General features: G+C 56.4%; 116 protein-coding genes (2 of these 116 cut by a window edge). 62 read left to right on the top strand and 54 right to left on the bottom strand.

Annotation, left to right across the window (positions count from 1 at the left end):
• Window positions 1-120, top strand: partial view of an MFS transporter gene (locus tag C8N31_RS02870; RefSeq protein WP_025047445.1) — the end only. The gene continues 1,098 nt to the left of window position 1, outside the view; only the last 120 of its 1,218 coding nucleotides appear in the window; the start codon falls outside the window, past its left edge; it ends in the stop codon at window positions 118-120.
• On the opposite strand, the gene C8N31_RS02865 is transcribed toward C8N31_RS02870, so the two are convergent.
• Genes C8N31_RS02865 through C8N31_RS02855 form a run of 3 tightly spaced genes read right to left on the bottom strand, consistent with a single transcriptional unit; the run spans window position 117 to window position 2,388 of the window.
• Window positions 117-698 (bottom strand): Smr/MutS family protein, encoded by a 582-nt coding sequence (locus tag C8N31_RS02865; protein ID WP_025047444.1) that lies wholly within the window; start codon window positions 696-698, stop codon window positions 117-119. The genes C8N31_RS02870 and C8N31_RS02865 overlap by 4 nt on opposite strands.
• Window positions 695-1,705 carry a murein transglycosylase A gene (gene mltA, locus C8N31_RS02860; RefSeq protein ID WP_025047443.1) on the bottom strand — a complete coding sequence of 337 codons (1,011 nt, stop codon included), beginning with the start codon at window positions 1,703-1,705 and terminating at the stop codon, window positions 695-697. Before mltA ends, C8N31_RS02865 begins: the two co-directional genes overlap by 4 nt.
• A gap of 23 nt (window positions 1,706-1,728) precedes the next feature.
• Window positions 1,729-2,388, bottom strand: coding sequence for a Tim44/TimA family putative adaptor protein (locus C8N31_RS02855; protein ID WP_025047442.1), 660 nt, complete (start codon window positions 2,386-2,388; stop codon window positions 1,729-1,731).
• 104 nt (window positions 2,389-2,492) lie between these two features.
• On the opposite strand from C8N31_RS02855, the gene C8N31_RS02850 reads away from it, so the two are divergent.
• Window positions 2,493-2,972: an FxsA family protein gene (locus C8N31_RS02850; protein ID WP_025047441.1), complete on the top strand. Its 480-nt coding sequence runs from the start codon at window positions 2,493-2,495 to the stop codon at window positions 2,970-2,972.
• Between the two features lie 58 nt (window positions 2,973-3,030).
• The gene (gene secB / locus C8N31_RS02845; RefSeq protein ID WP_025047440.1) at window positions 3,031-3,504 is read left to right on the top strand and encodes a protein-export chaperone SecB; all 474 of its coding nucleotides are present in this window, start codon (window positions 3,031-3,033) and stop codon (window positions 3,502-3,504) included.
• Here the strand turns inward: secB and dnaQ are convergent.
• The 4 genes from dnaQ to C8N31_RS02825 are packed head-to-tail and all read right to left on the bottom strand — an operon-like array spanning window position 3,501 to window position 6,199.
• The gene (dnaQ, locus tag C8N31_RS02840; RefSeq protein WP_025047439.1) at window positions 3,501-4,187 is read right to left on the bottom strand and encodes a DNA polymerase III subunit epsilon; all 687 of its coding nucleotides are present in this window, start codon (window positions 4,185-4,187) and stop codon (window positions 3,501-3,503) included. The two genes, secB and dnaQ, sit on opposite strands and share 4 nt — an antisense overlap.
• Window positions 4,180-4,770: a dephospho-CoA kinase gene (gene coaE, locus C8N31_RS02835; RefSeq protein WP_037917834.1), complete on the bottom strand. Its 591-nt coding sequence runs from the start codon at window positions 4,768-4,770 to the stop codon at window positions 4,180-4,182. Before coaE ends, dnaQ begins: the two co-directional genes overlap by 8 nt.
• Window positions 4,770-5,603, bottom strand: a complete 834-nt coding sequence (locus C8N31_RS02830; protein ID WP_025047437.1) for a shikimate dehydrogenase — start codon at window positions 5,601-5,603, stop codon at window positions 4,770-4,772. The genes coaE and C8N31_RS02830 overlap by 1 nt, the downstream gene beginning before the upstream one ends.
• The gene (locus tag C8N31_RS02825) at window positions 5,600-6,199 is read right to left on the bottom strand and encodes a Maf family protein (RefSeq protein ID WP_025047436.1); all 600 of its coding nucleotides are present in this window, start codon (window positions 6,197-6,199) and stop codon (window positions 5,600-5,602) included. The genes C8N31_RS02830 and C8N31_RS02825 overlap by 4 nt, the downstream gene beginning before the upstream one ends.
• Before the next feature lie 404 nt (window positions 6,200-6,603).
• On the opposite strand from C8N31_RS02825, the gene C8N31_RS02820 reads away from it, so the two are divergent.
• The 7 genes from C8N31_RS02820 to C8N31_RS02790 all read left to right on the top strand — a co-directional run bounded on the left by C8N31_RS02820 (window position 6,604) and on the right by C8N31_RS02790 (window position 13,947).
• Complete coding sequence (locus C8N31_RS02820; protein WP_025047435.1) at window positions 6,604-7,053, top strand: CopD family protein; 450 nt, start codon at window positions 6,604-6,606, stop codon at window positions 7,051-7,053.
• A gap of 123 nt (window positions 7,054-7,176) precedes the next feature.
• Window positions 7,177-8,448, top strand: coding sequence for a transcription termination factor Rho (gene rho, locus C8N31_RS02815; RefSeq protein ID WP_025047434.1), 1,272 nt, complete (start codon window positions 7,177-7,179; stop codon window positions 8,446-8,448).
• A 31-nt stretch (window positions 8,449-8,479) separates the two neighbouring features.
• On the top strand, window positions 8,480-9,766 hold the full coding sequence (mnmE, locus tag C8N31_RS02810) for a tRNA uridine-5-carboxymethylaminomethyl(34) synthesis GTPase MnmE (RefSeq protein WP_025047433.1): 1,287 nt from the start codon (window positions 8,480-8,482) through the stop codon (window positions 9,764-9,766).
• Between the two features lie 4 nt (window positions 9,767-9,770).
• On the top strand, window positions 9,771-11,642 hold the full coding sequence (gene mnmG, locus C8N31_RS02805) for a tRNA uridine-5-carboxymethylaminomethyl(34) synthesis enzyme MnmG (protein ID WP_197021500.1): 1,872 nt from the start codon (window positions 9,771-9,773) through the stop codon (window positions 11,640-11,642).
• A complete protein-coding gene (rsmG, locus tag C8N31_RS02800) occupies window positions 11,639-12,247 on the top strand; it encodes a 16S rRNA (guanine(527)-N(7))-methyltransferase RsmG (RefSeq protein WP_025047431.1) in 609 nt (202 codons plus the stop codon). Before mnmG ends, rsmG begins: the two co-directional genes overlap by 4 nt.
• Window positions 12,240-13,037: a ParA family protein gene (locus C8N31_RS02795; RefSeq protein ID WP_025047430.1), complete on the top strand. Its 798-nt coding sequence runs from the start codon at window positions 12,240-12,242 to the stop codon at window positions 13,035-13,037. Before rsmG ends, C8N31_RS02795 begins: the two co-directional genes overlap by 8 nt.
• A 10-nt stretch (window positions 13,038-13,047) precedes the next feature.
• The gene (locus C8N31_RS02790; protein ID WP_025047429.1) at window positions 13,048-13,947 is read left to right on the top strand and encodes a ParB/RepB/Spo0J family partition protein; all 900 of its coding nucleotides are present in this window, start codon (window positions 13,048-13,050) and stop codon (window positions 13,945-13,947) included.
• Here C8N31_RS02790 and hemW read toward each other — a convergent pair.
• Genes hemW through rph form a run of 3 tightly spaced genes read right to left on the bottom strand, consistent with a single transcriptional unit; the run spans window position 13,944 to window position 16,415 of the window.
• Entirely contained in the window at window positions 13,944-15,101 is a 1,158-nt protein-coding gene (hemW, locus tag C8N31_RS02785) for a radical SAM family heme chaperone HemW (RefSeq protein WP_025047428.1), read from the bottom strand. The genes C8N31_RS02790 and hemW overlap by 4 nt on opposite strands.
• Window positions 15,094-15,705 (bottom strand): RdgB/HAM1 family non-canonical purine NTP pyrophosphatase, encoded by a 612-nt coding sequence (rdgB, locus tag C8N31_RS02780; RefSeq protein ID WP_025047427.1) that lies wholly within the window; start codon window positions 15,703-15,705, stop codon window positions 15,094-15,096. Before rdgB ends, hemW begins: the two co-directional genes overlap by 8 nt.
• Window positions 15,702-16,415, bottom strand: coding sequence for a ribonuclease PH (gene rph / locus C8N31_RS02775; protein ID WP_025047426.1), 714 nt, complete (start codon window positions 16,413-16,415; stop codon window positions 15,702-15,704). Before rph ends, rdgB begins: the two co-directional genes overlap by 4 nt.
• Before the next feature lie 111 nt (window positions 16,416-16,526).
• Between rph and hrcA the strand changes: the two genes are divergently transcribed.
• Complete coding sequence (gene hrcA / locus C8N31_RS02770) at window positions 16,527-17,591, top strand: heat-inducible transcriptional repressor HrcA (protein WP_025047425.1); 1,065 nt, start codon at window positions 16,527-16,529, stop codon at window positions 17,589-17,591.
• A gap of 9 nt (window positions 17,592-17,600) precedes the next feature.
• Window positions 17,601-18,164, top strand: coding sequence for a nucleotide exchange factor GrpE (locus C8N31_RS02765; protein ID WP_025047424.1), 564 nt, complete (start codon window positions 17,601-17,603; stop codon window positions 18,162-18,164).
• Between the two features lie 50 nt (window positions 18,165-18,214).
• Here C8N31_RS02765 and mutS read toward each other — a convergent pair whose 3' ends face one another.
• Window positions 18,215-20,836: a DNA mismatch repair protein MutS gene (gene mutS, locus C8N31_RS02760; RefSeq protein ID WP_025047423.1), complete on the bottom strand. Its 2,622-nt coding sequence runs from the start codon at window positions 20,834-20,836 to the stop codon at window positions 18,215-18,217.
• Window positions 20,837-20,999: 163 nt separating this feature from the next.
• On the opposite strand from mutS, the gene C8N31_RS02755 reads away from it, so the two are divergent.
• Genes C8N31_RS02755 through C8N31_RS02745 form a run of 3 tightly spaced genes read left to right on the top strand, consistent with a single transcriptional unit; the run spans window position 21,000 to window position 25,914 of the window.
• The gene (locus tag C8N31_RS02755; protein WP_025047422.1) at window positions 21,000-22,730 is read left to right on the top strand and encodes a glycosyltransferase 61 family protein; all 1,731 of its coding nucleotides are present in this window, start codon (window positions 21,000-21,002) and stop codon (window positions 22,728-22,730) included.
• Between the two features lie 56 nt (window positions 22,731-22,786).
• Entirely contained in the window at window positions 22,787-25,045 is a 2,259-nt protein-coding gene (locus tag C8N31_RS02750) for an NADP-dependent malic enzyme (protein WP_025047421.1), read from the top strand.
• Window positions 25,042-25,914 carry a ribokinase gene (locus C8N31_RS02745; protein WP_025047420.1) on the top strand — a complete coding sequence of 291 codons (873 nt, stop codon included), beginning with the start codon at window positions 25,042-25,044 and terminating at the stop codon, window positions 25,912-25,914. Before C8N31_RS02750 ends, C8N31_RS02745 begins: the two co-directional genes overlap by 4 nt.
• Here the strand turns inward: C8N31_RS02745 and msrA are convergent.
• Window positions 25,911-26,576, bottom strand: coding sequence for a peptide-methionine (S)-S-oxide reductase MsrA (gene msrA / locus C8N31_RS02740; protein ID WP_025047419.1), 666 nt, complete (start codon window positions 26,574-26,576; stop codon window positions 25,911-25,913). The two genes, C8N31_RS02745 and msrA, sit on opposite strands and share 4 nt — an antisense overlap.
• A 164-nt stretch (window positions 26,577-26,740) precedes the next feature.
• Between msrA and C8N31_RS02735 the strand changes: the two genes are divergently transcribed.
• Together C8N31_RS02735 and C8N31_RS02730 are read left to right on the top strand one after the other, a co-directional pair.
• The gene (locus C8N31_RS02735) at window positions 26,741-27,433 is read left to right on the top strand and encodes a sulfotransferase-like domain-containing protein (RefSeq protein ID WP_025047418.1); all 693 of its coding nucleotides are present in this window, start codon (window positions 26,741-26,743) and stop codon (window positions 27,431-27,433) included.
• 69 nt (window positions 27,434-27,502) lie between these two features.
• Window positions 27,503-27,916, top strand: a complete 414-nt coding sequence (locus tag C8N31_RS02730) for a DUF7282 domain-containing protein (RefSeq protein WP_025047417.1) — start codon at window positions 27,503-27,505, stop codon at window positions 27,914-27,916.
• A 95-nt stretch (window positions 27,917-28,011) separates the two neighbouring features.
• On the opposite strand, the gene C8N31_RS02725 is transcribed toward C8N31_RS02730, so the two are convergent.
• Window positions 28,012-29,280, bottom strand: coding sequence for an argininosuccinate synthase (locus C8N31_RS02725; RefSeq protein ID WP_025047416.1), 1,269 nt, complete (start codon window positions 29,278-29,280; stop codon window positions 28,012-28,014).
• 123 nt (window positions 29,281-29,403) lie between these two features.
• Here C8N31_RS02725 and ilvA point away from each other — a divergent pair, with 123 nt between their 5' ends.
• Together ilvA and C8N31_RS02715 are read left to right on the top strand one after the other, a co-directional pair.
• The gene (gene ilvA, locus C8N31_RS02720) at window positions 29,404-30,636 is read left to right on the top strand and encodes a threonine ammonia-lyase IlvA (protein WP_025047415.1); all 1,233 of its coding nucleotides are present in this window, start codon (window positions 29,404-29,406) and stop codon (window positions 30,634-30,636) included.
• Window positions 30,637-30,645: 9 nt separating this feature from the next.
• A complete protein-coding gene (locus C8N31_RS02715) occupies window positions 30,646-31,458 on the top strand; it encodes an SDR family oxidoreductase (RefSeq protein WP_025047414.1) in 813 nt (270 codons plus the stop codon).
• Here C8N31_RS02715 and C8N31_RS02710 read toward each other — a convergent pair.
• Window positions 31,443-31,787 carry an Hpt domain-containing protein gene (locus tag C8N31_RS02710; RefSeq protein ID WP_025047413.1) on the bottom strand — a complete coding sequence of 115 codons (345 nt, stop codon included), beginning with the start codon at window positions 31,785-31,787 and terminating at the stop codon, window positions 31,443-31,445. The two genes, C8N31_RS02715 and C8N31_RS02710, sit on opposite strands and share 16 nt — an antisense overlap.
• A 150-nt stretch (window positions 31,788-31,937) precedes the next feature.
• On the opposite strand from C8N31_RS02710, the gene C8N31_RS02705 reads away from it, so the two are divergent.
• Entirely contained in the window at window positions 31,938-33,221 is a 1,284-nt protein-coding gene (locus tag C8N31_RS02705; protein WP_025047412.1) for a PP2C family protein-serine/threonine phosphatase, read from the top strand.
• On the opposite strand, the gene C8N31_RS02700 is transcribed toward C8N31_RS02705, so the two are convergent.
• Complete coding sequence (locus tag C8N31_RS02700; RefSeq protein ID WP_025047411.1) at window positions 33,212-33,655, bottom strand: NUDIX domain-containing protein; 444 nt, start codon at window positions 33,653-33,655, stop codon at window positions 33,212-33,214. The genes C8N31_RS02705 and C8N31_RS02700 overlap by 10 nt on opposite strands.
• Before the next feature lie 92 nt (window positions 33,656-33,747).
• Between C8N31_RS02700 and hslO the strand changes: the two genes are divergently transcribed.
• The 7 genes from hslO to C8N31_RS02665 all read left to right on the top strand — a co-directional run bounded on the left by hslO (window position 33,748) and on the right by C8N31_RS02665 (window position 42,215).
• Complete coding sequence (gene hslO / locus C8N31_RS02695) at window positions 33,748-34,743, top strand: Hsp33 family molecular chaperone HslO (RefSeq protein ID WP_025047410.1); 996 nt, start codon at window positions 33,748-33,750, stop codon at window positions 34,741-34,743.
• Window positions 34,736-35,332: a CoA pyrophosphatase gene (locus C8N31_RS02690; RefSeq protein WP_037917831.1), complete on the top strand. Its 597-nt coding sequence runs from the start codon at window positions 34,736-34,738 to the stop codon at window positions 35,330-35,332. The genes hslO and C8N31_RS02690 overlap by 8 nt, the downstream gene beginning before the upstream one ends.
• Before the next feature lie 23 nt (window positions 35,333-35,355).
• On the top strand, window positions 35,356-36,486 hold the full coding sequence (locus tag C8N31_RS02685) for a CCA tRNA nucleotidyltransferase (RefSeq protein ID WP_037917959.1): 1,131 nt from the start codon (window positions 35,356-35,358) through the stop codon (window positions 36,484-36,486).
• A gap of 171 nt (window positions 36,487-36,657) precedes the next feature.
• On the top strand, window positions 36,658-38,496 hold the full coding sequence (locus C8N31_RS02680) for an ABC transporter ATP-binding protein (protein ID WP_025047407.1): 1,839 nt from the start codon (window positions 36,658-36,660) through the stop codon (window positions 38,494-38,496).
• The gene (locus C8N31_RS02675) at window positions 38,493-40,325 is read left to right on the top strand and encodes an ABC transporter ATP-binding protein (protein ID WP_025047406.1); all 1,833 of its coding nucleotides are present in this window, start codon (window positions 38,493-38,495) and stop codon (window positions 40,323-40,325) included. Before C8N31_RS02680 ends, C8N31_RS02675 begins: the two co-directional genes overlap by 4 nt.
• Window positions 40,326-40,362: 37 nt before the next feature.
• On the top strand, window positions 40,363-41,583 hold the full coding sequence (locus tag C8N31_RS02670) for a class I SAM-dependent RNA methyltransferase (RefSeq protein ID WP_025047405.1): 1,221 nt from the start codon (window positions 40,363-40,365) through the stop codon (window positions 41,581-41,583).
• Between the two features lie 134 nt (window positions 41,584-41,717).
• The gene (locus C8N31_RS02665; RefSeq protein ID WP_025047404.1) at window positions 41,718-42,215 is read left to right on the top strand and encodes a L,D-transpeptidase family protein; all 498 of its coding nucleotides are present in this window, start codon (window positions 41,718-41,720) and stop codon (window positions 42,213-42,215) included.
• Between the two features lie 15 nt (window positions 42,216-42,230).
• On the opposite strand, the gene dalA is transcribed toward C8N31_RS02665, so the two are convergent.
• Window positions 42,231-42,740 carry a divisome-associated lipoprotein DalA gene (gene dalA / locus C8N31_RS02660; RefSeq protein ID WP_025047403.1) on the bottom strand — a complete coding sequence of 170 codons (510 nt, stop codon included), beginning with the start codon at window positions 42,738-42,740 and terminating at the stop codon, window positions 42,231-42,233.
• A gap of 171 nt (window positions 42,741-42,911) precedes the next feature.
• Here dalA and C8N31_RS02655 point away from each other — a divergent pair, with 171 nt between their 5' ends.
• Together C8N31_RS02655 and C8N31_RS02650 are read left to right on the top strand one after the other, a co-directional pair.
• Window positions 42,912-43,523 (top strand): L,D-transpeptidase, encoded by a 612-nt coding sequence (locus C8N31_RS02655; protein WP_025047402.1) that lies wholly within the window; start codon window positions 42,912-42,914, stop codon window positions 43,521-43,523.
• A gap of 141 nt (window positions 43,524-43,664) precedes the next feature.
• A complete protein-coding gene (locus C8N31_RS02650; protein WP_025047401.1) occupies window positions 43,665-43,847 on the top strand; it encodes a hypothetical protein in 183 nt (60 codons plus the stop codon).
• A gap of 87 nt (window positions 43,848-43,934) precedes the next feature.
• On the opposite strand, the gene hemH is transcribed toward C8N31_RS02650, so the two are convergent.
• Complete coding sequence (gene hemH / locus C8N31_RS02645) at window positions 43,935-44,981, bottom strand: ferrochelatase (RefSeq protein ID WP_025047400.1); 1,047 nt, start codon at window positions 44,979-44,981, stop codon at window positions 43,935-43,937.
• A 55-nt stretch (window positions 44,982-45,036) separates the two neighbouring features.
• Window positions 45,037-45,855, bottom strand: coding sequence for a methyltransferase domain-containing protein (locus tag C8N31_RS02640; protein ID WP_025047399.1), 819 nt, complete (start codon window positions 45,853-45,855; stop codon window positions 45,037-45,039).
• Window positions 45,856-45,866: 11 nt separating this feature from the next.
• On the opposite strand from C8N31_RS02640, the gene C8N31_RS02635 reads away from it, so the two are divergent.
• The 4 genes from C8N31_RS02635 to C8N31_RS02620 are packed head-to-tail and all read left to right on the top strand — an operon-like array spanning window position 45,867 to window position 48,175.
• Window positions 45,867-46,601 carry a ComF family protein gene (locus tag C8N31_RS02635; RefSeq protein WP_037917828.1) on the top strand — a complete coding sequence of 245 codons (735 nt, stop codon included), beginning with the start codon at window positions 45,867-45,869 and terminating at the stop codon, window positions 46,599-46,601.
• Window positions 46,602-46,638: 37 nt separating this feature from the next.
• Window positions 46,639-46,896, top strand: a complete 258-nt coding sequence (grxC, locus tag C8N31_RS02630) for a glutaredoxin 3 (RefSeq protein WP_025047397.1) — start codon at window positions 46,639-46,641, stop codon at window positions 46,894-46,896.
• Window positions 46,897-46,898: 2 nt separating this feature from the next.
• Window positions 46,899-47,744 (top strand): carbon-nitrogen hydrolase family protein, encoded by an 846-nt coding sequence (locus C8N31_RS02625; protein ID WP_025047396.1) that lies wholly within the window; start codon window positions 46,899-46,901, stop codon window positions 47,742-47,744.
• Window positions 47,741-48,175, top strand: coding sequence for a MarR family winged helix-turn-helix transcriptional regulator (locus tag C8N31_RS02620; protein WP_025047395.1), 435 nt, complete (start codon window positions 47,741-47,743; stop codon window positions 48,173-48,175). Before C8N31_RS02625 ends, C8N31_RS02620 begins: the two co-directional genes overlap by 4 nt.
• A gap of 2 nt (window positions 48,176-48,177) precedes the next feature.
• On the opposite strand, the gene ubiG is transcribed toward C8N31_RS02620, so the two are convergent.
• Window positions 48,178-48,924, bottom strand: coding sequence for a bifunctional 2-polyprenyl-6-hydroxyphenol methylase/3-demethylubiquinol 3-O-methyltransferase UbiG (gene ubiG / locus C8N31_RS02615; protein WP_025047394.1), 747 nt, complete (start codon window positions 48,922-48,924; stop codon window positions 48,178-48,180).
• A 48-nt stretch (window positions 48,925-48,972) separates the two neighbouring features.
• Between ubiG and pip the strand changes: the two genes are divergently transcribed.
• The 6 genes from pip to infB all read left to right on the top strand — a co-directional run bounded on the left by pip (window position 48,973) and on the right by infB (window position 56,268).
• On the top strand, window positions 48,973-49,944 hold the full coding sequence (pip, locus tag C8N31_RS02610) for a prolyl aminopeptidase (protein ID WP_025047393.1): 972 nt from the start codon (window positions 48,973-48,975) through the stop codon (window positions 49,942-49,944).
• Window positions 49,941-50,798: an ABC transporter substrate-binding protein gene (locus C8N31_RS02605; protein ID WP_025047392.1), complete on the top strand. Its 858-nt coding sequence runs from the start codon at window positions 49,941-49,943 to the stop codon at window positions 50,796-50,798. Before pip ends, C8N31_RS02605 begins: the two co-directional genes overlap by 4 nt.
• Before the next feature lie 134 nt (window positions 50,799-50,932).
• Complete coding sequence (gene rimP / locus C8N31_RS02600; RefSeq protein WP_025047391.1) at window positions 50,933-51,511, top strand: ribosome maturation factor RimP; 579 nt, start codon at window positions 50,933-50,935, stop codon at window positions 51,509-51,511.
• Window positions 51,511-53,136: a transcription termination factor NusA gene (gene nusA, locus C8N31_RS02595; protein WP_025047390.1), complete on the top strand. Its 1,626-nt coding sequence runs from the start codon at window positions 51,511-51,513 to the stop codon at window positions 53,134-53,136. The genes rimP and nusA overlap by 1 nt, the downstream gene beginning before the upstream one ends.
• Window positions 53,137-53,158: 22 nt before the next feature.
• Window positions 53,159-53,779 carry an RNA-binding protein gene (locus C8N31_RS02590; RefSeq protein ID WP_025047389.1) on the top strand — a complete coding sequence of 207 codons (621 nt, stop codon included), beginning with the start codon at window positions 53,159-53,161 and terminating at the stop codon, window positions 53,777-53,779.
• An 8-nt stretch (window positions 53,780-53,787) separates the two neighbouring features.
• Window positions 53,788-56,268, top strand: coding sequence for a translation initiation factor IF-2 (infB, locus tag C8N31_RS02585; protein WP_025047388.1), 2,481 nt, complete (start codon window positions 53,788-53,790; stop codon window positions 56,266-56,268).
• Between the two features lie 76 nt (window positions 56,269-56,344).
• On the opposite strand, the gene C8N31_RS20615 is transcribed toward infB, so the two are convergent.
• The 4 genes from C8N31_RS20615 to C8N31_RS02570 form a co-directional block, all read right to left on the bottom strand.
• Complete coding sequence (locus C8N31_RS20615; RefSeq protein WP_025047387.1) at window positions 56,345-56,479, bottom strand: hypothetical protein; 135 nt, start codon at window positions 56,477-56,479, stop codon at window positions 56,345-56,347.
• Window positions 56,480-56,588: 109 nt separating this feature from the next.
• Window positions 56,589-56,987, bottom strand: coding sequence for a (deoxy)nucleoside triphosphate pyrophosphohydrolase (locus C8N31_RS02580; protein WP_025047386.1), 399 nt, complete (start codon window positions 56,985-56,987; stop codon window positions 56,589-56,591).
• The gene (gene argJ / locus C8N31_RS02575; RefSeq protein WP_025047385.1) at window positions 56,984-58,210 is read right to left on the bottom strand and encodes a bifunctional glutamate N-acetyltransferase/amino-acid acetyltransferase ArgJ; all 1,227 of its coding nucleotides are present in this window, start codon (window positions 58,208-58,210) and stop codon (window positions 56,984-56,986) included. The genes C8N31_RS02580 and argJ overlap by 4 nt, the downstream gene beginning before the upstream one ends.
• 3 nt (window positions 58,211-58,213) lie before the next feature.
• Window positions 58,214-59,062 (bottom strand): peptidylprolyl isomerase, encoded by an 849-nt coding sequence (locus C8N31_RS02570; RefSeq protein WP_025047384.1) that lies wholly within the window; start codon window positions 59,060-59,062, stop codon window positions 58,214-58,216.
• Window positions 59,063-59,238: 176 nt separating this feature from the next.
• Between C8N31_RS02570 and secA the strand changes: the two genes are divergently transcribed.
• The 3 genes from secA (at window position 59,239) to C8N31_RS02555 (ending at window position 64,621) form a co-directional block, all read left to right on the top strand.
• Window positions 59,239-61,929, top strand: a complete 2,691-nt coding sequence (gene secA, locus C8N31_RS02565) for a preprotein translocase subunit SecA (protein ID WP_025047383.1) — start codon at window positions 59,239-59,241, stop codon at window positions 61,927-61,929.
• Between the two features lie 106 nt (window positions 61,930-62,035).
• Entirely contained in the window at window positions 62,036-63,043 is a 1,008-nt protein-coding gene (locus C8N31_RS02560) for a hypothetical protein (RefSeq protein ID WP_025047382.1), read from the top strand.
• A gap of 21 nt (window positions 63,044-63,064) precedes the next feature.
• Window positions 63,065-64,621, top strand: coding sequence for a substrate-binding domain-containing protein (locus tag C8N31_RS02555; RefSeq protein ID WP_025047381.1), 1,557 nt, complete (start codon window positions 63,065-63,067; stop codon window positions 64,619-64,621).
• Window positions 64,622-64,633: 12 nt separating this feature from the next.
• Here the strand turns inward: C8N31_RS02555 and radC are convergent, their stop codons facing one another.
• Complete coding sequence (gene radC, locus C8N31_RS02550) at window positions 64,634-65,353, bottom strand: RadC family protein (protein WP_231476706.1); 720 nt, start codon at window positions 65,351-65,353, stop codon at window positions 64,634-64,636.
• Between the two features lie 142 nt (window positions 65,354-65,495).
• On the opposite strand from radC, the gene C8N31_RS02545 reads away from it, so the two are divergent.
• Complete coding sequence (locus tag C8N31_RS02545; RefSeq protein WP_025047379.1) at window positions 65,496-65,978, top strand: protein tyrosine phosphatase family protein; 483 nt, start codon at window positions 65,496-65,498, stop codon at window positions 65,976-65,978.
• Between the two features lie 76 nt (window positions 65,979-66,054).
• Here C8N31_RS02545 and dnaJ read toward each other — a convergent pair whose 3' ends face one another.
• Together dnaJ and dnaK are read right to left on the bottom strand one after the other, a co-directional pair.
• A complete protein-coding gene (dnaJ, locus tag C8N31_RS02540; protein ID WP_025047378.1) occupies window positions 66,055-67,209 on the bottom strand; it encodes a molecular chaperone DnaJ in 1,155 nt (384 codons plus the stop codon).
• 78 nt (window positions 67,210-67,287) lie between these two features.
• Window positions 67,288-69,195: a molecular chaperone DnaK gene (dnaK, locus tag C8N31_RS02535; protein WP_025047377.1), complete on the bottom strand. Its 1,908-nt coding sequence runs from the start codon at window positions 69,193-69,195 to the stop codon at window positions 67,288-67,290.
• Window positions 69,196-69,410: 215 nt separating this feature from the next.
• Here dnaK and C8N31_RS02530 point away from each other — a divergent pair, with 215 nt between their 5' ends.
• On the top strand, window positions 69,411-70,013 hold the full coding sequence (locus C8N31_RS02530; protein WP_025047376.1) for an alpha-ketoglutarate-dependent dioxygenase AlkB family protein: 603 nt from the start codon (window positions 69,411-69,413) through the stop codon (window positions 70,011-70,013).
• Window positions 70,014-70,084: 71 nt separating this feature from the next.
• Here C8N31_RS02530 and C8N31_RS02525 read toward each other — a convergent pair whose 3' ends face one another.
• Complete coding sequence (locus C8N31_RS02525; RefSeq protein WP_025047375.1) at window positions 70,085-70,909, bottom strand: ABC transporter permease; 825 nt, start codon at window positions 70,907-70,909, stop codon at window positions 70,085-70,087.
• A 113-nt stretch (window positions 70,910-71,022) separates the two neighbouring features.
• Between C8N31_RS02525 and cysQ the strand changes: the two genes are divergently transcribed.
• From cysQ to C8N31_RS02480, 9 genes are all read left to right on the top strand, one after another.
• A complete protein-coding gene (gene cysQ / locus C8N31_RS02520; RefSeq protein ID WP_025047374.1) occupies window positions 71,023-71,820 on the top strand; it encodes a 3'(2'),5'-bisphosphate nucleotidase CysQ in 798 nt (265 codons plus the stop codon).
• A complete protein-coding gene (locus tag C8N31_RS02515) occupies window positions 71,820-72,620 on the top strand; it encodes a 3-deoxy-manno-octulosonate cytidylyltransferase (protein ID WP_025047373.1) in 801 nt (266 codons plus the stop codon). The genes cysQ and C8N31_RS02515 overlap by 1 nt, the downstream gene beginning before the upstream one ends.
• On the top strand, window positions 72,617-73,855 hold the full coding sequence (locus C8N31_RS02510; RefSeq protein WP_025047372.1) for a glycosyltransferase family 2 protein: 1,239 nt from the start codon (window positions 72,617-72,619) through the stop codon (window positions 73,853-73,855). The genes C8N31_RS02515 and C8N31_RS02510 overlap by 4 nt, the downstream gene beginning before the upstream one ends.
• 118 nt (window positions 73,856-73,973) lie before the next feature.
• Entirely contained in the window at window positions 73,974-74,867 is an 894-nt protein-coding gene (galU, locus tag C8N31_RS02505) for a UTP--glucose-1-phosphate uridylyltransferase GalU (protein ID WP_025047371.1), read from the top strand.
• 26 nt (window positions 74,868-74,893) lie between these two features.
• Window positions 74,894-75,877 (top strand): UDP-glucose 4-epimerase GalE, encoded by a 984-nt coding sequence (gene galE / locus C8N31_RS02500; RefSeq protein ID WP_025047370.1) that lies wholly within the window; start codon window positions 74,894-74,896, stop codon window positions 75,875-75,877.
• Window positions 75,837-77,075 carry a glycosyltransferase gene (locus tag C8N31_RS02495; protein ID WP_025047369.1) on the top strand — a complete coding sequence of 413 codons (1,239 nt, stop codon included), beginning with the start codon at window positions 75,837-75,839 and terminating at the stop codon, window positions 77,073-77,075. Before galE ends, C8N31_RS02495 begins: the two co-directional genes overlap by 41 nt.
• 45 nt (window positions 77,076-77,120) lie before the next feature.
• On the top strand, window positions 77,121-78,131 hold the full coding sequence (locus tag C8N31_RS02490) for a glycosyltransferase family 2 protein (protein ID WP_025047368.1): 1,011 nt from the start codon (window positions 77,121-77,123) through the stop codon (window positions 78,129-78,131).
• On the top strand, window positions 78,128-79,825 hold the full coding sequence (locus tag C8N31_RS02485; protein WP_025047367.1) for a DUF5927 domain-containing protein: 1,698 nt from the start codon (window positions 78,128-78,130) through the stop codon (window positions 79,823-79,825). Before C8N31_RS02490 ends, C8N31_RS02485 begins: the two co-directional genes overlap by 4 nt.
• Window positions 79,826-79,828: 3 nt before the next feature.
• Window positions 79,829-81,262 carry a sulfotransferase family 2 domain-containing protein gene (locus C8N31_RS02480; RefSeq protein ID WP_025047366.1) on the top strand — a complete coding sequence of 478 codons (1,434 nt, stop codon included), beginning with the start codon at window positions 79,829-79,831 and terminating at the stop codon, window positions 81,260-81,262.
• 7 nt (window positions 81,263-81,269) lie between these two features.
• Here C8N31_RS02480 and C8N31_RS02475 read toward each other — a convergent pair whose 3' ends face one another.
• From C8N31_RS02475 to C8N31_RS02400, 16 genes are all read right to left on the bottom strand, one after another.
• The gene (locus C8N31_RS02475; RefSeq protein ID WP_025047365.1) at window positions 81,270-81,734 is read right to left on the bottom strand and encodes a PTS sugar transporter subunit IIA; all 465 of its coding nucleotides are present in this window, start codon (window positions 81,732-81,734) and stop codon (window positions 81,270-81,272) included.
• A gap of 42 nt (window positions 81,735-81,776) precedes the next feature.
• Window positions 81,777-82,343, bottom strand: a complete 567-nt coding sequence (gene hpf / locus C8N31_RS02470) for a ribosome hibernation-promoting factor, HPF/YfiA family (RefSeq protein WP_025047364.1) — start codon at window positions 82,341-82,343, stop codon at window positions 81,777-81,779.
• Between the two features lie 253 nt (window positions 82,344-82,596).
• The gene (gene lptB, locus C8N31_RS02465; RefSeq protein WP_025047363.1) at window positions 82,597-83,355 is read right to left on the bottom strand and encodes an LPS export ABC transporter ATP-binding protein; all 759 of its coding nucleotides are present in this window, start codon (window positions 83,353-83,355) and stop codon (window positions 82,597-82,599) included.
• Window positions 83,355-83,840, bottom strand: a complete 486-nt coding sequence (gene lptA / locus C8N31_RS02460) for a lipopolysaccharide transport periplasmic protein LptA (RefSeq protein ID WP_037917821.1) — start codon at window positions 83,838-83,840, stop codon at window positions 83,355-83,357. The genes lptB and lptA overlap by 1 nt, the downstream gene beginning before the upstream one ends.
• 17 nt (window positions 83,841-83,857) lie before the next feature.
• On the bottom strand, window positions 83,858-84,463 hold the full coding sequence (lptC, locus tag C8N31_RS02455; RefSeq protein WP_025047361.1) for an LPS export ABC transporter periplasmic protein LptC: 606 nt from the start codon (window positions 84,461-84,463) through the stop codon (window positions 83,858-83,860).
• A gap of 5 nt (window positions 84,464-84,468) precedes the next feature.
• A complete protein-coding gene (locus C8N31_RS02450; RefSeq protein ID WP_025047360.1) occupies window positions 84,469-85,431 on the bottom strand; it encodes a KpsF/GutQ family sugar-phosphate isomerase in 963 nt (320 codons plus the stop codon).
• A complete protein-coding gene (locus C8N31_RS02445) occupies window positions 85,428-86,042 on the bottom strand; it encodes a ribonuclease D (protein ID WP_025047359.1) in 615 nt (204 codons plus the stop codon). Before C8N31_RS02445 ends, C8N31_RS02450 begins: the two co-directional genes overlap by 4 nt.
• Before the next feature lie 55 nt (window positions 86,043-86,097).
• Complete coding sequence (locus C8N31_RS02440; RefSeq protein WP_025047358.1) at window positions 86,098-86,889, bottom strand: PaaX family transcriptional regulator C-terminal domain-containing protein; 792 nt, start codon at window positions 86,887-86,889, stop codon at window positions 86,098-86,100.
• Window positions 86,879-88,903, bottom strand: coding sequence for a phenylacetic acid degradation bifunctional protein PaaZ (gene paaZ / locus C8N31_RS02435; protein ID WP_037917818.1), 2,025 nt, complete (start codon window positions 88,901-88,903; stop codon window positions 86,879-86,881). Before paaZ ends, C8N31_RS02440 begins: the two co-directional genes overlap by 11 nt.
• Window positions 88,904-88,912: 9 nt before the next feature.
• Window positions 88,913-89,977 carry a ferredoxin--NADP reductase gene (locus C8N31_RS02430; protein ID WP_025047356.1) on the bottom strand — a complete coding sequence of 355 codons (1,065 nt, stop codon included), beginning with the start codon at window positions 89,975-89,977 and terminating at the stop codon, window positions 88,913-88,915.
• A 13-nt stretch (window positions 89,978-89,990) separates the two neighbouring features.
• Complete coding sequence (gene paaD, locus C8N31_RS02425) at window positions 89,991-90,458, bottom strand: 1,2-phenylacetyl-CoA epoxidase subunit PaaD (RefSeq protein WP_025047355.1); 468 nt, start codon at window positions 90,456-90,458, stop codon at window positions 89,991-89,993.
• Complete coding sequence (gene paaC / locus C8N31_RS02420) at window positions 90,452-91,174, bottom strand: 1,2-phenylacetyl-CoA epoxidase subunit PaaC (protein ID WP_025047354.1); 723 nt, start codon at window positions 91,172-91,174, stop codon at window positions 90,452-90,454. The genes paaD and paaC overlap by 7 nt, the downstream gene beginning before the upstream one ends.
• Before the next feature lie 29 nt (window positions 91,175-91,203).
• Window positions 91,204-91,548 carry a 1,2-phenylacetyl-CoA epoxidase subunit PaaB gene (gene paaB / locus C8N31_RS02415; protein ID WP_025047353.1) on the bottom strand — a complete coding sequence of 115 codons (345 nt, stop codon included), beginning with the start codon at window positions 91,546-91,548 and terminating at the stop codon, window positions 91,204-91,206.
• 4 nt (window positions 91,549-91,552) lie between these two features.
• Window positions 91,553-92,545 carry a 1,2-phenylacetyl-CoA epoxidase subunit PaaA gene (gene paaA, locus C8N31_RS02410; RefSeq protein ID WP_025047352.1) on the bottom strand — a complete coding sequence of 331 codons (993 nt, stop codon included), beginning with the start codon at window positions 92,543-92,545 and terminating at the stop codon, window positions 91,553-91,555.
• Between the two features lie 3 nt (window positions 92,546-92,548).
• Window positions 92,549-93,751, bottom strand: a complete 1,203-nt coding sequence (gene pcaF / locus C8N31_RS02405) for a 3-oxoadipyl-CoA thiolase (RefSeq protein ID WP_025047351.1) — start codon at window positions 93,749-93,751, stop codon at window positions 92,549-92,551.
• A gap of 192 nt (window positions 93,752-93,943) precedes the next feature.
• Window positions 93,944-94,720: an IclR family transcriptional regulator gene (locus tag C8N31_RS02400; protein ID WP_025047350.1), complete on the bottom strand. Its 777-nt coding sequence runs from the start codon at window positions 94,718-94,720 to the stop codon at window positions 93,944-93,946.
• A gap of 313 nt (window positions 94,721-95,033) precedes the next feature.
• On the opposite strand from C8N31_RS02400, the gene C8N31_RS02395 reads away from it, so the two are divergent.
• From C8N31_RS02395 to C8N31_RS20185, 7 genes are all read left to right on the top strand, one after another.
• On the top strand, window positions 95,034-96,344 hold the full coding sequence (locus C8N31_RS02395; RefSeq protein WP_081785646.1) for a tyrosine-type recombinase/integrase: 1,311 nt from the start codon (window positions 95,034-95,036) through the stop codon (window positions 96,342-96,344).
• The gene (locus C8N31_RS02390) at window positions 96,341-96,949 is read left to right on the top strand and encodes a hypothetical protein (RefSeq protein ID WP_025047348.1); all 609 of its coding nucleotides are present in this window, start codon (window positions 96,341-96,343) and stop codon (window positions 96,947-96,949) included. The genes C8N31_RS02395 and C8N31_RS02390 overlap by 4 nt, the downstream gene beginning before the upstream one ends.
• Before the next feature lie 163 nt (window positions 96,950-97,112).
• Entirely contained in the window at window positions 97,113-97,316 is a 204-nt protein-coding gene (locus C8N31_RS02385) for a helix-turn-helix transcriptional regulator (protein ID WP_037917950.1), read from the top strand.
• 287 nt (window positions 97,317-97,603) lie between these two features.
• Entirely contained in the window at window positions 97,604-97,846 is a 243-nt protein-coding gene (locus tag C8N31_RS20190) for a hypothetical protein (RefSeq protein ID WP_025047346.1), read from the top strand.
• Window positions 97,843-98,715, top strand: a complete 873-nt coding sequence (locus C8N31_RS02375) for a toprim domain-containing protein (RefSeq protein WP_037917808.1) — start codon at window positions 97,843-97,845, stop codon at window positions 98,713-98,715. Before C8N31_RS20190 ends, C8N31_RS02375 begins: the two co-directional genes overlap by 4 nt.
• Window positions 98,712-100,229: a YfjI family protein gene (locus C8N31_RS02370; RefSeq protein WP_025047344.1), complete on the top strand. Its 1,518-nt coding sequence runs from the start codon at window positions 98,712-98,714 to the stop codon at window positions 100,227-100,229. The genes C8N31_RS02375 and C8N31_RS02370 overlap by 4 nt, the downstream gene beginning before the upstream one ends.
• Window positions 100,226-100,585 carry a hypothetical protein gene (locus tag C8N31_RS20185; RefSeq protein ID WP_146173095.1) on the top strand — a complete coding sequence of 120 codons (360 nt, stop codon included), beginning with the start codon at window positions 100,226-100,228 and terminating at the stop codon, window positions 100,583-100,585. Before C8N31_RS02370 ends, C8N31_RS20185 begins: the two co-directional genes overlap by 4 nt.
• A gap of 249 nt (window positions 100,586-100,834) precedes the next feature.
• On the opposite strand, the gene C8N31_RS02365 is transcribed toward C8N31_RS20185, so the two are convergent.
• Together C8N31_RS02365 and C8N31_RS02360 are read right to left on the bottom strand one after the other, a co-directional pair.
• Entirely contained in the window at window positions 100,835-102,739 is a 1,905-nt protein-coding gene (locus C8N31_RS02365; RefSeq protein ID WP_025047343.1) for an adenylate/guanylate cyclase domain-containing protein, read from the bottom strand.
• 520 nt (window positions 102,740-103,259) lie between these two features.
• Window positions 103,260-104,426, bottom strand: coding sequence for an alpha-D-ribose 1-methylphosphonate 5-triphosphate diphosphatase (locus tag C8N31_RS02360; protein ID WP_051544574.1), 1,167 nt, complete (start codon window positions 104,424-104,426; stop codon window positions 103,260-103,262).
• Window positions 104,427-104,451: 25 nt separating this feature from the next.
• Here C8N31_RS02360 and C8N31_RS02355 point away from each other — a divergent pair, with 25 nt between their 5' ends.
• The gene (locus C8N31_RS02355) at window positions 104,452-105,123 is read left to right on the top strand and encodes a DUF1045 domain-containing protein (RefSeq protein ID WP_025047341.1); all 672 of its coding nucleotides are present in this window, start codon (window positions 104,452-104,454) and stop codon (window positions 105,121-105,123) included.
• Here the strand turns inward: C8N31_RS02355 and phnN are convergent.
• Genes phnN through phnG form a run of 8 tightly spaced genes read right to left on the bottom strand, consistent with a single transcriptional unit; the run spans window position 105,105 to window position 110,677 of the window.
• Window positions 105,105-105,650, bottom strand: a complete 546-nt coding sequence (gene phnN, locus C8N31_RS02350) for a phosphonate metabolism protein/1,5-bisphosphokinase (PRPP-forming) PhnN (protein ID WP_025047340.1) — start codon at window positions 105,648-105,650, stop codon at window positions 105,105-105,107. The two genes, C8N31_RS02355 and phnN, sit on opposite strands and share 19 nt — an antisense overlap.
• Window positions 105,647-106,330: a phosphonate C-P lyase system protein PhnL gene (gene phnL, locus C8N31_RS02345; protein ID WP_025047339.1), complete on the bottom strand. Its 684-nt coding sequence runs from the start codon at window positions 106,328-106,330 to the stop codon at window positions 105,647-105,649. The genes phnN and phnL overlap by 4 nt, the downstream gene beginning before the upstream one ends.
• Window positions 106,331-106,332: 2 nt before the next feature.
• A complete protein-coding gene (gene phnK / locus C8N31_RS02340; protein WP_025047338.1) occupies window positions 106,333-107,103 on the bottom strand; it encodes a phosphonate C-P lyase system protein PhnK in 771 nt (256 codons plus the stop codon).
• Entirely contained in the window at window positions 107,100-107,963 is an 864-nt protein-coding gene (locus C8N31_RS02335; RefSeq protein ID WP_025047337.1) for an alpha-D-ribose 1-methylphosphonate 5-phosphate C-P-lyase PhnJ, read from the bottom strand. Before C8N31_RS02335 ends, phnK begins: the two co-directional genes overlap by 4 nt.
• The gene (locus tag C8N31_RS02330; protein WP_025047336.1) at window positions 107,960-108,559 is read right to left on the bottom strand and encodes an HAD family hydrolase; all 600 of its coding nucleotides are present in this window, start codon (window positions 108,557-108,559) and stop codon (window positions 107,960-107,962) included. Before C8N31_RS02330 ends, C8N31_RS02335 begins: the two co-directional genes overlap by 4 nt.
• The gene (locus C8N31_RS02325) at window positions 108,556-109,644 is read right to left on the bottom strand and encodes a carbon-phosphorus lyase complex subunit (protein ID WP_025047335.1); all 1,089 of its coding nucleotides are present in this window, start codon (window positions 109,642-109,644) and stop codon (window positions 108,556-108,558) included. Before C8N31_RS02325 ends, C8N31_RS02330 begins: the two co-directional genes overlap by 4 nt.
• Complete coding sequence (gene phnH / locus C8N31_RS02320; protein ID WP_025047334.1) at window positions 109,644-110,222, bottom strand: phosphonate C-P lyase system protein PhnH; 579 nt, start codon at window positions 110,220-110,222, stop codon at window positions 109,644-109,646. The genes C8N31_RS02325 and phnH overlap by 1 nt, the downstream gene beginning before the upstream one ends.
• Window positions 110,222-110,677: a phosphonate C-P lyase system protein PhnG gene (gene phnG / locus C8N31_RS02315; protein WP_025047333.1), complete on the bottom strand. Its 456-nt coding sequence runs from the start codon at window positions 110,675-110,677 to the stop codon at window positions 110,222-110,224. Before phnG ends, phnH begins: the two co-directional genes overlap by 1 nt.
• 81 nt (window positions 110,678-110,758) lie before the next feature.
• On the opposite strand from phnG, the gene phnF reads away from it, so the two are divergent.
• A complete protein-coding gene (phnF, locus tag C8N31_RS02310) occupies window positions 110,759-111,478 on the top strand; it encodes a phosphonate metabolism transcriptional regulator PhnF (RefSeq protein WP_025047332.1) in 720 nt (239 codons plus the stop codon).
• Window positions 111,479-111,527: 49 nt separating this feature from the next.
• Here the strand turns inward: phnF and C8N31_RS02305 are convergent, their stop codons facing one another.
• Window positions 111,528-111,975, bottom strand: the end of a protein-coding gene (locus C8N31_RS02305; RefSeq protein WP_025047331.1) for a glycerophosphodiester phosphodiesterase family protein. The gene runs 767 nt beyond the window's last position; 448 of the gene's 1,215 nt are visible here — the last part of the coding sequence; its start codon lies beyond the right edge, outside the window — the gene reads right to left on this strand; the stop codon is at window positions 111,528-111,530.

The following is a 111,975-nucleotide window of genomic DNA, read 5'->3' as shown; positions in this document are numbered from 1 at the left end:
TTCATTGATTTTGGCGTCGATTTCCCCGATCAGATGTTGCCAATCGCCGTCTATTACTTTGCCGCGGCGGGCCTTGCGACCTTTGGCATCGTCAGATACCGGCCCACTCTGGGCCGCTAGCGGTGCCGCCGCAGATAGACATAATAGGCGCCATCGGCCCCATGGCTGACATGAGCCTGACTGACCTGCATCACCACCGATGACAGCGGCGGCGCATTCAGCCAATGCAACACCTGATGGCGCAACACCCCATACCGGACGGGAATAGGCCCCCCTTCATCGCGGCGCTTGCCCTTGCCCGTGACCACCAGAACCAGACGTTTACCGCTGCGATGGGCATTAAGAATATACCGGTTGAGCACCGGATGCGCCTGATCAAGGGTCATGCCGTGCAGATCGATCTTGCCCTCGGGTTTGATCTTGCCGCGTTTGAGCTTGGTAAACGCTTTTTTGTCCATCTGAACCGAGGCTGGCCCAAGCGGATCGGCAAATGCAGGCGAAACCGATGTGGGCGCTTTACGCGGCATGCCGCTGCCCTTGCCGCTCAGTGCGGCTTGGGCGCGGCGAATGGCGGGCGCGGTTGGATGCGGGGCGTCAATTTCGGCCCGGAACAGCGATTTGAGGTCAAGCCGCTCTGTCCGATCCGTCACCTTGCGCCAGAGCGCCAGATCTTCGTCATTCAAACCGCGCTTTTTCATATCGCGCTTTCCGGCAGCAAGGCATAGGCGCGTTGGATCGGCATCAGCACAACCATACGTCCCGGATCGCGCAGCTTGCCTGCGGCCCGTCCGGCCCGGTCACCGGTACCAAAGAAAATATCGGCCCGCTGTGCGCCTTTGATCGCCGATCCGGTGTCTTGCGCAATCATCAAACGGCGCAGTGGGTTTTTGCCGTCTTTCTCCAACCAGACCGGCGCGCCCAATGAGACATAGCGCGGATCAACTGCCACTGAACGCATATCAGTCACGGACCGGTTCATCGCGCCCAGTGGCCCTTGATCAGCGGGCACTTTGCTGACCTCCCGAAAGAACACGTAAGATGGATTGTGAAACAACAGGTCGCGCCCCTGCACCGGATTGCGCCGCACCCAGTTTTTGATCACCTGCGCACTGACCTGATGGGCGTCATAGACACCGCGGCGCACCAATTCCACACCGATGGATCTATAGGGATGCCCGTTGGAGCCGCGGTAACCCACACGGATGGACCGCCCACCGGGCAGGCGAATGCGACCAGACCCTTGGATTTGCAGAAAAAACAGCTCAACCGGATCATCGACCCATGCGATTTCAAGCCCGCGGCCCGCCATCACATCGCTGCTCAGGATCTCGCGGCGGGTCAGCCAAGGATTGCTGCGCAGTGCTTCGGGCGGCATTTTGTAGACCGGATAGCGATACCGCGCTGATCGATAAAGATCGCCGTCCAGTTCCGGCTCGAAATAACCGGTGAACAGGGCGTCTTGACCGTCTTCGATCAAGACGGGGCGAAAGAACAGTTCGAAAAACTGGCGCGGCTCGGGATCGGCTTCGGCAAACTGGCACAATGCCCGCCAATCGGGGTCTTTCATGTCACGGCAGGTATTAAGAAAAACCTTGAGCGCCTTTTCGTGATCGTCTTTTGCCCAGCCGTCCAGCTGGTCAAAGGACAACACCTGATAAGTCACATCACTGGCGTTTGCAGGGCTCACCTCAGCGATCCCCGCCATGGCCAGTGCGGCAAGCGCACCGGTTACCCGTCTGTAGAAACCAACAGCCAATTCGGATCATCCGAGCCCATTATGCGGGCAAACACCCATGTGTCTTTCTGGCGTTTGATGTCCGTGACGCTGCCTTCGACGATATCACCGCCGCGATCGCGCACGGCAGAGGTCAATTCGGCCACGAAACGGATCGTCATTTCTGCTTCTCTGGTGTCCGGATCCAGCGTGGCATTCACCAGCTCCATTTCGCGCACACCGAAAAAATTGGCCTCAATGGTCAGGCCCTGATCTTCGCGGGCGGCCACACCGTCAACAAAGCTTTCATAGATGTCTTCGGACAGGAATGGCTGGATCTCGGCCAGTTCACCGCGTTCATACCCCATCACGATCATTTCATAAGCGCCGCGTGCGCCGCCAAGAAAATCGCTGACCCCAAAGGACGGCTCAAGCCGCTTCATCTCGGCAAGTGCCTTGCCAGCGTCACTGTCTTCCGGAACATGATCGGTGATATCCAGATCCGGCCCACCTTCGATCACCTCGAATGCGGGGCCTGCGCGGCGTGCCGGCTCTTGATCGACGACGGGAGGCTTTTCAAAGCCTTCGCGCGTTCCCAACACGTTTTTCAGGCGCAAAATCAGGAATACTGCAATACCGGCCAACACCAGAAGCTGTATTATAGGTGAATTCATCGGGACCTCGTTTGGGCAAAGCATGGAAACATATCGGTTAAGCTCTTATGTAGGTGCTTGACTGGGGCAAGTCCACTCCGCCCCACCTGAAAGGACGTTTGCATATGTGGCTTTTGATCGCATTTATCGCTGTACCGCTGATTGAGATCAGTCTGTTCATCCAGATCGGGGGGGCTATCGGCCTTGGCTGGACATTGGCCATTGTGTTGATCACAGCGTTTCTGGGCACATGGCTGGTCCGCAATCAGGGGATGATGGCGCTGGGACAATTGCGCAGCTCTTTTTCGGAATTGCGCGACCCCACCGAACCTTTGGTGCATGGCGCAATGATCCTGTTTGCCGGTGCTTTGCTACTGACACCGGGTTTTTTCACCGATGCGGTTGGTTTTGCGCTTTTGGTGCCGCAGTTCAGACAGGCCGCCTTTCACGCGATCCGGGCGCGGATCAACGTTCAGGGTTTCGCACAGCGCAGCGGCCCACCACGGTCAGATCCGCATCAGGATGATATCATTGATGGCGATTATCATGAAATTTCCGAACCGGCAGATACGGACAGAGGCCCCTCAGGCTGGACAAAGCATTGAGGGCCGCGTGCCAACCTGCTAAGCCCGCTGAGATTTATATTTCTTGAGGGAAAATCCGATGGCCGAAGAAGCAGCACCAGCACAACCACAGATGCGTGTCTTGGGGCAATATATCCGCGACATGTCTTTTGAAAACATCATGGCACAGCAAGGCGCCCCGTCTGACGTACAGCCAGACGTGCAGGTTCAGGTGAACCTTGATGCGAAAAAGCATGGCACCGATCACCAGTACGAAAGCGCGATCAAGCTGAAAGTGACATCCAAGAACAAAGGAACAGATGCAACGCTGTTTGTGCTTGAGATCGACTATGTCGGCATTTTCCACATCGAGAACGTGCCAGACGACCAGATCCATCCATTCCTGTTGATCGAATGCCCGCGCATGATCTTCCCGTTCCTGCGCCGTGTGGTCAGCGATGTCACCCGTGATGGTGGCTTCCCGCCGCTGAACCTTGAAAACATCGACTTTATGTCGATGTACCGCAACGAAGTGGCGCGCCGTCAGGCAGAAGCGTCACCTGAAAACGCTTAAGTCTTAGACCAAAGCACGTCGTCGCCCAGTTGCCCGAGAAATTCGGCATGGGCGGCGGCTTCTTCCTCGCTGAGCCTTGAGGGAAGGGGGGTTGGTCGCGGTTTGGGTTTCCACGCCTCAACGACAGTCCCCGATTTTTGATCTGGCGCAGATGACAGCGCAAAGTCAGGCTGCCGCCCGCCGATCAGCTCAAGATACACTTCCGCCAGAATTTCACTGTCCAGCAAGGCGCCGTGCAAGGTTCGCGAGCTGTTGTCGATACCAAACCTACGGCACAGCGCATCCAACGATGCCGGCGATCCGGGAAACCGTTTGCGAGCAATCGCCAGCGTATCAATCGCCTGTTCCCATGGGATTTGCGGCAGGTTCATCCATTTCAGTTCTGCATTGAGAAACTTAACGTCAAAGGCGGCGTTGTGAATGATCAGTTTGGAATCACCAATGAAATCCAGAAAGCTTTGTCCGATTTCCGCAAACTTGGGTTTATCGGCCAGAAACTCATCCCCAAGCCCGTGCACCTGAAAGGCCTCATCGGGCATGTAGCGTTCGGGGTTGATGTAAACGTGATAGGTTTCGCCCGTTGCCATATGACCCATCAACTCGACTGCGCCAATCTCGACAATCCGGTCGCCACTTTCCGGATCAAAGCCCGTTGTTTCCGTATCGAGAACAATCTCACGCATGGTCTAGCCTTTCCCGAATGCTCTGCAATGTGGTTTTCACCGCTTTTCGCGCTGTTTCAAGGGTGTCTGTAGGGATGATAAAATCTGATCGCTCACATTTCTCATCGTTCGGCATCTGTTTGGCGCGGATTGTTTCAAACTGCGCTTCGGTCATAGTGCCGCGTGCCATCACCCGTTCCTTTTGGGTTTGCGGATCGACGGTCACACAGGCGACCGCGTCCATATGCGCATCGCCCCCGGTTTCAAACAGGATTGGGATATCCAAAACGATGATGTCGCTGGTGGCGGCCGCTATGAAATCAGCCCGGTGTTTGCCCACAAGCGGATGCACGATCTGTTCAATTTGTTTCAGCGCGGCAGGATCACTTGCGATGATGTCTTTGAGCGCGGGCCGCGACACGGCACCATCAACAATCGCTTGAGGAAAGGCTTCGGCGAACAATGGCACCGCTGCGCCGCCTTTGGCATAAAGACGGTGCACCGCCGCGTCCGCGTCCCAAACGGCGCAGCCTTCGTCGGCGAACATCTGGGCAGTGGTAGACTTGCCCATGCCGATAGATCCGGTCAGCCCTAGCAAAAACATCAGCGCAGTGCCGCCGCCCTAGTGGCGCGGTCCACTTCGGGGCGTTTTCCAAACCAGCGTTCAAACCCCGGTACCGCCTGATGCAGCAGCATGCCCAAGCCATCGACAGTGGTACAGCCTATCTCTTCGGCAGTGGCCAAAAGATTGGTCTTGAGCGGCGCATAGACCAAATCTGTCACCACACTGTCTTTTGACAGGCCATCCAAAGGCACCCGCAATTCGCCTTTGCCGACCATTCCCAAAGACGTTGTATTTACGACCAGCGCAGCATCATCCAACATATTTCCCGCCTGAACCCAATCAAACACCCGCAAGCGGTTGCCAAAATCTGATACCAGCTTTTCGGCCCGGACGCGCGTGCGGTTGGAGATGAAGATTTCCGGCACACCTGCATCCAAGAGTGACGCAATCACCGCCCGCGCCGCGCCGCCAGCACCTAGGATGGCCGCAGGACCAGACTTTGGTTGCCAATTCGGAGCGCCGGTCTTGAGGTTTTCAAGAAAGCCATAGCCATCTGTATTGTCTGCATGAATTTTGCCATCTTTGCGGAAAATCAACGTGTTTGACGCGCCAATAAGGATGGCGCGATCCGTGACAAGATCCGCGATTTGCATCACCGCTTCTTTGTGGGGGATCGTGACATTCACCCCAACAAACCCCATGCGTGGCAAGCTGCGTATCACCTGTTCCAGATCAGCGGCGGCAACATCCATCGGGATATAATGCCCTTGAATGCCATAGGTTTTGAGCCAATGCCCATGCACTTGCGGAGACTTGGAATGCGCTATCGGGGATCCAATCACACCCGCCAGTGGAATTTTTGCCAAAGTCATGTGGGAAGATCTCCGCGCAGGGTCAGATAATTGAGCAGTTCCAAAAGTGGCATACCAAGGACATGAAAGTAATCCCCCTGTATGTTGGAAAACAAACGCACACCTTCTTCTTCGAGCTTATAGCAGCCAACGGCATAGCGTATGCTGTTCCAGTTGCGATCAACGTAGTCTTGCAGATAACCATCACTGATCTCGCGCATCCTCAAACGCACCTGCCCAACATGCCGCCAAATGGGTTTTCCGTCTTCGCACAGAACGGCGGCAGACAGCAGACTGTGGCGATCTCCACGCAAGGCCTGCAATTGATTAATGGCGTCCTGAGCGGTTTGTGGTTTGGACAATAATGTCCCGCGATGATCGAGCACCTGATCACAACCCAGAACCAACGCACCGGGGTTCTTCTCGCTGATCTTTGTGGCTTTCATTTCGGCCAGGGCATCGGCAATGTCGCGGGGTGTTGCGTCCTCGGCCAAAAGCGCCGCTTTGATCATGTCCTCGTCAACGCGCGGTTTGGCAATCTGATGTTGCACACCCGCTTGATCAAGCAACTTGTGACGGATTTCAGAGCCGGAGGCCAAAATGAACGGCTGTGGCATGTGGATAACCTTGTGTGTGACGTTAGGCATTTCTTAAGGACTTCTGGTGCAGAATTCAAAAGCTGTGGGCACGTTTGACGGTTTTTGCCAAAACCGCTGGCTTGTCCGCGATTCCCTCCCAGCTGGATAAGGAAAACTCTCAATGGGGGAGGAATCGTATACCGCTCTTCTTATCCCGCGAGTTATCCACCAGCTTTTAGTAGAATATATATGTTAACATGCTGTTTTTATGAAATTAATTATCCTTTAACCAAATTATATGCACAGAACATGATCAGAGTTCTTCAGTTCGGGATAAATCCTGAATAATTCGTTAATCCACAGGTTTTCGGCTCCCTACAAACAACATCATCTTTCTTATCTTTCTTATTATTATAAGAAGGGCTGAAAGAACGGAGTTGGATATGTCTGATCTGCTTGCCCTTGCTTACCCTTGGACCAAATCCTTGCATATCATCTCGGTCATTGCCTGGATGGCTGCGCTGTTTTATCTGCCTCGCCTGTTTGTTCATCATACCGAACAGGCGGGCCTCAGCGGAGAAAAGCATGATCTCTTTGCTATGATGGAATTCAAACTGGCCAATGTGATCATGCGCCCGGCAATGCATGCCACCTGGACCTTTGGCCTTTTACTGGTCTTCACACCGGGGATCGTCGATTGGACTGCGGTCTGGCCCTACACAAAAGCATTCTGCGTTATTTTGATGACATTGTTCCACACTTGGTTGGTCATTCGTATGAAGGCCTTTCAAAGAGGCGAGAACCATATCACCGGTCGCCAATACCGCATGATGAACGAGGTGCCGACTGTTTTGCTGATCGTGATTGTGATCTCTGTGGTCGTCAAATTCTGAAATATTGACAGTCCCTTGGCGGCTGCTTATACCATGCGCACCTTCCCGTCCGGGAGGGCGACCTAGCATTTACATTCCAATGACGCACAGCCCCGCCTTTGCCAGGGCTGCACAGGATTATTCATGACAACCGATACGCTGAACCTTGCCGACCTGAAGGCGCAAACGCCCAAGAACCTTTTGGCGATGGCCGAAGAGCTTGAGATCGAAAACGCCTCTACGATGCGCAAGGGCGAAATGATGTTCCAGATCCTGCGTGAACGCGCGGATGAAGGCTGGGAAATTTCAGGTGACGGCGTTTTGGAAGTGTTGCAGGACGGGTTTGGCTTTCTGCGCTCCCCCGAGGCGAACTATCTGCCGGGCCCCGATGATATCTACGTCTCGCCTGAGATGATCCGCCAATGGTCCCTGCGGACCGGAGATACCATTGAGGGGCTCATTAAGGCTCCTGACGACAGTGAACGCTACTTTGCCCTGACAGAGGTCACCAAGATCAACTTTGAAGAGCCTGAGAAGGCCCGCCACAAGGTTGCCTTTGAAAACCTCACGCCGCTCTACCCTGATGAGCGTCTGACGATGGAAGTCGAAGATCCAACCGTCAAAGACCGCTCAGCGCGGATCATTGATCTGGTGTCGCCCATCGGTAAAGGCCAGCGATCCTTGATCGTCGCGCCGCCACGCACCGGTAAAACGGTTCTGCTGCAAAACATTGCCAACTCGATCGAGAAAAATCACCCAGAGTGTTATCTAATCGTTCTGCTGATCGACGAACGCCCGGAAGAAGTCACCGACATGCAACGCTCTGTAAAGGGCGAGGTCGTGTCCTCCACCTTTGATGAACCTGCGACGCGTCACGTGGCGGTTTCTGATATGGTCATCGAAAAAGCCAAGCGCCTGGTGGAACACAAACGCGATGTTGTGATCTTGCTCGATTCCATCACGCGGCTGGGCCGTGCGTTCAACACCGTTGTCCCGTCGTCTGGCAAGGTTTTGACCGGTGGTGTGGATGCCAACGCATTGCAACGACCCAAACGTTTCTTTGGTGCTGCGCGAAACATCGAAGAGGGTGGTTCCTTGACCATTATCGCGACTGCCTTGATCGACACAGGCAGCCGCATGGACGAGGTGATCTTTGAAGAATTCAAAGGCACGGGTAACTCCGAGATTGTTCTGGATCGCAAGATCGCTGACAAGCGTGTGTTCCCAGCCATCGACATCCTCAAATCCGGCACCCGGAAAGAAGATCTGTTGGTTGATAAAATTGATCTGCAGAAAACCTTTGTTCTGCGCCGGATTCTCAACCCGATGGGAACCACGGATGCAATTGAATTCTTAATTGGTAAGCTCAAACAAACCAAAACCAATTCGGATTTCTTCGATTCGATGAACACCTGAGTTATTTAATAATAACAATAGGTTATGCATTATGGACACGATCTTTGCCCAAGCGACAGCTGGGGGGCGGGCTGGCGTTTCTGTTGTCCGCCTGTCGGGACCATCTGCCTTTGAAATCGCTGGTAGCATCGCAGGCACACTGCCCAAATCTCATCGGGCTGGCCTGCGGGAGATAAAGACACTGACCGGAGAGGTGATTGACGAGGCTTTGATCTTGCCATTCTCTGCGCCGAACAGTTTCACTGGTGAAGATGTTGTTGAATTTCAATTGCATGGCAGCATCGCGGTGGTCCGGTCCTGTCTTGAGCTTCTTGCGTCTTTCCCTGACGCGCGTTTGGCGGAGGCCGGGGAGTTTACCCGGCGGGCTCTTGAAAATGAGCGTCTGGATCTGGCGCAGGTGGAAGGCCTGGCCGATCTAATCGAAGCTGAGACAGAAGCGCAGCGGAAACAGGCGTTTCGGGTTCTGTCCGGTCACCTTGGTGATCAGGTGGAGCGTTGGCGCAGAGATCTGATCCGAGCAGCGGCGTTGTTGGAAGCCACGATTGATTTCGCTGACGAAGATGTGCCCGTTGATGTAACGCCTGAAGTTGATGATCTGCTGACAGGAGTGATGGACGATCTGAGCAGCGAAATAGCAGGAACGAAGATTGCGGAACGCATTCGGAATGGTTTTGAAGTGGCCATTGTTGGTGCGCCAAATGCCGGAAAATCGACCCTGTTAAACGCTCTTGCAGGGCGAGATGCGGCCATCACATCAGAGATTGCCGGTACTACCAGAGACATTATCGAAGTGCGCATGGATCTGGGTGGTCTCCCGGTGACGCTTCTTGATACCGCGGGATTGCGAGAAAGCGATGATGTGATTGAAGCCCTCGGTGTTGATCTTGCGATGACCCGGGCAACGTCTGCAGATCTGCGAATTTTCCTCGCATCGCCGGGGGAAGCACTCATGCTTGAACCTGGGGTTGATGATATTGTCGTCCGACCCAAAGCTGATCTATTAGGCGATGATGAAAACGCTGTATCAGGCAAAACTGGTCAGGGCATTGATGCTTTGGTCAAGCGGGTGCAAGAATATTTGGCAGAGCGGAGTTTGGCCGCCGGATTGGCGACGCACGAACGACACCGAATTGCGATGGAACGTGCGGCAGTAAATCTTGAAACTGTGCGCGGGATATTGGCGCGGGGGTCGGAACACTATGATATAGCGGCAGAGGAGCTGCGGTCTTCGATTCGAACCTTGGAAACACTGGTTGGCCGGATCGACGTGGAAAACCTGTTGGATGAAATCTTCTCCAGCTTCTGCTTGGGTAAATAATGGAGTGTTTCACGTGAAACATTTTGAGGTCATCGTAATTGGTGGGGGCCACGCCGGGGCTGAAGCTGCGCATGCCGCAGCTCGGATGTCAGCGAACACCGCTCTTGTAACTATGACAGAGGCCGGGATCGGTGTGATGTCCTGCAATCCGGCGATTGGCGGGCTTGGCAAGGGGCATCTCGTACGTGAGATTGACGCCATGGATGGTGTGATGGCCCGCGTTGCGGACAAGGCCGGTATTCAGTTCCGTTTGCTGAACCGTCGCAAAGGCCCAGCTGTGCAAGGCCCCCGGGCACAGGCGGACCGAAAAATCTACCGTACCCAAATGTTGGCAGAGATCAAAAGTCAGGAAAACCTGAGTATTATTGAAGGTGAGGTCACCGATCTGATTGTCGAGGATGGAACGGTTGGCGGCGTTATTCTGGCAGATGGACAGTCAATTACAGCAGATGCTGTGATCCTCACGACGGGCACATTCCTGCGAGGCGTCATTCATATCGGTGAGGTCTCGCGATCTGGTGGCAGGATGGGCGACAAGGCATCGAACAAGCTGGCCGAAACCATCGACAGGTTTGATCTCCCTATGGGGCGGCTCAAAACGGGCACTCCACCAAGATTGGATGGTCGCACGATCAATTGGGATGTGTTAGACGATCAGCCTGGTGATGCAGAACCGGTATTGTTTTCCTTCCTCTCGACGCAAACAACAGCACCGCAAATTTCATGCGGTATTACGCATACCAACGAAAAGACACACGAAATTATCCGTGCCAATCTGGAAAGATCAGCGATGTACGGTGGCCATATTGATGGTGTTGGTCCCCGGTACTGCCCCTCGATCGAGGATAAGGTCGTCCGATTTGCCGATAAGGATTCCCATCAAGTGTTCCTGGAGCCTGAAGGCGCAGATGATCACACGGTGTATCCAAACGGTATCTCCACATCATTGCCAGAAGATGTGCAGCTGGATTATGTCCGTTCAATGAAGGGGCTTGAGAATGCTGTTATCCTTCAACCCGGGTATGCTATCGAGTATGACTATATTGATCCGCGGGCGCTAAAGGCGACATTGGAGTTGCGAAAAGTGCCGGGGCTCTATTTGGCCGGTCAAATCAACGGCACAACAGGATATGAAGAGGCGGCCGCGCAGGGGTTGGTTGCGGGTTTGAACGCCGCGCTCTCTGCCAAAGGTCGGGATCCGGTCACCTTCAGCCGTGCAGACAGCTATATCGGCGTGATGATTGATGATTTGACCACACGCGGTGTGACTGAACCCTACCGGATGTTTACCTCTCGGGCTGAATTCAGGCTGTCGTTGCGTGCAGACAACGCAGACCAACGCCTAACGCCATTGGCGATCCAGCTTGGATGCGCTTCAAGTCAAAGAACGAACGCCTTTCAGGCGAAGCTGGATGAGTTGACGCGTGTCAAAGCAAAGCTCACGTCGGCCACCTTTACGCCGAAAGAAGCAATTCAAGCAGGCATAGAGATCAGTCAGGATGGCAACCGTCGTAGCGCCTTTCAGTTGCTGTCCTTTCCGGATATGAAATTTGCAGATATTCTGCCACTTGTGCCGGAACTTGACGGCGTGGCGCTTGAGATCTCTGAACAAATTGAACGAGATGCGCTGTATTCTAACTATCTAGGCCGGCAGCAAAAGGACATTGAGGCCTTGCGTAAAGATGAGGCACAGCGGATTCCAGACAGTTTTCCCTATTCTGCACTCGAAGGTCTGTCGAATGAATTGAAGGCAAAGCTGATTGCGGCGCAGCCGGAAACGCTCGCCCAAGCGGCACGGATTGACGGAATGACACCGGCAGCTTTGACGCTTTTGCTTGCTCGTTTGCGCCGTGATACCGGAAAGAAAACCGCATGAGCGACGAAACTGATTTGAATGTTTCACGTGAAACATTGGACAAGCTCAAAGTATTTGTTGCGCTGGTCGAGAAGTGGACCGTAAAGATCAACCTGATCTCAAAAGCAAGTATTCCTCACATCTGGAATCGGCATATTGTGGATTCAGCACAATTATTTGAACTGGCGCCAAAGCAAGGTCATTGGGTCGACATTGGGAGCGGCGGAGGCTTTCCCGGGGTAGTTCTGGCCATTCTGGCATCGGAAAACCCGGATTCGCTTCGATTTACTCTGGTAGAAAGCGATCAGAGAAAATGCGCATTCCTGCGAACCGCTTCTAGAGAGCTTGATCTCGGGGTTACCGTGCGATCAGACCGTATTGAAAGCATCGAACCTCTGAAGGCGGACATTCTTACAGCACGCGCCTTGGCAGATCTGAGCGATTTGCTTGGTTTCGCTGATCGTCATCTATTGCCGACTGGGCTGGCCTTGTTCCCAAAGGGTGCACAATGGAAAAAAGAAGACCAGGAAGCGCGGAGGCTGTGGTCCTACGATTGTGAACCTGTCAGAAGTAAAACCAGCGCCGATGCCGCTATCTTGAGTATCAAGGAAATTGCCCGTGTCTGATCTGTCTCGCCCCAACGGTCCCAAGATTATTGCTGTTGCCAATCAAAAGGGCGGGGTTGGCAAAACAACAACTGCGATAAATCTCGCTGCGGCGTTGGTAGAAGAGGGCAAGCGGGTGCTGCTTGTTGATCTTGATCCGCAGGGCAATGCCTCGACCGGACTAGGTATTGAGCTGGAAGATCGGGTTTACACGACCTATGAGCTTCTTCTTGAAGACATTGATCTGGATGAGGTTATTCAGGATACCGACTACCAAGGATTGTTGATTGTTCCTGCGACAGTTGATCTGAGTTCGGCGGATATCGAGCTGATATCGAACGAAAAGCGCAGCTTTCTATTGCATGATGCCCTGCGTCAAACGCAGATGGACCGCTATGAACTGGACTATATCCTGATTGACTGCCCGCCATCGCTCAATTTGCTGACGGTGAATGCGATGATTGCCTCCCATTCGATCCTTGTGCCGTTGCAAAGTGAGTTCTTTGCGTTGGAAGGGTTGTCCCAGTTAATGATGACGATCCGCGAGGTTCGGCAAACCGGTAACAAGGACCTGCGGATTGAGGGGGTTGTGCTTACAATGTACGACAAGCGCAACAACCTATCGCAGCAGGTTGAGCAGGATGCGCGCAGCAATCTTGGTGATCTGGTGTTTGAAACGATGATCCCTCGAAATGTAAGGGTGAGTGAAGCGCCCAGCTATGCTATGCCAGTGCTGGCCTATGACCCTCAGTCCAAGGGGGCCGAGGCCTATCGCGATTTGGCTAAAGAATTGATCAAAAACAACATCTGAGGATGCAGAGATGGCTGATAAACAAGATCGCAAGCGTGGATTAGGCCGTGGCTTGTCCGCCCTTATGGCCGATGTCGCAGAGACCGAAGCGACCACAGCTCAAGGGCCCGTCGCAACGGAGCAGTATATCCCGATTGAGCGGATTTCACCGAACCCCGAGCAGCCACGCAAGCGGTTTGCCAAGGAAGATCTCGATGATTTGGCGGCATCGATCAAAGAAAAAGGCGTTATTCAGCCTTTGATCGTCCGCAAGCGAAGCGATGATACCTACGAGATCGTCGCAGGTGAACGCCGTTGGCGGGCGGCGCAATTGGCCCAGTTGCACGAACTGCCTGTCGTGGTCCGCGAATTCACCGATGTCGAAGTTCTTGAAGTGGCGATCATCGAGAATATTCAGCGTGCGGATTTGAATGCGATTGAAGAAGCAGCCGGTTATCGGCAATTGATGGACAAGTTCGGCCATACTCAGGAAAAGATGGCCGAAGCCCTTGGTAAAAGCCGCAGTCACATCGCGAACTTGCTGCGGCTTTTGAATTTGCCTCAGCCCGTGTTGGACATGGTGCGCGATGGCGATTTGAGCGCAGGACATGCGCGTGCGCTTGTGCCCGCGTTGGATCCGGTCAAGCTGGCCAAAGAAATCATCAAAAAGGGCCTATCCGTTCGTGCTGCTGAAGCTTTGGTAAAGAAGGAACAGCAACCCGGTTCGGGCGATGTGGTCGAAGGCAAAAAACCAGCGGAGAAAGTTGAGAAAGACGCAGATACCAAGGCGTTGGAAGGTGATCTTACTGCAGCACTTAAGATGAAAGTTGTTCTGAACCACAAGCCAGGCCAAGAGAAAGGTCAGCTCACTGTGCATTACGATTCGCTGGATGAACTGGACGAATTGTGCCGTGTGTTGAGCGGCTCCTAGTCGGGTATCAAATTCTCAATGACGGCGTTTAGAACGTTAAAGCCCTGATCTGAAACGATAATTCGATCATCTGTCGCGTGGATCATACCAATCTCGCTCAGGTGGTCGAGTTTATCCTTGGGCAGCGGTTTTCCGGCGATCTGAGCGAACCGCTTTGGATCAATCCCTTCCTTTAACCGCAGGCCCATCAACAGAAATTCAATCGCCTGTTCTGATTGATCTAGCAAGCTACGAGATTTTCCCGTTGTGCCATTTGCGACTTTCTCCAGCCAGAGCTTTGGATTGCTCAAACAAACTGTTGCCTGTCGCCGGCCATTAATTGTGATGCGCCCATGAGCCCCCGGACCGATGCCGATATAGTCACCATACCGCCAGTAGATCAGATTATGCCGCGATTGGGCGCCATCTCGTGCGTGGTTTGAAACCTCATATCCTGGCATTCCCATGTCATTGCAAACATCTTGGGTCAGCGTGTAAAGGTCTGCGCCCAGATCTTCGTCCGGTAATCCGCGCAAGCCGCCACGGGCATAGCGGTCGCCAAACGCGGTGCCTTGTTCAATGGTAAGCTGATAAAGCGATATATGGTCTATCGCCAGGTTTAGTGCCTGCTTTAGCTCACCCTCCCACGCCTGCGCGGTCTGGTTCTGCCGTCCATAAATCAGATCGAAACTCACCCGCTCAAACGCGCCTCGCGCAACATCAAAGGCTGTCAGCGCCTCCTTTGCGGTGTGAATGCGGCCAAGGCGACGGAGATCGTCATTGTTCAAAGCCTGTATCCCCATCGAGATGCGGCTGATCCCAGCGTCTCGATAAGCGGCAAAACGTCCTGCCTCAACTGAGCTGGGGTTCGCTTCTAGGGTGATTTCAAGATCGTTGGCTGTGGGCCAATGAGTTTTGATGGCGTTGATCACGTCCGCTACAACGTCAGGGTCCATCAGGCTGGGCGTTCCGCCACCAAAGAATACGGCGTTCAGGATACGGCCCTTGGTTTCACTTGCGGTGCGTTTCAGCTCTGACAAATAGCCATCACGCCATGCGCGTTGATCAATTTGCCTGCTGACATGGCTGTTGAAATCGCAATAGGGGCATTTCGCTTCGCAAAACGGCCAATGGATATAGAGGCCAAAGCCGCCGTTTTGCCAATCTTCAGTCAAAACAAGCCGAAATCAGTTTGGCAAAGGCATCGGCCCGGTGGCTGATCGCGTTTTTCTGATCGGCGTCCATTTCTGCAAAGGTGATGTCATAACCGTCGGGCATGAACATCGGGTCATAGCCATGCCCCAATTTGCCGCGCATCGGCCAAACCAAGGTTCCGTTAACACGCCCTGCAAAAACCTCATCGTGTCCATCGGGCCAAGCCAGAACCAGCGTGGCACAAAACCGGGCGCGGCGGGGGTGTGGCGCGGATTTTTCTTCAAGCAGGTTGTGGGTTTTGGTCATTGCCATGACAAAATCACGGCCTGTTGGAGTTTCAGCCCAATCTGCAGTGTATACCCCAGGTGCACCACCCAGTGCCTCGACTTCGATCCCGGAATCATCGGACAGGGCGGGCAGGCCGGTGGCTTGCGCGGCGGCATGGGCCTTGATCCGCGCATTGCCGACAAAGGTGGATTCAGTTTCTTCTGGTTCTGGCAATTTTAATTCTGCCGCACCAACCACAGAAACACCGCGCGGAGCGAACAATTGCTGCATCTCTTCCAGTTTGCCCGCGTTGTGCGTGGCAATCAGGATGCGGTTTTCTGTGAATTTGCGGGTCACGCAGTGACGTCCTTTTGGATTGCGACCAGCTCGGACACACCTTTTTCGGCGAGATCCATCAACTGGTTCATCTGATCACGGGAATACGTGGACCCTTCAGCGCTCATCTGCACTTCGATCAGCTGTTTTGAGCCGGTCATGATAAAGTTGCCATCGACGCCCGCTTCGGAGTCTTCAGGATAATCGAGATCAAGCACAGGTTGGCCCGCGTAGATGCCACAGCTGATCGCCGCCACTGGATCTACCAACGGATCAGTGATCACATCGCCAGCTTTCATCAGCTTGTTGACCGCAAGGCGCAGCGCGATCCAACCGCCAGTGATCGAGGCGCAGCGGGTGCCGCCATCGGCCTGTAATACATCGCAATCCACGGTGATTTGACGTTCGCCCAATGCAACCCGATCCACACCTGCCCGCAAGGACCGGCCGATCAAACGCTGAATTTCAACTGTGCGACCGCCTTGTTTGCCAGCTGTGGCCTCACGGCGCATCCGGGTGTTGGTGGCGCGGGGCAACATGCCGTATTCTGCGGTGACCCAACCCAAGCCGGAGCCTTTGATAAACGGCGGCACGCGGTCTTCGATGGTTGCGGTACACAACACATGGGTATCGCCCATCTTGATGAGCGCCGACCCTTCGGCATGTTTGGTAAAGCCAACCTCAACAGAGACAGCACGCATTTCATCAAGTTTCCGGCCAGAGGGACGCATATTCATTCCTTTACTGTTTGAACCGGGGATAGCGTCCGACCTATGCTGTATGCAAGCCCGATTGACGTTTAGCCTTGCTGCACCTTTATTATCTCCTAAACAGGTAAGAAGATGACAGAGACCTCAGATCTACTCAAAGAGATGAACGACCGGTCCCGCGAAGTGTTTCGCCGGGTGGTTGAGGGCTATCTGGCGAATGGAGATCCTGTTGGCTCCCGCACGCTCACTCGTGATTTCAGCGAAAAGGTTAGCGCGGCAACGATCCGCAATGTGATGCAGGATCTTGAGTATCTCGGCGTGTTGGGATCGCCGCATGTCAGCGCGGGGCGCATTCCAACCCAGTTGGGCTTGCGGATGTTTGTTGATGGGATGATCGAACTGGGTGATCCGACAGAGACAGACCGCGAGAAAATTGATGCAACGCTAGGCGATAACGCATCAGATGTGGGCGGGCTTCTGGACCGTGTCGGCTCTGCCTTGTCGGGTGTCACGCAAGGGGCGTCATTGGTCATGACGCCGAAACACGAAGCGCCCATCAAACATATCGAGTTTGTTTCGCTGTCACAGGATCGGGCGCTGGTTGTTCTGGTGTTTTCTGACGGTCATGTTGAAAACAGGCTGTTCACACCACCGCCCGGCCAAACGCCAAGTTCCATGCGGGAGGCGGCAAATTTTCTGAATGCACTGGTGGAAGGCAAAACCATCAGCGAACTTCAGCACACAATTGAACGGGAAATCGCGCAAAGGCGGCAAGAAATTGATGTGCTGGCCCGCGATATGGTGGAGAGTGGTCTCGCGCTTTGGCAGGGCGATGACACCAGTACAGAGCGGTTGATTGTCCGGGGCAGGTCGAATCTGTTGGGAACGGAAGCCGAAGCTGAGGATCTGGAGCGCATCCGCAGCCTCTTTGATGATCTGGAACGCAAGCGCGACATCGCCGAATTTCTGGATTTGGCCGAGGGCGGTGACGGTGTGCGCATTTTTATCGGCTCAGAAAACAAACTTTTCTCACTTTCGGGTTCCTCTCTGGTGTTTTCCCCTTATATGAACGCTGATCGAAAGGTGATTGGTGCGGTCGGCGTGATTGGCCCCACCCGCCTGAACTATGGACGTATCGTGCCCATTGTGAATTACACGGCACAGCTGGTCGGAAAACTGGTCTCCGATCGGAGTTAGAGGTGAAAAATGGCAGAGCCCAAGGAAAACGATTTTCTCGACGATATTGAGCAAGCGATGGCAGAGGAATTTGCCGAAGACGCGGCCGAGATTGATGATGAAGCGCTGGAGCTGGATCAGCTTCGTGCGGATCGGGATCAGTACAAGGACCGCTTTATGCGGGCGTTGGCCGATGCGGAGAACGCTCGCAAGCGGTCTGACAAGGATCGCCGTGAGGCAGAGAACTACGGCGGGTCAAAGCTGGCCCGCGATATGCTGCCGGTTTATGACAATATGAAACGCGCCCTTGAGGCCGCAACCGAAGAGCAGCGGCAGGTGTCTGGCCCGTTGCTTGAGGGTGTGGAACTGACCATGCGCGAGTTGCTGAATGTGTTCAAGAAACACGGGATCGAAGTGATTGCGCCTGAAGTTGGCGACAAGTTTGATCCGCAGCACCATCAGGCCATGTTCGAAGCGCCGGTGCCAGGCACCAAAGCGGGCGATATCATTCAGGTGGCGGCAGAAGGGTTCATGTTGCATGACCGTTTGCTGCGTCCCGCACAGGTTGGGGTATCCTCGCAACCAGCGGGATAAGAGATTCTTGCCTTCGGCGAGAATATTTTGAGCCAAAAAGGAAGAGGTGGTCAGTCTTTGACCGCCTCTTTTAGTTTGTACAGCAGATCAAGCGCCTCTCGCGGGGTAAGCTCGTCTGGCATGACTGCCTTGAGTTGCTCTTCTACCTCGGATTTCTGTGCCGGGGCAGGGGCCGGCGTTGCGCTCACTGAAAACAGCGGAAGATCATCAATCAGCGTTTTCTGGGTTGCCCCGCCCTCACGCTCACCTTTTTCCAATGCATCAAGAACAACGCGGGCGCGGGCAATCACCGCATCTGGGAGACCCGCCAATTGGGCGACTTGTACACCATAAGACCGATCTGCCGCGCCCTTGCGGACCTCATGCAAAAAGATCACCTCGCCCTCCCATTCTTTCACCGCGACTGTGGCATTATCCACGCCATCCAACTTGCCGGAAAGGGCAGTCATCTCGTGGTAATGGGTGGCAAAAAGCGCCCGAGAGCGGTTCACATCATGCAAATGCTCAAGCGTGGCCCAAGCGATCGACAGCCCATCATAGGTCGCAGTGCCGCGGCCAATCTCATCCAGGATCACCAAGGCGCGGTCGTCTGCCTGATTGAGAATGGCCGCTGTTTCGACCATCTCGACCATGAAGGTAGACCGCCCTCGTGCCAGATCATCGGAGGCGCCAACGCGGCTGAAAAGCTGGCTGATCATACCGATATGCGCAGAAGCGGCGGGGACGAAGCTGCCCATTTGCGCCATCAGCGCGATCAGCGCGTTTTGCCGCAGGAATGTCGATTTACCGGCCATGTTGGGGCCGGTCAGCAACCAAATATTCGCATCAGTGTTTGAGGCGCTGAGATCGCAGTCGTTGGCGATGAACGGATCACCCGATTGTTGGGCCAGGGCGCGTTCCACGACCGGATGACGCCCGCCCTTGATGCCAAAGGCACGGCTGTTGTCGACCTTGGGCCGCGTCCAGTTCTCCGCCAACGCCAGATCGGCCAGTCCGGCGGCCAGATCAATCTCGGCCAATGCGGTTGCCGTGACACCGATCTGAGCGGCGTTTTCTAGAATGGCGGCCTTGAGGTTTTCGAAGAGCCGTTTTTCGATCTCAAGTGCGTGATTGCCCGCATTGAGGATCTTGGTCTCCATCTCCGACAATTCTACCGTGGTGAAGCGCACCTGATTGGCGGTTGTCTGACGGTGGATGAAGGTTTCGGACAGCGGCGGCGCGAGCATCTTATCGGCGTGAGTGGTGGTAGTTTCTATAAAGTAGCCCAGCACGTTGTTGTGCTTGATCTTCAGTGTCGAAATCCCAGTAATAGAGACGAAACTCTGCTGCATTTCTGCAATGACTGACCGCCCCTCATCGCGCAGCTTTCGCGATTCATCTAGGTCATCGTTATAACCTTCGGCGATAAAACCGCCGTCGCGGGACAACAGCGGCGGCTCAGCCACCAATGCCGCATCGAGCAGTGCGATCAAATCAGTATGACCCGTCAGGCTTTTGGCGGCGGTGTTTAACAGATCGGGCAATTCGAATGACGCAAGCTGGTTCTCCAAAAGCTCCGCCTCGGATAACCCATTGCGGATTGCCGCCAGATCGCGTGGGCCACCTCGATCAAGAGAAAGACGCGAAAGGGCGCGATCAAGATCAGGTACTTTGCGTAAATGAGCGCGAACATCCTGTATCAACCGGCGCTGTTCTGTGCAGAATGAAATCGCATCAAGCCGCTTTATAACAGTCTCTAATGCGCGAGACGGACTTGCGATCCGGCGCTCCAAAAGTCTTGCGCCTCCGGCGGTGCAGGTGCGATCCATGATCGACAAAAGTGATCCGGCGCGGCCGCCTGTCATGCTGTGGGTCAGTTCGAGATTGCGGCGGGTTGCGGCGTCAATTTGAACGCTGCGTGTCTCGCTTTCTTTTTGAGGAGGGCGCAGAAGCGGGAGTTTGCCTTTTTGGGTTATCTCCAAATAGTCAATTAGAGCGCCCATTGCGGAGATTTCGGCCCTCGAAAAACCGCCAAAGGCATCAAGTGTGGCGATGCTGAACAGATCGCAGATCCGTTTTTCCGCCGCCGCGCTGTCAAATGCGGATCGTGCGACCCCCGTCAGCGCGAGCCCAAAATCCGAGACTAAATCGAAGAATTCCGACTCTTTCGCCTCAGATACGATCAACTCTGATGGAGAAAGACGCGCCAGCTCTGGGCTCAACCGAACGGTGGCCAGTGGCATGACGTGAAAGGCGCCGGTGGATATGTCGACCCAAGCCAAGGCCGATGCATCGCGCACCTCTGCAAATGCGGCGAGGTAGTTGTGGCGGCGCGGTTCAAGAAGGGCTTCCTCGGTCAGGGTGCCGGGGGTGACAAGGCGGACAACATCTCGTTTGACTACGGATTTGTAGCCGCGCTTTTTCGCTTCGGCTGGGCTTTCCATTTGTTCGCAAACGGCAACACGAAACCCTTTGCGGATCAGCGTAAGCAGATACCCCTCGGCGGCATGAACCGGCACGCCGCACATCGGAATGTCTTTGCCGGCGTGTTTGCCGCGTTTGGTGAGGGCGATATCCAGCGCCTCGGCGGCGGCAACCGCATCATCAAAGAACATCTCGTAGAAATCACCCATGCGATAAAACAAAAGGGCATCGGCATATCCGGCCTTGAGCTCAAGATATTGCGCCATCATCGGCGTGACTTTTTCTTCGCTCACTGGTTTCTCCCCCGCATGCCTGTCTGTACAAAACCAAGCGGTCTGAGGAAAGAGGTCGGCAGTCAGAGATGTTGCTAGACCGGCGCATTCTTGGTGTTAAAATCCGGTTAACACCACCTGATGAGAGATCCAGCCGCCCGTGCGCAACAAGATTGACCTGTCCTTGCCGCCAGAAACCTTGTTTCACAATCCCTGGAGCGATCCGGGGTTTTTTCTGCTGAACCTGCCGGAATTTATCTGGAGACCCAGGGAGCGGGCCGTGATTGAAGGTTTCGCCGTCAGCGCGCATGAGCAGGTCAACAAGAAGATCCGGTCATTTCTGGCGGTCACGAAGCGGCAAAAAACCTTTACCAAGGCGATCGAATACAATGCTGCCCCGGTCTATCTTGAGCAGGCGAGCTTTCGAAAATCGCACATCATGGTTCATGATCGAATGTTGCTCAACGGCGCATCAGGTGTGCGGTTGATCAATCGGTTTCATTGGGAGAACGAAGAGGCGGACGAAAACAGTGTTGATCAGGTACAGACCTACCTTTCGGCCTGTCAGAATGAGAACGAAGATCGCGTACTTCCATCTGTTTTGCCCAATTTAGAGACTGATACTGACGTTGCTATCGAATGCCGGAACACGTTTAACTTTTACCACTTCATCACAGAGTCGCTGTCACAATTGACAGTTCTTGATGGGCTCAATTTCACGGGAAGTGTTTATTTCCATTTTCCAAACCAAGAAGAAAAACAAAGGCCGTTCGCGCAAGCATTTGTCGATGCGTTGTTTCCTGAACTTGCGGGGCGGGTGTTTTTTGAACGGACGCCAAAGGAGTATGACAACGTCATATCTACCTATGAGTTTTTGGGCGGTCACTATCAGGCACCGCGTGAGAGCATCAGTGGAATAGAGGATTATGCGCCAAAACCGTTTGCAGACGGGGACGGTTTGGCAAATGTGAGTGGTCAGGCGGTTCTTGCCATGAACTGCGTCAGTTCGCCGCTGATTGCATTGCGAAACCGGGGATTGGCGGCTGTTGAGGGGCAAGGTTTCAGCCATCTGCCGAAACGTTTCTTTGTGGGGCGCGATGATCGCCAAAGCCGGGCGCGGCACATGGAGGGCGAAGATCTGCTGTTTGATCATCTGCGGCTGTTTGACTTTGAATATGTGGTGTTTGAAAATCTGTCCCCGCTGGAGCAGGTGGCGATTATGGCGCAGGCTGAGGTGATGATTTCCTATCACGGGGCGGGCTTTACCAACATGTTGTTCGCCAATCCTGATGCCTATGTGATTGAGCTGGGTACACTGCAAACCGCGCAATTTCGCTGGGGTGATTTCTGGCCATTGGCGAATGCGGCGCAATGTCGATACATCAGCTTTTTTGCGGATCACAACATGGAAAACCCCTTGTTAGAGCCGAGTTTCAAGCAAGATGGGATTGTTCCGGTACGGTTGGGAGAGGCAGCGACAGCCGGGATTATGGCCTTTGTTGTGACCTTGCTGGGCCATTTTCCAAAGTTGACGAAATTGCCGGTTCTGCTCGAAACATCTGCCCGCGTCTTGCAGGCTGGCGCGCCGGACAAGGCGGCAGATCTTATCGATCAACATTCGGAGTTTTTGGACCGCGATGCGGAGCTTTGTCTGATCAAGGCGGATTGCCACAAAGAACTGGACGAACCCAAATCAGAACTGATGGCGCTGGATCTGGCCTATAAGGCGGATCGTAGCCGTTGGCAGACTTTGGTGCGGATGATCTGGTGTGCAAACCGGTGTGAGCGTCCGCAGGTGATACGCTGGGCTTTGTCGCGGCTCGAACGTGATTTTCCGGAACGGCACGAGAACTTCGTTACCGCACATAATTGGGTCAAATACGTCACCTGATTGTATGCTCGTGCTTTGCTGTCTATGACTCGTCTAAACAGCAGAAAGCCGATCCCGTGACCAAGAACCGTATTACCTCAGAAGAAGCGCTTGCCTTCCACCTTGAACCCAGCCCCGGCAAGTTTGAGATCAGCGCAACCGTCCCGATGACCACCCAACGCGATTTGAGCCTGGCCTATTCGCCTGGTGTTGCCGTGCCTTGTGAGGCGATCGCGGAAACGCCTGAAACGGCTTATGACTACACCAACAAGGGCAACCTTGTGGCGGTGATCTCTAACGGGACCGCAGTTCTGGGGCTTGGCAATCTGGGCGCGTTGGCATCCAAGCCTGTGATGGAGGGCAAGGCGGTTCTGTTCAAGCGGTTCGCCGATGTGAACTCCATCGATATCGAGCTGGATACCGAAGACACCGAGGCCTTTATCAATGCTTGCAAGTTGATGGGGCCGACCTTTGGCGGGATCAACCTCGAAGATATCAAAGCGCCGGAATGTTTCATCATTGAGCAGCGTCTGAAAGAAGAGATGGATATCCCTGTCTTTCATGATGATCAGCACGGCACAGCGGTGATCTGTGCGGCGGGTCTGCTGAATGCTCTGCATATTTCTGGCAAAAAGATCGAAGATGTTAAAATTGTTCTGAATGGCGCAGGTGCGGCGGGTATTGCCTGTCTTGAGCTGCTCAAGGCCATGGGTGCAAGGCATGACAATTGCATCATGTGTGACACCAAAGGGGTGATTTACCAAGGCCGTACCGAGGGTATGAACCAGTGGAAATCGGCGCATGCAGCAAACACCAAGTTGCGCACTTTGGAAGATGCCATGAAAGACGCCGATGTCTTTCTTGGCGTGTCTGTCAAAGGTGCCGTGACCCCCGATATGGTCGCCAGCATGGCAGACAATCCGGTGATCTTTGCCATGGCAAACCCTGATCCGGAAATCACGCCGGAAGAGGCGCACGAGGTGCGTATGGATGCCATCGTCGCCACCGGGCGCAGTGATTATCCAAATCAGGTGAACAACGTTCTGGGCTTTCCCTACCTGTTCCGCGGCGCGCTGGATATTCATGCCCGAGCGATCAACGACGAGATGAAGATCGCCTGCGCCCATGCGCTTGCCAATCTTGCGCGGGAAGATGTGCCAGACGAAGTTGCTGTGGCCTATGGTAAGACGCTGAGCTTTGGCCGCGACTACATCATTCCCACGCCGTTTGATCCACGGCTGATCCACCGCATTCCGCCAGCGGTTGCGCGGGCGGGGATGGATACCGGTGTGGCCCGACGTCCGATCATTGACATGGACGCCTATGAGCTAAACCTGAAATCCCGCATGGACCCAACCGCGAATATCCTGCGCGGCATCAATGCCCGTGCACGGGCCAATCAGGCACGGATGGTCTTTGCAGAGGGCGATGATCCACGGGTATTGCGGGCGGCGGTGATGTATCAACGCTCCGGCCTTGGCAAAGCTTTGGTTGTAGGCCGGCCCGATGATGTCAAAGCCAAGCTGGAAGCAACCGGTATGGCGGATGCAGTTCGAGAGCTGGAGGTGGTGAACGCCGCCAACACCATGCATTTGGACAGCTACAAGGACTACCTTTATGGCCGTTTGCAGCGGCGCGGTTTTGACAAAAAAGACATTCACCGTCTGGCCGCCCGTGATCGTCATGTGTTTGGCGCATTGATGCTGGCGCATGGGCATGGTGATGGGCTTGTCACCGGCGCAACGCGCAAATCTGCGCATGTGCTGGAGCGGATCAACCATGTGTTTGAGGCAAATGCCGAGCATGGCGCGGCAGGATTTACAGCGTTGATGCACAAGGGGCGGATCGTGTTTATTGCCGATACGCTGGTGCATGAATGGCCGGATGAAAATGATCTGGCGAATATCGCAGAAAGCGGCGCGCGGGTTGCGCGGCATATGGGGCTTGAGCCACGTGTGGCCTTCGTCAGCTTCTCGACATTTGGCTATCCGGTGTCGGAACGCGCCGAAAAGATGCACCTCGCACCGACCGTTCTGGACGCGCGTGGCGTCGATTTTGAATACGAGGGCGAAATGACTGTGGATGTGGCCCTGAACGCAGCGGCACAGAAAAGCTATCCGTTCTCGCGTTTGACGGGGCCTGCGAACATTCTGGTGGTACCAGCGCGGCACTCGGCCAGCATCTCTGTTAAGCTGATGCAGGAAATGGGCGGCGCAACGGTGATTGGGCCGATTTTGACGGGCTTAGATCAATCAATCCAGATTTGCTCGACCAACGCGACAGCCAACGACATTCTGAACATGGCGATCCTTGCGGCTTGTGAGGTTGGTAAATGATCTGGAACCTCGGTTCGATCAATGCGGATAACTTTTACCGGGTGCCGCATTTGCCCGAACCGGGGGAGACCCTCGCCGCGACCGGCTTTGACCGTGGGCTGGGGGGCAAGGGAACGAATATGTCTGTTGCCGCGGCGCGTGCCGCGGCGCGGGTTATGCATATTGGTGCAGTGGGCGCTGATGGAGCTTGGGCCAAGGACCGGTTGCTGGAATATGGCGTGGATACGCAACATATTTCCGTGGTCGCGCTGCCGACTGGTCATGCCAATATCTGCGTTGATCCGGCTGGTGAAAACAGCATCGTTCTTTATCCGGGTGCCAATCATGCCATCACCGAACAGATGATAGGCGCGGCATTGGCAGAGGCATCGCCGGGCGATTTTCTTTTGATGCAGAACGAAACACTCGGCCAACAGTTTGCTGCTGAAACGGCGCAGACTTTGGGATTGCGTGTAGCCTATGCAGCCGCCCCGTTTGACGCCGAAGCTGTGGCAGGGCTGGCGCACATGGCGGATTTGCTGATCCTGAACGAGGTTGAAGCAGCGCAATTGTTATCGGCAACCGGGCAGCAATTGTCAGATCTGCCGTTGGATGATGTGGTTGTCACGCTTGGTGGTGATGGATGCAAATGGGTCTCTAACAGAGGGAATATCACCCAAACATATGCGGCCTATCCTGCCGATCCGGTCGATACGACAGGGGCCGGGGATACGTTCACGGGCTATCTTCTGGCCGGGCTCGATCGTGGAATGGATATGGCGGATGCGATTGATCTGGCGATGCAGGCCGGGGCGCTGATGGTGGCACGGCACGGCACCGCAGATGTGATCCCTGACCTCAAAGAAATCCTCGACCACGATTTTGGTTAATTCACGAACGGTGCATCCGCACCCCAAAGCTGTTTGACCCGTTTGTCACGGCCACAGCCCTTGCGATACCGTTTGTAGGCAACAGCCTTTTTTACACCAATCCCAACGCTGCTGATCGCGAGGCGCTCTGTGCTTTTGTAATAGTCCTGGTGATACTCATCGGCGGCATAGAATTTTGCAGCAGGCAAGATTGGGGTGACGATGTTTTGCCCCAGCTCGGCTTGCGCCTCTGACTTGGCCTTTTCAGCGGCGGCTTTTTGCGCTGGGCCATTTGCAAAAATAGCTGTGCGGTAGGTTGGCCCACGGTCGCAGAATTGTCCGCCTGCGTCGGTTGGATCAATGGATCGAAAGAACAGCGACAGGATCGTATCGCGGCTGACCACTGCGGGATCAAACTGGATCTGGACCGCTTCATAATGACCGGTGCCGCCAGATGTGACCTGCTTGTAGGTCGGGTTTTTGGTTTTCCCGCCCGCGAACCCTGACACAGCTTCCTTGACCCCTTTGACGGATTCAAAGTCGGATTCAACGCACCAGAAACAGCCGCCCGCCACAACCAGTGTTTCGGTGCCTGCTGCATGGGCATGGGGCGCGCGGGCGCAAATGCCAACCACGATCAACGCGGCAAGGGCAAAGGCCTTGAAGTTGGAGAGTTTATTCATTGTCTGCTCCTCTTGGTTGCGATCAAGCTGCCGTTCTGTCTGAGCTAGCGCAAGTGCGACAGGCGCCAAGTCACGCGGTGGTGAAGGCAATTTACCGCTTGGCTTGCCTTCGTAACATTTCTAGCGTCGCCCTTGGTCTGCCACGAGAATAAGTGAGAAAAGAGATGCGAATTGCGATGTGGTCGGGGCCACGCAATCTAAGCACGGCAATGATGTACAGTTTCGGCGCGCGGCGCGATTTTGCAGTGATGGATGAGCCGTTCTATGCGCCCTATCTGTTGCAAACCGGTATTGTTCACCCGATGCGGCAGGATATTCTGGACGCCCATGAGAATGACCCGAACAAGGTGGCGCAAACCTGCCGCGAAAGCGGCACGCCACATCTGTATATGAAACACATGCCGCATCACATGATTGACGGGTTTCCGATGGATTGGGCCGAAACATGTGTCAATATTCACCTGATCCGCCACCCTGCGCGGGTGATCGCTAGTTACGCGGCCAAGCGTGAGGCGCCGACACTTGATGACATCGGCTATGCCCAGCAAACGCAGCTGTTTGACCGCATCGGCGGTTTGGTGATCGACAGCACGGATATCCGCGCCAATCCCGAAGGGGTGCTGCGTGCGCTGTGTGCTGCGATTGATCTTCCGTTTGATCCGGCGATGCTGCATTGGCCGGCGGGGCCACGCGTCGAGGATGGGATTTGGGCGTCGCATTGGTATGGGGCGGTACACCAAAGCACCGGTTTTGCCGGGGCAGAGGGACCATTGCCGGAATTGACCAAGGACTTGCAGCCTTTGCTGGATCAGGCGTTGCCGCATTATCAGCAGCTTTGGGATCGCCGCATGCAATAATTTTGCGTTTATTGAAACTCTCTCCCTTGTCCTTGCGTGACTGCAATATCGTTAACAAGGGAGAGCGTAATGAATACTCTATGGAATGTCGCGGCCGCACTGGTTTTGAGCACGGGTGCCGCCTTTGCCGCCGCCCATGCAACACCAATGGTCGAAGCGTCTGATCAGGACGTGTCAAACGGCGTTGTCAGCGCAGAAAAAGTTGTCGCAGGCGAAAACGGTTGGCTGGTTGTGCATCGCACTGGTGCCGACATGAAGCCCGGCCCGGTTGTGGGCTATGCCCCATTGCGTGCAGGTGAAACCGCTGATGTAGCCGCGATCTTGCAAGAAGAGGTCAAGCCCGGCGATATGCTGATGCTGATGGTTCATGCTGAGGCAGGTGGGATGAAAACCGGGGTGTTTGAATACACGTTGGGTGCCAAAGAGGACGGCCCGATCAAACCTGATGGGAAGCTGGTGATGACAGTCATCACCGCCAAATAACGGCTAGGCGCCGAGCCTTTCGTTGCCAGAAAGGGCGGCGCCGTTGCTAACTTGCCCGGACAGAACCTGTCCGGGCCTTTTTTATCGGATATCGATCAATCGAACCGTGGCAGGCCGCGATCCGGCACAACATCTTTGCCCGTTGCCTCTCCGCGCCGTTGGTCACGTGCTGCCAGCAAACGCAGACGCAGGGCGTTGATACGGATAAACCCTTCGGCATCTTTCTGATCATAAGCGCCGCGGTCATCTTCGAAGGTCACGTGCTGTTCGGAATAGAGGCTTTCGTCGGACCAGCGACCAACAGTGCGCACGGACCCTTTGTACAGCTTGAGACGCACGGTGCCGGACACATGTTCCTGGCTTTTGTCGATGGCCGCTTGCAGCATCTCACGCTCCGGGCTGAACCAAAAGCCGTTATAGATCAGTTCCGCATAGCGAGGCATCAGCTCATCCTTGAGGTGAGCCGCGCCGCGATCAAGGGTGATCGATTCGATGCCGCGATGCGCCTCAAGCAGCAACGTGCCGCCGGGCGTTTCATAGATGCCGCGTGATTTCATGCCGACAAAGCGGCCCTCTACCAGATCCAAACGGCCACAGCCATGTTTGCCGCCCAGCTCGTTCAGCTTGGTCAGAAGTTCGGCGGGTGACAGTGCCTCACCGTTGATCGAAACCGCGTCACCTTTTTCAAAGCCCACTTCGATATATTCCGGTGTGTCCGGGGCATCTTCGGGGTTCACGGTGCGCTGATAGACATAATCGGGCGCATCGACGGCCGGATCTTCGAGCACCTTCCCCTCGGAGGAGGTGTGCAGCAAGTTGGCATCGACGCTAAAGGGCGCTTCGCCGCGTTTGTCTTTGGCGATCGGGATCTGGTTCTTTTCGGCAAAATCGATCAGCTTGGTCCGGCTGGTCAGATCCCAGTCACGCCAAGGGGCGATCACCTTAATCTCTGGGTTCAGCGCATAGGCGGCCAGCTCAAAACGCACCTGATCGTTGCCTTTGCCGGTTGCGCCGTGGGCCACGGCATCTGCGCCGGTTGCTTCGGCGATCTCAACCAGACGTTTGGAAATCAATGGGCGGGCGATGGAGGTGCCAAGCAAATAAAGCCCCTCATACACCGCATTGGCGCGAAACATCGGAAACACAAAATCACGCACAAATTCTTCGCGAACATCTTCGATATAGATCTCCGATGCGCCCATCATTTCAGCCTTGGCGCGGGCTGGCTCCAGCTCCTCTCCCTGGCCCAGATCGGCGGTGAAGGTGACGACCTCACAGCCATATTCGGTTTGCAGCCACTTGAGGATGATCGAGGTATCAAGCCCGCCGGAGTAGGCGAGCACAACTTTTTTAGGCGCGGACATGAAGATTCCCTTTCCAGTTCGTCTCGCGGCCTAGCGTTTTTTCCGGGCACGGGCAAGATAAGGGGCCGTTGACCGGGGCGTATTGCCGCCCTATCGACAGAAAACACAGGCGGAGGCGGTATTATGACGGTGAATTTTCAGGCGATGGCGACATTGGCAGCAGCCAAGATGCGGCAGGTGTTTCCCGAAACGCCGCTGATGCGCAATGAAATGCTGTCGGAACGCTTTGGCGCTGACATCTGGCTCAAGCGTGAGGATCTCAGCCCGGTGCGGTCTTACAAGTTGCGCGGGGCGTTCAACGCGATGCGCAAGGTGATCCCGGATCAGACAATGTTTGTTTGTGCCTCTGCGGGCAATCACGCCCAAGGCGTCGCCTTTATGTGCAAGCATTTCAAAGTGCATGGCGTGGTGTTCATGCCTGTCACCACGCCCGAACAGAAAATCCTGAAAACCCGCATGTTTGGCGGTGATCACGTCGAGGTGCGGTTGATCGGGGATTATTTCGACGAATCCCTTAAGGCGGCGCAGGATTTTTGCGCTGAACAAGGGGCGCATTTCCTGTCCCCCTTTGACGATGAGGATGTGATTGAAGGTCAGGCTTCCGTTGCTGTTGAGATTGAGCAGCAATTGGGCGGCCTGCCCGATCACATCATTTTGCCCGTTGGTGGCGGTGGCCTGTCTGCCGGGGTGCGCGGATATTTTGACAACACCGTGCGCTATACTTTTGTTGAGCCGTCTGGCGCCAAGAGCCTTGCCGCTGCATTGGAGGGGGATGCACCTGTCGATGTGTCGCCGATCAATTCTTTTGTGGACGGCGCGGCCGTGGCCAAGATCGGAGCGCGGACCTTTGCGCGCCTAAAGGGGATTTCACCGGATGATGTGATGGATCTGGACGAGGACAGGATCTGCAACACCATCGTTGAGATGTTGAATGTTGAGGGGATAGTTCTGGAGCCGGCTGGCGCGATGTCCATTGAGGCGCTGGGCGAGGTGGCCGAACAGATCAAAGGCAAAACTGTGGTTTGCGTGACCTCTGGCGGCAATTTTGATTTCGAGCGCCTGCCAGAAGTGAAAGAGCGGGCGCAGCGGTATGCCGGTCTCAAGAAATATTTTATTCTCAGATTGCCGCAACGTCCCGGCGCATTGCGCGATTTTCTCGATACACTGGGCCCGCATGATAACATTACGCGATTTGAGTATATGAAGAAATCCGCCCGCAACTTTGGCTCTGTCCTGATCGGGATCGAAACAGACGCGCCTCAGAATTTTCCGGCGATGTTTGGCCGGATCGATGCAGCGGGCTTTACCTATACTGATATCACCAACGATGAGACACTTGCGCAGTTTGTGATCTGAGGGACCGATATGAAATTTGAAAATGCATCTGTTGTCATCACCGGCGCAGGCAGCGGCATCGGCGCGGCTTTGGCCCGTTTGGCTGCGGCAAAGGGCGCGCGCGTCACGGTCTCAGATATTGACGGCGCCAAGGCAGAGGCGGTGGCACAGGAGATCGGCGGCATCGCAGTGTCCTGTGATGTGCGGGATGAACAGGCAATCAAAGATCTGATTGCCAAGGCCAGCGCCGCACATGGTCCGGTTGATATATTTATCTCCAATGCAGGGCTTGGGCGGGGTGATCCAAGCCATGCCGCCTCGCAACCTGATGAGGATTGGATGTTGAACTGGCAGGTGCATGTGATGGCGCATGTTTATGCTTGCCGCGCTTTGCTTCCGGATATGATTGCGCGAAAATCAGGGCATTTGGTCAATGTGGCGTCCGCCGCAGGATTGCTGAACCAGATTGGCGACGCGGCTTACTCCGCGACCAAACATGCGGCTGTCAGTTTTGCTGAGTCTCTGGCGATCACCCATGGCGCAGATGGCATCAAGGCCTCCGTTGTGTGCCCGCAATATGTGGCAACGCCATTGCTGGGGTTATCTGATGAGGATGCGGCCGCGCAGGCCAATCTATTGACAGCGGACGATGTCGCGGCGGCTGTTGTTGACGGGGTTGAGGCGGACCGGTTCTTGATCCTGTCGCACCCCGATGTGGCGGAGTATACGCGCCACCGGGCGTTGGATCATGACCGCTGGATCATGGGGATGCAGATGTTGCGGGCCAAGGCGCAGGACACCTTTGGCGAAATAAGCGTTGAATCCTTTTACAAGCTGGTCTGACTGTCAAAAGCGCCGGGCAGATCGGACAGAAACCGTGATTTGGAGACCTCATAGGAGGTCAGGATTGGGTTGAGATCAATCTCGTCAGAGCGGCCCTTCGATGCAAGGGTTTCACTGATCTGGCAAAGGTCGGATAGATCCCGAAACCCCAAAGTTAACGCGCTGCCCTTGAGAAAATGCAGCGCTTCTTCAAGGTTTTGATCACTGGGCTGCGCAGCAAGGGTCAGGGTGACGCTGTCGGCCTCTTCGAGAAACAGATCGACCACTTCGCCAAAGTCATCTGGCCCAACCTCGTCTCGTAAGCTTGAAATGCGGTTCCAATCCAGCATCCTATGTTCCTTTTGGGGCCGATGATGCGCGTGAACCTTGAATAAATTGCTGCTTTCCTTATGCAGATTGCGTTGGATTTTAGCTTTCACTCGGTCTTAAGACCCCAGCCCATACCAAACGCCATTCGCCATCATCTGTGCTGGGGGCCTATGGTTCAGGGTATTTCGGCGTCTATCGGTCAAGGCCGTTTGGATGCACATAAGGCCGCCGTAAGGGTGGTGTTGGTTGTTGATGACAGCCGTTTGCAGCGGCGTATCCTGACTGCGTCTCTGGCGCGCTGGGGCTATGATGTGATTGAGGCCGCATCGGGCGAAGAGGCACTGACGGCCTGCCGTGAACGCATGCCAGATCTGATATTAAGCGATTGGATGATGCCGGGCATGTCCGGTCTGGAATTTTGCGAGGTGTTCCGCGATCTGGAAAACGATGGCTATACCTATTTTATCCTGCTGACTTCCAAAAGCGAAAAGGCTGAGGTGGCAAAGGGGCTCGATTCAGGAGCCGATGATTTTTTGACAAAACCAGTCGATGCCAATGAACTCCGTGCGCGAATTACGGCGGGTGAGCGGATCATCGACATGCAGCGAGAGCTTTCGCAGACCAACCGTATGATCACCGATACGCTCGATGAGCTACAACGTGTCTACGATTCCCTTGATTCCGATCTTCTTGAGGCGAAAAAGCTGCAACAATCCTTGTTGCGGCAGCGCAGCGCCACCTTTGATCGGGGGCAATTGTCACTTTTGTTGCGGCCCAGTGGCCACGTCGGGGGGGATCTGGTCGGGTTTTATCCGGTTGGTGCGGATCATTTGGGTCTCTTTGCCATTGATGTCTCTGGTCATGGGATCAGTTCGGCGCTGATGACGGCGCGTTTGGCTGGCTATTTGTCTGCAACGGCCCCGGACCAGAACATTGCTTTGCAACGGTCAGAGGCTGGCGGATATACGCTGCGCCCGCCCGCAGAGGTCGTCACTGCATTGAATGAACTTGTGCTGAACGAGATGGAAACGGAGCATTATTTTACGCTGATGCTTGCCAATATAGATCTGCACACCGGTGCCGTGCAGATCGCCCAGGCGGGTCATCCGCATCCGGTGGTGCAACGCGCCAACGGCACGATTGAACAATCCGGCACTGGCGGTTTTCCTGTGGGCCTGCTGCCGGGCATTCCATTTGATCAGTTTGAAATTTCTCTGCGGTCCGGTGATCGTTTGCTGATCTTGTCTGACGGGGTGACAGAATGCCCCGACACCAATGATCAGTTGCTGGATGAATGCGGGCTGGCGACGATCCTTGATGCGTTACAGGGGGTCACTGGCCAAGCGCTGTTTGAGGGATTGGTTTGGGAGCTGTCCTGTTTTTCAGGCACAAGTGAGTTTCCCGATGACATCTCCGGGATTTTGTTTGAATTTTCCGGGCCCGATCAGCGCTGATGCAGGTAGCGTGACAAAAACATCCGGTCCCCGTCGTTGCCCAATGCATCTACCGCATCAGTGCCGGACAAAACCAGCGTCGCATGGTCCGGCTCGACCGGATCTGTGATCTGGCGAACGGGATGGGCGACATAAACATGGCATAGTTTCTCGGCCCAGAGATCATATTCAGGCATGAACACAAATCGGCGGAACGCACCTAGGCGGCGGGGATCGGCGATGCGCCAGCCGATCTCTTCCAGAACCTCGCGATGCAGGGCCTGCAACGGCGATTCGCCGGGATCAATGCCGCCGCCGGGCAGTTGTACATCAACCTGCGGCTCCATCTGCGCGGTCATCAGAAACCGGCCCTTCAGCGGCAAAATAGCATAAGCCCCCGGTCTGACGCGATAACGCTTGTCCCAGCGGGGTGTTTCCCCAATCCGTCTGATCATCATCGCCTCCTGTTGAAACGGCCCCTTTATCCACGGGTTGCCGCCCCTATATAGACGCGGTATGCCAAGCGGCCCCCGATAAGGAAACCCCCATGACCTCTCCTCACCAGCCCACTCAACAGCTTGCATGGGACGATAGCGTTCTGCCATTTCAATTGGATCATGCCGATATCCGTGGCCGTGTGGCGCGGCTTGATGGTGTGCTTGATGGCATTCTCAAACAACATGACTATCCCGCGCAGGTCGAAGCGCTGGTGGCAGAGATGGCCTTGCTGACTGCATTGATCGGGCAGACCATGAAACTGCGTTGGAAACTGTCCCTGCAGGTGCAGTCAAAGGGGCCAGTGCGGATGATCGCAACGGATTACTATGGTCCCGACGAAGATGGGCGTTCGGCGCGCATTCGAGCCTATGCCAGCTATGACGCGGATCGCCTGACCGATGGCGCGCCGATTGATCAGGTGGGCGAGGGGTACTTTGCGATCATGATCGACCAAGGCGAGGGCATGATCCCCTATCAGGGCATTACCCCACTCACAGGTGATTCGTTGGCGTCCTGCGCGGAGGCCTATTTTGCGCAATCCGAACAATTGCCGACGCGCTTCTCTCTGAGCTTTGGCCAATCCTCTGGTCCCAATGAGGCGGAGCATTGGCGGGCCGGGGGCGTCATGCTTCAGCATATGCCCAAGGCATCGCCCTTTGCCGCGTCTGGTGAGGGCAACGGTGATGTGCTGAGTGCAAGCGATCTGGTTAACGGTGATGAAGAAGAAAACTGGAACCGGGTGAACATGTTGCTCAACACGGTCGAGGATCTTGAATTGATCGGGCCAAGCGTGCCGCCCACGGATCTGTTGCTGCGGTTGTTTCACGAGGAACAGCCACGGGTGTTTGATGCGCAAGCCGTTCGGTTTGGGTGTACCTGTTCTGAAGATCGCGTCCGGCAAAGCCTGTCGATCTATTCGGCCAAGGACATTGAGAAGATGACCACTGATGATGGGCGCGTAACCGCGGACTGTCAGTTCTGCGGGGCGCATTACGATATGGATCCGGCCAGCGTCGGGTTTGAGGCCGAAACAGACGGTGCATAAGCGGATCGACGATATTCGCGCGGCGTTGCTGCGCAGTGGATCGTCCTCATCTGACTTCGATCTGAACCCTGATGTGGTTTTACCTGCGGGGCGCAAATTGCGTCCTGCCGGGGTTCTGGCACCGATTCATCAGGTTGATGGCCGGCTGGAGTTGTTGCTGACCAAACGGTCGTCCGCGCTCAAACACCATCCGGGGCAAATTGCCTTTCCAGGTGGCAAACAGGACGAAGGCGACGCAGATGTTGTTGCCGCTGCACTGCGCGAGGCGGAAGAAGAGATCGGCCTGCCGCGCGATATTGTCGATGTCTTGGGCGTTTTGCCCACGCATGAAACCGTCACCAGCTTTGATGTGACGCCTGTCATTGCCTTTGTTAGAGACACATTCGAGATCAAACCGGAGCCCGGTGAGGTCGAAGAGGTGTTTTCTGTGCCGCTGGATCATGTGCTTGATCCGCGTAATTATCTTGTGCAATCTCGGCGCTGGCGGGGCACACGGCGGCATTATTTTGTGGTGCCTTACGGACCCTATTACATCTGGGGCGCAACCGCGCGTATGTTGCGGGCATGGTCAAATCAAATGACATTGTGATTCCTCCCGGCACCAGCTGGTTGATGGACAAAGATGCGCAGGCGGTCTGCCGCGTGATCCAAGAAGGCGGGCATCAGATTTTTTATGTCGGCGGCTGTGTGCGCAATGCACTTTTGAGGTTGGCCGACAGCGATGTGGATATGTCGACCGATGCTCTGCCGGAAAAGGTCATGCAATTGGCCGGAGATGCAGGTATGAAAGCGATCCCAACCGGCATTGACCATGGCACTGTGACGGTTGTTGCCGGTGGCAAACCGTTTGAAATCACCACATTTCGGCGAGATGTCGAAACAGACGGACGTCGCGCGGTTGTAGCCTTTTCCAAAGACATCGCTGACGATGCCCGCCGCCGGGATTTTACCATGAATGCGCTGTATGCGGATGCGCTGGGCGGGGTTGTGGACCCCTTGAACGGTCTGCCCGATCTGTTGGCGCGGCGGATCAGGTTCATCGAAGATCCTGCCGCCCGCATTCAAGAAGACTATTTGCGCATCCTGCGGTTCTTTCGGTTTTCGGCTTGGTTTGGCGATCAACAAGACGGCTTTGATGCAGATGCACTGGCCGCCATTTCATCAAATACCCACGGGTTAGAGACACTTTCAGCAGAACGTGTGGGTCAGGAAATGACCAAACTTCTGGCGGCGCCCGATCCTGCGCCCGCGGTCGCAGCGATGCGTCAAACCGGTGTGCTGCATGCGCTCTTGCCCGGCAGTGATGACCGATGGTTGGCTGTTCTGGTCCATATGGAGGGCGTGTTGGGCTTAGACCCTATCTGGCTGACCCGTCTGGCTGTGCTCGGCGGCGATGATCCGGCGGTTCGTTTGCGGCTGAGCAAGGCAGACAACAAACAGCTTGCCTTGTTGCGAGAGGCCGGTTTTTCGGGCCCACCACTGCCGGAACTGGCCTATCGGCACGGCGCAGTGGTAGCACAGCAGGCGCTATTGCTCCGATCCGTTCTTGCGGAAAGTTTGCCGGATTTGTCCATGTTAGAGACGATTCTGGAAGCGTCCACCAAGGTTTTTCCACTGAAAGCTGCGGATCTGATGCCTGCGTTTTCCGGGCCCGCGCTGGGCCAGCGATTGAAGCGTTTGGAACAGGCTTGGGTCAATTCCGGTTTTGCCTTGTCCCGCACAGAACTGCTTCAGTTGCCCTGAAGGGTCGACAGCCTGCCAAGAATTCTCTATGCAAATGCATATGAACACGGAGGATTGCAAAATGTATCGCGGGATTTGGTTGAGCTAACGCTCCCCTAAGCGCGTATTCCTATCGGGGCGCATTTGCGTGTCCTGATCATTTTGCCAATTCCTATTCCAAGGCCATTTGCCATGTTCCGTTTCTTTGAAAACCTCATCAACCCCTACGTTCCCTACACCGAACACGATAAACCGCCGCAAAAGCTGTGGCTGTTTTTGTGGGACTATTCCCAGCCGTTTAAAAAGGTGTTTGCCCTGACTGCTTTCATGTCGATTGTCGTTGCGGCGATTGAGATCTGGCTGATCTACTACATGGGGCGTCTGGTGGACCTGCTGGGCAGTGATCCGGCGCTGCTTTGGCAGACCTATGGCACTGAGCTGATCCTTGTCGCACTCTTTGTGCTGTTGATCCGTCCTGCGCTTCAGGGGCTTGATGTGCTGCTTCTGAACAATGCGATTATGCCGAATTTCGGCACTTTGATCCGTTGGAGAGCGCACAAACAAGTTTTGCGACAGTCGGTCGGCTGGTTCGAGAATGACTTTGCCGGGCGGATCGCCAACCGGATCATGCAAACGCCGCCCGCTGCGGGCGAGGTGGTGTTTCAGGTCTTTGACGCGATTTCCTATTCGCTGGCCTATTTGATCGGGGCAGCGATCTTGCTCACATTGTCGGATTTGCGGTTGCTGGTACCGCTTTTGGGTTGGTTTGTTCTTTATGGATTTCTGGTGCGCTGGACCTTGGCGCGGGTTGGTCCCGCAGCCAAGGACGCCTCTGATGCGCGGTCTGCTGTGACGGGGCGGGTTGTGGACGCCTATACAAATATCCACTCGGTCAAGATGTTTGCCCACCATGATCTGGAGCTTGGTTTTGCCAAGGATGCCATCGAGGAGGCGCGGCGCACTTTCCAGATCGAGATGCGGATCTTCACCATCATGGATGTCTATCTTGTGGCGTTGAATGGGCTGTTGATTGTCGGCATCGTTGGTTGGGCGCTTTGGCTTTGGACGGCAGGGGAGGCAAGCGTGGGTGTTGTCGCGGCAGCGGCGGCGCTGACACTGCGGCTGAACGCAATGACCGGCTGGATCATGTGGGCGCTTTCCTCGTTCTTTCGCCAGCTTGGCGTGGTGGCCGAAGGGATGGAGACCATTGCAGAGCCGATTACCTTGGTGGATGCGCCCAATGCCAAGCCACTGCAATTGCCCGCTGGGCGGATCGAGATGCAAGGTTTGGTCCATCACTACGGGCGCACATCGGGTGGATTGCAGGGCGTTGATCTTGAGATTGCACCGGGAGAGCGGATTGGCCTGATTGGCCGATCTGGCGCAGGCAAATCCACTCTGGTTAAGCTGCTCTTGCGGTTCTATGAGGCCGAAGGCGGGCGGATCTTGATCGACGGTCAGGACATCAGTGATGTGACCCAAGACAGCATGCGGCAGCATATCGGTATGGTCCAGCAAGACAGCTCTTTGTTGCACCGTTCGGTTCGTGAAAACATTCTGTATGGCCGTCCGGACGCCAGCGAAGAAGAGATGATCGCGGCCGCCAAGCAAGCGCAAGCGCATGAATTTATTCAGGATCTGTCCGATCCCGAAGGGCGTCACGGCTATGATGCACGGGTTGGGGAGCGCGGTGTCAAACTGTCTGGCGGACAGCGACAGCGGATCACGCTGGCACGGGTCATTTTGAAAGATGCGCCGATCCTGCTCTTGGATGAGGCAACTTCCGCCCTTGATAGCGAGGTGGAGGCTGCGATTCAGGAAACCCTTTATGGGATGATGGCGGGCAAATCGGTGATCGCCATTGCGCACCGTCTGTCCACCATCGCAGAGATGGACCGCATTTTGGTTCTGGATGAAGGGCGCATTGTCGAAGAGGGATCGCATGACGCGCTTTTGGCGCGGGGCGGGCTATATGCAGATTTCTGGTCTCGCCAATCGGGTGGGTTCCTCAAACTGGATGAAGACGCATGAACATTGGCAATTGGATCAACCCCTTTCGCGCCGCCGAAGGGCCGCCGCCCCAAACATTAGGGGCGTTTTTGCGGTGGTGCCTGTCCGGCGCTTGGCCGGTGCTTTGGCTTGCCGCGTTGCTTTCTGCCGCTGCTGGAGTGATGGAGGCTGGCACGGCGCTGATCCTTGGCCGGGTCATCGATGCCACGGTCAGCGCAGGGCCCGAGGCATTCTTTGACGGGCGGAATCTGGCGCTGATCCTCGGGGCTGTTGGGTTTTTTCTGATCCTGAGGCCAATCCTGTTTGCTCTTAGCTCTGCTTCGAATGCGATCATGGTGCAGCCGAATGTGAATCCATTGGTTCTGTCGCGCTTGCATCGTTGGACGCTTGGTCAGAACGTTGGCTTCTTTGACGATGATTTTGCAGGGCGGATTGCGCAGAAACAGATGCAGGCGGCGCGTGCAGTCACGGATATCGCATCAGAGCTGATCAATGTGGTGGCTTTTGCGCTGGCGTCGCTCTTGGGCTCGCTTGCATTGCTGGTGGCGATTGATTGGCGGGTGGCGGTCGGGTTTCTGGTCTGGCTGGTTCTGTATTTTGCAGTGATCAACTGGTTCTTGCCGCGTGTGCGCAAGCGGTCCGCGGGCCGTGCAGGTGCGCGTGCAATGGTGTCCGGCCAAGTCGTGGACACCATTACCAACATCAAGACAGTGAAACTGTTTGCCCATGCGGATCACGAAGATCGTGCCGCTTTGGGCGCCATGCAGACCTTTCGGGAACGCGCGTTGGAGTTTGGATATCTCGCCGCTGGTTTCCGTCTGACCTTGATGACATTGGCGGGGCTTTTGCCGGTGGTCTTGCTGGGCGGTACAATCTTGCTTTGGCAGCGCGGTATGGCAAGTGAGGGCGATATTGTTGCGGCAGGGGCCGTGGCGATCCGTATCGCGCAGATGACCGGTTGGGTCAGTTTCACCTTGATGGCGATCTATTCCAACGTTGGTGAAGTTGAGGACGGCATGAAGACCCTGACGCCCCGTGTGAGGTTGGAGGATGGCCCGGATGCCAAGTCATTAGATATGGTTCAAGGGCGCATTGAAATGCGGGATCTGGGGTTTGCCTATGGCCGTGAGGCGGGCGGCGTTGAACGGATCGACCTGACAATAGAACCGGGTGAAAAGCTGGGCATTGTTGGTGCCTCCGGAGCCGGTAAATCAACGCTCGTTTCCCTTCTACTTAGGCTCTATGATGCAGAACAGGGTCAAATATTGATCGATGATCTTGATGTGCGTCAGGCCACTCAAGAAAGCCTTCGGCGCAACATTGGGATGGTTACGCAGGAAACCGCGATGTTCAATCGGTCTGCGCGTGACAACATCCTGTATGGCCGGCCAGACGCGACCGAAGCAGAGGTTATCGCCGCAGCCGAACGGGCAGAAGCGCACGGGTTTATTCAGGAGCTTGAAGACCATCGCGGGCGTCGCGGTTATGAGGCGCATTTGGGTGAACGGGGTGTGAAACTGTCAGGTGGGCAACGCCAGAGGATTGCACTGGCGCGGGCTATTCTCAAAGATGCGCCCATTCTGGTGCTGGATGAGGCGACCTCTGCCCTCGATAGCGAGGTCGAAGCGGCCATTCAAACCGCGCTGACCCGTGTGATGGAGGGCAAAACCGTTCTGGCGATTGCACATCGCCTGTCCACGCTGACGGAGATGGACCGCATTATCGTTATGGATCAAGGTCGGATTGTCGAAACCGGCAATCACGAGGCGCTTTTGACCGAAAATGGTCTTTATGCGCGCTATTGGCAGCGGCAGTCGGGCGGGTTCCTGAATGTAAAGGCGGCTGAATAGGGGTTTTGTGCAAGGCTGCGGCGGGGTAAGGCGGGGCATGACAGAACATCACATTCTTCGATTGGGCCATCATGGCGATGGCATCGCCGATGGCCCGATATTTGCGCCGCTGACCCTTCCGGGTGAGATGGTATCCGGTACAGTTGACGGCAGCGCCTTATCAGACGTGCGAATCCTGACGCCATCTGATGATCGGGTTGCGCCGCCGTGCCGGCATTTCAAATCCTGTGGTGGATGCCAGTTGCAACATGCATCGGACGATCTGGTCGCGGCGTGGAAACAAGACGTGGTGAAACATGCACTGGATGCGCATGGCTTAGAGACTGTTTTTAAGCCACTTCATACCTCGCCCGCGCAATCGCGGCGGCGGGCCACTTTTGCGGCACGGCGTACGAAAAAGGGCGCGATGGCAGGGTTTTATGGCCGCAGTTCGGACGTTCTGATTGAAATCCCTGATTGTAAGCTTCTGGCGCCCGAGGTCTTGGAGGGCCGCGCGGTGGCCGAAGATCTGGCGGTGATCGGGACCAGCCGTAAGGCGGCGCTGGCGGTCACAGTCACGGCATCGGCCAATGGGCTGGATGTGGCGGTGGCGCATGGCAAGCCGCTCGATGGTCCGCTGCGGCAAGAGCTTGCCAGTTTGTGCGAACGGCGCGGTTTGGCGCGGCTCAGTTGGGGTGATGAGGTGATCGCAATGCGCCACGCCCCGGTGCAAACCTTTGGCCGCGCCGCTGTGACCCCGCCGCCGGGCGCGTTTTTGCAAGCCACGCAAGATGGCGAGGCAGCTTTGCTGGCCGCAGTCAAAGAGGCTGTCGCGGGCGCAGATGCATTGGCCGATCTGTTTGCCGGGTGCGGCACGTTTGCGCTGCCTCTTGCAGAAACCGCGCGTGTGCATGCGGTTGAAAGCGTCGCGGAAATGATGACGGCGCTGGATCATGGCTGGCGGATGGCCGAAGGTCTTAAGCCCGTGACTACAGAAACACGTGATCTGTTTCGCCGGCCATTATTGCCCGATGAAATGCGCAAGCTGGATGCGGTTGTTTTGGACCCACCCCGCGCAGGTGCCGAACGGCAAGTGGCCGAGATTGTGACCGCGCGCGTGCCGCAAGTGGCCTATGTGTCGTGCAATCCTGTGACCTTTGCACGCGATGCGCTGACGATGGTCAACGCTGGTTACACGTTGAATTGGGTGCAGGTTGTCGATCAGTTTCGTTGGTCGTCCCATGTTGAACTGGCGGCAAGCCTGACTGCACCAGCCTGATCTGGCAGTGATTTGCCGGTTTGCGCGGATGTTTCAAAACCGCCACAATCACGGCTTTTTGACTGCGGGCATTTGGGCTATATGCTAGCGCCATAACAAAGGGCAAAAATCGCCCGGCAAATTAGGCAGTACAGATGAACCGCAGAACAGTCATTCTTGGCGGCACCGCGCTTGTGGCGCTAGGCGCCTGCAGCAGCAGCAAATTCAAACGCTACAACGGGCCTGAAGTCACCTATGTGGTGGTGAACAAAGAGGCGCGGCGCATGTATCTGTTGCATCATGACAAGGTGCTTGAGGATTATGACATCAAGCTGGGCTTTGCCCCTATTGGTCACAAACAGATCGAAGGGGACGGGCGCACGCCTGAGGGAATTTATCTGATCGACCGGCGTAATCCCAACAGCCAATTCCACCTGTCTCTGGGCATTTCATACCCAAACAACGCAGATCGCGCTTATGCCAAATCCATTGGCAAAACGCCGGGCGGCGATATCTTTATTCACGGGCAAAAGAACCCGTTGAAAAAGGATAAGGGCGATTGGACCTGGGGCTGCATTTCTGTGACGAACAAGCAGATGGAAGACATCTATGCGATGGTCGGGAACGGAACGCCGATCCAGATCAACCCTTAGGCATAGGGTGTTGGGTCAGTTACCCATCACCAAGGTCCACCAGATTTTCCCGCCCGATTCCTGATGCCATGCAAAACCCATGTTGCGCGCATCGGGCGACATGATCACGCGGCGCGTGTCTGGCTGGTCCATCCATGCGGCGAGAGTCTCAAGCTCGGATTCGTAGGTCTCCGAAATTGTCTCACCGACAAGACGGCCCGCATAGCCAACGCGGCTGATCCGGTCGATCGGGGAAGAGCCATCCGAGCCGAAGTGCCATGGGCGGTTCTGACGCGCCATATCCTTGGAATGGGTTGCCGCCGCCGCGTTCAGTTTTGAATCCAAGGCAACCGGAGCACGCCCCGCCGCACCGCGCAGGGCATTGACGCTGTCCACCATACGGAACGGGATCTTTCCCGCATCGCCGCGGCTGATCCTATAGACCTTTGGCAGCGGCTTGCCGTCTGTTCCAATGCCGGGTTCAACCGGCGCACAGGCAGCGGCAGCCAAGGCAATAGCCATCAGGGCAGACAGGATACGGATCATAGCTTTGCTCCAGCAAAAACGGTGTTCTGCCTCTCCTACATTGGGTTGCGTTGCAGTTCAAACGCACATCAGCGTGAGTCTGCCAGTTAACGGTGGTTTGATTTGATACTGCGTCTTTCGCGCCATATATGTCTGTAAAATAGCGAAATTGCCCAATGAGGGGGACATATCATGTCTGACAGTCAATTTTCCAACGGTGGCCGCCGTGCGTTTCTGGCCGGAAGTGCCGCGATGCTGGCCACCCCTGCGTTGGCGCAGGACACCGCTGCCGTCAATTCAACTGCGACCACTGAAAATGAGCGCGATCTGACAGAGACCGTGCGCCGCAATATCTCCAGCTTTCGGACGCTGGATTGGCAGCCTTATTTTGACAACACCAACAATGGCGCGATTCTGGTCGATATCGACAGCCGCGCGGTGCATTATTGGTCCGAGGATCAGAGCATCTACAAACTGTATCCGTCCAGCGTACCACTGACCGAGGATCTGACCCGCCGTGGCCGGACCAAAGTTGTGCAAAAGGTTGATGGGCCAAGCTGGCGTCCAACGCCATCCATGCTCAAGCGCAACCCAGAATGGCCCCCGTTCATCGGACCCGGCCCGGAGAACCCACTGGGAACGCATGCGCTTTACCTCAGCTGGACCTATTACCGGATTCACGGCACCCACGACACGCGCAAGATTGGCCGCAAATCCTCTAACGGATGTATCGGTCTGTATAATGAGCATATTGCGGAGCTATTCGGGATGGCCAAAGTGGGCACTCAAGTGTTGCTAATTTGACGACATTCGGGTGATTGTAGGTTGTCTGAATGGAATCCGGGTTTGCAATCCGCTGTATATGCTGTTTAGACAGAACTACGAGGTAAGTCTTGGGTGCGTGTCCGCACATTGATGTGGCACGCCTTTTCTGGAGGTTATGTTATGAAAAAACTCGTTCTCGCCGCTGCACTGACAGCTGCCGCATCGACCGCATACGCTGGTTCGCTTGCAGACCCGGTCATCGAAGCACCTGTTGTTGTTGAAGAAGCCGCTGGCTCTTCTTCCGGCATCCTGCTGCCGCTGATCCTGCTGGCAATCGTTGCTGCGGCTGTTGCTGCCGACTAATCGGTATCGACTACTAAAACGAAAAAGGCGGTACCTCGGTACCGCCTTTTTTGTGTCTAAAGGGTAAATTTCTGCCCGCGAAAACGCTCAGTCCAGCCAACCGCGCAGGTTTTCTACAATGGTGTTGGTCAGCGCTGTGATATGCGCGTCATCATCATTGAGGCAGGGAATATAGGTGAAGTGTTCGCCGCCCGCCTCTTCAAAGCTTTCCTTAATCTCTTCGTTGATCTCTTCAAGCGTTTCGATGCAATCGGCAGAGAACGCAGGTGCGCAAACAGCGATGCTTTTGTTGCCCGCTTCGGCTTGCCTTGCGACTTCCTCAACCGTGTAGGGTTGCAGCCATTCTTCGGGGCCGAACTTTGATTGGAAGGTGGTCATGATCTGGGTGTTGTCCCAGCCCAACCGTTCCTTGAGCAGCCGCGTGGTTTTCTGGCATTGGCAATGATAGGGGTCGCCCTCCATCAGATAGCGTTGCGGCAAACCGTGGTAGGAACAGATCAGGATATCAGGTTTGGTTTCTGCCGCCGCATAGCCCCGTTCGATGGACTGCGCCAAGGCTTCGATATAATCGGGGCGATCAAAATAGGGCTCAACCACGCGGGCAATGGGTTGCCATTTTTCTTGGCCCAATGCGGCAAAGAACGCATCACAGGCGGTTGCGGATGTGGCCCCAGCATAATGCGGATAAAGCGGGAAAAACAGGATCTTGGAACATCCTGCCTTGGTCATCGCTTCGACTTTTGATTGGGTGGACGGATTGCCGTAGCGCATGCAGAAATCCACCATCACATCATCGCCGTAACGGTCTTGCATCTGTGCGGTGATTTTGGCGGTTTGGGCTTTGGTGATGGTCATCAAGGGGCTTTCGCCCGCCTCTTCGTTCCAGATGGATTTATAGGCGGCACCGGATGTAAACGGACGTTTGGTGAGGATGATCCCCTGCAAAAGCGGTTGCCACAGCCATGGGGAATAATCGATCACCCGACGATCCGACAAAAACTCGCTCAGATAGCGGCGCATCGACCAATAATCATAGTTGTCCGGCGTTCCCAGATTGGCCAATAGAACACCCACCCTTTGTTTCGGCAGGGCGGGGTGATCTGTATTGGAATGGGGCGGACGGGCAGGCTGCATGTGGGAAAATCCTAAAAGCGGTGTTCTTGGTGAAATAGACGCTTTGCCCTTGGGGTCAAATAGGCAGTTTTGTCTCATCGGTTTTGAGGGCATCGGCCAACCGCTGTTGCGCAGATCCGGGGCGCAAAGGTTTGGGCTGGCTTTCAGCGGGGGCCCAGCCGGTGAGGAAGATCAACTCAAATGTCGCGGTGACCCGTCCCTCCGCGCCCAGATAGTTGTCTTGGTAAAGTTGCACAGCCATTTCCATAACGCGGCGGGCGGTCGGGCGGCGTAACCGGCCAGTGAGGGCGTTGGTCTCACCCATGCTGCGCAAATCCCGCATCAGATGCCAAGCATCGTCATATTCGACAGTGAGCGGCAAGCTGTCTGCGACGGGCAATGCAAACCCGGCCCGTTGCAGCAGCGCGCCCATGTCGCGCAGTTCCGCCATTGGGGCGATGCGCGGTGACATACCCCCGGTCACATTGGCCTCCGCTTGGCCCAGGCAGGCCCGCAATTCATGCAGGGTCTGGCCACCAAAAGCGACGGATAGGAACAACCCATCCGGCCGCAGGGCGCGGCGACATTGAATGAGCTGGCCAACCGGATCATTCGCCCAGTGCAGGGCCATCGCATGGACCAGCAGATCATAGCTGGCAGGCTCAACCGCGAGGGTGTCGTCGTCGGCCAGAGCGGTCATGTTTGGCAGGCGTGATTCCCAGAAATCAGCAAAGCCGGTGATCAATCCCATCTTGCTAAACGGCTTCTTAACCAGTTGCAGGCGATCTTCCACCTCATCGGCGGCGGTCTGGTGCAGGAACATCCCGCCAGCATTGGCGCGGGCGCGGTGCAGGCGCAGGGCTGTCAGGTCGGTAAGAACAGGATTCTGGGTCATCCGGGGTAGATATGACGATAACAAGCAGACTTCAAACAGGGCTGAACGCCATTTATCCGCCTCGATGTCTGGCTTGCGGCGATATCGTGGATGGCGATTTTGGCCTGTGCGGTAAATGTTGGCGCGATACCGCTTTTGTCGGCGGTATGGTCTGCGACAGCTGCGGCGTACCTCTGCCAGGCGAGGAGGATGACGTTTCACATCAATGTGATGCCTGTTTGCTATCGCCCCGGCCATGGGTGCGCGGGCGATCTGCGCTCTTGTACCGTGATACTGGGCGCAATCTGGTTTTGGCGCTGAAACATGGCGACCGACAAGAGATCGCGCAGCCTGCGGGCCTATGGATGGCCAATGCGATCAAAGGGCTGGTGCCAGAGCAGGCCTTGATCGCGCCTGTACCGCTACATTGGCAACGGATGATACAGCGCCGCTATAATCAATCGGCCCTTCTGGCCAAGGCGTTGGCAGAGCGGAGCGGGCTTTCATGGGCGCCCGATCTGTTGCAGCGGCATCGGCGCACCCGCCGTCTTGATGGTATGGACCGCGAAACCCGATACCGGACCTTGCAAGACGCCATGCGCGTTCATCCGCGGCGACGGCACCGATTGATCGGGCGACCGGTGCTTTTGGTTGACGATGTGATGACAACTGGCGCGACGTTATCTGCCGCGACACAGGCCTGTTTGGATGCCGGATCAGGGCCGGTCAGTGTCGTAACACTGGCGCGGGCGGTGAAAGACGCTTAAATCCCTCTCAACAGTTTTGTTGAAAAGGGATCGGTTCATGAAAACCGTCGAGATATATACATCACCGCTTTGCGGGTTCTGCCACGCGGCCAAACGGCTTTTGAACAGCAAGGGTGTCAGCTTTTCCGAGGTTGACGTGTTGGCAAATCCGGACCGCAAGGCAGAGATGATCCAACGCGCCAATGGTGGGCGCACCGTGCCGCAGATCTTTATCGGTGGCGATCATGTGGGCGGGTCGGATGATCTGCATGCGCTGGAACGGGCAGGAAAACTCGACTCCTTGCTTGAGGCCTGAGCGTGAAATCCGCGCTGCTTCAACTGAATGTGACGGATGATCCGGCAAAAAACCTGCCGGTGACCGTTGGGATGTTGCGCGATGCCGTGGCGCAGGGGGCAAAGTTTGTTTTGACTCCCGAGGTGACCAATTGTGTTTCCACCAGTCGCAGACACCAACAGGATGTTTTGCAGCACGAAAGCGAGGATCAAACGCTGGCCGCATTGCGAAGTGAGGCTGCGGATGCCGAAATATGGCTTTTGATCGGGTCGCTGGGCCTCAAAACAGATGATCCGGACGGACGTTTTGCCAACCGCAGCTTTTTGATTGCGCCCGATGGGTCCGTGGCGGCGCGGTATGACAAGATTCACATGTTCGACGTGCAGATCAACGAGACCGAAACCTACCGCGAATCCGAAGGATACCGGCCCGGCACACAGGCCGTGGTGGCGGAGACAGCTTTTGCCCGGATCGGGATGAGCGTTTGCTATGATGTGCGCTTTCCCAAATTGTATCAGGCTCTGGCCAATGCTGGCGCACGGATCATCACGGTGCCTGCGGCCTTTTCCCCTGTGACGGGGGCGGCGCATTGGCATGCCTTGCTCCGGGCGCGGGCGATCGAAACGGGATGTTTCGTAATTGCACCCGGCCAAACCGGCACCCATGCCAGCGCCAGCCGCAAGGCACGTGACACGTATGGCCATTCTTTGGTCGTTTCCCCGTGGGGCGAGGTGATTCTTGACGCAGGGGAAGCGCCGGGCGTTTACAACTTTGATCTGAATATGGAAGAAGGGGAAGCGGCGCGGCGCAGGGTGCCAAGCCTGTCCAATGCCCGTGAATTTCGGCCCCCTGATCCGGTAGACCAATGACCCAAGACAAGAATGCCCTCGCCATATTGCTTTTTAGTGAACTGCTTGCTGCAGATCACGCGGTGCGGGGCAGTCTGACCAAAATCCTGCCAAAAGGCATGGAAATTTCGCATTTCTCGGTCCTGAACGTCTTGGCTTTTAAGGGCGAGGAAAGCACCCCAGCCAAGCTGGCGGAGCGGTTCAACGTGACGCGCGGGGCAATGACCAACACCCTGAACAAACTGCAATGGGCGGGGTATATTCATGTGCGCCCGGATTGGGACGATGCCCGCCGCAAGATTGTTCAGATCAGTCCTGCCGGACGGCAGGCGCGTGATGATGCCTTTGCCGCGATCACCCCGACCATCAACAAGGTTGTTGATGATCTGGGCGAAGAACAGGCGCGGGCCGCTTTGCCAATCTTGCGCGGTATTCGCAAGCAGCTCGCCTAAGGTTAGCTAGGCCGCGTGCTGGCGGTGACGTAATTCACACTCAGATCTCTGTCCGACAGGCTCCAGCTCCAGGCGATGGGATTGAACACAAACCCTTTGCGATCCACCGGGGTCAGGCCCGCACGGGTCAGCAGGTCAAACAGTTCATCCGGGGTGATGAACTTGGACCATTCATGGGTGCCCTTGGGCAGCCAGCGCATGATGTGTTCCGCACCGACAATGGCCATCATGTAGGACTTTGGGTTGCGGTTGATCGTCGAGCAGATGTGCAATCCGCCGGGTTTGAGCAGATCGTGACAGGCGGTCAGATAATCAATGGGGGAGGCAACATGTTCGACCACCTCCATATTCAACACCGCGTCAAATTGTTCGCCCGCCTCTGCCATGGCTTCGGCAGTGGTGTGACGGTAATCAATATCGAGACCTGATTGCGCGGCATGCACCTGCGCTACGGGAATGTTGCCAGCGGCGGCATCTGCGCCCACCACATCCGCGCCCAGCCGGGCCATCGGTTCGGCCAGCAGGCCGCCGCCACAGCCGATATCAAGGATTCGCAAACCTTTGAACGGCGCATCTGATTTCAGGTCACGGTCAAATTCACCGGCGATCTGGCTGGTGATATAGTCCAGCCGGCAGGGATTGAGCATGTGTAAAGGTTTGAATTTACCGTTCAAATCCCACCATTCGGCGGCCATCGCTTCGAATTTTGCAACTTCGGCGGGGTCAACTGTTGTTTGAGGCGTTTGCATTCCACGCTCCCTATGCTCTTGTGGTGTGAAAGACTATATAGGGCCGTGATGGACAAGTATCCCGACCAAAAGCGCGCAGTGCAGTATCTTTATCCGCCCGTTGATCCGTTTGATCAGCGGATGCTGGCGGTTGGGCAAGGTCATCAGGTCTATGTTGAGCAATGCGGAAACCCCGATGGAATCCCCGTTGTGGTGTTGCATGGCGGGCCTGGCGGCGGGTGCAGCCCGTCGATGCGGCGCTATTTTGATCCCTCCGTTTACCGCGTGATCCTGTTTGATCAGCGCGGCTGTGGTCGGTCGCGGCCCCATGCGTCAGTGACCGACAATACGACCTGGCATCTGGTGGCGGATATCGAGCTGATTCGCAGCACGCTTGGCATCTCAAACTGGATCGTTTTTGGCGGGTCTTGGGGGGCAACGCTGGCCCTGATCTATGCGCAGGCCCATCCGGACGCGGTGCGTCAATTGGTGCTGCGCGGTGTGTTCTTGATGACGCAGGCCGAACTGGATTGGTTCTATGGCGGCGGCGCAGGCAAGTTCTGGCCTGAAGTTTGGGCGCGGTTTGTCGATCTGATCCCAGAGGACGAACGTGATGATCTGATCGCGGCCTATCACCGGCGGCTGTTTTCCTGCGATCTGCAAGTTGAGCGGCAATATGGCCGGGCGTGGTCTGCTTGGGAAAATGCATTGGCGTCGATCCATTCGGCGGGCGCGGTTCATGAGGGCCCGGCGGATTATGCCCGCGCGTTCTCGCGGCTCGAAAACCACTATTTCACCCATGCCGGGTTCCTTGAGAGTGACGGTCAGATCCTTGCCAACATGGGCCGAATAAAACACATCCCCGGCACCATTGTGCAGGGGCGATACGATATGATCTGCCCGCCAAGCAGTGCCTATGCCCTGTCCGAAGCATGGCCGGTAAGTGAGCTGATGATGGTACGCAACGCCGGGCATGCCTTGTCAGAGCCCGGGATATCCGCAGAACTGGTGCGAACCATGGACAGGATCGCAGCGCAATGAGCCGGCGGTCGCATATCGACCGGCGTGCCTTGTTCACCAGCGGTGCGGCGGCGGCGCTTTTGGCGGCTTCGGGTGTATCGGCGGCGGGGCTGCCAAAGCACGGCGGCCGGTTGCGCATGGCGTTGTCGGGGGCGGATCGCAGTGACAATTGGACGATGGGCGATGGTTTGTTCATGCTGGTCGCACGGCAAGGGTTGGTTTTTGATACGCTGACCGAGGTCGCTGCGGATGGTACGCTGCGGCCTGAGTTGGCGGTGGATTGGCGGGCCTCCGGGGATGGCCGGATCTGGACCTTTGATCTGCGCCCGGATGTACGGTTTCACGATGGCAAACCTTTCACATCGGCCGATGCTGCGGCCAGTTTGGCACCGTATTTGGATGCGGAGCTGGTTCCGCTTGGTCCCCATGAGCTGCAAATCCGTTTGACGGTACCGGATGCGGGCTTGCCCTTGAGATTGGCCCAGCCGGAACATGTGATTCGCTCTGCTCATGCCCTCAACAGCGGCATCGGGACGGGTCTTTATCAGGTGAAACGGTTTGAGGCGGGGCAGAGGTTGCTGACCGCGCGTGTGTCACAGCACTACAAAGACGGCAGTGCGGGATGGTTTGACGAGGTTGAATTAACGTCGATCCCATCCGAGATGGTGCGCGGGCAGGCGCTGGGCGAGTATCTAGTGGATGCCGCAGACCTGCATGATGCCAGTGGCTTGGCCGAGATGCCCGATATCGTGTTGTTGCCTGACGCCCGCGATCCGGTTCAGGCGGTCAGCGCCGATCTGGCGCAGCCTGCCCAGATCAGCAACCTGCGCCCACTGGACAACCTGCGTGCGGCAGAGCGGTGGTGGTTTGGGTAAAGCGGCTTGCAGTTTCGCGCCCTTCCCCCTATATGCATCTCAACAGCGGCGCGTTCGGGTCCACACCAAACGCTCCACCGAAACACGATACGGGCCGCGCGCCCGTTTTTTTGTGCCTAATACCAAGCGAGATCATGACCAACGACCTGATAGCCAAAGCCGCCATTGACCGCCGCATGGCCGAGATCATCACACCGGTGATTGAGGATCTGGGGTTTGAACTGGTGCGCGTGCGTCTGATGAGCGGCAAAACCACAACGCTGCAGATCATGTGCGACAAACCCGATGGTGGGATCGAAGTCGATCATCTGAGCGATATCACACAGGCGATCGGCGCGGTGCTTGATGTCGAAGACCCGATTGTTGAAGAATATACGCTCGAAGTGTCCTCGCCCGGTATTGACCGGCCGCTGACCCGTCTCAAAGACTTTGACATGTTCGAAGGATACGAGGCCAAGATCGAGACAGAAGAACTGATTGATGGTCGTCGCCGCTTTAAGGGTGCGCTGGCGGGTGTTGAGGATGACGAAGTGCTGATCAACGTCGAAGAGGGCACCATTGGCCTCAAGTTTGATTGGTTGTCGGATGCCAAACTGGTTCTGACCGATGATCTGATTAAAGAAATGCTGCGCCAGCGTAAGGCGTCAGGCGCAATTGACGAAACCCAATTCGATGAGATCCAGACTGATGAGTCTGCTGAGGGAGAAGACTAATGGCCATTACATCTGCCAACCAGCTTGAGCTGCTTCAAACCGCCGAGGCGGTTGCCCGAGAAAAGATGATCGACCCCAATCTGGTGGTCGAGGCGATGGAAGAATCGCTCGCTCGTGCAGCGAAGTCCCGCTATGGCGCGGAAATGGACATTCGCGTGGCCATCGACCGCAAGACAGGTCGCGCGACCTTTACCCGTGTGCGCACCGTGGTTGAGGATGAAGAGCTTGAGAACTATCAGGCGGAATTCACCGTTGAGCAGGCCAAGCAATATATGGACAGCCCTGCGGTTGGCGACACTTATGTAGAAGAAGTGCCACCGGTCGAGATGGGCCGGATTGCCGCCCAGTCAGCCAAGCAGGTGATTTTGCAGAAGGTCCGCGAAGCCGAGCGTGATCGTCAGTACGAAGAGTTCAAGGATCGCGCAGGCACCATCATCAATGGCTTGGTCAAGCGCGAAGAGTACGGCAACGTGATCGTCGATGTGGGCGCTGGCGAAGCGATCCTGCGTCGCAACGAGAAGATCGGCCGCGAAAGCTATCGCCCGAACGACCGTATCCGCGTTTATATCAAGGATGTGCGCCGCGAACAGCGCGGGCCGCAGATCTTCCTGAGCCGTACCGCGCCAGAATTCATGGCCGAACTGTTCAAAATGGAAGTGCCAGAAATTTATGACGGCATCATCGAGATCAAGGCGGTTGCCCGTGATCCCGGATCGCGCGCAAAAATCGCGGTGATTTCTTATGATGGGTCGATCGACCCTGTTGGCGCCTGTGTTGGTATGCGCGGTAGCCGTGTTCAGGCAGTTGTGAACGAGCTTCAGGGCGAAAAGATCGACATCATTCCATGGAATGAAGATCAGCCGACCTTCCTGGTGAACGCGCTTCAGCCTGCCGAGGTGTCCAAGGTTGTTTTGGACGAAGAAGCTGGTAAAATCGAAGTTGTTGTTCCTGAAGAGCAATTGTCGCTCGCAATTGGCCGCCGTGGCCAGAACGTGCGTTTGGCGTCCCAGTTGACCGGTCTTGATATCGACATCATGACAGAAGAGCAGGAAAGCGCGCGCCGTCAGGCCGAGTTTGAACTGCGCACCAAGCTGTTTATGGACAACCTAGATCTGGACGAATTCTTTGCCCAGTTGCTGGTCTCCGAAGGGTTCACCAACCTCGAAGAGGTGGCCTATGTCGAGATTGACGAACTGTTGGTGATTGACGGTGTTGACGAAGACACGGCCAATGAATTGCAGGCCCGTGCCCGCGATGTGCTGGAGGCCCGCAACAAAGCGGCGCTTGAGAACGCCCGTGCATTGGGTGTCGAGGACAGCCTTGTTGAATTTGAGGGTCTGACACCCCAGATGATTGAGGCACTGGCCAAAGACGATGTGAAAACGCTGGAAGATTTCGCAACCTGTGCGGATTGGGAACTGGCCGGCGGCTGGACCACTGTTGATGGTGAGCGGGTTAAGGATGACGGGGTTCTTGAACCCTTCGACATCTCGCTTGAGGACGCACAAACCATGATCATGACGGCCCGCGTGTTGCTGGGCTGGGTCGATCCGGCAGAACTGGAAGCAGACGCGGAAGAGACGGACGGCGAAGACGCAGACCTGACCGAGGAGACCGAGGCCTGATCTCAGGCCTCGGAGGTTCATGATGGGTCGCGGTGGCGTTCCAAAAGACCGGGAAAACGGTCCTGATCGCAAGTGTATTGCCACGGGCGAAGTGCAACCAAAGCACGGCTTGGTGCGTTTTGTTGTTGGACCGGATGCACAGATCGTGCCGGATATTCTGGGCAAACTGCCGGGTCGCGGCATCTATGTGGCGTCTGACCGCGCGGCGATCGAGATGGCCGTTAACAAAAAGCTGTTCTCCCGTGCGGCCAAACAGCAGGTCACGGTGGCCGATGATCTGGCCGATGAGGTAGAGCGGCAGTTGGCGCGGCGGGTTGTTGATCTGATTTCGCTGCAACGTAAGTCTGGCAAAGCTGTTGCGGGCTACGAAAAGGTCAAAGGCTGGCTGCAAACAGAAGAAGCCGAAGTGCTGATCCAAGCGGTGGACGGATCAGGCCGGGGCAAATCGAAACTAAGCACACCGCACTATGGCCAATACATTGGCTGGTTGACCGCAGACGAATTGGGTTTGGCATTCGGTCGGCAAACTGTGATACATGGGGCGCTCGCCTCTGGTGGACTCACTCTGCGTGTTGTAGAGGAGGCCCAACGACTTAAGGGCGTGCGCAAAAACGAGGTTGGCAACGGCCAGCCGAAAGGATGACGAGCTAAATGAGCGATACTGACGGCAAGAAAACATTGGGTCTGCGCGGGGCACCTGCGCGTCCGGGCAACGTAAAGCAAAGCTTTAGCCATGGGCGGACCAAGAACGTCGTGGTCGAAACCAAACGCAAGCGCGTTGTTGTGCCCAAACCGGGCGCGGCAAAGTCCGGTGCGGCTGGGGGCGCTCCTATTGGCGATCCGTCCAAACGCCCTGCGGGCATTACAGATGCGGAAATGGCCCGCCGGCTGAAGGCTGTGCAAGCGGCCAAAGCGCGTGAGGTCGAAGAGGCCGCTGCCCGCGAAGCCGAAGAAAAGGCCCGTGCAGAGGATCGTGAACGCCGCCGCGCCGAGATCGAAGCCAAAGAAAAGGCAGAACGCGAGCGCGAAGAAAGCCTCAAGGCCAAGGCCGAAGAAGATGAACGCAAGGCCCGCGAAGCTGAGGCTGCTGCACAAGCGGCGGCTGCGGCCCCTGCCGCTGCGGCTCCTGCGGCCCGCGCGCCTGCCAACAAGCCTGCGCCAGCAGCGACACCGCGGAAAACGGATCGTGACCGCGAGGACACCAACAAAAAGAACCGCGGCGATGACAGCCGCCGGTCTGGTAAGCTGACTGTTAATCAGGCGCTTTCTGGCCGTGAAGGTGGACGCCAGCGTTCGATGGCGCAGATGAAGCGCAAGCAGGAACGCGCACGCCAAAAGGCGATGGGCGGCAGTGTCGAGCGCGAAAAGGTTATTCGTGATGTGCAGTTGCCACCGGCAATTGTTGTGTCTGAATTGGCTGCACGGATGGCCGAAAAGACAGGCGCGGTTGTCAAAGCGTTGATGAACAACGGTTTGATGGTTACGCAGAACGAAACGATTGATGCCGATACAGCGGAACTGATCATCGAGGAATTTGGCCACAAGGTGGTGCGTGTTTCCGATGCAGATGTCGAGGACGTGATCAAAGAGATCGAAGACGATGCCGCCGATCTGGTTGGTCGTCCTCCGGTCATCACGATCATGGGTCACGTTGACCACGGTAAAACATCGCTGCTCGATGCGATCCGCAACGCCAAGGTTGTTGCTGGCGAAGCAGGCGGGATCACACAGCACATTGGCGCCTATCAGGTGACCACGGATGGCGGTCAGGTGCTGTCTTTCCTTGATACGCCGGGTCACGCGGCCTTTACCTCCATGCGTTCGCGCGGCGCTCAGGTGACGGATATCGTGGTTCTGGTGGTTGCGGCGGACGACGCTGTGATGCCGCAAACCATCGAAGCGATCAATCACGCCAAAGCGGCGCAAGTGCCGATGATCGTGGCCATCAACAAGATCGACCGCCCGGCGGCTGATGCCATGAAAGTGCGTACTGATTTGCTGCAGCACGAGGTGATCGTGGAGCAGATGTCAGGTGAGGTGCAGGACGTTGAAGTTTCTGCAATCACCGGGCAAGGTCTTGATCAACTGCTCGAAGCCATCGCACTTCAGGCCGAACTGCTTGAACTGAAAGCCAACCCAGATCGCGCCGCCGTTGGTGCCGTGATCGAGGCACAGCTTGATGTGGGCCGCGGCCCGGTTGCGACTGTTCTGGTTCAGAACGGTACGCTGCGCCAAGGCGATATCTTTGTTGTGGGTGAGCAGTACGGTAAGGTCCGTGCGCTGATTGATGACAAAGGCAACCGCGTCAAGGAAGCCGGACCATCGGTTCCTGTTGAGGTTCTGGGTCTGAACGGTACGCCCGAAGCAGGTGACGTTCTGAACGTGACAGACACGGAAGCACAAGCGCGTGAGATCGCGGATTATCGTGCAAATGCGGCCAAGGACAAACGTGCCGCTGCCGGTGCGGCGACGACACTCGAACAGCTGATGGCGAATGCCAAGGCAGACGAGAACGTCAGCGAGCTGCCAATTCTGGTCAAAGCGGATGTGCAGGGTTCTGCCGAAGCGATTGTTCAGGCGATGGAGAAAATCGGCAACGACGAGGTGCGCGTGCGCGTCCTGCACTCCGGTGTTGGCGCGATCACCGAGACCGACGTTGGTCTTGCTGAGGCGTCTGGCGCACCGATCATGGGCTTTAACGTCCGTGCCAATGCGTCTGCGCGGAACACGGCGAACCAAAAGGGCGTCGAGATCCGGTATTATTCTGTGATCTACGATCTTGTGGATGACGTCAAAGCAGCGGCCTCTGGCCTGCTCAGCGCCGAGATCAAAGAAAACTTTATCGGCTATGCGTCGATCAAAGAGGTCTTCAAGGTCACTGGCGTCGGCAAAGTTGCCGGTTGTCTGGTTACCGAAGGTGTGGCGCGTCGCTCTGCCGGGGTGCGTTTGCTGCGTGACAACGTGGTGATCCATGAAGGCACGTTGAAAACACTCAAGCGTTTCAAGGACGAAGTGCCAGAGGTACAGTCCGGCCAGGAATGCGGTATGGCGTTTGAAAACTATGACGATATCCGTCCTGATGACGTGATCGAAATCTTTGAACGCGAAGAAGTGACCCGTACGCTTTCATAAGGCGGGTCACATCAAGACATCAAAAAAGGGGCTGCGGTGACGCGGCCCCTTTTTCGTTGAACAGTTTGATGACCGCTTAGTTCTTGCGGCTGACGGGTTTGCCTGCATAGACGGTGTCGTCTACTTTGACAGCAATGCGCCCATCCGGCATATCTTTTACAAAGATACCCTGAACGGACACACAGGACCCCAATGTGATGGTTCGCAGCATTTTCTTTCCCCCAAAAGAATACCTCACATTTTAGTGAACAATTTGGAAAACACCAGTCGATTGTTTCGGGGTTTTAGGCGGCTTTAACCAAATTGTGCTGATATCGAGGTCAAAGCCAATCTCGAAGGATCGGAATCAACGGGATATCGGCCGCAGGCATGGGGTAGTTCCGCAGGTCATTGGCGCGGACCCATTTCAATGCCTGATTCTCCTGCGGCACTGGCGTGCCTTCCCATTTGCGGCAGGCAAACAACGGCATCAGCAAGTGGAAATCATCATAGCTGTGGCTGGCAAAGGTCAGTGGGGCAAGGCAGGACGTCCAGGTGTTGATACCCAGTTCCTCTTCCAGCTCGCGCACCAGCGCCGCCTCGGGGGTTTCGCCGGGCTCAACCTTGCCGCCTGGAAACTCCCACAGACCGGCCATGGACTTGCCCTCTGGCCGTTGCGCCAACAGAACCCGTCCATCGACGTCGATCAGCGCAACCGCCGAAACAAGGACAACCTTCATGAACGGTAGTCCGCGTTGATCTCGATATAGCCATGGGTCAGATCACAGGTCCAAACAGTTGCAGCACCTGCGCCGAGCCCGAGATCGACACCAATACGCACGTGGTCGCCTTTCATGTGGTCAGCGGCGTCTGCTTCGGAATAATCAGGGCTGCGCCAGCCATCTTTGGCCACTTCGATATCGCCAAAGCGGATCGACAACAGATCGCGGTCCGCTGCGGCGCCGGATTTACCAATGGCCATCACAACCCGGCCCCAATTTGGGTCTTCACCTGCGATGGCGGTTTTGATCAGCGGTGAATTGGCGATGGCCATCGCGTGGGTCTTGGCATCCACAGCACTGGCCGCGCCGGTGACAGCAATCTCGACAAATTTGGTCGCGCCTTCGCCGTCTTTGACAACCTGATGCGCCAGATCGAGCATGACCCCATGCAGCGCTTCCCTGAACGCGGCGCTGCCTGACATATCGACACCTGACGCGCCCGTGGCGGCCATGATGAGGCTGTCAGAGGTGGAGGTGTCGCTATCGACCGTGATGCAATTAAAGGTGACCTCGTTAAACTCAGACACCATGGATTGCAGATCTGCCTGATCTACCTGCGCATCGGTAAAAAGGTAGACCAGCATCGTGGCCATATCCGGCGCGATCATGCCAGATCCCTTGGCGATTCCCGCGATTTGAACGGTTTTGCCGTTCTCTGTCACGCTGGCAGATGCGCCCTTAGGGAATGTGTCGGTTGTCATGATGGCCTTGGCAGCGGCAGCGATGCCGCCGGCATCCAAACCGGTGTTCAGCCCCTCAAGAACAGCCGTAATTTTATCATGCGGCAGCGGCTCGCCGATTACGCCGGTTGAGGACGTAAAAACACGGGACTGAGGCACATCACAACTGGCAGACACCGCTGCTGTGATTGCCAGAACACTTTGCACACCGCCCTGACCGGTAAAGGCGTTGGCGTTGCCTGAATTGACCAAGATTGCGGCGGGGCCATCGGCGGCGCCGCCAATCTTCTCCTGACAATCCAGAACCGGCGCGGCGCGGGTGGCAGAGCGGGTGAACACCCCTGCAATGCTGGTGCCGGGATCCAGGACCGCGAGCATCACATCTGTCCGACCTTGATACCGAACGCCCGCAGCCGTTGTTGCAAATCGCACTCCGTCAATCACTGGCAGGTTCGGGAACTGCGCAGGCGCGAGCGGTGAAACAGAGGTTATGGTCGCCATATCTTACTCAAGCCATTCAATGTTTTTGAGGATTGCAGGATCAATGCCATCTGCCGCTGCGCGGTCCACATCGGCGGCTTCGGTGATGCTGTCGATTGTGGTCTGAACGCGGGTCTGGCGAATTTGCAGTTCCAGCTCTTCGCGCACGGTGTCGAGCGCGGGCGCCTCAGTTTTGCGGGTCTCGTTCAGCATGATCACATGCCAGCCAAATTGCGTCTCTACGGGTTCGGACACTGCGCCGGGCTCCATAGCGATCACCGCAGCCTCAAAGCTGGGCACCATCATGCCTTTTCCGAACCAACCCAGCGATCCGCCGCCAGGGCCGGAGGGGCCGGTGGATTTTTCGCGGGCCATCTCGGCAAAGTCCGCGCCGCCATCCAGTTCGGCCTTAATCGCAAGCGCCTCTTCCTCGGTTTCCACCAGAATGTGAGAGGCGTTGTATTCATCGCCCTGTTCGGCGCTGGCGTATTGTTCGTCATAGGCAGCCTTGAGCGCGTCTTCATCTACGGGGCCAGCCATCACATTTTCGATCACTTCGCCCGCCACAAGCGAACGGTTTTCGTTTTCCATCGACAGTTTAACCCGCGCCGGCAGATCACCCTGATATGTGTCGGCAAGGGCGGTCTGTTGCACCAACTGGTCAAGAATACCCTTGAAAAGGATCTCATCGGGCAGCTGCTGATACTGCTCGGGCAGTGTTGCACGGGCGATGATCATGTGACCCACAGTAATCTCTGTGCCGTTCACTGTGGCAACGACGGTGTCCAACCCGGCTTCGTCCTGCGCGGCGGCAGGCAGGGCCAGACAGGCAGAAAGTGCCAATGATGCCAGAAAAGTGCGTGGTTTATGCATGGAATGTCCTATCGTTCGCCCCTCCTGGGGGGCTGCTACATTGACAGCGTTTGGTGCGGCCCTTACATCGCCCTATGGGCGCCGTTCAGACGCTCGTTCACCCATCTATCTATGGGCTGACAAGGCGCTGGGCAAGCAGATCGGCGCCAGACATTGCAACTTCGGCTGGAGAGCACATGCTGGGTATCGGAACAATCGCCAAAAAGGTCTTTGGCACACCAAACGACCGCAAGATCAAGGCGACGCGCCCGCTGGTGGCAAAGATCAACGCATTTGAGCCGGAGATCGAAAAGCTGAGCGATCAGGGTTTGATCGACAAGACGGCGGATCTGCGCCAACGCGCCCTGAATGGCGAGAGCCTTGATGATCTGCTGCCCGAAGCCTTTGCAAACTGCCGTGAGGCCGCACGCCGGACACTTGGCATTCGCGCCTTTGACACACAGATGCTCGCTGCGATCTTTTTGCACGGGGGGAACATCTCCGAGCAGAAGACGGGTGAAGGCAAAACGCTGACCGCCGCTTTGGCTGCCTATCTGAACGCGCTCACGGGAAAGGGTGTTCATGTTGTGACCGTGAACGAATATCTGGTTCAACGTGACGCGGATTGGATGGGCAAGGTTTTTGGCGCGCTTGGCATGACCACCGGCGCCGCGATTTCGCAAATGCCGGAGGCGGACAAACGTGCCGCTTATGAATGTGACATCACCTATGCCACCAACAATGAGCTGGGTTTTGATTATCTGCGCGATAACATGAAATCCAACCTCGATGAGATCCTGCAAAAACAGCATAATTTTGCAATTGTGGATGAGGTCGACAGTATCCTGATCGACGAGGCCCGGACGCCGCTGATCATTTCTGGTCCGGCGCAGGACCGGTCCGAGATGTATGTGACCGTGGATGCGCTGATCCCGTCCTTACAGCCCGAACACTACGAGCTAGACGAGAAAACCAAAAACGTGACCTTTACCGATGAGGGCAACGAATTCCTTGAGCAGCAGTTGCGTGCGCATGAGCTGCTCGAAGAAGACCAGACCCTTTATGATCCGGAAAGCACAACCATTGTTCACCACGTCAATCAGGGTTTGCGGGCGCACAAGCTGTTCCTGAAAGACCGTGACTATATCGTGCGCGACGGTGAGGTGATGCTGATCGACGAATTCACCGGACGGATGATGCAGGGCCGCCGTTTGTCGGATGGCTTGCATCAGGCGATCGAAGCCAAGGAAGGTACCTCTATCCAGCCAGAGAATGTCACCTTGGCCTCGGTGACGTTCCAGAACTATTTCCGTCTCTATGACAAATTGGCCGGGATGACAGGCACCGCCTTGACCGAAGCCGAAGAATTTGGCGAGATTTACGGGCTGGGTGTGGTTGAGATCCCGACCAACCTGCCGATTGCGCGGGTGGATGAGGATGATGCCGTTTACCGGACGGCAAACGAAAAATATCAGGCAATGATCGACAAGGTGAAAGAGGCGCATGCCAAGGGCCAGCCCTGCCTTGTCGGGACCACATCGATTGAAAAATCCGAACAGCTGAGCGTGATCCTTACCGCATCGGGCATCCCGCATAACGTTCTGAACGCCCGCCAGCACGAGCAGGAAGCGCAGATTATCGCGGACGCCGGTAAACTGGGCGCAGTGACCATCGCCACTAACATGGCGGGCCGTGGTACGGACATCCAGCTGGGCGGCAATGTTGATCTCAAGGTGCTTGAGGCGCTTGATGCAGATCCAGACGCCGATCCCGCCGCCCTGCGTGCGCGGATCGAAGCGGAACACGCAGACGAAAAGAAAAAGGTGCTGGAAGCGGGCGGGCTTTATGTTCTGGCCTCCGAACGGCACGAAAGCCGCCGCATCGACAACCAGCTGCGCGGTCGGTCTGGCCGTCAGGGTGATCCGGGGCGCACGTCGTTCTTCTTGTCTTTGGAAGATGACCTGATGCGCATTTTCGGGTCCGAGCGGCTTGAGAAAGTGCTGACGACGCTTGGCCTCAAAGAAGGTGAAGCGATCATTCACCCTTGGGTCAATAAATCGTTGGAACGGGCACAGGCCAAGGTCGAGGGCCGCAACTTTGACATCCGCAAACAGCTGTTGAAGTTCGACGATGTGATGAACGAACAGCGTAAGGTCGTCTTTGGTCAGCGCCGCGACATCATGGAAGCGGAAGACCTGAACGAGATTGTCACCGATATGCGTCATCAGGTGATTGATGACCTGATCGATACCTACATGCCGCCCAAAACCTATGCGGATCAATGGGACACCGAAGGGTTCAAAACAGCGGTTGCCGAACAGCTGAACATGGACCTGCCGATGGTTGATTGGTGTGAAGAAGAAGGCGTGGATGACGACGTGATCCGCGAACGCCTGATCGAAGCGACCGATGGCTTGATGGCGCAAAAGGCCGAAGTCTTTGGCGAAGAGAACATGCGCAACATCGAAAAGCAGCTGTTGTTGCAAGCGATTGATGGCAAGTGGCGTGATCACCTGCTGACACTGGAACACCTGCGGTCTGTTGTTGGGTTCCGCGGTTATGCGCAGCGTGATCCATTGAACGAATATAAAAACGAATCCTTCCAGCTGTTTGAAACGATGCTCGATAGCTTGCGTCAGGACGTCACGCAAAAGCTGGCCCAGATTCAGCCGATGACCGAAGAAGAGCGTGACGCGATGATGCAGGAAATGGCAGCCCGGCAGGTGGCGATGAACGATGCGGCGGCCAAGGAAACGCCCGCAGCGAGTGCCGCGCTGGATGGGTTTGTCGAGGATGACCCCTCCACTTGGGGCAATCCCGGCCGCAATGACCTATGCCCTTGTGGGTCCGGTAAGAAATTCAAGCATTGCCACGGGCGTCTGAGCTAAACATCTGACACGGCAGCGCCACATTCTGTGCCTAAACGGGTCATAAGGCGGCCCTTTTTGTTTGCGACAAGGTTCCTGAACGATTCCGTTGAAAGGAACAGGATCCATGTTGCAGACTTTTGTTTTGCAGAAAAAAGGTATCGCGACCGCGGCAGGTACATTGACCTGCGCGCTGGCCATCGGCTTTGTCATGCAAAGCACCGATACCGCGCAGCAACGCTATGGCGTGGCTGGTAATGCCATTCCGATGGTGAAAACGATTGATGCCTCTGATCCGGCCAATTCCCTGCTCGATGTGCAGGCGATCAAGCTGACCTCAGCGGAGTTTAGCAGTGCAATTGAGGTTCCGCAGTCCGACCCAGAGGTGGTCAAGGTTGCTTCGCCGAAAAGTGTTCTGCCCGAACCAGCCCTGCCAACGATGGAGATCGCAGATGCTTGTACGATTTCTGCTGTAGCACAGCCGATTGCGGCGGCGATGGTCAAGCTGAGCATGGAGGCGCCCTGTTTGCCCAATGAGCGTGTGACTGTGCATCACAACGGCATGATTTTCACTGAGACAACCACCTTTAACGGGACATTGGACCTGACAGTGCCGGCCCTGGCGACGGATGCCGTATTTATCATGGCCTTTACCAATGGTGACGGTGCTGTGGCGCAAACCATGGTCGAGGATCTTGCCGATTTTGACCGCTCGGTTCTGCAATGGAAGGGCAACACCGGGTTTCAAATCCATGCCCGTGAATTTGGCGCTGGCTATGGCGAAACGGGCCATCTGTGGGAATCGGCGCCGGGCGAGATTGCCGATGCTGTCACCGGCAATGGCGGGGTACTGACCCGGCATGGTGATACAAACGCAGGTGATCCCTTGCTGGCAGAAGTCTACAGCTTTCCCAGTGATACAAACGGTCGCTCTGGCATCATTGCCCTGAGCGTCGAAGCAGAGATCACCGAGGCCAATTGCGGGTTGGAGATTGAGGCGCAGTCGCTTGAAGTTCTTGGCGATTACTCCATCAAAACACAAAACCTGACACTGCCGGTCCCCGATTGCGACGAGATTGGTGGGTTTCTGGTGTTGAATAATCTGCTGCAAGACCTGAAACTCGCTGCCAAGTAACGCAGCGCCAGGGGTCTTAAGATGAGATTGAAATGTGCGGCGGCCTTCGCCGCATTTTTTCTGTTTGGTGCATCCGCATTGTGGGCCCAAGACGTCACGCTGACCTCGCGGGATGGCAAAGTGGAATTGAACGGAACACTCTCCGGCTTTGACGGAGAGTTTTATCGCGTGCAAACCGAATATGGTGAACTGACAGTCGACGGTTCCGGTGTGAACTGTGCCGGGCCGGGGTGCCCGAATTTGCAAGACTACGTTGCAGAAGTGCATTTGTCCGGCTCTGCGACCATGGGCGCAGTTTTGATGCCGGCCCTGATTGAGGCTTATGCCCAACGCGGCGGTTATGATGTGAGCCGCGAAACTTTGGATGCGACGCGGTTTGATCTGTTGCTGCACCGCAAAGACACAGGCAAACTGGCCGCGCGGTTTGGTTTTCGCGCTACCAATGCCGATGAAGGGTTTGCCGATCTGCTGGCTGATGAGGCTGACATCGTCATGTCCCTGCGTGAAATTCGCAATACCGAACGGATCAATGCCCGTGAGGCTGGCATGGGCGATCTGACCGGGCCGAACCGCAGCCGCGTTCTGGCGTTGGATGCGGTTGTGCCGGTGGTCGCGCCGACCAATCCGATCAAGGATATCTCGCCACTGACCCTTGCGCAGGTATTCGCAGGAAAGGTCACAAACTGGCAGGAGCTGGGCGGCCCGAACGCGCCCATTGATCTGCATTTGCCCAATTCGGCCAGCGGGTTAAGTCAGGCCATTGAGGATCAGGTGATGGTGCCTGCAAAATCCGCTCTGGCCGAACAGATCACCCGCCATGCACTGCCCGGTGCACTCGCTCAAGCCGTGGCAAAGGACAGTTTTGCCTTGGGCATCACCAGCTTTGCCGAACGGCGCAACACGCAGGTTCTGACCCTGAGCGGGAGCTGCGGGTTCTATCTGGATGCGGCGCGGCGGACGATCAAGACCGAGGACTATCCATTGACGGCGCCGATGTTCCTATATTTCCCAGCGCGGCGTTTGCCGTTGATCGCGCGGGAGTTTTTGGCCTTTACTCGTGGTCCGTCAGCACAGAATGTGATCCGCAGGGCCGGATTTGTAGATCAACGGCCGGAAGAAATTCCAGTGGATGATCAGGGCAACAGGTTTGCCAATGCAATCACTGTGGCTGGTCCCGAAACCTCCCTGCAAGAGCTGCAACGCATGATCGCCACGCTTGGCCCGATGGCGCGTTTGACGACGTCGTTCCGGTTTGAGGCAGGGTCGATTCGGCTTGATGCGCAGTCCCGTTCCAACGTGCAGCAGTTGGCGCGATCTCTGGAGCAGGGCAAGTATGATGCGCGGCAAATTCTGTTTGTTGGATTTAGTGATGGGCAGGGGGCAGCGAAGGCCAACCGTGACATCGCCCTGCGCCGCGCCGAGGCTGTCTCGCGGGCGGTAAGCGCGGCGGCTGTTACGGCCAATCTGGAACGGGTGGATCTCGGCGTTGATGCCTTTGGTGAGGCACTGCCGATGGCTTGTGATGACACCGCATGGGGCAGGCAGGCAAACCGCCGGGTTGAAGTTTGGGTGAGGTAGCATTCCTCCCGTTTAAATGAATCCCTCGGACCGCAGGCTCAATTCGCGTGATTTTCCGATGATCAGATGATCATGCAGCGTTAGCCCCAGCGCGTCACAGGCGCTCTCGATTTGATGGGTCATGTCGATATCCGCGGCAGAGGGGGTCGGATCACCAGAGGGGTGATTGTGCACGAGGATGAGCGCGGACGCGTTCAGCTCCAACGCGCGTTTGGCGACCTCACGGGGATAGACGGGCACGTGGTCCACGGTACCTTTGCCCTGCTCCTCATCCGCAATCAGCAGGTTCTTGCGGTCCAGATACAGAACGCGAAATTGTTCCGTCTCGCGGTGGGCCATTGCGATCTGGCAGTATTCCAGAAGCGCGTCCCAGCTTGATAGGATGTGTTTTTGCAGAACTTTGGCCCGCGCCATACGCTGTGCTGCGGCTTGCACGATCTTCAATTCAACGACCACGGCATCACCAACGCCGGAGATATCGCGCAAGCGGGGTTCTGGTGCTGTGATCACACGATTGAAATCGCCAAACCTGTCCATCAATGCGCGTGCAACGGGTTTGACATCGCGGCGCGGAATGGCGCGAAACAGCACCAGTTCAAGCAGCTCATAATCTGGCATGGCATCGGCGCCGCCTGCCATGAAGCGGGCCCGCAACCGGTGACGATGATCGTGAATGTATGAAGGTTGTTTGCCCTGCACAGGAGCAGTGGCAGGGGCCTCATCAAAAAGCATGGGTTGATGGGAATCAGGAAGCGCAGACATAGGAAAACACTGGACGCAGAGGGTTAGAGAAGCGTTAAGATTAACAGCGCGTGAGGGTTTGCAGTGTAATGCCAGATCGCGGCGCAAACACAGGCCGTAGAAAGAGGCGACTATGACAGCCGAGCAAGACATTCTGAACTGGCGGCGCTGGGATACACGGATCAGCCTGTCTGGGCAGCCTACGGAAGGGCAACTCAGCACGCTTGCGCAATCTGGTGTCGTGCAGATCATCAACCTTGGCCCGCACAGCAATGACGGCGCGTTGGATGATGAGGCGGCAAGTGTTGCGCAGCTCGGCATGGAATATGTTTATATCCCGGTGGATTTTTCCAATCCTACCGAAGCGGACTGGACGGTCTTTTGTGCGGCGATCGATGCGGCACCAGATGCGCCATTACATGTGCATTGCATCTACAACGCGCGGGTTTCAGCGTTTTTCTATCGCTTTGCCTTGGAAGGGCGGGGCGGCGATGTAGACATGGCATCTAAGCTGATGGATGGCATTTGGCGGCCCGGTGGGGTTTGGGCGCGATTTATCGGCAAACCAGAAGATGCGGACAAGCCAAACCGTTATCTGGGTTATGATTACAACTGACCCAAAAGAAAAGAGGCCACGGTGTGCGACCGTGGCCCCTTTTTACATTCGTTAGACCAATCGCCGGACCAATAGGTCAGCCCTTCATCGAATCCCAAAAGGATTTTACACTTGAGAAAAAGCTGCTGCTTTCGGGGTTATTCTCGGATGACAGCTCTTCAAACTCGCGCAGCAGTTCTTTCTGCTTTGATGTCAGGTTCACGGGCGTCTCAACCGCCAATTCGATGATCATGTCACCTACACCTTTGCCGCGCAGGGCTGGCATGCCTTTGCCGCGCAGGCGCATCTGGCGGCCAGATTGGCTGCCTGATGGGATGGATACGCGGCCGCGACCGCCATCAATGGTGGGCACTTCGATTGTGCCGCTCAGGGCGGCCGTGCTCATGGATACTGGCACGCGGCAGAACAGGTTTGGGCCGTCGCGATCAAACAGTTCGTGTTCCTGCACCTCGATAAAGATGTACAGATCGCCCGATGGGCCGCCGCGCATGCCTGCTTCGCCTTCGCCAGCGAGACGAATGCGTGTGCCGGTCTCGACGCCCGCTGGGATATTCACAGACAGCGACCGTTCTTTTTCAACACGGCCTGCGCCCCGGCAGGTCTTGCAGGGGTTCTTGATGGTTTGGCCCATTCCGGAACAGGTCGGGCAGGTGCGTTCAACGGTGAAGAAGCCCTGTTGCGCACGCACCTTGCCCATGCCGGAACATGTGGGGCAGGTTGTCGGCTCTGCACCGCCTTCTGCGCCTGATCCTTCGCAGCCGTCACAGGGCACGGAGGTTGGCACGTTGATAGATTTTTGCAGGCCAGAATATGCCTCTTCGAGGGAGATGCGCAGATTATAGCGCAGGTCAGATCCGCGCGCGGCACGGCGTCCACCGCCCCCGCCACCGCGTTGGCCCATAAAGTCGCCAAAGAGGTCGTCGAATACGTCGGAAAATGCGGATGAGAAATCACCCTGACCGCCACCAAAGCCGCCACCAGGACGGCCGCCACCACCCATGCCACCTTCGAATGCGGCGTGACCATAACGGTCGTAGGCTGCTTTCTTGTCGGCGTCTTTCAGCACTTCGTAGGCTTCGTTGGCCTCTTTGAACTGCGCTTCGGCATCCGGTTTATCGGCGTTGCGATCCGGGTGCAGTTCTTTGGCCTTGGTGCGATAGCCCTTTTTAATCTCGTCGGCAGAGGCCCCCTTGGCGACGCCAAGTACCTCGTAATAATCACGTTTTGCCATGGATTAAGTCCTTTTTCCGGAACGCGAAGGGCCGGCCCGTCTATCGGACCGGCCCAATCGTCAGTTCAGCGCATCAATTTACGCGCGCTTGTCATCGTCCAGATCTTCGAACTCGGCATCGACGATGTCATCGTCGCCACCAGCAGCGTCCGCCGCTTCGGGAACGTCTTCGCCTTCTTCCTGTGCGGCCTTATAGATGGCTTCGCCCAGTTTCATGGCTGCTTCGGTGACGTTCTGGATGCCGGATTTGATCTTCTCGACGTTTTCGGTTTCCAGCTCGTCTTTGAGCGCGGCAATGGCCAGTTCGATGGCTTCAACAGTTGTTGGATCCACCTTGTCCGAATGCTCTTCCACAGACTTTTCAGTCGAATGGATCAGGCTTTCGGCCTGGTTTTTGGCTTCGATCAGCTCGCGGCGTTCCTTATCCGCTTCGGCGTTCTCTTCGGCGTCCTTGACCATTTTATCGATGTCATCATCGGAGAGGCCACCAGAGGCTTGGATCGTGATCTTCTGCTCTTTCATCGTGCCTTTGTCCAAGGCACCCACAGACACGATGCCGTTGGCGTCGATGTCAAAGGTCACTTCGATCTGCGGCATGCCGCGTGGGGCAGGCGGGATGTTTTCGAGGTTGAAGGCACCGAGGATCTTGTTGTCCGCAGCCATTTCACGCTCACCCTGGAACACGCGGATTGTCACGGCGTTCTGGTTGTCTTCGGCGGTCGAGAAGACCTGGGACTTCTTCGTCGGGATCGTGGTGTTGCGGTCGATCAGACGGGTGAACACGCCGCCAAGGGTTTCGATACCCAAGGACAAGGGCGTGACGTCCAGCAGAACAACGTCTTTCACGTCACCTTGCAGAACACCGGCCTGAATGGCCGCGCCCATGGCGACAACTTCATCAGGGTTCACACCCTTGTGTGGCTCCTTGCCAAAGAATTTGGTCACTTCTTCAGTGACCTTTGGCATCCGTGTCATACCACCGACGAGGACTACCTCATCAATGTCAGACGCGGACAGACCAGCATCTTTCAGGGCGGCGGCGCAGGGTTTCATCGACGCTTTGATCAGATCGCCAACAAGGCTTTCCAGTTTGGCACGAGTCAGCTTCATCACCATGTGCAGCGGCGAGCCGTCTTTGCCCATGGAAATAAACGGTTGGTTGATCTCGGTCTGGGAGGACGAGGACAGCTCGATCTTGGCTTTTTCAGCAGCTTCTTTCAGACGCTGCAGCGCCATTTTGTCTTTGGTCAGATCAACGGAATGCTCTTTTTTGAACTCACCCGCGAGGTAGTTCACGATGCGCATGTCAAAGTCTTCACCGCCGAGGAATGTGTCACCGTTGGTGGATTTCACTTCGAACAGGCCATCGTCGATTTCGAGGATGGTCACGTCGAATGTACCGCCGCCAAGGTCATAGACCGCGATGGTTTGCGTGTTTTCTTTGTCCAGACCATAGGCCAGCGCGGCAGCTGTTGGTTCGTTGATGATGCGCAACACTTCGAGGCCGGCAATTTTACCGGCGTCTTTGGTCGCCTGACGCTGGGCGTCGTTGAAATACGCAGGCACAGTGATGACCGCCTGGGTCACTTCTTCGCCGAGGTAGCTTTCGGCGGTTTCTTTCATCTTACCCAGGATGAAGGCAGAGATCTGCGAAGGGGAGTATTTCTCACCCTTGGCTTCGACCCATGCGTCGCCGTTGCCGCCGTCAATCACGTTGAAAGGCAGGTTTTTCTTGTCTTTGGCAAGATCTGCGTCGTCGTTGCGGCGGCCGATCAGGCGCTTAACACCAAAGATGGTGTTGTCAGGGTTGGTGACGGCCTGACGTTTTGCAGGCTGGCCCACCAGACGCTCGTCATCCATAAAGGCGACGATAGATGGGGTTGTACGTGCGCCCTCTGCGTTTTCGATCACGCGGGGCTGGCTGCCGTCCATGATGGCGATGCAGCTGTTGGTTGTTCCAAGGTCAATACCAATTACTTTGGCCATGTTTTCGATCCCTCATTTTATTCAAGGCGATGACACGAGGCATAAGGCCCGGTTCGGCACCTCTGCTCCGATCTGTGGTGAGACTGAAAGCAGGACTGCCTTCAGCGGTTCGGAGGGTATATAAGGAGCGCAAATGCACCCTGCAACCATTGCAAAGCACCTCAGAGAAGGAATCTGCATGGATTTTTGCAAAGAACGTAACGATCAGGACCGATATGACACTTTTGCGGATCAGAGAGGTCGATGTTCACAAAGAGTTCCTTGATCCCGCTGCGCAGGGGGAGGTGGTGGATGTGATTAGGAAGGTGGCCGAGCAAGCACCGTTTTTCCGGCCCGATACCCCCTATGGCAAGCCGATGTCCGTGCGGATGACGGCGGCAGGGCGGTTCGGTTGGTTCAGTGATCGGCGTGGCTATCGCTATGTGGAGCAGCACCCGCAGGGGGTGGCGTGGCCTGCCATTCCTGATCCGGTTCTGGCGATCTGGGATGCGGTGACAGGGCTAGAGCGGCGGCCGGAGTGTTGTTTGATCAATTACTATGGATCGGGCGCCAGGATGGGGGTGCATCAGGATCGGGATGAGGCCAGTTTTGATTGGCCTGTTGTGTCTGTTTCGCTGGGCGATGATGCGCTGTTCCGGATTGGCAACACCACCCGCGGCGGCAAGACAGAATCGGCTTGGTTGCAATCGGGCGATGTGGTCGTGATGGGTGGTGCGGCGCGGCTGATTTATCACGGGGTGGACCGGGTGCGGGATGGATCATCGACCTTGCTGCCCAAAGGCGGCCGGATCAATCTAACGCTGCGCGTGGTGGAATAGACGACTTCCTTAAAGAAACTGGGCTGGAATTTTAAAAATTCCATTGCTCCAAAATCAACGTTGATCACCTGTTATCGCCGTGCGTTCCAGCTGAGCGAGGCGTGTTTGCGGGTGTAAAACTCGCCCATTAGCCCAATCATCACCAGCACCATTCCGACCCAGATGGGATATTCCCAAGAGCTGTAGCGCGGATAGTAATTGATAAAAACATATCCCCGCGCTTGATCAATGCAGTGAAACAGCGGGTTCCAGTCAAACATGGCCAGCATGAACCCCGGCAGGGTGTTGGCGACAAACATCTTGCCCGAGGCAATCATATTGGCCCGCTGGTAGACCGTCATCAAAACACCGGTGACCGCCGGAAACCAGGGTTTGACCGCCAGTACAACCAACCCCAACGCGCAGCCGGTAAACCAGGCAATCAACAGCATGCCATAGGCCGCGGCCGGTTGTTCAATTTCCAAGGGCTTGTATCCGACATGATAGCCAAACAGGATCAGGAACAGTGACAGCGATTGAATATAGAGCGAGCCAAGCGCGGCAGAGGTGATCGAGATGATCGTGGTCATCGGCGCATGCTGCATCATCGCGCTCGCTGGCCCTTCGGACCCGGCGACAGCGCCAAGAGATTTGGTGTGGGTCAGATAGAGGAAGATCCCTGACATAATATACAGCAGGAAATCCCCACGCAGTGCAGCAGACCGCATGCCGAGGATCGAGAACATGATAAAGAACGCGGCGACAAACATCATCGCCTGTGACACGTTGATAAAGATCGCCACAAAGGCATTGTTGTGCTGCTTGCGCACACTGCGGACGATCGAATGATAGACCAGTTCGGCCATGGCAATGGCCGAGGCAAAGCTGCCCTTGGGCTTGCGGGTCGACTGGAACATGCGTTGCTGTCCTCTGCTCATGATATGTTTGCACGGAATTCTTGCTGTTCCGTTACCCCCGCAGCATAAGAGGAGTGAGCAAACTAATCAATCAAAGCCGAGGAATGCAGCAGATGGATTACGAGAAACTGGTCACCGTGATGCGCAGGCTGTCACTGGAGGCGGGTGACAAGATCATGGAAATCTATGGTCGTGATGATTTTGAGGTAAAATCAAAATCCGACGATAGCCCTGTCACTGCGGCGGATGAGGCGGCGGATGCGATCATTTCGGCGGGGTTGCGGGCCGCCTTTCCAGATGTCGCGCTAATCACCGAGGAACAGGCCGCCACCCATTCATTGGATGTTGATACATTCTTAATTGTTGATCCGCTTGATGGGACCAAAGAATTCATTCATCGGCGCGGGGATTTCACCGTGAACATCGCGTTGGTGGAAAAGGGCGTGCCGACCCTTGGCGTGGTTTATGCCCCGGCAAAAGGACGGATGTTCTTTACCCGCGCGGATGGTCAATCAGTTGAGGAAACTGGTGTCTTGGGTAAGGATACTCCTGGCGATCTGTCGCCGATCCATGTGGCCAAATCGGACAATGCCGCGTTGATGGTTGTGGCGTCCAAATCGCACCGGGATGAACAAACCGACGATTACATCGCCAAATATAAAGTGCGGGATATGACCAGCGCCGGATCCTCGCTGAAGTTCTGTTTGGTGGCGACCGGGGAGGCGGATCTTTACCCGCGCCTTGGCCGCACGATGGAATGGGACACCGCCGCAGGTCACGCGGTGCTAAGCGGTGCGGGTGGTGTAGTGGTGCGCCATGATGATCTGTCGCCGCTGACCTACGGAAAGGCAGATTTTGCCAACCCGTTCTTTATCGCCCATGCCGCCAATGTGGAGTTGAAACCCGCCTGATGTCTGTTTTGATTGTCATTCCCGCCCGCTATGCCTCCACCCGCTATCCTGGCAAACCGCTTGTGGCGCTCAAAGGGGCAGGCGGCGCATCGCGCAGTTTGATCGAACGATCCTGGCTTGCAGCCAGCGAGGTGCACGGTGTCGATCGGGTGGTGGTTGCAACCGATGATGACCGGATCAAAGACGCCGCAGAAGGGTTCGGCGCTGAGGTTGTGATGACGTCCTCTGATTGTGTGAACGGAACCGAGCGTTGCGCCGAGGCGCACACGGTGCTGGGCGGTGGGTTTGATATCGTTGTGAACCTGCAAGGCGATGCCCCGCTGACGCCGCATTGGTTTGTCGAGGATTTGGTGACAGGGCTGCAATCGAACCCGCAGGCCGAGATCGCAACGCCGGTTTTGCGCTGTGACGGTGCCGCATTGAACAGCCTGCTGGCCGATCGAAAAGCCGACCGTGTGGGCGGCACAACAGCGGTATTTGCGGCGAACCATCAGGCGCTTTATTTCTCCAAAGAGGTCGTGCCATTCACCTCCGAAGTTTACGGCGACGATGCGCCAACGCCGGTGTTCCACCATGTGGGCGTTTATGCCTACCGCCCCGATGCCTTGGCAGCGTATCCATCATGGACAGCCGGCCCGTTGGAGCAATTGGAGGGGTTGGAGCAGTTGCGGTTTATGGAAAACGGACGCTCCGTTCTTTGCGTGGAGGTTGAGGCCAAAGGCCGCGCCTTTTGGGAGCTGAACAACCCCGAAGATGTGCCAAAAATCGAAGCGATGATGGCGCAGATGGGTCTTGAATGACGCAACCTCCGGCCAGTGTTGTTATTGTCAGCCGTGGCCGGGCAGAGGCACTCAAGCGATGTCTGATCGGGGTGTCTCAGCTTCAATATGATCCGTTTGAGGTTGTCGTGGTTGCAGATGCCGCCGGGATCGCTGCGATGCAGGATCTCCCATTCGCAAACGATGTGAAGCAGGTGCCTTTTGATGAGGCCAATATCTCGGCGGCGCGTAATCTGGGGGTGACCCACGCGGCGGGCGAGATCATTGTGTTCATTGACGATGATGCCGTGCCAGAGCCGCAATGGCTGTTGCATCTGTTGGCGCCGTTTGATCATCCTGAGGTAGCAGCGACAGGCGGCTTTGTGCGTGGGCGCAACGGAATTTCATTCCAATGGAAGGCGCGGGGGGTCGGCCCGCTTGGCGATGCGTATGATCTGGACGTGAATGCAGAGCAAGCGACGATTTTGCACCCAGCCCAAGGTCAGGCGATCAAGACCGAAGGCACCAATATGGCGTTTCGGCGTGATGTTTTGGTTGATCTCGGCGGGTTTGATCCGGCCTTCCACTACTTTTTGGATGAGACCGATCTGAATATGCGTCTGGCACAGGCAGGCCATGCAACGGCGCTGGTGCCCTTGGCAGAGGTGCATCATGGCTTTGCAGAAAACGCGCTGCGCCGGGCCGATAGGGTGCCGCGCGATCTGTTTGATATCGGCGCGAGCTGGGCGGTTTTCCAGCGTAAACATGTGCCCTCTGCCCTCCAAGAGGATCAATGGAAACGTCTGAAAGCAGATGAGCGCAAGAGACTGTTGCGTCACATGGTGCGCGGATCGCTTGAGCCGCAAGATGTTGGTCGTTTGATGCGGCGGCTGAATGAGGGCTATGCAGAAGGATCTGTGCGGGCAATTGGGGGTGCTACCCTGCCGCGCCATCCCGCAGCGGGGTTTCAGCGGTTTCCAGCGCGCGGGCGCCCCTCAATTGTGATCCCGTCCCGGCCCATTTGGTTTGCCAAGGATTATCAGAATGCAGTGGATATGGTGAAAAAGGGTGACATTGTCACCGTGATGTCGCTGTCGCCAAGTGCTATGTTTCATAAGGTCTTGTTTACCAAGGATGGAGTATGGCTTCAAAAAGGCGGGCTGTTCGGAAGATCGGACCGGAACGCACCGTTGTTTCGGCTGACATCTAGATCACGTCGCCTTGAAAAAGAGCGGAGCCGAGTTGCCAGACAACGCGGATTGCGCGAAGACTGCTAAAACAGGATGAAAATTGGTCGGAAAATGCAATTCCGGCACGGTTTGGCCAAGCTTTGGCCCAAATTTGAATAAATAATAAGATGGCATAAGCTACGGCAACAGAGCATTAGGAAACGCAATGCGTAAGAAAGTAACAAAAGCGATCTTTCCGGTTGCAGGCATGGGCACCCGGTTTTTGCCAGCTACAAAATCCGTTCCCAAGGAAATCATGACCTTGGTGGATCGGCCATTGATCCAATACGCGATTGACGAGGCCCGCGCGGCGGGCATCAAGGAATTCATCTTTGTTACCTCGCGCGGCAAAGGTGCGCTTGAGGATTACTTTGATCACGCGCCCCAGCTTGAGCAGGAGCTGCGCAAAAAGAACAAGACTGAGCTGCTTGAGACGCTCAAAAACACCAATATGGAAAGCGGCGCGATTGCCTATATCCGTCAGCACAAGGCGCTTGGCCTTGGTCATGCGGTCTGGTGTGCGCGGCGTCTGATCGGCGACGAACCTTTTGCGGTGATCCTGCCTGATGATGTCATTGCGGCGGACAAACCCTGCTTGCAGCAGATGGTCGAAGCTTACGCGGAAACTGGCGGTAACATGGTTGCCGCAATGGAAGTTGAACCCTCACGCACGTCGTCTTATGGCGTTTTGGATGTGTCTGATGACATGGGCCAGATGGTGAAAGTGAAAGGCATGGTCGAAAAGCCCAAGGCCGAAGACGCGCCATCCAATCTGGCGGTGATCGGGCGGTACATCCTGTCTCCGACCGTTTTGCAGAACCTCAATCAGATCAAATCCGGTTCAGGCGGTGAGATCCAGCTGACCGACGCGATTGCCAAAGATATTGAACTGGACCGCAATGTTTATGGTTACCGGTTCCGGGGTCAACGGTTTGACTGCGGGTCGAAATCCGGTTTCTTGCAAGCAACTGTGGCATTTGGTCTGGCCCGCGAAGAATTGCGTGACGATCTGCGTAGTTACCTGCAAAGTGTGATGCAAATCGACAGGGCTGCGCAGTAAGTAATATCAGCCGGGGGGCTAAAGGCATGAATAAGGTTCTGGTGACCGGTGGCGCGGGCTACATCGGATCACATGCCTGTAAGGCGCTCCGGGCGGCTGGCTTTACCCCTGTTACCTTCGACAATCTCATCACGGGCTGGCAAGACGCTGTCAAATTCGGCCCGTTTGAACAAGGTGATCTGCTGGACCGGGCCGCGCTGGATGCGGTTTTTGCGAAACATGAACCCGTTGCCGTGATGCATTTCGCTGCGCTGAGCCAGGTGGGCGAAAGCATGCAACAGCCGGGCCGCTATTGGCACAACAATGTCACCGGATCGATGAACCTGCTTGATGCGGCGGTGCAAGCGGGCTGCAAACAGATTGTTTTTTCCTCAACCTGCGCGACCTACGGTGATCAGGACAACGTTGTGCTGGATGAGAACAGCCCGCAAAACCCGATCAATGCCTATGGCGCCTCCAAACGCGCGATTGAAGATATGTTGCGCGACTACGAGGTAGCGCATGGGCTGCGGCATGTGATTTTCCGTTATTTTAATGTCGCGGGCGCCGATCCGGACGGAGAGGTGGGCGAGTTTCATCAACCCGAGACCCATCTGGTGCCGCTGATGTTGGATGCAATCGCGGGAAAACGCGATGCGCTCACGGTATTTGGCAGCGATTATGATACGCCCGATGGCACCTGCATTCGCGACTATGTGCATGTCTGCGATCTGGTGGATGCGCATGTGCTGGGGCTGAAATGGTTGGCCGATCACAAAGACAGCCGGGTGTTCAACCTTGGCACCGGCAAAGGGTTTTCTGTGCGAGAAGTGATTGATCATAGCCGTGAAGTGACCAACCAAACCGTCCCGATTGTCGAGGGGCCGCGACGGCTGGGGGATTGCACAAAGCTGGTGTCGGGCTCGCACCGGGCCGAGGTTGAACTGGGGTGGAAACCGCAAAGATCGACCCTCAAACATATGATCTCAGATGCATGGAGATGGCACCAAACAGGCCATTACGACGTCTGATATGGCGCAGGCCCGCCTGCTTGATCTGACGCGCAGTATGCGGCGGGCCGGGCGGGTTGCTACGGGCATTGACCGGGTCGAATTGGCCTATCTCAAACGGTTTCTGCAAGAGGATGTGCCGGTCTTTGGGCTGGTCCGATCGCCCTTTGGATATCTGCTGCTGGATCGGACGGGGCTGGCAGAAATTTCTGATAAATTTCATGGAATTATCCCCTGGGGACGCGCTGATATTTGGTCCTCTATCTGGCCGGGCAGGAGCAGAGCCGCGAGGCAAGCGGAAAGCGATCTGCGCCGCGCCGCTGCGGACCGTTCGACGCGGCACCGCTTGCGGGCAATGCTGGCCCGAAAGCTGCCGCGCGACTACACCTATTTCAACATCGGCCACAGCAATATCACCGAACGTGTGCTGCGCGGGATCAAACGCAGCGGGGGTGAGATTCACGCGATGGTGCATGATGTGATCCCGCTCGAATACCCTGCCTATCAGCGGCCGGGAACGGTTGTTCCGTTTCGGATCAAGATGCAGCTTTTGCGCGGCTATGCGGATCGGTTGATCTACAACTCACAAGACACGCAAAAACGATGCGAAGAACAGATGCTGGCATGGGGCGAGTTCCCGGCAAGCATTGTGGCGCATTTGGGGGTTGAACCCGCAACGCCTGACCCATCCGCGCTGCCGCCCAATGCGAAACCAGATTGTCCGTATTTTGTCTGCGTGGGTACTATTGAACCGCGAAAGAACCACGCATTTCTGCTCGACCTTTGGGAGCAAATGGGCGCAGGGGCTCCGCCTCTGCTAATCTGTGGGAGCCGAGGCTGGAACAATGACGCGGTGTTCAAGCGGCTTGACCAAATGCGACCCTTCGGCGTGGTGAGAGAGCTGCCTGACCTATCCGACGCTGCCCTTTCTGCGCTGGTTCAGGGCGCGTCTGGCATGCTTTTCCCGAGCCACGCGGAGGGCTTTGGTTTGCCACCCTTGGAGGCGGCTCAGCTTGGAACGCGTGTTTTATGCAACGATTTACCGGTTCTACATGAGATTTTAAGGGATTGGGCCCATTTCACACCTGTTTCCGAGCCCGATTTATGGGTAACAAATATTAAGAAGTGGGAAAAAATACAGCCAAACGCAAAAATCCGGGATGGCATACCGGGGCCGACATGGGATGATCATTTCAAGACCGTGTTAAGGTTAAACTGATACCGCGTTAAAAGAGCTGTTATTCCCGAAGGTAGAGGGCGGTTTTTGGGTGTATTCCAGTCATATCGGCTGCGTCTGCAACGCAAGCGGTGGCGCATTCGTGCGATCCGCAAGCGCGGAGAGCTAAAGCGCGTCGCGGACCGGACCAGCCAGATCCGGCCGGATGACCTGTTGTTGTTCTGTACACAGCGGAACGAGGGCGTGCGCCTGCCCTATTTTCTCGACTATTACCGCGAGATGGGCGTTGGCCACTTTTTCTTCGTGGACAATGACAGCACGGATGGATCTGCCGAATACCTTGCCGAACAACCCGATGTATCGGTCTGGAGCACCCGCGCCGGATACAAGCGCGCGCGGTTTGGCATGGATTGGCTGAATTACCTGCTGATGAAGTATGCGCATGGCCATTGGGCACTGACGGTCGATCCTGACGAATTTCTGGTCTACCCGTTTTGCGATACGCGCCCGCTGCGGGCGTTGACCGATTGGCTGGATGCATCCTCAATCAAATCATTCTCGGCGATGCTGCTGGATATGTATCCCAAGGGGCGGATTGACGAGCAGCCCTATTATGCCGGTCAGAACCCGATTGAGATCGCCTCGTGGTTTGACAGTGGCAATTATACGATGTCGCGTAATCCGCTGTTCACCAACCTGTGGATTCAAGGCGGTCCAAGGGCACGGATGTTCTTTAAGGACACCCCGGACAAAGCGCCGGCGTTGAATAAGGTGCCATTGGTCAAATGGGACAAACGGTACGCCTATGTCAGTTCGACCCATATGTTGCTGCCGCGGGGTCTTAACCAGGTTTACGATGAATGGGGCGGTGAAAAAGCCTCTGGCGCGCTGCTGCACACGAAGTTTATCGATACCTTCGGTGCGAAGGCCGAAGAGGAATTGGTACGCGGACAGCATTATGCCGGATCGGTGGAATACATCGCCTATGCGCAAGAGCTGAGGGAAAATCCGCAGCTTTGGTGCAAATGGTCAGAGCGGTACATCAACTGGCGGCAGCTAGAGATCCTTGGCCTGATGTCCAAGGGGAACTGGGCATGACCGTCGGGATTGTCATGCTGGTGCATACGGCTCTTGGTCGCGCAGAACAGGTGGCGCGGCATTGGGCTGCTGCCGGGTGTCCGGTGGTGATCCATGTCGACAAAAGCGTTCCGCGAAAGACCTACGAAGGGTTTGTCGATTCCCTGGGCACGTTGCGCGATATCAGTTTTTGTGACCGCTACCGCTGTGAATGGGGGACTTGGGGCATTGTCGCCGCATCGCAAAGCGCCTCGGAACAGATGTTGGCGCGACATCCCGAGGTGCGGCATGTGTATCTGGCTTCGGGATCTTGTTTGCCGCTGCGCCCGGTGGAAGAGCTGATTGATTATCTCGATGATCGTCCGCACACCGATTTTATCGAAAGCGCGACAACCGCAGATGTGCCATGGACAGTTGGCGGACTTGACGCGGAGCGGTTTACGCTGCGCTTTCCCGTCTCATGGAAGCGGAACCGTTATCTCTTTGACAAGATCGTGGATATTCAGCGGCGACTGAAACTGCATCGCGATATGCCCAATGGCATTGTGCCGCACATGGGCTCGCAATGGTGGTGCCTGTCGCGGCGCACCCTGTCGGCCATCTTGCAAGATCCTGAGCGACCTACCTATGACAAGTTTTTCCGTCACGTCTGGATCCCTGACGAATCCTATTTTCAAACCCTCGCCCGCCAATACGCCACCCGGATCGAAAGCCGGTCACTGACCCTGTCGAAGTTCGATTTTCAGGGCAAACCGCATATCTTCTATGAAGATCACCTGCAATTGCTGCGCCGGTCTGATTGCTTTGTGGCCCGCAAAATCTGGCCTCACGCCGACCGGCTTTATGATGCGTTTCTGACCGATGTTGCCGGCGCGATGAAACGAACGGAGCCGAACCCCGGCAAGATCGACCGGATTTTCTCAAAGGCAGTGGAGCGGCGGACAAGAGGCCGGTCAGGGCTCTATATGCAAAGCCGGTTCCCGAACGAGGATTGGGAAAATGGCGTGACCGCCGCGCCCTATTCAATGTTCCAAGGCTTTTCAGAGCTGTTTGAGGACTTTGAGCAATGGCTGGGCAAGGCGACCAACGCCCGCGTGCATGGTCATTTATTCGCCAAGGACCGGGTGCATTACGCCGATGGGCAGACGGCCCTGAACGGCGCATTGTCCGACAGCGCCACCTTGCGCGATTACAACAGCAAGGCGTTCCTGACCAACCTGATATGGAACACACGCGGCGAACGTCAGTGTTTTCAATTTGGCCCTGCGGACAATCAAGAGGTCAATTGGCGGATCGCCAGAGATCCTAACGCGCAAGTGTCAGTGATCACGGGTGCGTGGGCAGTGCCGCTGTTCCGCTCTAACCTCGATTTTGCCGAGATCCGCCGCATTGCCGCGGGTCTGCAAAAGATCGAAAGCGATCACATGGATATTCTGCGATCCCCCTACACCAAGGCGCGTGTGCGGATCTGGACCATGGCAGAATTTATCGAAGCGCCGATGGAGCCACTTCAGGGTATTTTGGATGAGATCGGTCGCACCAACCTGCGACGACTTGCCGAAGCGCCCAAGATGGTCGATCTGGCAGGCTTTGGTCAGTTTCTACAGAACCTCAAGAACCAAGGCATGCACCCCTATTTGATGGGGGATTTTCCGGTGGAACGGAATGTATCTGAGCCAGCCAAAACCCCTCGCAAACCCTATCTGGTACGGTAACCTATGTCGCAGCAGTTCCACAGTTTTGTTGTTTTTGCAGAGATGCGCACGGGGTCGAATTTCCTCGAAACCAACCTGAATGCCTTTGACAGCATCCGCTGCCATGGGGAGGCATTTAATCCGCATTTTCTGGGGTATCCGTCCAATGACCCCATTTTAGGCGTTGATCTGGCGACCCGTGATGCCGATCCGAGGGTCTTGGTAAAGGCCATCGAGAATGACCCATCAGGTATCGGCGGATTCCGGTATTTCCATGATCACGATCCACGGGTGTTTGATCAGATCATTGCGGATAAAGGCTGCGCCAAGATCATCCTGACCCGCAACCCGGTCGAAAGCTACGTGAGTTGGAAGATCGCACAGGCAACGGGTCAATGGAAGCTGACCGATGTCAAAGCGCGCAAATCCGGGCAGGCGGTGTTTGATGCAGGTGAGTTTGAGCGCCATCTTGATGCGCTACAGCAGTTTCAGATCACCTTGCTGAACCGGTTGCAGGTGTCGGGGCAAACCGCGTTTTACGTGGCCTATGAAGACCTGCAAAACGTTGAAGTGATGAATGGCATCGCGCAGTTTCTGGGGGTGGAAGAAACGCTTGAGGGGCTGGACACCAGCCTGAAAAAGCAAAACCCAAGCCCGATCTCGGCCAAGGTGCGCAATTACGAGGATATGCTGGTCAGCCTTGCCGGGATGGACCGGTTTGACCTGACCCGAACCCCAAATTTTGAGCCGCGCCGCGGGCCGAATGTGCCGTCCTATGTCGCGGCGGCGGAGGCATCTTTGCTCTATATGCCGCTGCGCAGTGGGCCGCAGGATCAGGTGATGCGTTGGTTGGCGGCGGTTGATGGTGTCGCGGAGGCTGATCTGCCCACCAAGATGAATCAAAAAGAGCTGCGCCAGTGGAAACGCGGGCATCCGGGCCATCGCAGTTTTACGGTGCTGCGCCATCCGGCGGCCCGTGCCCATGATGCGTTTTGCCGGCATATTCTTGGCACCGGTCCGGGCAGCTACAAACAGCTGCGGACGACGATGATCAAACGTTACAATCTGCCTTTGCCCGAGGATGGGCCGAATGCCAGCTATGATCGATCCGCGCATCGTACGGCTTTTGCGGCGTTCCTGAGCTTTCTCAAGGCCAATCTGGCAGGGCAAACCGCGATCCGTGTTGATCCGTCATGGTGTACGCAGTCACAGGCCCTGGCCGGATTTGCAGAACTCTGCCCGCCCGACCGGATCATCCGCGAGGAAACCCTTGGGCAGGAATTGGCGGAACTGGCCCGTGCGGCGGGGGTTGATCATGTTCCTGCGCTGTCGACGGGCCAAGCAGACCAGCCATATACGCTCGCCGATATTTATGACGACGAGATCGAGGCACTGGCGGCGGATGCCTATCACCGCGACTATGTCATGTTTGGATTTTCGCGCTGGGCGGAGAGGTGATCAGCGATCACGCCGCCTGAACAGAATTTTCTTCGGTCAGGATTGTATAAAGCGTTGCCGCATCGGGGTTTGCCCGCAGTTTGCTGCACACGGAGTTGTCGCGCAATGTGCGGGAAACCAGCGCCAGCGCCTTGAGGTGTTCAACACCGGCATCTTCGGGCGCGAACAGGGCAAAGGCGATATCAACCGGTTGACGATCAACAGAGGAAAAGTCGATCGGTTTGTCCAACAGAACAAAAGCGCCAACCACCTCGTTCAATCCATCAAGACGGGCATGGGGCAGGGCAACACCGTGCCCCACACCTGTTGGTCCAAGAGATTCGCGTGCAATCAATGCCTCGACAACACGGCCCGCGTTCATGCCATAGGCACCGCCGACCAAATCGCCGATGTCTTGCATCAGCCGTTTTTTACTTGAGGCCGAGGTCAGCACTTTGACTGCCTCGGGTTTCAATAGTGTTACAAACTGCATCAATACGCTCTGCTCTGGTGGCGGGACGTTTCTTGCCGATCCTTATGAAGGATCAATCCAGCCGATGTTTCCGTCGTCGCGGCGGTAGACCACGTTGATTCTGTCTTCACCTTCTTTGCGAAACACCAACACCGGGGCTCCTGCCAGTTCCATTTGCATCACCGCTTCACCGACAGACAAGTTTGCGATCTTGGTCTGCATTTCGGCTACGATCATGGGTTGGAGTGTTTCAGGTTCCTGCGCGTCTGAGTCGCTTTCCGAGGCGAGGATATAGGAGGAAGCGCCATAAAGTTCAACAGGCTCTACCCGGTCTTTGTGGTGATCCTTCAGACGCCGCTTGTATCGCCTGAGCTGTTTCTCCATTTTTGCGTTACAGGCGTCGAACGCCCCGTAAATCTCGTTGTGTGACGCCCTGGCAGATGCGGTGAGGCCCGTCGACAGGTGGACCGTTGCTTCGCAGACAAATTCGTGACCGGACTTTGAGAAAATAATCTGTGCATCTGTTGGACGCTCTGCATATTTCTTGACCGCTTCACCCAGTTCTTCTTTGACGTGGGTTTGAAGCGCGTCGCCGATATCGATCTGTTTGCCGCTGATTTGGTACCGCATACTCTCTCCTTATTATGTATGTCATCGGGCATCACAAAACGGACCACGGGCGTGGTCTGTTGAGGGTGCCTAGATGCGGGAAACCGGCCTTGCGCACAGCTTGATCTTGTTCGTGCCTTGGCGATAAGGCCGATGCAAAGTCAAACAGGAACGCAGTGTTGCCATGGGTTGATCATCGCAAATACCTGCGCGGGAAGTCAATCAAAAGCCGCCCTGATTTTGGCGGAAATACTCTTAACGTCTTAAGAAGTTTTTAGGAAATGCGGAAATTATCGCCCAGATAGACGCGGCGCACATTTTCGTTCTGGACCACTTCGTCGGGAGTGCCTGACATCAAAACGCGGCCCTCGTGCAAGATATAGGCACGGTCCACAATCTCCAATGTTTCCCGTACGTTATGATCTGTCACCAGCACGCCGATACCGCGATTTTTGAGATCGGCAACCAGATGCCGAATGTCCCCGACAGAGATCGGATCGACCCCGGCAAACGGTTCGTCCAGCAGCAGATACTTAGGGTCAGCCGCCAAACAGCGGGCAATCTCTACCCGGCGCCGTTCACCACCTGAAAGCGCTAGGGCGGGCGCGCGGCGCAGGTGTTCGATGGAAAATTCCGACAGCAATTCTTCAAGGCGTTCGCGGCGCTGGTGCTTGTGCGGTTGTGAAATATCGAGAATCGCAGAGATGTTGTCTTGCACGGACAGCCCACGAAAGATGCTCATTTCCTGTGGCAGATACCCGATACCGAGCTGAGCGCGGCGGTACATCGGCAAAGTTGTGACGTCGCGTCCATCTACTGTAACGCTGCCGCCCTCGGGCGTAACGAGGCCCGCGACAGAATAAAACGTGGTGGTTTTGCCGGACCCGTTTGGCCCCAGAAGCGCAACAACCTCGCCCCGATCCAGATGCATGGAGAAGTCGCGGATCACGATCTTTTTACGGTAGGATTTGCGCAGATGTTCGATCCGCAAACCACGATTGCCATCCGCCACTGTCAGTTCAGGCCCGCTCATCAGTCGTCGCCGCCCTGCTGGATGATGGTTTTCACCCGGCCGGACATTTGCGCGGTGCCATCGTCAAGACGGATGTTCATCCGGTCCGCACTCAGGGCGTTTGGCCCCTGATCCAACAGCACACTACCGGTCATCACGATGGTGCCATCGTCAATGTTGTAATCGGCACGCTCCGCTTCGGCGGCATCGGGGCCAGAGACCAACGTGACACCGCCCGTTGCCTCAAGTCGGGCGATACCTTTGTTTTCGGCGCGATAGACAACCAGAACACGCGGTGCGGACAGCCGCATTTCACCCTGCCCGATCAAAACATTGCCGGTGAAAATGGCAGTGCCGGTTTCCTGATCCACAGACAGATTGTCAGCCGTCACCTCAACGGGTTGGCCGGTGTCCTGACGGATTGTGCCAAAGGCAACATTGGTGCCCTGAGCCAAAGCCGGCAGTGTTTGAACCGCCAAAAACAGGGAAAGCAGGAAAATTCGCATAAGAAACACTTCGATTACTATTCATCGCCTTTTGGGGTGTATACCAGCTTCACGCCATTTGTGAAAACCAATTGGGCAGGCCCGCCCTCTGCCTCAGAGGTGAGGGTCATGCTACCTGCATTCAAGGTGCCAATCGGGCCGGTCGCATCAACAGGGCCGGGCGATTTGAGATTAAGGCCGGTCATCCGCGCCGAAAGCAGATCACTTTCAATCCGGTACCCCGTGGAGGTTGTGACAATAACATCCCCCTCAAGATCAACGTTATCCTGTGCGAGGTTAAAAAACCCCTCTGCCGCATCGAGAGTAATTTGCGATCCACCCGCGAGATCAATCTCGACGTCCACATTTCGCGCACGGTTCACGCCACGCTCGGTTTTGGATGTGGTCAGTGATTGCGCGGCAAAGGCGATCTTGTCACCGTCCGCCGTGGTGCCGGTATAGAATGGGCCGGTGACTTGCTGCCCCTTCAACCGGTCCTGAATTTCCTTGTCAGCAAAGGGAATCACGGCCTCCGGGTCGATCACCCGCGACAACAGAAACAATGTCGACAAGAGCGCCAGCGCCATCAGCGGAAACACAACCTTGAGCCAGGACACCAGCCGAGTATAGCGGTCCGCCTGCATGGGGCTTATCCCAGCCCGACGCGCAGGCAATCGTGGATGTGCAACAAGCCAACAGGAATGTCGGGCGTGGCCGGGTCCACCACCAACAGGCAAGTGATTTTACGGTCGTTCATCACGCCCACAGCTTTTTCCGCCAGTGCGCTCGGATCAATTGTCACAGGTGAGGCGGTCATCACATCACGCGCGGTCAGGTTCAGTAGGCCGTCCATATGGCGGCTCAAATCGCCGTTGGTGATGATTCCCAACAGCTTGCCGTCTGCGCTTGTCACACCAGTCACGCCAAAGCCTTTGCCGCTGATTTCGATCAGAGCATCCGACATCTTGGCATTTTCGCCGACAAGGGGAATCGCCGCGCCGCTGTGCATCAGATCCGCCACCCGGCTGAGGCGCGCGCCAAGCTTGCCGCCGGGATGGAAGTCGCGGAAATGCTCGGCGGTGAAATCCCGATGCTCCATCAGGGCCACGGCCAGTGCATCGCCCATCGCAAGGGTCATTGTGGTGGATGACGTGGGCACAACGCCGGTGCCGCAAGCCTCGGCTATCTGGGGCAGCAGCAGAAAAACGTCACTTTGACTGCCAAGGCTGCTTTCGGGGCGGCTGGTCAACCCGATCAGCGGGATACCAAAGCGGCGCGAATAGGCGATCAGATTGCCCAGTTCCGGCGCTTCGCCGGAGTTGGAGATTGCCAAAACCACATCTTCGCCAGTGATCATGCCCAGATCACCATGGCTGGCTTCGGCGGGGTGCACGAACTGCGCGGGTGTGCCTGTGCTGGCGAGGGTTGCGGCAATCTTGTTGGCGATATGGCCTGATTTGCCAATGCCCGTGATAATCACACGGCCTTTGGTGGCTTTCATCAGGTCGATGGCATCGCGGAAACGATCATCAAGACTGTCTGCCAGCGTGTTCAGCGCTTCCGCCTCTGCGCGGATTACCCGGCGGGCCGTATCAAGAAAGGGTGTGGTCATGCGTGTGCAAAAATATCCGTTTCGGGCCAACCTTCGAGATCCAGTTGGGCACGCATCGGCAGAAAGTCAAAGCAAGCCTGCGCAATTTCTGTCCTTCCCTCTCGGGCAAGACGTTTGTCGAGCTCATCGCGCAAACGGTGCAGGTACAACACATCAGAGGCCGCATAATCGATCTGCGCTTGGGTAAGCTCCTCGCTGCCCCAGTCACTGGATTGTTGCTGCTTGGAGATGTCGATTTGCAGCAATTCTTGCAGCAGCTTGGCCAAGCCATGCCGGTCTGTGTAGGTGCGGATCAGACGGCTGGCGATCTTGGTGCAATAGACCGGAGCGGTTGTTGCGCCAAAGGCATTCAGCATGGCGGCGATATCAAACCGTCCAAAGTGAAACAGCTTGAGCACATCGGGGTTTTCCAAGAGGGCACAAAGGTTCGGCGCCTCTGTCTGGCCTTTGGCGACCTGTACCAGGTGGGCGTTTCCGTCCCCGCCGGACAGCTGTACAACGCACAACCGGTCGCGGTGTGGGTTCAGGCCCATTGTTTCACAGTCGATAGCGACCACCGAACCCAGATTCAGGTCATCCGGCAAGTCATTTTGATAGAGATAATTTGTCATGCCCCATCCTATACCGTGGTTATAGGGCGGGCGAAAGCGCGGGATTTGTGCCTGCTCAAGCGGCGGCGGCTTGCTGCGCGATGCGGCTGATGTCAGGTCTTGGGAACCGATCCAGCAGCGATGCCACCATCCGGTGGCAGGCATGGCCGGGCCAGTCTTCCGGCAATAGCGCAGGGGGCAGAGGCGCATGACGCAAAACAAGGCGCCGCCAATTGTGCACGACCAAACAGCGCAGGACCGCCACTTCGATCTGCGACAAATCGGACATCTGGTCCAGCTTTGCCTTCAAGTCGGTCAATGTGCGCAGCAATTGCATGTAATCCTCGCGCAGGTCATCCGCCGCTACCTCATTGCGCAGCCAGCCCGGCACATCGTCACCGGGCAGTGCCAAAGCATCTGCTGGCGGCTGCGCGGATTGCGGACCGATATAAGTACGAGTGGTGATCGCGGCAAATCCGCGTGCAATCATATCGGCGCTGGTGTCCGCGTCGCTGGGCGGAAGCAGGATCAATTGCCAATCCTGGGTCTCTGATCCGGGGTGGGCGTAAATGCGCGGACTGGCAATTGCGCTTTCGCGGCGGCCTTTGTCGGTGAGGCTGTGCTGGCGAATGCGCCCCGATTTTTCGGAAGTGACCCAGCCATCCTTGCGCAATCGGTGCAAGGCAACACGCACGGCTTCTGGTTTTATATGCTGCCGCGCCATGATGGCCGACAAGACCGGCCCATCGATCCGATCACCGGCGCCTTGGGCCAGATCGCCAAAAAGGCTGATCATCAAAGACCAAACGCGCTGCCCGCCCAAGGCACGCAGCGCGGCTGTATTCTCCGAAAACGGATCAGTAGGCATTCATCGTCAACAGCTCGTATTCTGCCACTGCCTCGTCGTTTTGATTGGTCAAGGTCACATGCCAGCGCACTTCGCCGTATTCCTCATTGCGGGGGGTCTTATGCTTTACGCTCAACCGTACCTTAATGCTATCCCCCGCTTCAACCGGGGCCATGAACCGCAGATTGTCCAAACCTGTGTTGGCCAGAACCGGGCCGGGGTCAGGTTGCACAAACAGGCCGGCGGCAAAGCTCAGCAGCAGATAGCCGTGGGCAACACGGCCGGGGAAGAACGGATTGGCCTTGGCGGCGGCATCATCCATGTGGGCATAGAATGTGTCGCCGGTGAAATGGGCAAAGGTTTCGATGTCTTCCAACGTCACCACGCGGCTGGCGGAATAGAAGGTCTCGCCCAGATCCAGATCGTTGAAGGTTCGGGTAAACGGATGTGCGCGATCGGTGATCTCGGTTGTGCCCGGCACCCATTGTTTGCCAATCGCGGTCAAGATGTCGGGGCTGCCCTGCACGGCAGTACGTTGCATGTAATGCATCACGCCTCGAATGCCGCCCAATTCCTCACCGCCGCCGGCACGTCCAGGTCCACCATGCACCATATGCGGCAGGGGTGATCCGTGGCCTGTGGCCTCGGCCATCGAGGTGCGGTTGTTGAAATAAAGCCGCCCGTGGAACGCCGCCGCGCCCAGAACCATCTCGCGGGCGACATCGCCATCATTGGTGATCACAGAGGCCACGAGCGAACCTTTGCCCTTGTTCAGCAGGTCGATGGCGTTTTTCAGATCGCGGTAGGGCATGATTGTTGAAACAGGACCAAAGGCCTCGGTGTCATGCACGCGCTCGGCCTCATCAGGCGCAGCGCAATGGAACAACATCGGCGGCACAAAGGCTCCTTTTTCCTTGTCGGCACCCACGACTTCAAAGTTGTCAGGATCGCCAAAGACACGTTCCGCCTCAGCGCCAATCAGCGCGGCTTTCTCAAGCACATCGCGTTTTTGACCCGCCGACACCAATGCGCCCATGCGCGTGGTCTCAAGCCGGGGATCGCCGATCGCGGTTTTGGCAAGGCGTTCGGACAGCGCCGAAATCACTGCATCAATTTGCGCCTCATGGACCATGATCCGCCGGATGGCTGTACATTTTTGACCGGCCTTTGCGGTCATTTCACGCTGGACCTCTTTGACAAAGAGATCAAATTCCGGCGTGCCGGGCACTGCATCGGGGCCAAGAACAGATGCGTTCAGGCTGTCTTGCTCAGAGGCAAAGCGCACCGAACGCTCCATCAACACAGGATTGGTGCGCAGTTTGAGCGCGGTTTGTGCCGAGCCAGTGAAAGCCACGGCATCCTGACAATCAAGATGGTCCAGCATGTCGCCCAGACCGCCACTGACCAATTGCAGCGCCCCTTCCGGCAAAAGGCCAGAGGCCAGCATCATGCGCACGCAGGCTTCCGTCACATAGCAGGTCGCGGTGGCCGGCTTTACGATCGCAGGAACACCCGCCAGCAGGGTTGGAGCCAGCTTTTCCAACATGCCCCAAACGGGAAAGTTGAAGGCGTTGATATGCACGGCAACGCCTTGCAGCGGTGTGCAGATATGACGACCCCAGAATTGACCCTCACGGCCCAATTGTTCTGGCGGACCGTCCAGATAGACCTGCGCATCCGGCATCTCGCGCCGCCCTTTTGAGGCAAACACCAACATCGTGCCGATGCCGCCATCCACGTCAATCTTGTGATCGCTCAGCGTCGCGCCGGTTTCATAGCTCAGATCATACAGCGCCTGACGTTGCTCACGCAGATACAGCGCCACGGCCTTGAGCATGCGGGCACGGTCATGGAACGTCATTTTCCGAAGGGCAGGGCCGCCAACGTCATGGGCGTAGCCAAGCATGGCCTGCACATCCAAGGCGTCGTTGCCCGCTTGCGCGATGACATCGCCGGTGATGGCGGATGCAATATTTCGGGCGCCGGCGCCGGGGGATACCCATTGACCGGCGGCAAAGCTTTCGACGTTGCGCATGTTTATTCCTTAGTGTGTGTCGTAATCGATGACGAGTTTATCCGTGAGCGGATAGGACTGGCAGGACAAGGCCATGCCGCGTTCCACCTCATAATCCTCAAGCGCGTGGTTGGAGAGCATTTCAACATCCCCTTCCACGACTTTGCAGATACAAGTGGAACAGACCCCGGCCTTGCAGGCAAACGGCGCATCCAGATTGTTTTCCAGTGCGGCCTCCAGCACGGATTGGCCCTTTTGCATGGTAAAGCTGCGCTGGGCACCCTCCATGATAAAGGTCACTTCGGTGCCAGTCTGACCTTCGCTGCGCTTGGCCATTTCTTTCTTGGCAAGCTGCCCTTGCTGGCTTTCGCTGAAGAGTTCAAATTTGATCTGATCAGGCTCTAACCCGTGGGTTTTAAGCGCATCCGAGATCGCCAGCATCATCGGCTCAGGGCCGCAGATGAACGCGGTATCGATGGATTTGATGTCGATCCAATGTTTGAACAGTTGGGCGCATTTGTCTTGATCGACACGGCCAGTGAAAAGGTCAATGTCCTGACCGGACTCCAGCATGTGGATCACGGTCAATCGGCCCATGAAATGGTTTTTGAGATCCTCAAGTTCCTCGCGGAACATGATCGTGTTCACGGCGCGATTGGCATAGACCAGCGTGAAGGTGGATTGTGGCTCGCGCATCAGGACGGTCTTGAGGATCGACAGCACCGGCGTGATCCCGGAGCCGCCAGCAAAACCGAGGTAATTTTTGCCGATATCAGGCTCTATTGCAGTGAAAAACTTGCCCTGTGGCGGCATGGCATGCAGGCGGTCGCCGACCTTGAGTTCCGTATTCGCAAAGGTCGAAAAGGCGCCGCCATCGACCCGTTTGATGCCAACTTGCAATTTTCCATCGTCCAGTCCGGCACAAATGGAATAGTTGCGGCGCAGCTCTGTGCCGTTGAAATCCTGCTTGAACGTCAGGTACTGCCCTTGGGTAAAATCAAAGGCATCGGGGTTTTCTGGCTCCAGTGTCAGAACCACCGCATCGCGGATCGTGTGGTGAATATCAGTCACTGTTAAGGGGTGAAACTGGCTCATGATACGCTAGGCCTCATATGCATTTGAAATAATCGAAAGGCTCAAGGCAGCTTTGACAGCGCCATTGTGCCTTACATGGGGTGGAGCCGAACTGGCTGATGCGTTCGACTTTGGCGGATTTGCATCGCGGGCAATGCTGCGGTCCACCGGCAGGCCGGGGTGGGGCAATGCCGTAGTCTTCCAGCTTTGCCTTGCCGCTTTCGGACAGCCAATCGGTTGTCCATGCAGGCGACAATTGCCTTTTTAGAGACAGTTTTTCGATCCCTTTGGCCCGCAGCGCGGTTTCGATATCCAGATTAATGATGCTGGTCGCCGGGCAGCCCGAATAGGTCGGCGTGACCGTTACTTCAAGCGTATCGCCTTGCCACTGCACATCACGGATGATGCCCAGATCGGTCAGGGAGATGACCGGGATCTCTGGATCGGGAACGGCATCAAGCCAGCCCCAAACAGTCTCTAATGTGGGCTTCTCTTCTACCATGTCGCGTCTGGATAGGCCCGTTGAAGCCACTGCATTTCGGTCAGCATGTGACCCAGATGTTCTGTATGCCGCACACCGGTCTTGCCACCTTGATGGGCAAAGTCACTGTCTGGGCGGGTCAGCGTTGCCTCAGCCAGTACGGCGTTTACCGCAGTGTCATATTCTTCGCGCAGGCTTGTTGGTTCAGGGGCAATCCCCTTTGCGGACAAGGCCTGATCCACCGCGTCAGAAACAAACAGTTCGCCCACATAGGGCCAAAGACGATCAAGCGCTTTTTGCATGCGCTGATGGCTTTCTTCCGTGCCGTCACCGAGGCCGATCACCGTGTCGCCGGACCGTTCAACATGATAGGTGACCTCTTTCACGGCTTTCTCGGCGATGGCTGAGATCTGCGCATTGCTGGACCCCTTCAAGGCCTTGAGTTGCAGCAGGTGCCAGGCGTCAAACAGGTACTGTCGCATCATGGTTTGACCAAAATCGCCATTGGGCTGTTCGGCCAGAAGGACATTGCGGAAATCCCAAACATCGCGGCGGAACGCCAGTGTATCGGCATCACGGCCTTTGCCTTCGATTTCGCCAGCGAGACCCAGCCAAAGCTGGGTTTGGCCGATAAGATCAAGCGCAGTATTGGCCAGCGCAATGTCCTCTTCGAGAACCGGCGCGACGCCGCACCATTCTGATACGCGATGGCTGAGAACGAGGGTATTGTCCCCCATCCGGCAGAGATATTCGAACAACGGGTCGGTCACATCGCACCTACTTCTTCTGGAATGTCAAAGAACGTCGGGTGGCGGTACACCTTGGCGTTGGATGGCTCATAAAGCGATCCTTTTTCCTCGGGGGAGGACGCGGCGATGTTGTCTGCCTCGACGGCCCAAATGCTGACGCCCTCATTGCGGCGTGTGTAGACATCGCGGGCGTTCTTGATCGCCATCTCGGCGTCGGGCGCATGCAGGCTGCCAACATGGCGATGGCTCAACCCGTGCTGGCCGCGAATGAAGATTTCCCACAAGGGCCATTCGTTGTGACGCGCGGGACCGTGATCTGCGGCTTCGGTGCCTTTGTAGGGGCTGGTTTCTGGGCTGCTCATGATCTTACTCCGCTGCGAGATGTGTTGCTTTTTTCTTGGCGGCATGGGCCAACAGCCCTTCGCGCACCCAACGCCCGTCATCCCAGGCTTTGTTGCGGGCCTCCAGACGTTCGACGTTGCAAGGGCCATTGCCCTTGAGAACATCAAAGAATTCATTCCAATCGGGTTGGCTAAAGTCCCAATGGCCGGTCTCTTCGTTGAACTTCAAATCGTCGTCAGGAACTGTCAGGCCAAGGTAATGGGCCTGAGGTACAGTCTGATCGACGAACTTTTGGCGCAGCTCATCGTTGGTATTCACCTTGATCTTCCAGGCCATGGATTGCGCGGAATGCACGGATTCAGCGTCGGAGGGCCCGAACATCATCAGCGATGGATACCAGAACCGGTTGAGCGCATCCTGCGCCATCTTGCGCTGTGCTTCGGTGCCTTGGGCCATCTTCATCATGATGTCGTAGCCCTGACGCTGGTGGAAAGATTCCTCTTTGCAGATCCGGACCATCGCGCGGGCGTAGGGGCCATAAGATGTCCGTTGTAGAGGCACCTGATTCATGATCGCCGCGCCATCGACCAGCCAGCCGACCGCACCCATATCGGCCCAGGTTAGGGTCGGATAATTGAATATGGAGGAGTATTTCATCTTGCCCGATAGCAAGTCGCGGGTCAGCTGATCGCGGCTGACACCGAGCGTTTCAGCGGCACAATAAAGATAAAGCCCATGGCCTGCTTCATCCTGCACTTTGGCCAGCAGGATCGCCTTGCGTTCCAGCGTTGGTGCGCGGGTGATCCAGTTGCCTTCGGGCAATTGGCCGACAATTTCGGAATGCGCATGTTGGCCTATTTGGCGGATTAGGGTCTTGCGATAGCCATCCGGCATCCAATCCTTTGGCTCAATCTTGCCACCCGCATTGATCCGCTCCTGAAAGGCGCGCTCATCCGGGTCCATGTCTTCGAGGGATTTAACCCCCTCGCCGGTCGACTTGATCATCTGTGCATACATCGTTCAGGTCCTTTCAAGAATTAGGGCAACGCCTTGGCCAACGCCCACGCACATAGTGCAAAGCGCATAACGGCCCTGAGTTCGTTTCAATTGTAGAGCGGCGGTCATCACCAACCGCGCACCGGACATGCCCAAGGGGTGACCGATAGCGATGGCACCGCCATTGGCATTCACATGGGCGGCATCATCCGGCACGCCCAAGGCCCGCAGGGTTGCAATGCCTTGGCTGGCGAATGCTTCGTTCAGTTCAATCACGTCCATTTGGTCGATGGTCAGCCCAGCGCGGTTCAACACCTTTTGGCAGGCGGGGATTGGGCCGATGCCCATCACGCGAGGTTCGACCCCGGCGGCAGACATCGCAACGACACGCGCGATCGGTGCCAGGTTGTGTTCTTTGGCCGCCTGTTCAGAGGCAATGAGCATCGCAGCCGCACCGTCATTCACGCCGGAGGCATTGCCAGCGGTCACGGTCAGATCCGGCCCATTGATGCCGCGTAGTTTTCCCAGCTTTTCGGCAGTTGTACCGGGGCGCGGGTGTTCATCGCGCTCCACGACAATGGCGTCGCCCTTACGCTGCGGGATGGTAACGGGGGTGATCTCGTCAGCAAAAACGCCCGCTGCATCTGCAGCGGCCCAACGTTCCTGACTGCGCTGGGCAAAGGCGTCTTGATCGGCGCGGCTTACGTCGTGGTCTTCGGCGACGTTGTCGGCGGTCTGCGGCATGGAATCGACGCCAAACTGCGCTTTCATCTTTGGATTAACAAAGCGCCAGCCGATAGTGGTGTCATAGACCGCATTCCCGCGGGAAAAGGCGGTCTCGGCTTTGGGCATCACGAAAGGTGCCCGTGTCATGCTTTCCACTCCACCCGCGATGGCCAGATCCATATCACCTGCGCGAATGGCACGGGCGGCCGTTCCGACAGCGTCCATGCCAGAGGCACAGAGCCTGTTGATTGTGGCGCCGGGCACATCCACCGGCAGCCCCGCCAACAAGGACGCCATACGCGCCACGTTCCGGTTATCTTCGCCCGCCTGATTGGCGCAGCCATAGATAACGTCGTCAACTTTGGCCCAATCCACCTGTGGATTACGGGCCATCAATGCCGCGATCGGTACAGCCGCCAGATCATCCGCCCTGACAGAGGCCAAAGCCCCGCCGAACCGACCGATAGGTGTACGCTGCGCGTCACAGATAAATGCCTGCATGAATCACTCCCTTTGACGGACAAGCCTAGGTGATCCGATTCCACCAAACAAGAAAAATGTTACTAAGTTTGCAAAACGGCTATCTATCGGTAACGCTTTTGATACGAAGCATCGCCAAACCTGTAAACAGCCAGCAGGGCGTATCTCTATTTAAATGTTATTTTATAATAGCTTAACGACAGATCTGTATGATCAGGCCAAAAGCTCTTCTAGCCGGTGCGCACCTGCGCGCAATATCTCGATAAAGCCGATAAGATCGTCCAGATCGTGGCGTTGGATCGGCGCGTGAATAGACAGTGTCGTCAGCAACCGGCCCTGCGTGTCGCAGATCGGTGCGGCAATCGCGGCCATGCCTTCCATAAACTCCTGATTGTCGGTGGAGTAGCCTCGCTCGCGGATTTTGGCGATATCCACCAACAGATCATCCGGATCCACGATAGAACTCGGGGTCTTTTGTTCCAGCGGCATGGATTGCAACAACCGCCGCAGTTTGTCCTGCCGCATGGACGACAGGTACATCTTTCCACTGGCCGTGCAATGAAACGGAACCCGCGTGCCAACAGGCAGCTGGATGCGCAGGGGCCAATGGGTTTCGACGCGGTCCAGATAGACCATGCCATAGCGCCCCGGCGCAGCGAGGTTGCAGGTTTCGCCCACATCCTCGGCCAGTTTCTTGAGCACGATTAGACGTTCGGTGCGCACCCGTTGAGATGACAATGTATTGGCAGACAGCACGCGCAGCCGGGCGCCGGGCCCAAAGGACCGACCGTCCAGATCGCGTTGCAGAAACCCTTCCTCTTCGGCCGTCGCCAAAAGCCGGTGAATTGTGGGCTTGGGCAGGTCCAGTGCAGCGCTCAATGCGCGCGGCGAGACCGGCGCACCCTCCTTTGCAATTTGCTCAAGAATCTTCAGCAGACGCAAATTGGTCGGGATCTGTCCTTTGGCACTCTCTGACGGGTTGTTGGGCATCGGTTTCCTTTACCTGTCTGGGACGAGCCATAGGGCAAGGTCCGGTGTCAGAGCAACCACAATCCAGACCACGTTGAGCGAAATCAGATACATCGAGGAATAGCGCAACAGGCCAAATGACCGAGAAGTAGATCGGATCACCCGCAACCAAGTCACACAAGTGTCAATGGTCCGGCGACATCGTTCAGGGCCTTTAGCAGTAGCTAAAGGTTCCAATTTTCCAAAGAATTTTCTGAAAATTTGGTGCCCAGGAGAGGAATGTAATTCCTGTATGTAGCGGTTTGAGGTTGTCCGAAGCAGACTTCCATGATCTATGATACTTCGTGAAAAGCCTTTATCTGCTGGATCTAACTGTCTTGTGTTGTCCGATAGTGTCTATTACTGTTCTCAACATATTGAGGGGGACTGTAAGGGGGACCGTTTGGCCAGGATATCGAATAGACTTCATCCTAATGAGATTTCAACTCTTGCCCCCGGAAAGCACGCTGATGGCGATGGTCTTTGGTTGTATAAGGGCAAAGAAGGCGGCGCAAAGTGGGTGTTGCGTGTCACGGTGCATGGGTCAAGAAAAGAGATGGGGCTGGGTCCTTACCGGACCAGTGGTGGCGTTTCTCTCAAAACAGCTCGCCAAGAGGCTGCGAAGTGGCGGACCATTGCCGCAACCGGATTGAACCCGATAAGGGAGAGAGACCGTTTTCGACGCGAAGCTGAACGCAACCTGCATACTCTTCGAGATGTCACTGCTGATGCATTTGAGGCCAGGAAAGCGGAACTAAAAGGTGACGGCAAAGCAGGTCGTTGGATGTCTCCTTTAGAAAACCACATTCTTCCTAAACTGGGCCATATCCCTGTATCGGAAATAACCCAAATAGAAATCCGCAACACTATTGCCCCTATTTGGCATACAAAGGCGGACACCGCCCGAAAGGCAGTTAACCGTCTCGGCATTGTTTTGAAGCACGCAGCCGCGTTGGATTTGGACGTTGATTTGCAGGCGACAGAGAAGGCAAGAGCACTGTTGGGCAAGTCACGCCACAAACCGACCAACATTCCATCAATGGATTGGCAAAACGTTCCCGAGTTTTACGCTAGCTTGAATGATGGTGGCGTGACGCATTTGGCATTGCGTCTGTTAATCCTCACGGGGTTGAGGTCCGCTCCAGTGCGGTTCGCAAGCTTGGAGCAATTCGAACAGGACGTTTGGACCATTCCGGGTGAACTGATGAAAGGCAAGCGAGGCAAAACGCCGGACTTCCGCGTCCCGCTATCCACCGAAGCGATGGCAACGATTGAAGCCGCAAAAAAGCTGAGCCGGGATGGATACCTTTTCCCAAGTGTGCGCAAAGGGGTCATTTCCGATGCCACCATGAGCGCCTATATGAGGCGGAACGGCCTCACTGCGCGACCGCATGGGTTTAGGGCGACCTTCCGCAATTGGGCGGAAGAGGTTGCTGGCGCAACTGAGATGGTTGCTGAAACATCGCTAGCGCATGTCGTTGGAGGATCAGTCCAGCGGGCCTACCGCACGACGGATGTGTTGGAGAAACGGCGGGCGCTGATGCAGCGTTGGGCCGATCACCTGTCAGGTCAGACGGGAAGTATCGCCCGGCTGCTTGCGCAATGAACGGCCTCACTCTTCCGGGCTATCGGAGTTGTCCAGATGCGCTCAACGATATGCACAATGAGCACTTGAGCGCAGAGGAATGGAGTTGGCTATCTCTGGGGAAATACGACGAAAGATGCCGATTGCGTTCTGCGCAGCGGCAAGGTGCCATGGAAACGTTGAACAAGCTCCAGTCCGAATTATTCCAAGGGAAGCTGACTGCGTGGCTCGCAAGCCATGAGGGATTGCAGCAATTACCGGCCACAACCTTTGCCTCTGAGGAAGCAGCCATGTGGTTAGCAAATGGAAAATATAGAGGAGGCACCAGCCTCTTGATTGGGCCAGATGAGGGTCAGATTCAAAAGGAGTCAAATTCGCGGTCGGAGGACAATTCGGAGCGCAGCAAAGGGGGGCGCCCTAATATCTCTCGTGATGCAGCGCTGGTCTATTGGACACTTTTTCCTGACGATCACACTGAAGCTCAGGACGCGCAGTCCGGCAAGCCACCAACATGGAAGCAGGTCCTTGGGCGCGTCAACGAGGCGTTGGATTGGGCAAATCGGGAGCAAGTTGGCCTCTCAACCTTGCAAGGGGCACTAAAGTCCGACCCTTCCAAGGGTAACTAGGTTAAAGACGCGCTTAGATTTACAGGCCGGTCACCCAGAAACACCTCACTAATCGCCCAAGAACCTCAAGTAGCGGTTTCTGAGTTTCTGGGTATCTATCAATATCAACCGCTTACGGACAATTTCATTTGCATGACTTAACTCAAGCAGAAGGATGGCGAAAATGTCCAACAAGCCAACATCCCCCAACGCAGACAAATTCATCACGCTGAACCAGCTTCGCGAAAAGCTGGCAGGCCGCGCGCGCTCAAGTATCTATTTGGACGTTGAGCACGACCGCCTGCCAAAACCAATGAAGCTGGGCGGCAAACTGTATTGGAGTTCCAACGCAGTTGATGCTGCAATGGCAGAACTTCAAGCCTTCTAAAGAAAACCACCACCCGCAAGGTGCAGGCAGTGGCGGTATTTCTTTTCGGCGGACTTCGAACATTCCAAGAGTTATCGCAAATGCCAGCGCCTTTCAATCCTGAAGGGAAAGCGGATCATGACACCTAACGAGCAAAACACCCCCCGATCAACGGACACAGGTTGCGTCACGCACAAAACAGACTTGCCCAATAACTCCCCGATCCAGATCAATTACATCAGGCGCTATTACGGGCTCAATGTCGCACAAGCGAGCATGATTGCGGCGTTGGCCTGGGGAGCCTCCAAATGAGGGATTTCGCCAACATAGCCCCGAGCATTCCCTTTCTTGCCAATGCTTCTGCATCCGGTCTCGATCAAATCCACGATCGTTTCCTGAGTGAGGTCAAGTTCCTTGAGCGCAATTCTATTCAGCGTGGGGGCTACCCGGAGCCCAACGTTCAACTGACAATTGATGAAGCCCGCATCATGGCGGCAAACCTCAACCGTGCGGCGCATTTGCTGCGCAAAGTTGCAGAGGGCACATTATGAACGGCACGATCAACCCCGCACAATTGAGCGCAGACCTTGGCGGCAAGTGGCACGGCGGCTACGGCGTTGCACCTTGCCCGGTTTGCCAGTCTGCACGCCGGAAAGACCAAACCGCATTAACCGTCACGGCCAAAGACGACAGATTGCTGTTGCACTGCAAAAAGAGCGGGTGCGACTTCAAGGATATCTTGGTGGCGTCGGGCATTACTCCCGGCACCGTCGAAATTGACCAGATGGCTTTGGCAAATGTGCAGCGCGAACGGAAAGTGCAGGCCGCGAAACTCATGGACCGCGCGCGCAACATCTGGAACCACGGCCAGTCAATCGCAGGCACTCATGGCGAAACCCACCTCTGGGGGCGGGGTATCACATGCGCCTTGCCCGACACACTGCGCTGGTTGCCAGACGCATATCACGGGCCAAGCGGACAATATTGCGCGGCGATAGTCGCGGATGTTGCACCAACTGGCGGCATTCACCGGACGTTTTTTACAAAGAAAGGGCAGCGATTGGATAAATCAGCCAAAATGATGCTGGGGCCATGCTCAGGCGGCGCGGTGCGCCTGTCTGACTCTGTTGGGCCCCTCGTGGTGTGTGAGGGCATTGAAACGGGCCTCAGCCTTATGTCTGGCCTTCTCAGCGGCTCCCATGCGGTTTGGGCGGCATTGTCCGCCAGCGGCATAAAGGGCCTCACACTGCCAAAGCGCCCCGGCCAGCTTGTCATTGCCAGCGATGGTGATGAAGCGGGGCGCGCAGCGGCGTCCTCACTTGCGCACACCGCGACAGGATTGGGCTGGAAAGTTTCCACAATGCCTGCACCTGACGGGCAAGATTGGAATGATGTTCTGCAAAGCGGGGTGGCGGCATGACTGTTCTCAAGCCAACACCCTTCGTCGAGGAAGGCCCGCAGCCGTTGTTACGCGAGATTCCGAAAGGCGAAGCGTATCCCGTCCACGCCCTTGGCCCCCTCCGCGCAGTGGTGGAGGCGGTGCAGGCAACGACGCAGGCCCCTGTCGCCATCGCCGCGCAATCTGCCCTGTCTGTCGCCTCATTGGCGGTTCAGGCCCATGCCGATGTTGAAACCTTAGCGGGCTATGCCCCTGTATCCCTGTTTTGCCTTACGGTGGCGCAATCGGGGGAGCGCAAAAGCGGATGCGATAAACTGGTGATGTCCGGTTTGCGCGAAATCGAAAGGGGTCGTGCATCCGATTACCGCGATGAGTTGGCGGCGTGGGATTGTGACCATAAGCTTTGGTCAGCCAAGCGTGACCGGATGGTCAAAGAGGCCGCGGGCAGCAATGCAGCAAAAGCACGTGACGCTGAAGCTGATCTTGCGAATTTGGGGCCAGCACCTGCGCAGCCACAATCACCAAAGATCACAACGGCTGAGCCCACACTTGAAGGGCTTGTGAAGTTGTATCTCACAGGCCAACCGAGCCTTGGGTTGTTCTCAGATGAGGGCGGTGGCTTCTTGGGTGGTCACGCCATGAACAGTGACAACCGCTTGAAAACGGTCGCTGGTCTGTCTGGGCTTTGGGGCGGCGATGCCTTGGACCGGGTACGTGCGGGGGACGGTGCAACCACGCTTTATGGCAGACGCCTTGCGGCGCACCTTATGGTGCAGCCAGTTGCGGCCCGTCCATTGTTGGCTGACCCCGTCGCCAGCGGTCAAGGGTTCTTGGCAAGGTTTCTGATTACCGAGCCGCCCAGTGCGATTGGCACCAGATTAGGCCAGACAGGTGAGAATGTAGCCGATGTAGCGATTGTAGCAGCGTCCGCACGTCTTTCTGGGATTTTGGGGCATCCGATGCCAACCGTCGAAGGTAACTTACATGAGCTTGAGCCGCGCGCATTGCGCTTGTCTGATGAGGCCAAAAAGCTGCTGTTTGGTTACTATCGCAGCACAGAACTTGAACAGGCACCGGGCGGTAAGCTGGAACAGGTGAAGTCCTTCGCGTCAAAGTCACCCGAACAAGCCGCCCGTATCGCTGGTGTTCTCACGCTTTGGTCAGACCTTGGGGCAACGATTGTAAACTCCGAGGCGATGATCTGCGCAATAGAATTGGCTCAATTCTACCTCTGGGAGGCAAAGAGACTGGCAGAGGCCGCGACAGTTTCCGAGGAAATCGACCGCGCTGAAATGCTGCGCCATTGGATTCTTGATAGTTGGCCTACAATAGCGGCGGGGCAAAACCGCGATGCTGCCACCATTGTACCGCGAGACGTTGTTGTTATGGGGCCAAATACCCTCAGGGAGACGAATGCAGTCAAAAAGTTGATGAGTGTTCTTGAATCACATGGTTGGCTTCTGCGCCTTGAGCAAGGCGTTGTGATCGACGGGAAAGCACGCCAATTAGCTTACCGGATTGTGAGGGCCTCATGAAGCTTTTTGACCCCCGCGCCGAACTGGCAGAAATCAGGAAACAGAGGCCGACCGCTGCTACACCCGCTACATCGGCTACACAGACAGCCAAAACGCATCCTCATGTAGCGAAAGTAGCGGATGTAGCAGTACCCCGGCCTGAAATCTCAGAAATTCCGACAAACGACATGGGACATGGCTTTGCCATTAATGGCCACCCGAAAACATGGACGGGCAACATCGTTTCGTTGGATGCGTGGCGCGGGCTTTCCGATTGGGAACGGCATGGTCCGAATGGTCGGGTGTGGTGTGGGGTTTGTCGAGAGTGGATTGCAGATTGCGAACACATCAAAACGACGAAGGAATATGGGCTCTGAACTGCAATTCTTTGCGCGTTCAACGAAAAGCTGGTCTGGGATGAGCCGACCTTCGCTGCGCGGCTAACGAACTGACGCAACGCGGGACGAAGCCGCCTTTTGCCTTTCACTGAGGTAGGTCCGCATTTCGTGATTTTGGACTTTCGTTGCTCTGCCACGTGGATTTAACAAAGGGGGTACTGAATGCGTTTCTCGGTAGGCCGCAAAGCAGTCTCTCCCGATGCGAATATCGCAAACCATTGCTACTGATCAATCACCGGGCGGCGGAGTGTCGGGCAGGCCAAGCTGGCGGAGAATGGCGTATTTTCGCTCCGGTGTTGAAGTATCGATATATGGAACGTCCCAGCGGCGCATAGCTTGGATCGATAAATTGGGATCAAGGGCGAGTGCTTCTGCGATCAGGCGTTCTGCCTCCACCACGTTGCCCAAGCCAAAATTCGGCACGGCGGCGATGGCAAGGAAATGGGCACGGAACGCAGGCGGCCCTCGTTCAACCCATTCATCCGCCAGCTTAAGAGCTGCGTCATGATCGCCGATGTCGATATTGGCTCCGAATTCATCGGCGACGACCCACCAGGGCGGGATAACGTAGATGCGCTTGGCCCGAATGAAGTACGGTATCGCTGCGCGGGAATCACCTGCGTATTTTAACACCCAGCCAAGGAGTGCGACTGCGTCGCTATCGCCCGGCGCAGCTTCAAACGCTCTGAGTGCATGCTTCTTTGCGTCCCCGGGCCTCCTTTGCATCAATCGCGTGATGGCCAACGCGGTATCGGCATAGTAGTTGTTTGGCTCAAGCTGGTGCGCCTTTTTCGCCAAATCTGCGGCCTTTGCCAATGTTGCTGCCGGGTCTTTTGCAATGCCGAACCGGGCTTCGAAAAAATAAGCGAGCGCAAGCGAGGAATAGGCCTGAGAATAAGATGGATCGAGCGAGATGGCTTTTTCGATGAGCTTTCGGGATTCCGCTAGCGCCTGCGGAGTATAGCGCCGTCGGCTGGCGTTGCCTTTAATGTGAAGTGTCCATGCCTCGAGGTCTCGCGTGCCCTGGGTCGCGCGCGCAGAATCGGTGACTGAATAGTCCGTGGTGGTATAGGTTCTGCGCTGTATGGACTGTGCGACGAAGAGTGTTATTTCGTCCTGCACCGCGAAAATGTCATCGACGGGGCGGTCGTAGGTGTCGGTCCAGAGATATTTTCCGTCCACACCGTCAACCAACTGAGCGGTAACACGGATGGTTTCGCCGGAAAGTTGGACAGAGCCTTCGAGGATGTAGCGGACGCCAAATTTTTCGGAAACTTCCCGCACATCTGCCGCCTTGCCCTTGTAAGTGAAGGTGGAGCTGCGAGCGATCACCAGCGTGTTTGGAAGGCGTGCGAGTGCCGAGATAATGTTCTCTGAAAGCCCGTCGGCGATGTACTCTTTCTCTGCCCCGTCCGAGCCAAGATAGTCGAAAGGCAGCACAGCAATTGAAGGGCCTTCGGGCAATTCTTGAGTCATTTTCGTTGGGTCTGCAGGTGTGAAATCAGGGCTGGTCACCCACCAGGCCGAAGCCGCAACAAAAACAGCTACTGCGAAGGCCGCAAGACGCATTGGAGATCGGTAGCGGTTGGCTCTAGGTGTAGCTGTTCCGTCAAGTAGGACGCTAAACGCTTCTATCGGCTCAGAGATGTTCTTCAAGCTCTGCAATCCCAAAGATTGAAAGGTGACCCCCGCCTTGGCACCGACCTGATCTGCTACGGTACGTGAAACACAAATGCCGCCTGGGTCGGCGATCCCCTCCAATCTGGAGGCGACGTTGACGCCGTCGCCGAAGATATCCCCATCTTCAAAAATAATATCGCCCAAGTTGATGCCAATTCGAAGGCAGACACGGCAGTCTTCGGAGACGTCAGTTCCGCGTGAGGCCATTTCGGTCTGGATAGCGACAGCGCATCGAACTGCGTCTACAACCGAACCGAACTCCGCTAATATTCCGTCGCCCATCAATTTTACGAGACGGCCATTATGAGCTTCGAGGGCGGGTTTGACAGCCTTGTCGATTGCAGATTTGACGGAAGTGAGAGTCTGAGCCTCGTCCGCGCCCATTAGGCGGGAATAGCCGACCACATCAGCGGCGAGAATGGCCGCGAGACGGCGGGATTGAGGTTCGACCATGTGCTGACGCTCCAAAACTAAGGGACGTTAGCACGTACGTGATTGGGCTCAAAGTACCGAGACGCTAAAGGGTATCACCATTGCCGGAGAACCCCTAAAGGGCTCGTACGCGAAGAACTGTTACTCTGGGGTGGTGTTGGCCCGACACACTAAGTGGCTGCGGTAAACTGATGTCCGGATCGTAGTGCTTCACGAACGTACGACTATCCTGCAGCATTGGTCAAAAAGGGCTCTTCCGGCACCTTCGCTGTAACTGTCGCTAGTGGCCGGTTCGGGAAGTAACGCCGTTCGCTGCGCTGAGGTCGAACCGTTAAGATGCGGACAAAAGGTGAATTCGCTGCGGTTGCACAACTGGCTGCATTCGTGGGCTTTGCGGACCTTCAACTTGGACAAGTCTGCCTTTTGCAGCTACGGCTATCGCTGATGCAGCATTTGTTCTCTTCACTGCGCATAACAGGTTTCGCTAAAACGGCCATTCAAATTCACTAACTAGTCTTGCTGGGTCTCAGCTTGGCGGATGTCAGGAGATACGCGCACCTTTCGCCCAAACGCCACGGAGCACCGGGGTGCCTTGGTCCTTATTCACCCTCAAGACATCACCGCGAAGACCTGTTTGCAGGCTACCCCGATCCGGCAATCGCGCCGCGATTGCGGGTGTGCGGGTCACTGTTGCAATCGCACGTGGCAGATCGCCCCAGAGATCCGCGATGCGGAAGGCCGACATCAACAACCCACCGGGCACATAATCAGATGACAGAATATCCAGCAGATCGCTTTTGGCTAGGTCCATGGCGGCGACGTTGCCGGAATGTGACCCGCCACGGATGACGTTGGGCGCGCCCATCATGACCGCAATGCCATGGTCACGGCAGGCTTGTGCGGCCTCGCGGGTGGTTGGAAACTCTGCGAACCCGACGCCGTTTTGTTGCGACGTCACAACGTGATCGCGCGTGGTGTCATCATGGCTGGCTAGAACCGCACCCAGCCGCTTGGCCTCTAACACGGCGCCCTTCTCGTGCTTGTCGCTGAACTGGGCCTGTAACCTTTTCAGGTTCGCCACATGCTCTGCAAAGTCGTTGTCATCCATGCCACGTTTCTTGGCGACATAGGTGCGTAAGGCGGTCAGGTCGCGGAATTGACGTTGACCGGGGGTGTGATCCATCAGGCTGACGATCCCAACACGGTCATCGGGCGTGAACCGGGCCAATTCTTCAAGAAGGGTTTCAGAACAAATTTCCGCGCGCAGGTGCAGAAAATGGCTGATCTTGAAGACACCGATGGCGCGGGCGGCCAAAAGCTCGTCGGCCACCGCGCGGGCGTAATCAATGTAGCGTCCTTTCCCAGAATGGATGGAACCGGCGCGCAAAGCGTCAAAAACAGTGGTAATCCCGACCGATGCCAACTCCGCATCATGGGCGATCAGTGCGGGCAAATGCGGCCAGTCGACTTCTGGGCGTGGTTCCATATGCCGCTCTAGGTTGTCGGTATGCAACTCGACCAGACCCGGCATCACGAAATCGCCCGCGCAATCCAAACTTCCGTGGGGTCGATGATCACCTTCGACAATGTCAGTAATCACGCCTTGCTCAATCGTGATGGATCCTGTCAGAACTTGATCCGACAAGACCAGGCGCGCATTGGAAAGGCAAAGGTCGTCTGACACAGAAGTGTCATCTGAGTGGTCCATAGCAGAAGGCCTAAGAGGATAATTCATGACATATACTCGTTTCGCGATTTATGACGCGCCGATCGATGACACATTGGCCAACTTCGGGGCGGTTTGGCTGGGCTGGGATGTGCGGACAGGCACCGCCACTCGTCAGGCAGATGTGCCCGGTTTGGATGACATTACTATGACACCACGCAAATATGGCTTTCACGGGACGTTGAAGCCGCCGTTCAGGCTGGCGGATGGCCGATCTTTGGATGAATTGCAGACAGCGGCCGCAGGATTGGCTGGGCGTTGCGCACCTGCATCGAGTGGTGGTCTGACGCTGACGACATTGGGCGGATTTCTGGCGTTGACCCCGACGGGTGATCTGACCGCGTTGGAGCGCGTCGCAAGCGCATCTGTGCGCGACCTCGATGCCTTTCGGGCCCCAGCGCCCGAGGTCGAATTGGAAAGACGTCGCAGCGCAGGTCTGAGCGCGCGCCAAGAGGCTCTGATGCTGGAGTGGGGCTACCCTTACGTGATGGAGGAATTCCGGTTCCACCTGACGCTGAGCGGGCGTTTGCCCGAGGCGGATCGCACCGCTTGGATGAACACAGCGCTGGCGCACCTGCCGCCCTTGGCGGATCGTTATGATTTGGGCGGCATCGCTTTGTGCGGTGAGCGTCCCGATGGGCGATTTGAACTCATCCAACGCTACACCCTCACCGGTTGAAGCATTGACAGGGCATTTGCGACGGTGTCCTCAAGCGCGCCATCATTACTGATAGTCATCACCTTCAACTCATTTGGCAAAGGTTTGGCCGCTTGGGCCAAACGTTTCGCAATCTGCGCCTCGCTTTCGCGGCCCCGTACCTTGAGCCGCGACGCAAGCGTTTCGGGCCTTCCGGTAATACTGAGGACACAAAAATGGGCAAAGGCCGCATCACCTGCCAGCAGCGCAGAACGTGAAAAATTTGCGAGGCAGTCCTGTCCTCGGGCCAAAACAGTTTGGATGGATGCAGGTATGCCGTACAGCAAATCGTGCGCGCCCCAATGCAAGGCAAATTTCCCACTTGCGGCCATGTCGTTGAATTCTGCCACGCTGACTGCATCGTAGTCTTCACCACCGAGTTCCGGCGCGCGGGTAATCGTGCGGCGTACAAGATGCAGCGATGGATCTGCCTCGGCGAGGCCCTCCAAGACGCTGTCCTTGCCCACTCCGGACGGGCCGACCACTGCAATGAGGCGCCCGTTTTTCATGCCGCAATTCCGGGCGTAAATTGGCTCACGTCAATTTCACGGTCACAGACGCGGTCGCGGGCCGCTTCGTCGTGAAAGATACCGATGATGGCGGCACCACGGGCCTTGGCCTCTTCGATCAAAGACAAAACTACCTCGCGGTTGGCGGCATCAAGGCTTGCCGTGGGTTCATCCAGCAGCATCGCGGGATAGGGATGGGCAAAGCCACGTGCAATGTTTACGCGCTGTTGTTCACCCCCCGAAAAGGTTGTGGGTGACAGGGCCCAAAGCCGCTGTGGAATATTAAGTTTTGCCAACAACTCTTTGGCACGGGCTTGCGCAGTTTCGGCGCTGGCACCGACGGCGCGCAGCGGTTCGGCCACCACATCCAGCGTCGGCACGCGCGGTACAACCCGAAGGAATTGGCTTACGTATCCAAGGGTCTCGCGGCGCAGGGCGATCACGTCGCGTGGTTCGGCCTGCACCAAGTCGGCCCCGTCGATAAGGATTTGCCCGGCCTGGGTCAGGTAATTACCATAGATCATCCGCATCAGTGTCGATTTGCCCGCACCTGACGCACCAGTCAGCGCGACACATTCGCCCGCCGCCACAGATAATGACACATCATTGATAACTTCGATCACCGCACTGCTTTGATTGTGCATCGTAAAAGTCTTGGACACGTTTTTAAGTTCAATCATTCTCACACCTGCAAAACAGAACTGACGAGGAGTTGGCTATAGGCGTGCTGGGGATCGTCGAGGACCTGATCCGTCAGGCCCGCCTCCACCACGTGGCCATCTTTCATGACCATCAATCGATCCGCCAACAGCCGCACCACGGCGAGGTCATGGGTGACGATGATCGCAGATAATCCCATGTCGCGGACCAACCCGCGCAACAGATCAAGCAGCCGCGCCTGAACCGACACATCAAGCCCGCCCGTCGGTTCGTCCATGAACACCAGCCTTGGCCCTGTCACCAGATTGCGGGCGATTTGAAGGCGCTGTTGCATCCCGCCAGAAAACGTTGTGGGGCGATCATCGACGCGGGTGGCGTCAATTTCCACGCGGCCAAGCCAATCGGTCGCTTTGGCGCGAATGTCACAATAATGACGTTCACCAACCGCCATAAGGCGTTCGCCCACATTGCCGCCCGCGCTGACGCCCATGCGCAGCCCGTCACGGGCGTGTTGATGCACAAAGGCCCAATCGGTCCGTGACAACATGCGGCGTTCAGGTTCGGACATCGTCACGGTGTTCTTGGGGCCATCACTGCGTGTGTCGAACACAACCGCGCCTGCGTCAGGTGTCAAATGTCCTGCCATACAGTTGAGCAAAGTGGACTTACCTGACCCGCTTTCCCCGACAATCCCCATGACCTCACCGGGGTAAAGATCAAACCCCACATCTTTGCAGCCGATATGATGACCGTAAAATTTAGTGATCCCTTGGACCGAAAGCAAAGGTGTCATGCCGCGTCCCTTCCGTTCATCGTGCCGGTGTTGCCTGCGGCCTGTCTTGCCTCGCAGAAATCGGTGTCTGAACACACAAACATCCGGCCGCCTGTATCGTCGGTGATTACCTCATCGAGGTAACTGTTTTCCGCCCCGCACATTGCGCAGGGATGGTCCGGTTTAGAGGCCTCAAAAGGATGGTCTTCGAAATCGAGAGACACCACCTGCGTGTAGGGCGGCAGCGCATAAATGCGTTGTTCACGGCCCGCTCCAAACAGTTGGATTGCCGCCATATCGCCAAGTTTGGGGTTGTCGAATTTCGGGATTGGGGATGGGTCCATGACATAACGCCCCTCAACCTTGACCGGATAATCATATGACGTCGCGATGTGGCCGTGGCGGCTGATGTCTTCGTAAAGCTTCACATGCATCAGCCCGTATTCTTCAAGGCTGTGCATCTTGCGGGTCTCGCTTTCGCGGGGTTCCAAGAACTGCAAAGGCTCGGGGATCGGCACTTGGTAGACAAGGATCTGGCCCTCACTTAGACGCTCTTCGGGGATGCGGTGGCGTGTTTGGATGACGCTCGCCTCTGACGTTTTGGTCGTGGTGGCGACCCCCGCCGTGCGCTCAAAGAATGTGCGGATCGACACGGCATTCGTTGTATCATCCGCTCCTTGATCGATCACTTTGAACCGATCGTCCGGCGTCATCACCGCCGCCGACACCTGCACTCCACCCGTGCCCCAGCCATACGGCATCGGCATTTCACGGCTGGCAAATGGCACCTGATAGCCGGGAATGGCGAGCCCTTTGAGGATCGCGCGGCGGATCATCCGTTTGGTCTGTTCGTCAAGATAGGCGAAGTTATAATCGCTCATAGCAAGCTCCGTACTGAGAGGTCTTTGCGCAGGGCCTCCGGCCCTTTGAAATGGATCGCGTCCATGCCTGCCGCCCGTGCGCCCAAGCAGTTGTGCAGCCCATCGTCGATGAACACGCACCGTTCAGGTGCGACATCGGCGCGGTGGCACAATAGGGCGTAGATTTCGGTTGAGGGTTTGATGACACCGACCTCGCCGGACACCACGGTCGTGCCGAAGACCTCCAACAACTCGGGATGCGCCTTGCACCCTTCGGGCCACGTTTCCGCCGACCAATTGGTGATCGCATGAACAGGCGTTCCAGCGTCTTTCAAGGCATATAGAATGTCCCAAGTGCCGGTGATCTTGGCGGGGACTGAGTGTTGATACCTCTCAACATATCGGCCGAGCCGTGCCGCATCATCAGGGTCTGAAACTTGGGAGGCAGCCAGCGCAAATGTCGCGCCTGCATCACAGGCGAGGTTCAGCTTGTCAAAGGCTATCCGATCCATGAAAGCGTGCGCTTCAGACGCGTCCATCTCTTCAGCCCATGCCAGATGTGGCCGCCAGTCAATCAGCACGCCGCCGATGTCAAATACCACAGTATCGGGGCTCATTCTGCGGCCTCCCGTGCTGTGTTTGCACCCGCCTCTTCACGCAGCTTTCGCACCAGTTCCAATTCGGCTTGGAAATCGACGTAGTGGGGCAATTTGATGTGCTCAAGGAACCCGGTCGCCTGAATATTGTCCGCATGATACAGCACAAATTCAGCATCCTGCGCAGGCGCGCCTTCGTCTTCTTCGCCAAGCTCTTCCCAGCGCAGTGCGCGATCAACCAGTGCCATTGAAATCGCTTTGCGTTCGGTTTGGCCAAAGACCAACCCGTAGCCACGTGTGAACTGTGGCGGCTCAGATTTTGAGCCGGTGAACTGGTTGACAGTTTCGCATTCGGTCAACGTGACCTCGCCGATCTCGATGCTGAACCCCAGTTCTGGGATGTCCATTTCGACAGGCACAGCCCCAATGCGCAATTCGCCGACAAAGGCATGATTGCGCGCATAGCCACGCTGGGTGGAATAGGCCATGCCAAGTGTGAACCCTTCGTCCGCACGGGTGAGTGCCTGCAAGCGCAAGCTGCGCTCTGCAGGCATTTCAAGCGGTTCGCGGGTCAGGTCTGGGGGTGTGGTGTCATTGTGTCGGGCCTCTTCGATCAACCCTCCGTGGTTGAGGAATTCAGCCACATGGGGGACGTCGCCGGGCGTCGCCTCGCGTGTCGCGGCCTCTGGCACCTCCCCTTCGGCAGCGAGTTTGAAGTCCAGCAGACGGTGCGTGTAATCAAACGTCGGCCCCAAAACTTGTCCGCCGGGCAGGTCTTTGAATGTCGCCGAAATGCGCCGATCACAGGCCATCCTTCCCGTGTCGATGGGCAAAGATGCGCCAAAACGGGGCAGCGTGGTGCGGTAGGCACGGATCAGAAAAATCGCCTCAATCAGATCGCCGCGCGCCTGCTTGATCGCAAGGGCCGCAAGGTCAGGATCATAAAGCGATCCTTCGGCCATGACACGATTGACGGCCAATGCTAGCTGTTCGCGGATTTGCGCGATGTTAAGCTCGGACACGGAGGTATCGCCACGGCGTTCTTCGACAAGCCAAGCGTGCGCGTTCTCAATCGCCCGCTCGCCGCCTTTCACAGCCACATACATCAGAGCGCTCCTTTGTACGAAACAACCGTTGTGCGCGGCAGGGCCGCCACGCGGTCGCAACAGGTAAAGATAAAATCAAGACCAAGCGGGAAACGCCCAGAATTGTGCTGAAACGCCTCAGTCTCAGGCAGGGACAGGCTGTGCGTGTTCTTGATGCCGGGGCCGGACAAAGTGGCACCCGTCGGCTCTAGCCGCTCGGCCTGAACGATCAGCGTGGCAGAGCGATCAGGGTATTGCGGTGTGCCAATTTGATAAGCGCTCAGCGGCACAAGGTCGTCCCAGCTGCCAACTGCGAACATGCAATGAGACGGCCCAACAACCGGCGCGCCCGTGTGAAATGCGACCCAAGTCCGCACGGCATCGCAATCTAGCAGGCCTGCCAGATGGATCGGCGTATCCGGGTCACACAACGTTAGCAAAACAGCGCCTGTCGCAAGGGAAAGCGGCGCAGGCGGTGCGGCGCCACTGACGTCAAGGATTGTACCGGGGCGGGCCATCGCCTCCATCACCTGACGAAACGCCGCCGCAGAGGCGGTGGCAGGGTCGGCAAATCCACCGCTGAGGGTCTGGGCCTGCATCAGTCTTCTCCTCGCACCATTGTAAAGAAATCAACCTTTGTGGCGGCGGCTTTGGCCGCGCGCGCGTTCCTTTTGGCCGTCTGTTCTGCGTCGAGCAGATCCAGCACTTGCGCCTGCAACGTTGCCGCTTTCGACGTTTGCATCAGAGCATCCACGACGGCCACGGCCTCTGCATCGGCCTTACTGCGCCCTTGAATGTAGGCATGGCCGACCTCGCCGGTGGCAAGGGTCAGCGCACAGCGCGTTACGGTGACTTCGCCCAAATTGAACGGCCCACCCGTTGCACCTGCGCGAGCCCGCACCATTGTGCTGCCAACTTCGGGTGCACGTAGCCATGTGAACGCAGGGCGCGTCATGGCCTCATCCAACAGGCTGGCAACGCGGCCCGCAGGGGCTTTGGCCATAAGGCCGAGCCAGCGTTGGCGCGGTGCATGGTCTTCGTTCATGTCTTTCATCTCGACAACTTTTCGATTTACTATACAACTAGACACATATTAACAGATCCGATCGATTCCCCCAGCGGAGATTTGTGAATTTTGCGTGACACTTCCCCCAAGACCCCGATCTGGCAGGCCATTGCGCAAGCCTTGCGCAGTGATCTGGCCGAAGGTCGCTATGCGCCCGGGGACAAGCTTCCAACCGAGGCCGCCTTGGCCGAGCGGTTCGGGGTCAACCGCCACACTGTGCGCCACGGGATTTCTGCATTGGTGGACGAAGGATTGATCCGCACGCGGCGCGGAGCGGGGGCTTTTGTGGCCTCAACGCCCACCGATTATCCCATCGGGCGCAAGGTTAGGTTCCATGACAATCTCATCGCGGCAGGGCGATTGCCCGAAAAGCGCGTTCTGCTGGTCGAAGACCGGTTTGCGACAGACGGCGAGGCACAGGCGCTCGCCATCAATGCGGGTGAACCAGTCTGTTCTTACCACGGGCTATCCTTGGCCGACGCACAACCCATCGCAGTGTTCGAAAGCGTCTTTCCATTGGCGCGGACCCCTGGCATTTCAGAAGCGTTTCGCACGCAGGGCAGCGTCACCGAGGCTTTGGCCACCGTCGGTGTGGCAGATTATACCCGCGCATCCACGCGACTGACAGCTGTGCGTGCGGGCGCTACGCAAGCACTGCACTTGCAAGTGGCTGAGGGGGATCCGCTGCTGCGATCCTCAGGTGTGAATGCTAATCTGGAAGGGAAGCCCGTCGAATACGGGCGCACCTGGTTTGTCGGAGATCGGGTTAAACTAACCTTGGAAAACTAAAACGGCCCCGCCCGAAACAGGCGAGACCGATGCGTTCCGATGGGCAGGACTATTCGAGACCCATGCAGTTCGCATAATACGTCACAGTCGCGGGCCAATCCGAAAAGATGCCCTCAACGCCCACGTCCTGCGCAAGAACGTCGATCAATTCATACATCACGCCGTCGCTGTTCACCGCATCTGCGATAGACCGGTAATACCAACCCCCACCATTCACGAGCGGGCCAGAGCGTTCGATGGTCCAGGTGATGATGTTGAGGTCTGCAGCTTTGGCTTGGATGGCCAGTTCGGACGGGACGATTTCGCCATTTTCAAGTGTGACCAGCATCCACGTGGGTGGCGCGATGTAGTTGACGCCCATGGCCTTAAGTTCTTCCATGGCATTTGGCCAAGTAGACGCATCCATCGGGGAATAGCCTTCAATGTCGTATTCATCCATGAGATACACGGCCTGCGCACCGAACTCTGGCGCGGCCTCGATCCAGTAAAGCACGTCT

It is taken from the genome of Sulfitobacter mediterraneus (genome assembly GCF_003054325.1).
Classification (GTDB): domain Bacteria; phylum Pseudomonadota; class Alphaproteobacteria; order Rhodobacterales; family Rhodobacteraceae; genus Sulfitobacter; species Sulfitobacter mediterraneus.
Note: the sequence above shows the minus strand (reverse complement) of the source record. Positions and strands in the feature narration are given on the sequence as shown.

Coding starts and splice junctions, on each gene's coding strand:
- C8N31_RS02865 (WP_025047444.1), bottom strand. CDS start 698: ATGAAAAAGCGCGGTTTGAATGACGAAGATCTGGCGCTCTGGCGCAAG.
- mltA (WP_025047443.1), bottom strand. CDS start 1,705: ATGGCGGGGATCGCTGAGGTGAGCCCTGCAAACGCCAGTGATGTGACT.
- C8N31_RS02855 (WP_025047442.1), bottom strand. CDS start 2,388: ATGAATTCACCTATAATACAGCTTCTGGTGTTGGCCGGTATTGCAGTA.
- C8N31_RS02850 (WP_025047441.1), top strand. CDS start 2,493: ATGTGGCTTTTGATCGCATTTATCGCTGTACCGCTGATTGAGATCAGT.
- secB (WP_025047440.1), top strand. CDS start 3,031: ATGGCCGAAGAAGCAGCACCAGCACAACCACAGATGCGTGTCTTGGGG.
- dnaQ (WP_025047439.1), bottom strand. CDS start 4,187: ATGCGTGAGATTGTTCTCGATACGGAAACAACGGGCTTTGATCCGGAA.
- coaE (WP_037917834.1), bottom strand. CDS start 4,770: ATGTTTTTGCTAGGGCTGACCGGATCTATCGGCATGGGCAAGTCTACC.
- C8N31_RS02830 (WP_025047437.1), bottom strand. CDS start 5,603: ATGACTTTGGCAAAAATTCCACTGGCGGGTGTGATTGGATCCCCGATA.
- C8N31_RS02825 (WP_025047436.1), bottom strand. CDS start 6,199: ATGCCACAGCCGTTCATTTTGGCCTCCGGCTCTGAAATCCGTCACAAG.
- C8N31_RS02820 (WP_025047435.1), top strand. CDS start 6,604: ATGTCTGATCTGCTTGCCCTTGCTTACCCTTGGACCAAATCCTTGCAT.
- rho (WP_025047434.1), top strand. CDS start 7,177: ATGACAACCGATACGCTGAACCTTGCCGACCTGAAGGCGCAAACGCCC.
- mnmE (WP_025047433.1), top strand. CDS start 8,480: ATGGACACGATCTTTGCCCAAGCGACAGCTGGGGGGCGGGCTGGCGTT.
- rsmG (WP_025047431.1), top strand. CDS start 11,639: ATGAGCGACGAAACTGATTTGAATGTTTCACGTGAAACATTGGACAAG.
- C8N31_RS02790 (WP_025047429.1), top strand. CDS start 13,048: ATGGCTGATAAACAAGATCGCAAGCGTGGATTAGGCCGTGGCTTGTCC.
- rph (WP_025047426.1), bottom strand. CDS start 16,415: ATGCGTCCCTCTGGCCGGAAACTTGATGAAATGCGTGCTGTCTCTGTT.
- hrcA (WP_025047425.1), top strand. CDS start 16,527: ATGACAGAGACCTCAGATCTACTCAAAGAGATGAACGACCGGTCCCGC.
- C8N31_RS02765 (WP_025047424.1), top strand. CDS start 17,601: ATGGCAGAGCCCAAGGAAAACGATTTTCTCGACGATATTGAGCAAGCG.
- mutS (WP_025047423.1), bottom strand. CDS start 20,836: ATGATGGCGCAATATCTTGAGCTCAAGGCCGGATATGCCGATGCCCTT.
- C8N31_RS02745 (WP_025047420.1), top strand. CDS start 25,042: ATGATCTGGAACCTCGGTTCGATCAATGCGGATAACTTTTACCGGGTG.
- msrA (WP_025047419.1), bottom strand. CDS start 26,576: ATGAATAAACTCTCCAACTTCAAGGCCTTTGCCCTTGCCGCGTTGATC.
- C8N31_RS02735 (WP_025047418.1), top strand. CDS start 26,741: ATGCGAATTGCGATGTGGTCGGGGCCACGCAATCTAAGCACGGCAATG.
- C8N31_RS02730 (WP_025047417.1), top strand. CDS start 27,503: ATGAATACTCTATGGAATGTCGCGGCCGCACTGGTTTTGAGCACGGGT.
- C8N31_RS02725 (WP_025047416.1), bottom strand. CDS start 29,280: ATGTCCGCGCCTAAAAAAGTTGTGCTCGCCTACTCCGGCGGGCTTGAT.
- ilvA (WP_025047415.1), top strand. CDS start 29,404: ATGACGGTGAATTTTCAGGCGATGGCGACATTGGCAGCAGCCAAGATG.
- C8N31_RS02715 (WP_025047414.1), top strand. CDS start 30,646: ATGAAATTTGAAAATGCATCTGTTGTCATCACCGGCGCAGGCAGCGGC.
- C8N31_RS02710 (WP_025047413.1), bottom strand. CDS start 31,787: ATGCTGGATTGGAACCGCATTTCAAGCTTACGAGACGAGGTTGGGCCA.
- C8N31_RS02705 (WP_025047412.1), top strand. CDS start 31,938: ATGGTTCAGGGTATTTCGGCGTCTATCGGTCAAGGCCGTTTGGATGCA.
- C8N31_RS02700 (WP_025047411.1), bottom strand. CDS start 33,655: ATGATCAGACGGATTGGGGAAACACCCCGCTGGGACAAGCGTTATCGC.
- hslO (WP_025047410.1), top strand. CDS start 33,748: ATGACCTCTCCTCACCAGCCCACTCAACAGCTTGCATGGGACGATAGC.
- C8N31_RS02685 (WP_037917959.1), top strand. CDS start 35,356: ATGGACAAAGATGCGCAGGCGGTCTGCCGCGTGATCCAAGAAGGCGGG.
- C8N31_RS02680 (WP_025047407.1), top strand. CDS start 36,658: ATGTTCCGTTTCTTTGAAAACCTCATCAACCCCTACGTTCCCTACACC.
- C8N31_RS02675 (WP_025047406.1), top strand. CDS start 38,493: ATGAACATTGGCAATTGGATCAACCCCTTTCGCGCCGCCGAAGGGCCG.
- C8N31_RS02670 (WP_025047405.1), top strand. CDS start 40,363: ATGACAGAACATCACATTCTTCGATTGGGCCATCATGGCGATGGCATC.
- C8N31_RS02665 (WP_025047404.1), top strand. CDS start 41,718: ATGAACCGCAGAACAGTCATTCTTGGCGGCACCGCGCTTGTGGCGCTA.
- dalA (WP_025047403.1), bottom strand. CDS start 42,740: ATGATCCGTATCCTGTCTGCCCTGATGGCTATTGCCTTGGCTGCCGCT.
- C8N31_RS02655 (WP_025047402.1), top strand. CDS start 42,912: ATGTCTGACAGTCAATTTTCCAACGGTGGCCGCCGTGCGTTTCTGGCC.
- C8N31_RS02650 (WP_025047401.1), top strand. CDS start 43,665: ATGAAAAAACTCGTTCTCGCCGCTGCACTGACAGCTGCCGCATCGACC.
- hemH (WP_025047400.1), bottom strand. CDS start 44,981: ATGCAGCCTGCCCGTCCGCCCCATTCCAATACAGATCACCCCGCCCTG.
- C8N31_RS02640 (WP_025047399.1), bottom strand. CDS start 45,855: ATGACCCAGAATCCTGTTCTTACCGACCTGACAGCCCTGCGCCTGCAC.
- C8N31_RS02635 (WP_037917828.1), top strand. CDS start 45,867: ATGACGATAACAAGCAGACTTCAAACAGGGCTGAACGCCATTTATCCG.
- grxC (WP_025047397.1), top strand. CDS start 46,639: ATGAAAACCGTCGAGATATATACATCACCGCTTTGCGGGTTCTGCCAC.
- C8N31_RS02620 (WP_025047395.1), top strand. CDS start 47,741: ATGACCCAAGACAAGAATGCCCTCGCCATATTGCTTTTTAGTGAACTG.
- ubiG (WP_025047394.1), bottom strand. CDS start 48,924: ATGCAAACGCCTCAAACAACAGTTGACCCCGCCGAAGTTGCAAAATTC.
- pip (WP_025047393.1), top strand. CDS start 48,973: ATGGACAAGTATCCCGACCAAAAGCGCGCAGTGCAGTATCTTTATCCG.
- C8N31_RS02605 (WP_025047392.1), top strand. CDS start 49,941: ATGAGCCGGCGGTCGCATATCGACCGGCGTGCCTTGTTCACCAGCGGT.
- rimP (WP_025047391.1), top strand. CDS start 50,933: ATGACCAACGACCTGATAGCCAAAGCCGCCATTGACCGCCGCATGGCC.
- nusA (WP_025047390.1), top strand. CDS start 51,511: ATGGCCATTACATCTGCCAACCAGCTTGAGCTGCTTCAAACCGCCGAG.
- C8N31_RS02590 (WP_025047389.1), top strand. CDS start 53,159: ATGGGTCGCGGTGGCGTTCCAAAAGACCGGGAAAACGGTCCTGATCGC.
- infB (WP_025047388.1), top strand. CDS start 53,788: ATGAGCGATACTGACGGCAAGAAAACATTGGGTCTGCGCGGGGCACCT.
- C8N31_RS20615 (WP_025047387.1), bottom strand. CDS start 56,479: ATGCTGCGAACCATCACATTGGGGTCCTGTGTGTCCGTTCAGGGTATC.
- C8N31_RS02580 (WP_025047386.1), bottom strand. CDS start 56,987: ATGAAGGTTGTCCTTGTTTCGGCGGTTGCGCTGATCGACGTCGATGGA.
- argJ (WP_025047385.1), bottom strand. CDS start 58,210: ATGGCGACCATAACCTCTGTTTCACCGCTCGCGCCTGCGCAGTTCCCG.
- C8N31_RS02570 (WP_025047384.1), bottom strand. CDS start 59,062: ATGCATAAACCACGCACTTTTCTGGCATCATTGGCACTTTCTGCCTGT.
- secA (WP_025047383.1), top strand. CDS start 59,239: ATGCTGGGTATCGGAACAATCGCCAAAAAGGTCTTTGGCACACCAAAC.
- C8N31_RS02560 (WP_025047382.1), top strand. CDS start 62,036: ATGTTGCAGACTTTTGTTTTGCAGAAAAAAGGTATCGCGACCGCGGCA.
- C8N31_RS02555 (WP_025047381.1), top strand. CDS start 63,065: ATGAGATTGAAATGTGCGGCGGCCTTCGCCGCATTTTTTCTGTTTGGT.
- radC (WP_231476706.1), bottom strand. CDS start 65,353: ATGCTTTTTGATGAGGCCCCTGCCACTGCTCCTGTGCAGGGCAAACAA.
- C8N31_RS02545 (WP_025047379.1), top strand. CDS start 65,496: ATGACAGCCGAGCAAGACATTCTGAACTGGCGGCGCTGGGATACACGG.
- dnaJ (WP_025047378.1), bottom strand. CDS start 67,209: ATGGCAAAACGTGATTATTACGAGGTACTTGGCGTCGCCAAGGGGGCC.
- dnaK (WP_025047377.1), bottom strand. CDS start 69,195: ATGGCCAAAGTAATTGGTATTGACCTTGGAACAACCAACAGCTGCATC.
- C8N31_RS02530 (WP_025047376.1), top strand. CDS start 69,411: ATGACACTTTTGCGGATCAGAGAGGTCGATGTTCACAAAGAGTTCCTT.
- C8N31_RS02525 (WP_025047375.1), bottom strand. CDS start 70,909: ATGTTCCAGTCGACCCGCAAGCCCAAGGGCAGCTTTGCCTCGGCCATT.
- cysQ (WP_025047374.1), top strand. CDS start 71,023: ATGGATTACGAGAAACTGGTCACCGTGATGCGCAGGCTGTCACTGGAG.
- C8N31_RS02515 (WP_025047373.1), top strand. CDS start 71,820: ATGTCTGTTTTGATTGTCATTCCCGCCCGCTATGCCTCCACCCGCTAT.
- C8N31_RS02510 (WP_025047372.1), top strand. CDS start 72,617: ATGACGCAACCTCCGGCCAGTGTTGTTATTGTCAGCCGTGGCCGGGCA.
- galU (WP_025047371.1), top strand. CDS start 73,974: ATGCGTAAGAAAGTAACAAAAGCGATCTTTCCGGTTGCAGGCATGGGC.
- galE (WP_025047370.1), top strand. CDS start 74,894: ATGAATAAGGTTCTGGTGACCGGTGGCGCGGGCTACATCGGATCACAT.
- C8N31_RS02495 (WP_025047369.1), top strand. CDS start 75,837: ATGCATGGAGATGGCACCAAACAGGCCATTACGACGTCTGATATGGCG.
- C8N31_RS02485 (WP_025047367.1), top strand. CDS start 78,128: ATGACCGTCGGGATTGTCATGCTGGTGCATACGGCTCTTGGTCGCGCA.
- C8N31_RS02480 (WP_025047366.1), top strand. CDS start 79,829: ATGTCGCAGCAGTTCCACAGTTTTGTTGTTTTTGCAGAGATGCGCACG.
- C8N31_RS02475 (WP_025047365.1), bottom strand. CDS start 81,734: ATGCAGTTTGTAACACTATTGAAACCCGAGGCAGTCAAAGTGCTGACC.
- hpf (WP_025047364.1), bottom strand. CDS start 82,343: ATGCGGTACCAAATCAGCGGCAAACAGATCGATATCGGCGACGCGCTT.
- lptB (WP_025047363.1), bottom strand. CDS start 83,355: ATGAGCGGGCCTGAACTGACAGTGGCGGATGGCAATCGTGGTTTGCGG.
- lptA (WP_037917821.1), bottom strand. CDS start 83,840: ATGCGAATTTTCCTGCTTTCCCTGTTTTTGGCGGTTCAAACACTGCCG.
- lptC (WP_025047361.1), bottom strand. CDS start 84,463: ATGCAGGCGGACCGCTATACTCGGCTGGTGTCCTGGCTCAAGGTTGTG.
- C8N31_RS02450 (WP_025047360.1), bottom strand. CDS start 85,431: ATGACCACACCCTTTCTTGATACGGCCCGCCGGGTAATCCGCGCAGAG.
- C8N31_RS02445 (WP_025047359.1), bottom strand. CDS start 86,042: ATGACAAATTATCTCTATCAAAATGACTTGCCGGATGACCTGAATCTG.
- C8N31_RS02440 (WP_025047358.1), bottom strand. CDS start 86,889: ATGCCTACTGATCCGTTTTCGGAGAATACAGCCGCGCTGCGTGCCTTG.
- paaZ (WP_037917818.1), bottom strand. CDS start 88,903: ATGCGCAACGTCGAAAGCTTTGCCGCCGGTCAATGGGTATCCCCCGGC.
- C8N31_RS02430 (WP_025047356.1), bottom strand. CDS start 89,977: ATGAGCCAGTTTCACCCCTTAACAGTGACTGATATTCACCACACGATC.
- paaD (WP_025047355.1), bottom strand. CDS start 90,458: ATGGTAGAAGAGAAGCCCACATTAGAGACTGTTTGGGGCTGGCTTGAT.
- paaC (WP_025047354.1), bottom strand. CDS start 91,174: ATGGGGGACAATACCCTCGTTCTCAGCCATCGCGTATCAGAATGGTGC.
- paaB (WP_025047353.1), bottom strand. CDS start 91,548: ATGAGCAGCCCAGAAACCAGCCCCTACAAAGGCACCGAAGCCGCAGAT.
- paaA (WP_025047352.1), bottom strand. CDS start 92,545: ATGTATGCACAGATGATCAAGTCGACCGGCGAGGGGGTTAAATCCCTC.
- pcaF (WP_025047351.1), bottom strand. CDS start 93,751: ATGCAGGCATTTATCTGTGACGCGCAGCGTACACCTATCGGTCGGTTC.
- C8N31_RS02400 (WP_025047350.1), bottom strand. CDS start 94,720: ATGCCCAACAACCCGTCAGAGAGTGCCAAAGGACAGATCCCGACCAAT.
- C8N31_RS02395 (WP_081785646.1), top strand. CDS start 95,034: ATGATACTTCGTGAAAAGCCTTTATCTGCTGGATCTAACTGTCTTGTG.
- C8N31_RS02390 (WP_025047348.1), top strand. CDS start 96,341: ATGAACGGCCTCACTCTTCCGGGCTATCGGAGTTGTCCAGATGCGCTC.
- C8N31_RS02385 (WP_037917950.1), top strand. CDS start 97,113: ATGTCCAACAAGCCAACATCCCCCAACGCAGACAAATTCATCACGCTG.
- C8N31_RS20190 (WP_025047346.1), top strand. CDS start 97,604: ATGAGGGATTTCGCCAACATAGCCCCGAGCATTCCCTTTCTTGCCAAT.
- C8N31_RS02375 (WP_037917808.1), top strand. CDS start 97,843: ATGAACGGCACGATCAACCCCGCACAATTGAGCGCAGACCTTGGCGGC.
- C8N31_RS02370 (WP_025047344.1), top strand. CDS start 98,712: ATGACTGTTCTCAAGCCAACACCCTTCGTCGAGGAAGGCCCGCAGCCG.
- C8N31_RS20185 (WP_146173095.1), top strand. CDS start 100,226: ATGAAGCTTTTTGACCCCCGCGCCGAACTGGCAGAAATCAGGAAACAG.
- C8N31_RS02365 (WP_025047343.1), bottom strand. CDS start 102,739: ATGGTCGAACCTCAATCCCGCCGTCTCGCGGCCATTCTCGCCGCTGAT.
- C8N31_RS02360 (WP_051544574.1), bottom strand. CDS start 104,426: ATGGACCACTCAGATGACACTTCTGTGTCAGACGACCTTTGCCTTTCC.
- C8N31_RS02355 (WP_025047341.1), top strand. CDS start 104,452: ATGACATATACTCGTTTCGCGATTTATGACGCGCCGATCGATGACACA.
- phnN (WP_025047340.1), bottom strand. CDS start 105,650: ATGAAAAACGGGCGCCTCATTGCAGTGGTCGGCCCGTCCGGAGTGGGC.
- phnL (WP_025047339.1), bottom strand. CDS start 106,330: ATGATTGAACTTAAAAACGTGTCCAAGACTTTTACGATGCACAATCAA.
- phnK (WP_025047338.1), bottom strand. CDS start 107,103: ATGACACCTTTGCTTTCGGTCCAAGGGATCACTAAATTTTACGGTCAT.
- C8N31_RS02335 (WP_025047337.1), bottom strand. CDS start 107,963: ATGAGCGATTATAACTTCGCCTATCTTGACGAACAGACCAAACGGATG.
- C8N31_RS02330 (WP_025047336.1), bottom strand. CDS start 108,559: ATGAGCCCCGATACTGTGGTATTTGACATCGGCGGCGTGCTGATTGAC.
- C8N31_RS02325 (WP_025047335.1), bottom strand. CDS start 109,644: ATGTATGTGGCTGTGAAAGGCGGCGAGCGGGCGATTGAGAACGCGCAC.
- phnH (WP_025047334.1), bottom strand. CDS start 110,222: ATGCAGGCCCAGACCCTCAGCGGTGGATTTGCCGACCCTGCCACCGCC.
- phnG (WP_025047333.1), bottom strand. CDS start 110,677: ATGAAAGACATGAACGAAGACCATGCACCGCGCCAACGCTGGCTCGGC.